Origin of the sequence: Pseudomonas sp. UBA6699, assembly GCF_002454615.1 — a bacterium.
In the GTDB taxonomy this organism is placed as follows: Bacteria; Pseudomonadota; Gammaproteobacteria; order Pseudomonadales; family Pseudomonadaceae; genus Aquipseudomonas; species Aquipseudomonas juntendi.
Genome location: NZ_DKJF01000043.1, coordinates 57,672 through 140,310, shown reverse-complemented (window position 1 = coordinate 140,310; position 82,639 = coordinate 57,672). Strand labels below are relative to the sequence as shown.

The following is an 82,639-nucleotide window of genomic DNA, read 5'->3' as shown; positions in this document are numbered from 1 at the left end:
CCCGCTCCTACAGGTGAATCACGCAGGCTTTTTCAAATTTTGAGAAAGACAGTTGCTCCGCCTTCGAAGGCAGGGCCAGCCCAGGCTTACGCCGGTGCCGAGGTCCGGATCAGGTGGTCGAAGGCCGCCAGCGAAGCCTTGGCCCCCTCACCCACCGCAATCACGATCTGCTTGTACGGCACGGTGGTCACGTCCCCCGCAGCGAACACCCCTGGAATGCTGGTCTGGCCCTTGGCATCGACAATGATCTCGCCGCGCGGTGACAGCTCGACGGTACCTTTGAGCCAGTCGGTGTTCGGCAACAGGCCAATCTGCACGAAGATGCCTTCCAGCGCGACTTCATGCTGCTCGTCCGTGGCGCGATCCTTGTAGCGCAGGCCAGTGACTTTCTCGCCGTTGCCAAGCACCTCGGTAGTCAGCGCACTGGTGATCACTTTCACATTAGGCAAACTGTGCAGCTTGCGCTGCAACACCGCGTCGGCGCGCAGTTGGCTGTCGAATTCGATCAGCGTCACCTGGGCAACAATACCGGCCAGGTCAATGGCGGCCTCAACACCCGAGTTGCCACCACCAATCACCGCCACGCGCTTGCCTTTGAACAACGGGCCGTCGCAGTGCGGGCAGTAGGCCACGCCACGCGCGCGGTATTCCTGCTCACCCGGCACGTTCATTTCACGCCAGCGGGCACCGGTGGCCAGGATCACGGTCTTGGCCTTGAGCGATGCGCCGCCCGCCAGGCGCACTTCATGCAAGCCGCCGTCGGTGGCCGGAACCAATGCTTCGCCGCGCTGCAGGTTCATGATGTCGACGTCGTACTGCTTGACGTGCTCTTCGAGTGCAGTCGCCAGTTTTGGCCCTTCGGTTTCCTGCACCGAGATGAAGTTTTCGATGGCCAGGGTGTCGAGTACCTGGCCACCGAAGCGCTCGGCAGCCACGCCGGTACGAATGCCCTTGCGCGCTGCGTAGATGGCAGCCGCCGCGCCAGCCGGGCCACCGCCCACAACCAGCACATCGAAAGCGTCCTTGGCGTTGATCTTCTCGGCCTGGCGCGCACCGGCGCTGGTGTCGATCTTGCCGAGGATTTCCTCCAGGCCCATGCGCCCCTGGCCAAACAACTCACCGTTCAGGTAGATGCTCGGTACTGCCATGATCTTGCGCGCTTCCACTTCACCCTGGAACAGCGCGCCGTCGATGGCCACGTGGCGCACGTTGGGGTTGAGCACGGCCATCAGGTTCAACGCCTGGACCACGTCCGGGCAGTTCTGGCACGACAGCGAGAAATAGGTTTCGAAGGTGAATTCGCCTTCCAATGCCTGGATCTGTTCGATCACTTCGGCACTGGCCTTGGAAGGGTGGCCGCCGACTTGCAGCAGTGCCAGCACCAGCGAGGTGAATTCGTGGCCCATGGGGATGCCGGCGAAGCGCAGGCTGATACCTTTGCCATCGGCGCCAGCACCCGGGCGGCTCAACGAGAACGATGGGCGACGGGCATCGGTGCCGTCCGCGCTGAGGGTAATGAGTGTGGACAAGCTGGCGATCTCCACCAGCAGGTCATGCAATTCACGGGACTTCGCGCCGTCGTCGAGGGAGGCAACGATCTCGATCGGCTGGGTGACCCGCTCCAGGTAGGTTTTCAGTTGCGATTTAAGCGTGGCGTCCAACATACGGGCGATTCCTTCTTCAATACTCGGATACAAAAACGCCCAGGCGAGGTCGCCCGGGCGTTTGACGGGGCGGTAGCTTGTTCAGCTTTGGCGGCTGCCTACCGCCCGCGTTGTTGCGCGCATGGCCTTAGATCTTGCCGACCAGGTCCAGCGATGGCGCCAGGGTGGCTTCGCCTTCTTTCCACTTGGCCGGGCAAACTTCGCCTGGGTGGGCAGCAACGTACTGGGCAGCTTTCACTTTGCGCAGCAGCTCAGCTGCATCGCGGCCTACACCACCGTCGTTCAGTTCCACGATCTTGATCTGGCCTTCCGGGTTGATCACAAAGGTACCGCGATCGGCCAGGCCAGCTTCTTCGATCAGCACGTCGAAGTTGCGCGAGATGACGTGGGTTGGGTCACCGATCAGCGGGTACTGGATCTTGCCGATGGTGTCCGACGTGTCGTGCCAGGCTTTGTGGGTGAAGTGGGTGTCGGTGGACACGCCGTAGATTTCCACGCCCAGCTTCTGGAACTCGGCGTAGTTGTCGGCGAGGTCACCCAGCTCGGTCGGGCAAACGAAGGTGAAGTCGGCCGGGTAGAAGAACACGACGGACCACTTGCCTTTCAGGTCGGCTTCGCTGACCTGCACGAACTCGCCTTTGTGGTAGGCGGTAGCGTTGAACGGTTTGACCTGGCTGTTGATGATTGGCATGAGAGACGCTCCTTCATGGGGTTGGAATCAGTTGATGGATAGAATCCTAACTAATCATCCCGCTGAAGGCTCATTGGCAAAGATCATGCTCGTGATTGGTTTTGGCTATAGCCAGAGGTACTTGATAGAAGACTCAGTTGTAGGAGCGGGCTGCCCCGCCCCTTCAACGTAACGCATAGATCAACGGCTAGCCGTACGCAGGGTGACGAACTCTTCGGCGGCCGTCGGGTGCACGCCGATGGTTTCGTCGAATTGCTGCTTGGTGGCGCCGGCCTTCAGGGCAATACCCAGGCCCTGAATGATCTCGCCGGCATCAGGGCCGACCATGTGGCAGCCCAGCACCTTGTCGGTGTCGGCATCGACCACCAGCTTCATCAGGGTCTTTTCCTGGATGTCGGTCAGGGTCAGTTTCATGGCGCGGAAGCGGCTTTCGAATATCTGCACCTTGTGCCCTGCCGCCAGCGCCTGTTCTTCCGTCAGCCCCACGGTACCGATTGGCGGCTGGCTGAACACGGCTGTGGGGATGTTCTGGTAGTCCACCGGGCGGTACTGCTCGGGCTTGAACAGGCGCCGCGCCACCGCCATGCCTTCGGCCAGCGCCACCGGGGTCAGTTGCACCCGGCCAATCACGTCACCAATGGCCAGGACCGACGGCGCGGTCGTCTGGTATTGTTCATCGACCCGGATATAGCCACGCTCGTCCAGCTCGACGCCGGTGTTTTCCAGGCCCAGGTTGTCCAGCATCGGGCGTCGGCCGGTGGCATAGAACACGCAGTCGGCCTGCAACTCGCGGCCATCCTTGAGCGTGGCCTTCAGGCTACCGTCTTCAAGCTTGTCGATGCGCTGGATATCGGCATTGAACTGCAGGTCGAGGCCGCGTTTTTCCAGCTCTTCCTTCAAATGGGTACGTACCGAACCATCGAAACCGCGCAGGAACAGGTCGCCACGGTACAGCAGCGAAGTAGCCGCCCCCAGGCCCTGGAAGATACCGGCGAACTCAACCGCGATGTAGCCACCGCCGACCACCAGCACCCGGCGTGGCAGGCTCTTGAGGTAGAAGGCTTCGTTGGAGGTGATTGCCAGTTCCTTGCCTGGAATGTCCGGCACCTGCGGCCAGCCACCGGTGGCGATCAGGATGTGCCTGGCACTGTAGCGTTGGCCCTCCACTTCCACTTCATTGGCCCCGGTCAGGCGCGCGTGCCCCTGCAGCAGGGTCACTCCACTGTTCACCAGCAGGTTACGGTAGATGCCGTTCAGGCGCTCGATCTCACGGTTCTTGTTGGCAATCAGGGTGCCCCAGTCGAAGTGCCCTTCTTCCAGGGACCAGCCGTAACCGGCAGCCTGTTCCAGTTCATCGGCCACATGCGCACCGTAGACCAGCAGCTTTTTCGGCACGCAGCCGACGTTGACACAGGTGCCGCCCAGGTAACGGCTTTCAGCCACTGCCACTTTTGCACCAAAACCAGCGGCAAAGCGCGCAGCGCGCACCCCGCCGGAGCCGGCGCCAATCACGAACAGATCAAAATCGTAGGCCATGTGTTCTCTCTCCTAGCAGGCGACCAGCATAACGCACTGAGGCCGCTTTGCAGCCCTTCGTGGCAGACCCGCTCCCATCAGGTGGGCGCACGCCAAAGGCGTGCGCGGTATCTGTAGGAGCGGGCCTGCCCGCGAAGGGCCGCGCGGCGGCCCCAGTCATCGCAATGTTGCTACAAGCAGCGGCTGTATCAGTAAGCCTTGCCAGTCTTGTAGTAGTTCTCGAAGCAGAAGTTGGTCGCGTCGATGTAGCCCTCGGCGCCACCGCAGTCGAAGCGCTTGCCCTTGAACTTGTAGGCGATCACGCAGCCGTTCTGCGCCTGCTGCATCAGCGCGTCGGTGATCTGGATTTCGCCGCCCTTGCCTGGCTCGGTGTTCTTGATGATGTCGAAGATATCCGGCGTCAGGATGTAACGGCCAATGATCGCCAGGTTCGAAGGTGCATCTTCCGGTGCGGGCTTCTCGACCATGTTGGTAACGCGGAAGATGTCGTCACGGATCATGTCACCGGCGATGACACCGTACTTGTTGGTTTCCTGAGGGTCGACTTCCTGGATGGCGATGATCGAGCAGCGGAACTGGTTGTACAGCTTGACCATCTGGGTCAGCACGCCGTCACCTTCCGGGTTGACGCACAGGTCGTCCGCCAGCACCACTGCAAACGGCTCGTCGCCGATCAGCGGGCGCCCGGTGAGAATGGCATGGCCCAGGCCTTTCATTTCGGTCTGGCGGGTGTACGAGAACGAGCACTCGTCCAGCAGACGGCGGATACCGACCAGGTATTTCTCCTTGTCGGTGCCCTTGATCTGGTTTTCCAGCTCGTAGCTGATGTCGAAGTGATCTTCCAGGGCGCGCTTGCCGCGGCCGGTCACGATGGAGATTTCGCTCAGGCCGGCATCCAATGCCTCTTCAACGCCATACTGGATCAGTGGCTTGTTGACCACCGGCAGCATTTCCTTGGGCATGGCTTTGGTAGCAGGCAGGAAGCGCGTACCGTAGCCGGCTGCCGGGAACAAGCATTTCTTGATCATATACGTCCTTACAAAAGGCTAGGCCTGTGGAATTCGGCGCAGTCTAATCAGGCGGCACAAACCTTACAATGCCTGACCTGCGGCCAACCGATGGGTAGATAGAGATAAGCAAGTGTAGATAGTTCCGAGGGATCGCAAATATCGCCAGCAGACATGCAAGTGAAATGCCACAGCTCACGCATGCCTGTGGTGGCCTCCTGGCGAGTAAACCTGCTTCCACAACCACCGTTGCAGGCCAGGTTTACCCGCCAAGCGTTCGCTACAGGCACCCGTCAGCTACCGGTCCCCTGCCCGACCAGCACGCCATCGACCTTCTGCCCATACAGGTTCACGCCGTCATTGGCATGGAATTTCACCCGCGTCTTCTCGACAGAGCCTTCTACCAGGCGGGGATCCTGCGGCCGTTCATGCCGGTTGATCCATGCCGCAACATCCCAGGCCTGCTGGTCGCTGAGGCTGCCCGGCTTGCCCAGTGGCATGTTGTACTTGATGAAGGATGCCGCCGTGTTGATACGGTGCATACCGGCGCCCCAGTTGTAGCTGTCCTTGCCCCACAGCGGCGGCATCACATATTCGCCCGCCACTTTCTGCCCTTCACCGTTGTCACCATGGCAAATCGCGCATTGCTCGCGGTACACCTGCTGGCCACGCGTGAAGTCGTACCCGCCTGCAGGCTGCGCGACTTCCGGGTAACCGCGCCCGGCAATTTCGACGCCGGTCGGCGCCTTGGTCGACAGCCAGTACGCGTACACCGACAGCGCCGTCATCTGCGGGCTGTCCGCGGCCGGCGGCTTGCCATTCATGCTGAACTGGACGCAGCCCTGGATGCGCTCGGCAAAGGTGTTGACCTTGTCGTTTTTCTTGCGATAGGCGGGGTACATGGGGTACGCGCCCCACAGTGGCGCCGAATGGGCCATACGCCCCTGGTCGAGGTGGCAGTTGCTGCAGTTCATGCCGTTGCCCACCGCCTCGGGCATCAGCCGGCGGGTATCGACGAACAAGGCATGGCCTTCACGCACCATCTTGCCGAAGGCATTGGCGGGCAGCTCGTCTTCCGCCGGGGGCGTGAACTGCGGGGCGGTCTGCTTGCCGGGGACCTTCAGTTGCGACTGATCTTCCATGGCGATAGGCGCGGCCTGGGCACTGCCCACAACCAGCAGCAACAGAGCAGGGATCAGCGGTTTCATGGTTTGACCTCCTGGCTGGCGGGGCGGGCGAAGAACTCGGCAACAGCCTTGATCTCGTCATCGGTCATGGCCTTGGCCACGCCGACCATCAGCTGGTTCGGGTCATTGCTGCGGCTGCCGTCGCGCCAGGCATTGAGCTGCGCCACCAGGTAACTGGCAGGCTGCCCGGCCAAAGGCGGGAAGTGCTCGCCAACGCCACCGCCACCCGGACCGTGGCATTGCACGCAACCAGGGATATGCCGGTTCCAGTCGCCGTACAGGGCCAGGCGGGTGGTAGGGTCACCGGCAATCTGCTGGCGGCGCGCATCAACAACCTTGACTGCCGGCAGGCTGGCCAGGTAGCGGCTGACGGCGGTGATTTCCTCTTCGCTCAGGGCCTTGGCCAACGGTTCCATCACCGCCTGCTTGCGGCTGCCACTGCGCCAATCATGCAATTGCTTGCTGAGGTAAGCAGCCGGCAGGCCGGCCAGCCGCGGAAAGCCCGCCGCAGCGATGCCCTTGGCGTCCGGGCCATGGCAACCCAGGCAAGCCAGGGCGGCGGGGTTGGCCCCGCCTTGGGTGAAAATTTTCTGGCCATCGGCGGCATGCGCCCCGGGCCAGGCCAGGATCAGCAGGCTGCCGATCACGACGCGACTCAACGGTGTCATCACGAATCTCCATTTCTTTTGTTATAAGCTTAGGCTTAAAAAACATAAGCAAATGGATACTAGCCCCGTCGGGGAAATCGCAACAACGTCAGGCCGGCCGATCTGATGGCCAATAGCCCATTAACCGCCCTTTACTTGCCTCAGATCAACTCCCCGAGATGCAGCGGGTAGCTGCCGTGCGCACATCGCCCAGGCGCAACGGAAAGTTGCTCAGCCGCTCATGCAGCTTGATGCTGCTGCCGCCGCCACGCTCATCGATATCCAGCAGGGCGGCCGGGCCAGCACCTACTGTCAGCTTCTGCGGCACCGTTAGGCGCAGGCCGTCACCGCGCCGCTCTTCCACCAGTGGGTCACGGCTGTCGGCAAGCTGCGCCTTGACGCAATCGGCATACTCCCGGGGCGTCTTGCCAGAAATCACATCCAGGGTCGCATGCGATTGCTCCAACTCGGAAACACTGACACAGCCACCCAGTGCCAGTGTCAACGCGGCCACCATCCACTTCATCTGTCATACCTCAACTTGTACGAACCCCGTTCGACCACCGTCAGGCAGTTTTGCTCCGTGCTTTGGCAGAATTATCCAAGCCCGGCGAACAGCGCGGCAGTATAACGGCACATCGTGGTATCTTTTGCCTTTGCTGAACCAAACCTTGCGGAGCATCACATGAAATTCGTACACCAGCGCGAGCACCTCAATGAGGACGACATCGTCGTCATCGAGTGTTCCCAGCGCTGCAATATCCGCCTGATGAACGACGCCAATTTCCGCAGCTTCAAGAACGGCGGCCGTCATACCTACCACGGCGGCCACTTCGAGAAGTTTCCGGCGAAGATCACCGTGCCCAGCACCGGTTTCTGGAATATCACCATCGATACCGTGACCACCCGCCCGATCTCGGTTACTCGCAAGCCCACCCTGACCCACAAGATCAAGATCATCCGTCGCTCGTCGTCGAAACTCAGATAAGGCCACCATGACCCAGACCATCAAGTACGTGATCAAATACAAACTCGACGGCCAGCGTCGCTGGGACTTCGCGCTGATGCCCGACGCCTCGCAGGCGCAAGCCCTCGAAGCCTTGCGCAAAATCCATGGTGAAGACGCCGACAAGATCAGCGACATTCAGGTCAGCAAGGCCCTGTAGTAGCCGCCGCACCGTTCGCCCAGCGCAAGGAGACCTCGCATGCGCCACTGGCCCGACCGCCGCATCCTCGACCTGTTGGGCATCGAGTTGCCCATTCTGCAGGCCCCCATGGCGGGGGCAACCGGCTCGGCCATGGCCATTGCGGTGGGCTCGGCCGGCGGCCTGGGCGCCCTACCCTGCGCCATGCTCAACGGTGAGCAGGTGCGCGCTGAAATTGCTGCATTCCGCGCCGGCTGCCCGGGGCGCCCCTTGAACCTGAACTTTTTCTGCCACCAGCCACCCGCGCCCGACGCCGAGCGCGACGCGCGCTGGAAGCAGGCGCTCGCCCCCTACTACAGCGAAGTGGGGGCGGATTTCGTGGCGCCCACCCCGGTCTCGAACCGTGCGCCTTTCGATGAGGCGAGTTGCCAACTGGTCGAACAACTGCGGCCGGAAGTGGTGAGCTTCCACTTTGGCTTGCCCCAGGCCGACCTGCTGCAACGGGTACAGGCCAGCGGTGCCAAGGTGCTCTGCACCGCCACTACCGTGCAAGAGGCCGTCTGGCTGGAGCGCAACGGCTGTGACGCCATCATCGCCATGGGTTATGAAGCCGGCGGCCATCGCGGCATGTTTCTCAGCGACGCCATCACCAGCCAGATCGGCACCTTTGCCCTGGTACCGCAGGTGGCCGACGCAGTCCGCGTGCCGGTCATCGCCGCCGGTGGCATCGCTGACCATCGCGGCCTGGTGGCGGCCCTGGCCCTGGGCGCATCTGCCGTGCAGATCGGCACGGCATACCTGTTCTGCCCCGAGGCCAAGGTTTCGCCAGCACATCGGCAGGCGCTGGACAGTGCGCCTGCCAGTGACACGGCGCTGACCAACCTGTTTACCGGCCGCCCGGCCCGCGGCATCAACAACCGTATCATGCGCGAGCTGGGGCCGATGAGCGCGCTGGCACCAGCGTTTCCGCTGGCGGGCGGGGCATTGATGCCGTTAAGGGCAATCACCGAGCCGCAGGGCAACAGCGACTTCAGCAACTTGTGGTCAGGGCAGGCGTTGCGGTTGGGGCGGCGTATGCCGGCCGAGGCGCTGACCCGGGAGATCGCGGCCAAGGCACTGGCCAGGGTTGCCGGGTAGACCGCGCCTGTGCGGCCTGCGGCAACCTTTCGTTAGCCCGCAATCACACCATCCTTGCGAATGCCCCCAGCAGCCCTTCCCGACAACTGGCCTATCGCTATATAGTTGTGAATATAACGATATCCCAAGGAGCTGCCTGCATGCGTATCCGCCCGTCTCACCTGGCCTTCACTGCCATGGCCAGTCTGTTTGCCTTCAACACCGCCTGGGCCGACGAGGTTCAAGTGGCCGTCGCGGCGAACTTCACGGCGCCCATCCAGGCCATTGCCAAGGACTTCGAACACGACACCGGCCATACACTGGTCGCGGCTTACGGCGCCACGGGGCAGTTTTACGCCCAGATAAAGAACGGCGCGCCCTTCGAGGTGTTCCTTGCCGCCGATGACACGACCCCGAAAAAGCTCGAGGAAGAAAAGCAGATCGTCCCCGGTTCACGCTTCACCTACGCCATCGGCACCCTGGCGCTGTGGTCGGCGAAAGAAGGCTACGTCGACGCCAAGGGCGAGGTGCTGAAACAAAACGCATTCAGCCACCTGGCCATCGCCAACCCCAAGGCCGCGCCATACGGCCTGGCCGCCACCCAGGTACTGGACAAACTGCAGCTTACCGCGGCCACCAAAGGCAAGATCGTCGAAGGCCAGAACATCACCCAGGCTTTCCAGTTCGTCTCCACCGGCAATGCCGAACTGGGTTTTGTCGCGCTGTCACAAATCTTCAAGGACGGTAAAGTGACCCAAGGCTCGGCCTGGATCGTACCGGCCAACCTGCACGACCCGATCCGCCAGGACGCCGTACTGCTCGACAAAGGCAAGGACAACGCTGCCGCCAAGGCCCTGATCGAATACCTGAAGGGGCCAAAGGCCGCCGCCCTGATCAAGTCCTACGGTTATAAAATCTGATGCCGCTGGATGCCAGTGACCTGGGTGCCATCTGGCTGACCGTTAAACTGGCCAGCCTGACCACGGTGATCCTGCTGATCATCGGCACGCCGGTCGCCTGGTGGCTGGCGCGCACGCGCTCCTGGCTACGCGGGCCAGTGGGCGCGGTGGTGGCGCTGCCGCTGGTGCTGCCACCGACCGTCATCGGCTTCTATCTGCTGATCGCCCTCGGCCCCCACGGCTGGCTCGGCCAGGCCACCCAGGCCATGGGCCTGGGCACCGTGGTGTTCAGCTTCACCGGCCTGGTCATTGGTTCGACCGTCTATTCCATGCCCTTCGTGGTCCAGCCGTTGCAGAACGCCTTTGCCGCCATCGGCCAGCGCCCGCTGGAGGTCGCGGCCACCTTGCGCGCCAGCCCGTGGGACTGTTTCCTCCATGTGGTGCTGCCGCTGGCGCGCCCCGGTTTCGTCACCGCCAGCATTCTCGGTTTCGCCCACACCGTGGGTGAATTCGGTGTGGTGCTGATGATCGGTGGCAACATCCCCGACAAGACGCGCGTGGTTTCGGTACAGATCTTCGATCACGTCGAGGCCATGGAATATTCACAAGCACACTGGCTGGCCGGCGCCATGCTGGTGTTCTCGTTCCTGGTGCTGCTGTTGCTGTACACCGGGCGCCGCGGTAAAGCCGGCTGGAGCTGAGATGACTGCATCGATAGTGGCGCGCCTGAACCTGCCACGTGACGACTTTACCCTGGACGTAGACCTGCACTTGCCCGGCCGCGGCATCAGTGCACTGTTCGGTCAGTCCGGCTCTGGCAAGACCACTTGCCTGCGCTGCCTGGCGGGGCTGGAGCGGGCTGCCAACGCCTATGTCGAGGTCAACGGCGAGGTCTGGCAGGACAGCAGCCGTGGTTATTTCCGCCCTCCCCACCTACGCCCGGTGGGCTATGTATTCCAGGAGGCCAGCCTGTTCCCGCACCTGTCGGTGCGCGCCAACCTGGAATTCGGCTGGCGCCGCCTGGCGGCCGCCGAACGCAAAGTCAGCCTGGGCCAGGCCAGCCAGCTGTTGGGTATCGGCCATTTGCTGGAGCGCCGCCCGGCGACTTTGTCGGGTGGTGAGGCGCAGCGGGTTGGCATCGCCCGCGCCCTGCTCAGCAGCCCGCAGCTGCTATTGATGGATGAGCCGCTGGCCGCCCTCGACGGCCCACGCAAGCGCGAGATACTGCCGTACCTGGAACGCCTGCACGGTGAGCTGGACATCCCGCTGGTGTATGTCAGCCACGCACAAGATGAGGTGGCACGCCTGGCCGACCACCTGGTGCTGCTGGAACACGGCCGAGCCGTGGCCAGCGGCCCCATTGGCGAAACCCTCGCCCGCCTCGATCTGCCGCTGGCCCAGGACGACGACGCCGGGGTGGTGTTCGAAGGCCGGGTGGTGGGGCACGACCCGCACTACGATCTGCTCGACCTGCGCCTGCCCGGCGAACATGGGCCCTTGCTACGCATCGCCCATGCCGCCCGGGCCATGGGCGACACCTTGCGGGTCAAGGTGCAGGCGCGTGACGTAAGCCTGGCACTGACAGCTGACAGCACCTCGAGCATCCTCAACCGTTTGCCGGTACAGGTGCGCGAAACCCGCCCCGCGGCCAACCCGGCGCATGTACTGGTCAGCCTGGACGCTGGCGGCAACCTGCTGCTCGCGCGCATTACCCGGTTTTCGGCAGAGCAGCTCGCCCTGCACGCGGGGCAGGTCGTGTACGCCCAGATCAAATCGGTGGCGCTACTGGGCTGAGCATACCTGGCACGCGTGTTGTCCATTGATCAGTGATCTGATCGAGGCCAAACACCATGCTCGACTGCCCTCTGCCGCGCAGTTTGCACTATGTCGAAGACAGCCAGCCAGGCCTGGCCCGGCGCCGTTGGCGCGACCGCTTCATCTACCTGGACGCCGATGGCGAACGGGTCCGCGACAAGGACACCCTGGCGCGCATTGCCGCCCTGGTGATCCCCCCGGCCTACACCGACGTGTGGATCTGTGCCGACCCCCAGGGCCACCTGCAGGCCACCGGCCGTGATGCGCGTGGCCGCAAGCAATACCGCTACCATGTGCAATGGCGCGAACTGCGCGACCAACACAAGTACGGCCGCATGCTGGCCTTCGCCCAGGTTTTGCCGAAACTGCGGGCACAACTGGAAACCTACCTGGCACGCCCAGGGCTGGACCGGGAAAAGGTCATGGCACTGGTGGTGAGCCTGCTGGACCACACGCTGATCCGCATTGGCAACCAGCGCTACCTGCGCGACAACCAGTCGTACGGCCTGACCACCCTGCGCAACCGCCACGTAGAGGTCAAGGGCAGCAGCATTCGCTTCCAGTTCCGCGGCAAGCGCGGTGTCGAGCACAACGTCACCCTCAATGACCGGCGCCTGGCCAACCTGCTCAAGCGCTGCATGGAACTGCCCGGGCAGGCGCTGTTCCAGTACCTGGATGCCGACGGCCAGCGCCATAGCGTCGGCTCGGCCGAGGTCAACCAGTTCCTGCAGCAACTCACAGGTGCCGACTTCACCGCCAAGGACTACCGCACCTGGGCTGGCAGCAGCCTGGCGCTGGACCTGCTCAGGCCGTTGGCCTGGGAACCGGAGGCCGAGGCCAAACGCCAGGTGGCCGCCATCGTTCGCCAGGTGGCCACGCGCCTGGGCAATACCCCGGCGGTCTGCCGCCGCTGCTACATCCACCCCGCCGTACTCGAACACTACGCCCTGGGCCGCCTGGCGGACTTGCCAAAGCACCGCGTACGCAAAGGCCTGGACCCTGAAGAGGTGGCTTTGCTGGTATTTCTTCAAGCCCTAGAGGAACAGGACGGTCATTAAGCCTGTCTATTTAAGCCATGATGCGAAGAAATTTCCCATTGGCCGCCAACGGCCCTATTCTTGCCACCGAGCACCTTGGCCGACAAATCGCTGACGGTTTGCTTTGGCACCTGCAAGTGAAGGTACGCAACAGAATTTTTCTGTCGGGGAATTACTATCCGCCGAAAGCGTCTTTAATGAGAAGGAACAGGGACCCGCTCCCGCCGCCGCGGCAGTTAGCCATGCGGACTTTATTATCACCAAGGAGAACTACATGCTGATACTCACCCGTAAGGTTGGCGAAAGTATCGTCATCAATGATGACATCAAAGTCACCATTCTGGGCGTCAAAGGGATGCAGGTGAGGATCGGTATCGATGCACCGAAGGATGTACAGGTCCATCGTGAAGAGATCTTCAAGCGTATCCAGGCCGGCAGCCCAGCCCCGGAAAAGCACGACGATTCACAGTGAACCCCGGCTGACCAAGCGCATGGATGCGCTCGGCCGCAGGCTTCAGGCTTTCAGTAGCTCACGCACCTTCGCAATCATCTTGTCCATATCGAATGGCTTGTCGAAAATGGCCTCGAACAGGGCAGGACAGACCTGGCTGGCCTGTGCGCCACTCATGAGAATGACTGGCACCTCGCGCAGCGCCGAGCAGTCACGCATGGCGCGCACCAGCTCCTCGCCATTGAGCACCGGCATCATGTAGTCGGTGATCACCAACTGCACGCTCTCGGCCACAAGCATTTCCAGCGCCTTCTTGCCGTTGATGGCCTTTTTCACCTCGTAACCTTCCTCCTCCAGGGCGAAGGCCAGGATATCGGCGATCAAGTATTCGTCATCGACGATCAGAATGGTGTTCATTGCCCCGCCTGTCACCCGCCGTCCTGCGGCACCGGCGTACCCGAAAGCACCCCGCTGTTGCCGGCGAACGCCTTGTGTAGCGTGATGCCCTGGGGCCCGATCAGCAGCTCGTGCAAGGCCGGGTCATGGTGGCTGTCACGCACCTTGAGGATCGACAGCATACGCCGCAGCTGCGAGTCCAGTTCCACAAAGCGCATCAGCATCAGGTTGTCGACGATGCTCGACAGGTCCGGCGCCGGTGCGCTGATCTCGGCGCCGAAAATATCGCGCATTTCCCAGGTCAGCATCACGCTGACGCCGCGCGCGCGCAGCTCACCGGTCAACGCGCGAAAGAACGCATTGAGGCGGGCCGGGTCGGTGGCCAGGCGGCTGAATGCCCCCAGGCTGTCGATCACCACGCGCTTGCTGCCCAGTGCGGCGACCCGCTCCAGCAGCCGCGCGCCCACCTGGTCGAGCAACCCCTCTGTGGTGGGTTGCCAACACAATTGCAAACTGCCGCTTTGCTCCATCGCGGCAAAGTCGTACCCCAGCGATGCGGCCTTGCTGCGCAGGCGCTCGGGCGTTTCATAGAAGCCGAAATGCAAGCCTGGCGCTTGCGCGGTACTGGCGCCAAGAAATGCCAGGCACAACGAGCTCTTGCCAATACCGGACGGGCCGATCAACAAGCTGACCGAACCGTTCGCCAGCCCGCCGCCCAGCATTTCATCGAACGTGGGTACCCCGCTGGTGACGCGCCCCACATTGCCGCCGGCGACCTGGCTGGGTTGGCTGAACAGCGCTTCCAGGCGCGGAAACACGTGCATGCCGGCCTCGTCGATCAGGCACTCGTGGCGCCCCGACAACGCCCCACTGCCGCGGGTTTTGCGTAACTGGACATGGCGCACGGCACGGCTGCCCAGTAACTGCTCACCCAGCTCGATGACCCCATCGACCATGGTGTGCTCAGGGCTCCCCTCCTCCAGCCGGGCGCTGGTCAGCAGCAACACGGTACAACCCGCGAACGCCGCGTGGCCTTGCAGTTCGGAGACGAACTTCTTGGTGTCGAGCGTGGTGTGTGCACGGGCGCGGGCATTGAGCACGCCGTCGACGATCAGCAGGCTGGCCTTTTGCCGGGTGATTTCCTGGCGCAGCAAGCGCACCACAGCCTCCAGCCCTTCCTGCTCCAGGGTGTCGAAAGCGCTGACGAACTGGATCTGGTCACCAATCAACCCCTGGTCGAAGAACGCGAGCGTCGACAGGTACTGGAACAAGCGTTCATGTGACTCGCTGAGCAAGGTAGCCACCAGCACCCGACCACCGTCACGCACGTGGTTATGGGCCAGCTGGTTGGCAAGAATGGTCTTGCCGGCACCCGGTGGCCCTTGAACGATGTAGGAGGCGCCAGCCACCAGGCCACCCCTGAGCAACGCATCGAGCCCGTCGATGCCCGTTATCAGCCGCCTGAGTGCCTGTGCCATGTTGTCTACCTGTCGAGTGGGCTGGGTGCCTGGTTCTGATACATTGGCAGATAAAGTTGCATGCAAGTTCCACGACCCGGCGCGCTATCGACACGAATAGCGCCGCCGCTCTGCCTGGCGAAGCCGTACACCTGGCTAAGGCCCAGGCCAGTACCCTTGCCAAAGGGCTTGGTGGTGAAGAATGGCTCGAAGATGCGTGGCAGCACTTCGGGCGCGATACCCTCGCCACTGTCCTCCACCCCAAAGCACACAAAGCGGCCGTGCAGCCCTTCCACCTCGCCGGCCAAGTCGACCAGCTCCACCCTCAGGTCGATATGGCCATTGCCGCTGATGGCGTCGCGGGCATTGAACAACAGGTTGAGCAAGACCATTTGCAGCTGCCCGGCATCGACTTCGATCAGCGGCAGGTCCGGTTGCAGCACCACCGTCAGCGTGATCGCACTGGGTAACGCATGCTCCAGCAGGCCACGGGTGGCGGCAACCAGGGCAGCCGGTGCAACACTGGCCACATCGAGCTGGCGGTGGCGGGCGAAGCTGAGCAATTGCTGAGTCAGCTCGGTGCCGCGCTGCCCGGCATCGATGATGTGCTGCAGCATGCGCTGCGCCCGCACCGGGTCCTGGGTAGTCTGCGCCAGGCGTGCCGAGCTGAGAATGATGGTCAGCATGTTGTTGAAGTCGTGCGCCAGGCCACCGGTCAACTGGCCAAGCGCCTCAAGCTTCTGCGCCTGGAACAGCTGGGCGCGCATGGCATCCAGTTGCATGGCAGACTCACGACGGTCGGTAATGTCACGGGTGACCTTGGCAAGGCCGACGATCTGGCCGTCTTCGTCGCGAATCACATCCAGCGCGGCCAACGCCCAGAACTGCGTGCCATCCTTGCGTACCCGCCAGCCTTCATCCTGTGCCACACCCTGCTCGAGCGCCTGGCGCAGCAGGCACTCAGGGCGGCCGTCAGCGCAGTCCTGCGGGGTAAAAAACAGCGAAAAGTGCCGGCCGACCACTTCGTCGGCGCTGTAACCCTTGATCCGTTGCGCGCCTGCATTCCACGACACCACATGCCCAGAAGGGTCGAGCATGTAGATGGCATAGTCCACCACCGACTGAACCAGCTGTTCATAACGGTGGGCGGGCATGTCGGGGCGGTCGATGCTATCAGCTGAAACCATGCATACTCCACTGGCACAGCAGGAAGGACAAAATGAACGTAACCCGGTGTGCCCAGCCTTGAGCCATCCCTTGACACTCTTGGATCCAACCAATCTGTAACAGTGGCTTAATGACTGCAACGTGTCAATTGCCCATTACAACTGCCCTCTCATCTGTAGATCATAGGTGCTGCGGTTGACTCAACTATAACAATGGGTTATAAAGCGCGCTTGATTGCAAAGCCCTTCTGCTTAGAAGCGAGCCGGTCGTTCACGACCCCTTCAAGCGTGCGAGTGTGGTGGAATTGGTATACACAGCAGACTTAAAATCTGTCGGCGTGAGCCTTGCGGGTTCGAGTCCCGCCACTCGCACCAAATTCCCCTGAAAAGGCGCCTGCATGGCGCCTTTTTAGCGTCTGGCAGCAATGTTTTGCGCAGCTGCTAAAGTGGAGCATACATTTGTCCACTGGAACGCCGCCATGCGCTACTCCCTATTCGATGGTCAACGCGACATCATCATCCTGCTTGCCCGCGTGCTGTTGATGATCCTGTTCGTCTTGTCAGGCTGGGCCAAACTGACCGGTTTCGACGGGACCGTCGCCTACATGACCTCCCTGGGTGCACCCGCCCCGATGCTGGCGGCCGCAATTGCGGTACTGATGGAGTTCGTGGTCGCCATCCTGCTGATCGTTGGCTTCTATACCCGGCCACTGGCAGCACTGTTCGCGCTGTTCGTGCTGGGCACCGCGCTGATCGGCCACCCTTTCTGGAACATGGTCGACCCCGAACGCAGCGCCAACATGACCCAGTTCCTGAAGAACATGGCCATTATGGGTGGCCTGATGCTATTGGCCGTGAGCGGCCCTGGGCGCTTCTCCGTAGACGGGCGCTGAGTCACTCGTCGCAGTCATCGAACCACGCCGGGTGCTCGAGCCGCTCTTCATCAAGGTCATCGAAGTCACCCGGCGTTTCGTCTTCCTCCAGCTCATCCTCGGCGCCCTGGGCGTCCGCCTCGTGTTCCACGTCGTCGCCATAGAGGAATTCGTGATCGAGAAGATGATCGTGCTCCGGCTCGTGAAGGTCGTCTTGGTCGCGCATGCTGGCTCCTGAAGTGTTTGGCAGGCCTGTATAGGCCGATCGAGGTGCCGGGTCAATGGGGGCTATTAATGCACCGTTAATGCCACCGGCCCAAGCTGCAGGCTCTCCCTTCAAACGTTGCTTGCCCGCCTTCATGGCGGGCTTTTTTTCGCCCCGCCAATGACTCCGCCCCAAATGACAGGCTGATCACCTGCGCTTCACGAAATACCGACATCTGCTTGCGCACACTGACCCCGCTCCGTACGTTCTTGCAGCCCGCCGCACATTTGCCGCGGGCTTTTCTTTGTTCGACAGCCTGTGGCTGCTCACCCTCATGATCTGGAGCAGTTTTCCCCTCGCGCGCAAGGTCTATGCTGATCCGGCCATCACTCAAGCTCATTCGGATAGACACGGAGGCTCCTATGAAAGCTGCTGTTGTTGCGCCAGGCCGTCGCGTGGACGTTGTCGAGAAAACCCTGCGCCCACTGGAACACGGCGAAGCGCTGCTGAAGATGCAATGCTGCGGGGTATGCCATACCGACCTGCATGTCAAAAATGGCGACTTCGGTGACAAGACCGGTGTCGTGCTGGGTCACGAAGGCATTGGAGTGGTTCAGGAGGTAGGCCCCGGTGTCACTTCGCTCAAGCCCGGCGACCGCGCCAGCGTTGCCTGGTTTTACCAGGGCTGTGGGCACTGCGAATACTGCACCAGTGGCAACGAAACACTGTGCCGCGAAGTGAAGAATTCCGGCTACACCGTCGACGGCGGCATGGCCGAGGCCTGCATCGTCAAGGCCGACTACTCGGTCAAGGTGCCTGATGGCCTCGACTCTGCAGCGGCCAGCAGCGTCACCTGCGCCGGCGTCACCACCTACAAGGCCGTGAAAAGCTCCAACATTCGCCCCGGCCAGTGGATCGCCATCTATGGCCTCGGTGGCTTGGGCAATCTGGCCCTGCAATATGCGAAGAATGTGTTCAACGCCAAAGTGATTGCCATCGACGTCAACGACGAGCAACTGCGCTTCGCCAGCGAGATGGGCGCCGACATGGTGGTCAACCCCCGCACCGAGGATGCAGCGAAAGTCATTCAGGCCAAGACCGGTGGTGCCCATGCAGCCGTGGTTACGGCAGTAGCCAAAGCCGCATTCGACTCGGCGGTAGACGCCCTGCGTGCCGGTGGCCGCCTGGTTGCGGTCGGCCTGCCCTCCGAAGCCATGAACCTGAACATCCCCCGCCTGGTACTGGACGGCATCGAAGTAGTCGGCTCGCTGGTGGGCACCCGCCAGGACTTGCAGGAGGCCTTCCACTTTGCCGCAGAAGGCAAAGTCGTGCCCAAGGTGACACTCCGGCCGATCGAAGACATCAACCAGATCTTCGACGAGATGCTGGAAGGCAAGATCAAAGGCCGCATGGTGATCCAGTTCGAAGGTTGACCTGCTGACTACGCGCCGAACATTACCACTGCACAGCCCGCAGACAATCCGTTGCGGGCTTCGCTTCCACCGGTCAGTTTCTGCCCATTGGGGCAACGCTCAAGTTCGACCGCGCGTTCATGCCCTGTAGCAAAGGGGTCACCCCGTCCACGAGTGGCGACGTTGCGCACGCATGGCTACGAATACATTGATGATTGCCAGCACCGACAAACACTTGGCCGGCCGGCCCACCCTCATGCGGGCAATCGGCAGCCGCTTCTTTGAGAATCTTGTCCAACGATTCAACCATGCTGGAATAATCCATTCCTGACTCCGTCGTTGGTGAACATCGCTTACGTTCAACCATAGCTGAGAAACATTTCAACAGTACGCTGGGAAATACCCTGATACAGACCACTCCCTTCGGTGATGCTGACCGATCACCGGCATACCAGGTTCAAAGAAAAATCTCGCACTGTTCGACGTGAGGGTTTTGAATGGTCTGTACGGCTTGTACTTGCAGGAGACAGCAATGACCATTCGCAGCCTGGCCAGAATTCTTCCCCAAGACCCCAGCCGTCCAGGCTGGGTGCTTGGATGGGGTGTACTAAGAGACCGCTACCCCTGGCATTTTGTCGATGTCTATGCCGACCAGCAAACAGCACAGGCAGAGGCGCGGCGGCGCGGCGCGGGCTATGTGGTCGAGCATGGGTCACACCGGCTGGGGTCGAAGGAATTCATCTGTGGAACGAGCCTGCCGGAAGGCTAGCGCTGCGTTACTCGCTGCTGCGCACAAAAATCCGACAGAGTGACCAGGGCATCACCGCCGCGTGAGCTAAAGTTCTTGATGAACACACGCAACGTGAGATACCCATCATGATAAAAAGTGAAGCAGAAGAGGTGATCGAGCGTATCAGGCAGGATCTCGAGAAGCATGGTGTGAATATCGGCTTTGTACAAGAAGTTACCATACCGTATTTCGGTTGTGACCTTGACCACTACGTTGCGCAGGTCAGCGAGGCGCCAGGGAACTTGGTCAAGCGCATCCTGATACACGATGAGGCCTTATGGAGGGTGTTCAGGCGAGGTGATGTGCCTCGCTGCAAGATCAGTGAATGCCAATGCCGAGGCGAGCTGTTCGGCATGCCCATCATGATAGAGCCAAGAACCGATGACTCTTACACCATCCTGTACAACAACGGTCAAACAGGGTTTTGAGCTAACCGACGTACCCTCCGCAGGCTTTTAGCCTGCGGAGAACTCAAGCCGAGGCGCGACTCAGCATTTTACCTTCCACAACTGGTCAATTCGCGTCGTGTAGGATTGGCTCATCATCTCCCTCTTCATGCCCCAATCCGGCACCGCGGGCACACTGGCAGTGCGCACTGTACCCCTCCCCCAGCGCCCATTGATGTCGTCCATGACCGCCATCAATCGGTCGCACGCCACCGACTGCTTCAGGGCAAAAAGATCTTCTGAAAATTCGCCCGGTTGTCGAAGGTCCATCAACAGCACCTCGGCCTTGCTGTAGCGAAACCCGGGGCGGAAGATTTGCTCGACCGCTGCCGTAGCCAGCCCGGTCATGAGCAGTGTGTCGCAGGTCGGATAGGGCAGCTCCACCAATGCTCCCTGGGCGTGGTGTGGCTCCTGCGGGTTGAACATGCCGGTGCGGATGCTGACGCGCATGCGCTTGCACAGCGAACCCTGGGCACGCAATTTTTCCGCCGCACGGCCAACGTAGGTGGCCACTGCCTGCTTGATCGGCGCCAGGTCAGCAAGCCGCCTGCCGAACATGCGGCTGCAGCATATTTCCTGCTTCGGCGGCTCGACCTCATCCAGCTCAAGGCAGGGCGTACCGGCCAGCTCCCGGGCCGTTTTCTCCACGACCACGCTGAACTTGCGTCGCAGCGTCCAGGCATCGGCCCTGGCCAGGTCCATCGCCGTATGGATGCCCATTGCCTCGAAGTGCGCGGCCATGCGCCGGCCAACACCCCACACCTCCTTCACCTTGGTATTGCGGAGCACCCAGTCGCGCTTGAACGCATCGGTAATGTCCACAACCCCGCCCGTCTGGGCCTGTATGCGCTTGGCCGTATGGTTGGCCAGCTTGGCGAGCGTCTTCGTACCGGCGATGCCAACGCCAACCGGGATGCCCGTGCATTGAAAGACTCTTGAACGCACATTTCGCCCAAACAGGGTCAGGTCGCCCTGAATTCCGGACAGGTCAGCGAAGCACTCGTCGATACTGTAGACCTCGGCGGCAGGCACCATCGACTCGATCAGCGACATGACGCGCTCGCTCATGTCGCCATACAGCGCGTAATTGCTACTGAAAGCCTTGATGCCGTGGCGGCGTAATTTGTCCTTGGCCTGGAAATACGGTTCGCCCATCTTCACGAAGGGTTTTGCGTCGTATGACCTGGCAATCACGCAGCCGTCATTGTTGCTCAGCACCACGATCGGGGTCTTGGCCAGGTCGGGCCTGAACACACGCTCGCAGCTCGCGTAGAACGCATTGCAGTCGATGAGCGCGAAAACCGGGTCACTGCGCATGGTCACGAACGCTGTAACGCACAACGCCCCATACCACGAAGTCATCCCCTTCCATGATGTACCGCGCCGGGTAAGCGGGGTTTTCAGACTTGAGGATCACCACCCCGTCGCGGCGGTGCAGGCGCTTGCACACCGGCTCGCAGTTGACCGCGGCAATGACGATGTCGCCGTGCTCCGCCTCACGGCCACGGTCTACGATGACCAGATCACCTGAGTAGATGCCAGCGCCTTGCATGCTGTCGCCTTCAACTTTCACCAGATACACATGGGGTGCGCGGATGTCGAACAGCTCATCCAGGGAAATATGGCCTTCCAGGTGGTCTGCGGCAGGCGAAGGGAAACCGGCCGGAACGTGGAACGAGTACTGCGGGAAGGATTCGGTGCCGCCAGTCGGCGGACCGAGATAGGTGATGGTCATGACGGAAAGTCCAATGCAAACTGTATGCATATACAGTAAATCCGGCATTGGGCATGCGGTCAATCACGCACGGCGAAAATTCTGACGGACGAGAGGTGGATTATGTGCGGGCGCTACTCGATCTACGAGTCGATGGATCACTACCTGCGCCAGCTCGCGCTGGACCTGGTGGTGATCAATGGCTACGACCACGAGCCGATCAACCGCTACAACGTTGCGCCGTCCACGCGCGTGGAACTCGTTCGCCAGCGTGGTGACGGTTTGTACGTGGATCGGGTCAAGTGGGGTTGGTCGCCTGCCTGGGCCAAAGGCAAGCGCCCGGATCCGATCAATGCTCGAGCCGAGACGGCAGTGACAGGTAAGTTCTTCAAGGCGCTTTGGCCGAACGGCAGAGCCCTGGCGCCTGCCAATGGTTGGTTTGAGTGGCTCGCGGATCCAGCGGACCCAAAGCGCAAGCAGCCCTGCTACATCACCAGTGCCGACGGCGGCCCGCTTTTCTTTGCGGCGCTGGCAGAGGTGCACCACGGCGTGGCACCGGATGAGCGCGATGGCTTCGTGATCATCACTGCAGCCGCAGACCAGGGGCTTATCGACATCCACGACCGAAAGCCTCTGGTGCTGACGCCGCAACTGGCAAGGGAATGGCTGGACCCCGCCACATCGGCGCAACGTGCGGCGACGATCATCGAAAAAGGCTGCCGCCCCGCACAGGATTTCCGCTGGTTTCCGGTTGGAAAAGCAGTGGGCAATGTTCGCAACGAGGGGGCGGAGTTGATAGAGCCTGCCAATGATCGGGACCGTCAGGGGGACCTGGGGTTTTGAAGCGGGTAGCCGGGCTTCCCGCTTCGCAGGCGCTCATTAGCCTGCTTCCTCCACCTGCTTGTAAATGCGAAATCCCCGTGCCTGATAATTTTGAAGGGCAGCAGGATGGTCAAGTGTGCACGTGTGCACCCATACCCGCTCTGTGCCAGGCCACTCCCATGCAGATAGGGCGGCGTGGCTCAACAGCGCCCCGCCGAACCCGCACCCAATGAACTGCGGCGCCAGCCCGAAATATCGGATCTCACTGTTACGGCCATCGGGGCGATAAAGCTCGTAGTAGCCGGCAATTGCACCTCGGTGGTAGGCAACCCACGTTCGATGGCAATCCTGCTCAACGAGTGCCTGCCAATCGGCGTCATGCCAGGTATCAAGATCGCCCCATTCCCAGGACGCGCCTACGAGCTGGTAGAGGAATTTGTTGAATAGCGCCTGAGGCACTTCGCACTCGATAATCTGTAGGTCATGCCGCTGGGGCTTTGCCTGCAGGTCTGAAGCCGAAGTCATTTCCAAGTAGTAGGTAGTGCAAGAACGATTCATTACGGGCACCCTTTGCTCCCTTTCGTGCGCAGACAAGCATGCCAGCAACAGCTTGATTTCGGCCAGCCCGCACGTGCGCCTCGTAAGGGGCGCAAGACAGCGTCATGGCCGGGGCTCAGCAGTACGCAATCAGGCGTAGGGCTAATGCCTGTCAGTTACGTAATTTGGGGCCGCTTTGCGGCCCTTCGCGGGCACGCCCGCTCCCACAGGGGATCGCGCATTTCTTGAGTTCAGCGCTTGAAACGTGTGGGAGCGGGCGTGCCCGCGAAGGGCTGCAAAGCAGCCCCAGTAACGCTTAACTGACAGGCATTAGCGGTAGGTGCCATTAGTTAAGGCACTTTTGGCATTTTTTGACGCGCAAATAAAAACCCCGCAGACGTTAATCTGCGGGGCTTTCGAATGGTGGAGGCCGAGGTCGGAATCGAACCGGCGTAGACGGATTTGCAATCCGGAGCATAACCACTTTGCTACTCGGCCTCAAAGTCGGACATAGCAGCTTGCGCTTTGCTATCCCCTTGAAACACTGAACCTTTTCAAGGTTCGCTGCGTTTCGATGGGCGCCATTATGTCTTCATTCTTTTAACCTTGCAACCCCCTCGACGAAAAAAAATTTCAACGGGTTCAAGGTGTTAGCGCAGGCGGCCGAGTTTGCTCCACAAACCCACCAAGGTGTTCTCCACCGCGCCACTGGCTGCCACGCCGATTCGTTCCTGCAGGCTTTTACGCTCGGCATAGTGCAGGTGGAACAGGTTGGCGCTGCGGGCACGTTCGCTCAGGTACTCGTCGCTGGTCTGCAGGGTATCCACCAACTGGCGGTTCAGGGCCGCCACGCCTAGCCACACTTCACCGGTAGCCACTTCGTCGATGTGCAATTGCGGGCGATAGCGGGCAACGAAGTCCTTGAACAACTGGTGGGTGATGTCGAGGTCTTCCTGGAACTTCTCCCGGCCTTTCTCGGTGTTTTCGCCGAATACGGTCAAGGTGCGCTTGTATTCGCCGGCGGTCAGCACCTCGAAATCGATGTCGTGTTTCTTCAGCAAGCGATTGACGTTGGGCAGTTGCGCCACCACGCCGATCGAACCCAGTACGGCGAATGGCGCACTGACGATCTTGTCGCCGATACAGGCCATCATGTAACCACCGCTGGCAGCCACCTTGTCGATGCACACGGTCAGCGGGATGCCTGCCTGGCGAATGCGCGCCAGCTGGGAGGCGGCCAGGCCGTAGCTGTGCACCAGACCACCGCCGCTTTCCAGGCGCAGTACCACTTCATCGCGTGCGGTAGCGAGGGTCAGCAGGGCAGTGATTTCATTGCGCAGGCTTTCAGTGGCCGAGGCCTTGATGTCGCCATCGAAGTCCAGGACGAACACCCGGCCCTGCTCGTCGGCCTTGCCTTTACCCTTCTTCTGTTGTTTCTCCGCCTTGGCCTGCTGCTTGCGCAGCGCCTTTAGCTGGGCCTTGTCGAGCAAGCCGGATTCCAAGCGCTCGCGCAGGTCCTTGTAGAACTCGTTCAGACGGGTGACCTGCAACTGCCCACCCGATTTGCGCCGCCCTTTGCCACGCAGCCCGGCGATGGCCGATAACACCACCAGAATGGCGATGACCAGGGTGGCGGTTTTGGCGAGAAAGCTTGCGTATTCGGCAAGAAACTCCACGTTGACTCCTTAAATACCAGCGCCATCACGGCGCGTAACTGTTGCAAGCATACCGGTGCATCTAGCGTGCTGCCAGCGTACGCAAACGCTGGCAACATCTTTCAAACAACCTTTTCAAACGCTTGTATGTTTTTCGTTGACAGCCTCTGTGCCGCGTCCTAACCTCGCAGCAACCTCCTACAGGCCGGAACCTTCCGTGGGCAACCTCTACCTGATCCGACACGGCCAAGCCTCTTTCGGTGCCGCTGACTACGACGTACTTTCGCCAGTGGGCGAACGTCAGAGCCTGGCGCTGGGCGAACACCTGGCCCAACTCGGCGTGCGGCTGGACCGCTGCGTAGCTGGGGACCTGCGCCGCCAGCAGGACACCGCGCGCCTGGCGCTGCAGGCCTTGCACGCTACGGGTTGCCCGGTACCCGCTGTAGAGACCGACGTGGCATTCAACGAGTTCGATGCCGACGGTGTTATCCGGGCCATGCTGCCTGGGCTGCTGCCGGCAGAGCCCGATGCGCTGCAAGTGCTGCGCAACGGTGCCGAGCACCGCAGCGAGTTCCAGCGCCTGTTCGCACTGATGGTGCAGCGCTGGCACGATGGCGAGCACGGCGGCGATGACCTGGAAACCTGGCAGGCCTTCACCGGCCGTGTGCACGCCGGCCTGCAACGCGTGCTGGATGCAGCCGGCAGCGGCGACAACATCGCTATCTTCACCTCGGGGGGCACCATTGCTGCCCTGCTCCACCTGGTGACCCGTATCACCCCCAGCCAGGCGTTCGCGCTGAACTGGCAGATCATCAACACGTCGCTCAGCCAGCTGAAGTTTCGCGGCCGCGACGTGGCGTTGGCTTCCTTCAACAGCCAGGCCCATGTGCAGCTGTTGAGGGCGCCGGAGCTTGTCACTTACCGATAAAGCCGGCTAGTTATGTCCCTGCGGGGACGTGTAAATCACTCAATAAGGAATGCGCCATGACCTCCGTAGCTGATGCCGTCAAAAAGATGCAAGAGAAGTTCAACCCATCCGCTGCCGCCGGCCTGGACCTGGTGTTCGGCTTCAACATCACCGATGAAGACAAGCACTACGCACTGATCGTCAAGGACGGCACCTGCGAACTGCAGGAAGGTGAAAACCCGGATGCCAACTGCACCCTGGTGATGGACAGCGAAACCCTGAAGGGCATCGTCAGTGGCGAAACCGACGGCATGCAGGCCTTCATGGGCGGCAGGCTGCGCGTAGAAGGCGACATGATGTTGTCGATGAAGTTGAGCGAACTGTTCCCATCCTGAAGGCCGGGAGCAGCGCATGATCGAAAACCGAAGCCTGACCGGCTTCGGTTTTTTTTTTGCCTGCACCACCCATCAATGGCTGCATCAAGGCAGCTGATCGTACAGCAACACCCCCACCTATTACGCACCTGGGACGCTTGTTCCATAACGGGCAGGCCATTAGATTAGCCAATAGTTCCTGCGATCGAGAATAAGGAAAACGCATGACGCTCACCGACCAGTCCACCCAGGCACGCCCCGGCGAAGAGCTCGACGCGGGCGTCATCGATTCTTATCTGAAGGCCAACATCGCCGGCCTTGATGGCCAGCCCAGCATCAGCCAGTTTCCGGGCGGCGCTTCCAACCTCACCTACCTGGTCAGCTACCCTGGTCGCGACCTGGTGCTGCGCCGCCCGCCGTTCGGCCAGAAGGCCAAGTCCGCCCACGACATGGGCCGCGAGTTCCGTATCCTCAACCAACTGAACAGCGGCTTCCCGTACTGCCCAAAGGCCTACGTACACTGCACCGACACCAGCCTGATCGGCAGCGAATTCTATGTGATGGAACGGGTCAAGGGCGTCATCCTGCGCTCGGACATTCCGGCTGAACTCAAGCTGGATGCCGAGCGCACCGAAACCTTGTGCAAAAGCTTCATCGATCGGCTGGTCGAACTGCACCAGGTGGACTACAGCGCCTGCGGCCTGGCCGACCTGGGCAAGCCGGAAGGCTACGTGCAGCGCCAGGTAGAAGGCTGGACCAACCGTTACGAGAAGGCCCTGACACCGGATGCGCCGCACTGGCAACACGTGACCGCCTGGCTGCACGAGAAAATGCCCGCCGACCACCCGCGGCCCGGCATCGTGCACAACGATTACCGCTTCGACAACGTGATCCTCGACGCGGACAACCCTATGCGCATCATCGGTGTACTGGATTGGGAAATGGCCACCCTGGGTGACCCTTTGATGGACCTGGGCAACAGCCTCGCCTACTGGATCGAAGCCGGTGACCCGGCCCCAGTGCAACTCATGCGCCGCCAACCCAGCAATGCACCAGGGATGCTCAGCCGTCGGCAGTTCGTTGACTACTACGCCGAGCGGGCCGGAATACGCCTGGAAAACTTCGATTTCTACTACTGCTACGGCCTGTTCCGCCTGGCCGGCATCGTCCAGCAGATCTACTACCGCTACTACCACGGCCAGACCCAGGACAAGCGCTTCGCCCAGTTCATCCACATGAACCGCTTGCTGGAACAGATGACCCTGCAGGTCATCGCCAAGTCCAGCCTTTGAGCCCCGCCCACCACGGATTACAAGGAAAACAGCATGCCCAAGACCCACCTGTTCGACCTCGATGGCAAAATTGCCTTCGTTTCCGGCGCTAGCCGTGGCATTGGCGAGGCCATTGCGCACTTGCTGGCGCAGCAAGGTGCCCACGTGATCGTTTCCAGCCGCAAGCTGGAGGGCTGCCAGCAAGTTGCGGACGCCATCACCGCTGCAGGGGGCAAGGCTACGGCGGTGGCCTGCCACATCGGTGAACTGGAGCAGATCCAGCACGTGTTTGCCGGCATCCGCGAGCAGTTCGGGCGCCTGGATGTGCTGGTCAACAACGCCGCCACCAACCCGCAATTCTGCAACGTGCTGGACACCGACGCGGGCGCCTTTCAGAAAACCGTGGACGTCAACATCCGCGGTTACTTCTTCATGTCGGTCGAGGCCGGCAAGCTGATGCGCGAACATGGCGGCGGCAGCATCATCAACGTGGCCTCGATCAACGGGGTTTCGCCAGGCCTGTTCCAGGGTATCTATTCGGTAACCAAGGCAGCGGTCATCAACATGACCAAAGTGTTCGCCAAGGAATGCGCCCAGTTCGGTATCCGCTGCAACGCCCTGCTGCCGGGCCTCACGGACACCAAGTTCGCCTCGGCGCTGGTGAAGAACGATGCCATTCTCAACACGGCCTTGCAGCAGATCCCCCTCAAACGCGTGGCCGACCCCAAGGAGATGGCCGGCGCGGTGCTCTACCTGGCCAGCGATGCCTCCAGCTATACCACCGGCACCGCGCTGAACGTCGACGGTGGTTTTCTGTCCTGATCAGGTTTTGACCGCCACCAGGGTATAGCTCAGGGGCAGGCGTGCGGGCTGTTCGCGAAGGCGATACTCGCCGTCGTCGCCCTTGATCATCTGCCCTGGCAGCGCCTCCCAGGGAATGCTCTGGTGCTCGACCAGCGTGGTCAGGTGCAGGCCGTGGCTCAGCAAGGCACTGATCACCTCGCCAAGACCGTGGTTCCATTCGTGGGTTTCGCTGTGAGCCAGCCGCTGATCGGTTTCGACGTAAGTCTGGTCGCTATGCCACACCGTTGGCTCCTGCTGCTCGAAATAGGGGTATTCGAGCTGCAAGCGGTCCTGGTGGTCCTCGTTGACAGCCATCAGCATGGGGTGGCCATCGCGCAGGAACAGCCGCCCGCCCGGTTTCAGCAAGGCCGCGACGGTACGGGCCCAGGGCTCGATGCGAGGCAGCCAGCAGAGCGCGCCAATACCGGTGTAGACCAGATCGAAGGTGCGCCCTGGCAGCGCCTTGTCAGCCGCGTAAACATCAGACTCGACATACTCGATAGACGTTTTGCAGCGTGCTGCCAACACCCTGGCCTCGGCCAACGAAGCGGCAGAATAGTCCAACCCGCACACCTGTGCGCCAAGGCGGGCCAGGGAGAGGGTGTCGGTGCCGATGTGGCACTGCAGGTGGATCACATCAAGGCTGTCGATATCGCCCAACAATGGCAAATCAAAACGCACGGTGTCGGACAGCCGGTCGCGGTCGCGGACGAGCTGTTCGATTGCGTAGTCCTTCGAGGCAGCATGCAGCGGGGCGCGTTCATCCCAACTGGCACGGTTGAGTTGCAGGGAATGGTCCATGGTGTCTTCCTTGAATGCGAGCAATTGATGCTAGACGCCGCACTCACTGGCCGACAGAACTACCTTGCAAAAAAATGTAAACCAGCTGTCTCTGTCCGCCAAAGGGTAGCCAAATCCCCTTACAAGCAGGTCGCTGCCGCTGCCCGGCGCTGCAGCGCCACGCCGTCGTGCTTCTGCGCGTAGTAGTCGACCCGCGTGCCACCGGCCTGCGGGTACACATCCACGAACGCTTCGGCTTCACGCGTATACACCGTCAACCCACCCTGCTTGCGCGGCTGCAGGTAGCCACTGGCATCGTCACCGAACACCCTCTCTTCCTGCCAGCTGTACTGAATGCACTGGGCCACCAGCTCTGGCGCCTTCTGCGAGTCGAGCTGCGCCGTCGGCTTGCCGCCGCGGGCAGTGTCCATGGTCGCAGCAGCACAACCAACCAGCATCAGCGCCGCAGCCATCGGCAGAATCGCACGCATGTTCCATCCTCGGGGGTTTGAAAAAGAAGCGACTCTAGCATTGGCACGCAGCGCGAGTGAATTGTCACGCGTATTCCGCTGTCGCAGACAATACAAGCCGTCATAAGGACATTGCCATGAAACTGCACTATCTACTGTTAGCCGCCCTGCCCTGCCTGCCATTGGCCGCCACCGCTGCCCCCTCGAGCGAAGAAAGCGTCACTGCGCCGGAAACCCACAACCGCGAGCTGAAGGTCGGTGACAAAGCGCCAGACCAGTACAAGCGTGACGAGGAAGCCATCAAGAACTGGAAAGCCAAGGGCCTGCCACAGCCTGAGAAGGAAAGCCACTGGGTGCGCATGGGCGATCACTATGTGCTGATACAGATTACCAACGGCGTGGTGCTGGCCATTCAGCCTGCGTCCTGATTCAACCCGCTGCGTCCAGCGCCACCATGTGCACGGTGTCGCGCCCGGCGGCCTTGGCGTGGTAAAGCGCCGCATCGGCCTGCGCCAACAGGCTGGCGGTGCTGTCTTTGTTCCCCGGCACACCGCACCACAGGCCAACGCTGAAACGTAGCTCGATGTGGTCACCGGCAAACCGGGCCGGGCTGCGCGCAATGGCCTCGCGCAGCCCTTGCACGGCAGTCAGCGCCCCGGCGCGGTCGGTAGCAGGCAGCAGCAACAGAAACTCCTCTCCACCGTAACGCCCGAGGCTATCGCCCTGGCGCAGGCGTTGCTGCAACTGGCGTACGCAATGGCACAACACTTCGTCACCGGCCAAGTGCCCATACAAGTCGTTGATGCGCTTGAAATGGTCGATATCGATCATCGCCACCGCAAGGCTCGCCTGCTGCCCGCGTGCGCGGTCCAGTTCGCTGGCAAAGCGCTCGAGAATCGCCCGACGGTTGAGGGTACCGGTGAGCACATCATGCAAAGCCAGGTGCTGCAGGCGCGATTCACTGCGCTCCTTGGCCATCAGCACCAGCCCGATCGAATACATCATGACCGTCACGGTGCCAATGGCTACCGAGATGCTCTGTTTCAGGTTGCTGGTGTCATAGCGCATTTCCACAGCCGTGCCATTGGCCACCGCAACCACCCGCATGCCCAGGCCTACCAGGCTGATCAGCGCACCGATCTCCAGCAGCAGGTGCGCTTTGCCCGGTCGTTCGCCATGGCGCCATGCCCAATAAAGGATCAGCGCACATTGCAACATCAGCACCAGGGTCGCCAGCAACATGCGCGGCTCCAGGGTATCGAGCAGCAGCATCAACCCCACCAGCATGAACGCCGGGATGATGAAAATGACCCGCCAGGGCACTACCCGCTCGCGCACACGGAACAAGCTGGCCGTATAGAAGGCCAGCGCCAGCGAAAGCAGGCTGTTGCCCAGCCCGTAGCTGAGCCACAGGGGGGCCTGGGCGTAAAGGGTGTAGCAGACGTAAGCCAGCGCGTGCACCAGCAACCCGCAACCGGTGAGCATCAGGTTGTCGCGGCGGTTGCCGTGCCCGACCAGCAACAGGCAGAACGCCAGGATGGTGGCAACCAAAGCAACAGCGGCGAACAAGGTAGGAGTATGCGCGATCATCATGATTCACTGAGTGGCAGAATGCCGTCTTGGCTGCGGCTTACCGTGCAGTCTAGAGCCGCCACGGGCGCCCGGCCATGACCGTACGGGACAGAACAGCAACCGAGAAGCACGTGGAAGATCGTGGATAGCACAAATTTTTGCCCTCCCAGGAAACCAAATGGATCGATCCGGGTCTCAGAAAGTGTGCGGTAAACCTTTGTGGATCAAGGACCTATCTCGTGACAAACCGTCTTGCAAGCCTTTCGCTGGTTGCTGTTGTACTGCTGACTGCAGGTTGCCACAGCCATCGCTACCATGACGACGATGGCTGGCGTGATCGCGACCGTGACCATCGCCACCACCGGCATGACCGCGACGATGACGAGCGTCAATACCGCGGCGACCGCTACTAACGCTGAAGCGGCTACAGCCCCGGCTCGCCGCCGTTCAGGCGGCACCTTAACCTGGTGAAATTTTCGAGGTTCATATCATGCGTCTGACTCTGCCTTCCGTTGCCCTTGGCCTGCTGCTATGCCAAGGCGCTTTCGCCGGTGATGGTAATGCCGCCATCGGCGGTGGCCTGGGTGGCGTATTGGGTAATGTGGTTGGTCAGCAACTGGGCGGCAAGACCGGCGCAGCCATTGGTGCTGGCGTTGGCGGCGCAGCAGGCAGTGCGGTAGGGGCTCGCAAGGGCAACCGTACCGAAGCGGCGCTGGGCGGCGGCCTGGGCTCGGCGGGCGGCTCATTGCTGGGCGGTGCAGTTGGCGGGCAGACCGGCTCGACCGTAGGCGCAGGCCTGGGTGGCGCCGCCGGGGGCGCCTTGGGCAACCATCTGGGCGACGACGACCGTGGCGGCAAGAAGCACCGCCGGCACCGTCACTGACCAGCCGAGCTGGACGGGGCCGCTGACGCCGATCGGCAGCAGCGGCCTTGAACCCTGCAGTACATCAACACCCCCTTCACCGCGAGCTGGCACACTGGCTGCTACTGTCTAACGTGCCCCTGTGTGAAGGAACACCCCCTCCCCATGAACCAAGAGTTGCTTTGGGTGCTTGGCCTGCTGGCCATCGTCATTGTCCTGTTCGTCATCAACCGCCCACGCATGGACGTGGTTGCGCTGATGGTGATCCTTGCCCTGCCGCTGCTGGGCATCCTCAGCGTGGAGCAGGCACTGGCCGGCTTCAGCGACCCGAATGTGGTGCTGATCGCCGCCTTGTTCGTGATCGGCGAGGGCCTGGTCCGCACCGGCATTGCCTACCGCATTGGCGAGTGGATGAGCGAGCGGGCCGGCAACAGCGAGGCGCGCCTGCTGGTGCTGCTGATGGTGGCGGTAGCCGGCCTGGGCTCGATCATGAGTTCCACAGGCGTGGTCGCCATTTTCATCCCGGTGGTGCTGAGCATTGCCGCGCGCCTGCAGCTCTCGCCCAGCCGCCTGATGATGCCGCTGGCCTTCGCCGGCCTGATCAGCGGCATGCTCAGCCTGGTCGCCACGCCACCCAACGTAGTGGTGCACAGCGAGCTGGTACGCCATGGCCACGCCGGCTTCAGCTTCTTCAGTTTCACCCCCTTCGGCCTGGTGGTGCTGGTGTTGGGTGTCGGCTACATGCTACTGACCCGCAACTGGCTCAATGGCGAAGTGCGCAAGGACGGCCGCGTGGAAAGCCGCCGCACCCTGCTGGACCTGGTACTGGACTACAAGCTCAACGGGCGCGAGCGGCGCCTGCGTATTCGCCCACACTCGCCGCTGATCGGCCATACCCTTGGCGAACTGGAACTGCGTACGCGGCATGGCGCCAACGTGATCGGTATCGAGCGCCAGCACAAGTTCACCACCCGGGTCATCACCGCCGATTCCAACACGGTGCTGCACCAGGGCGACGTACTGCTGCTCGACCTGTTCGCCAACCATGACAACCTGCGTAGCCTGTGCCAGACCATGCAACTGGAGCCCCTGCACTTCAAGGCGGCTTATTTCATCGACCAGTCCCAGGAACTGGGCATGGCCGAGGTGTCGCTGCCGCCTGGCTCGCAGCTGATCGGTAAAAGCATCCTTGAACTGGCGTTTCGTACCCGCTATGACCTCAACGTGGTCGGCCTGCGCCGCGAGCAAGCGGCGATTGAAGACCAGTTGGTAGAAGAAAAGCTGCGCCTTGGCGACACCCTGCTGGTGGTCGGCCCGTGGAAGGCTGTGCGCCTGCTGCAGGGCAAACCCAAGGACTTCCTGGTACTGAGCCTGCCTGCAGAGATCGACCAGGTAGCACCAGCCCGCACTCGCGCACCGCAGGCGTTGCTGAGCCTGGCAGTCATGGTGGGGCTGATGGTCAGCGGCGTGGTACCCAACGTCATCGCCGCGCTGATCGGCTGCCTGCTGATGGGCGCAGGCCGTTGCATCGACATGAACAGCGCCTACCGCGCCATCCACTGGCAGAGCCTGGTGCTGATCGTGGGCATGCTGCCATTTGCCCAGGCACTGCAGAAAACCGGCGGCATCGACCTGGCCGTGGGCGGCCTGGTCAGCGTGCTGGGCGGAGCCGGCCCCAGTGCCATTCTGGCCTGCCTGTTTGCGGTTACCGCGGTGATCGGCCTGTTCATCTCCAACACCGCCACGGCCGTGCTGATGGCACCCGTTGCGGTCAGCACGGCGGCGCAGCTGGGCATGTCGCCCTACCCGTTTGCCATGACCGTGGCGCTGGCTGCATCGGCGGCGTTCATGACGCCGGTGTCTTCGCCGGTCAACACGTTGGTGCTGGGCCCGGGCCAATATCGCTTCGCCGATTTCGTCAAGATCGGTGTGCCGTTCACCGTGCTGGTGATGCTGGTCACCGTGCTGATGGTGCCGTGGTTCTTCGGCCTGCAGTAAAAACGCCAAGCAGTAGTGGCAATTTGGCATTATTGCGACCGGCCGCGGCAGATTGACATCAACTGCCATGACGAAACACACTGCCGAGCAAAGTCCCAGGTGCTACAAGGCGTTGTCCTGGATTTCGTCTCCGCTTGCCGGTCGAGCCCATGGTTTTCCCAGCCCCATCGCGCCTGTTGCCCTACGTTGCTCTGCTATGCCTGACCTTCGGCCTTACCTTGGGCGGCATTCTTGCGCGCCCGATCGAGTCCCTGTCATTGTTCTGGCCTGTGAATGCGGTACTGGCCGGCGTGTTGCTGCGGCACCCGCGCCAAGCCACGCTGGCCGGCTTCAGCCTGGTGTGGCTGGCCATGGTCGGCGCCGACCTGCTGTGCGGCAGCGCCTGGCTGCCCGCACTGTGGTTCAACCTGTGCAACCTGGGTGTCGTGGTCACTCTCTGGCTGCTACTGTCGCGCCTGCCCCGTGTGCACCGGCGCTTGCGCACCCCCCAGGGTGTACTCAGCGTGTTCGCCGCCTGTGCCGCCGGCGCCGTGGTCGCGGCCAGCATGGCAGCAGCCATGGCCGCGCCCTGGTTTGAACAGTCCCTTGGCGCCACCTGGCGGGCGTGGTTCAGCGAACAGTTCTCGACCAGTGTGCTGATCCTGCCCGTACTGCTCACTGCACCCTCGATGCGAGCCCTTATACGCGGTGGCGCGCAGCCTGTACGGCTGGCACCACTGCTGGGGCTGCTGGCCTCACTGGCGTTCAGCATTGCCTTCGGCGGCCCTGGCGCCATCGCCTTCCCCATCGCCGCACTGCTGTGGTGTGCCTGGACCTACTCGCCGTTTCTGGTGTCGCTGCTGGCGCTTACCGCTGGGAGTACGCTGATCGTGGCCGTGGCACAAAACCTCATGCATTTCAGCGTGCCGCAAAGTGCGCCGGGGGTGACGACACTGTTGTCCGCGCGCCTGGGCATTGCCATGCTGGTGCTCGGGCCGCTGGTGGTGGCCTGCGTCAGCCAGGCCAACCGCAGCCTCATGGCCCGCCTGGCCCACCAGGCCACCATCGACCACCTCACCGGCGCGCTCTCCCGCAGCGCCTTCACCCGCCGCGCGAGCGCGCTGCTGGACAGCCGGCAGCAGGCCCAGGCACTGCCACTGACCCTGATGATGCTGGACATCGACCACTTCAAGTCGATCAACGACGTCCATGGCCATGCCGTGGGCGACCAGGTGTTGCGCCAGTTCGCCGGCGCCCTGCAAGACCAGTTGCACAACAATGAACTGTTTGCCCGCCTGGGCGGCGAGGAGTTCGTCGTGGTGATGCCAGGCCTTGCGCCCGAGCGGGCCACGTTCACCGCCGAACGGCTGCGCCGTGCCGTGCAGGACCTGCACGTGGTCCAGGGCGACAAATGCCTGCAAATTACGGTCAGCATTGGCGTGGCCGGCTGCGAAGCGCACATGCCGTCACCCAGCCTGGACCTGCTGCTGGCCAGCGCCGACCAGGCGCTGTACCGGGCCAAGGCTCACGGCCGCAACTGTGTGGAGCATGCCGACCCGCAGCGCCAGGTGGTGTGAGTCAGCCGACGAACACATCCCACGACAGCTTGGCGATCAGCACGCACAACAGCACCAGGAACAGCCCGCGAACGAAGCCCGCGCCCTTGCGCACGGCCAGCCAGGTGCCAGTCAACGCGCCAAGGATATTGCACAGGGCCATGGGCAGGGCAATGGCGTACAGCACGTTGCCCGACGGCACGAAAAACACCAGCGCCGCCAGGTTGGTGGCAATGTTCACGACCTTGGCCGAGGCCGATGCGTGCAGAAAATCCAGGGCGAAGAAGCGGATGAACAGGAAGATCAGGAAGCTGCCGGTGCCAGGGCCGAACAGGCCATCGTAGAAACCGATCGCCCCACCGATCAGCACTGCCAGGTATTGCTCCTTGCGGCCGATTCGGGCCGGTTTGTGCAGGGTGCCGAAGTCTTTCTTGCAGAACGTGTACACCGCCATCAGCACGATCAGCACCAACACCGCCGGGCGCATTACCCCCGGCGGCAGCAGCGACACCGTGGCAGCACCAGCGAACGACATGACAAAGGCGCTGACCGCCGCGGGCACGATCAAGCCCCAGTCCAACGTGACCTTGCGGATGAACGAACGCGCTGCGAAGGCCGTGCCACACACCGAAGCCAGCTTGTTGCTGCCTAGCAATGCCGCCGGTTGCGCGGTGGGTAGCACGTTGAACAACGCGGGAATCTGGATCAAGCCGCCGCCGCCCACGGCCGCATCGATCAGGCCGGCGGCAAAGGCGAATACAGAAAGTACAGCGATATCCATCATGACGCGGTTCCAGGCAGTGGGTACAGGTGCAAGGCTAACCAAAAGGGCGTGGCTGTGTTGAAATGCCATATTGCGAAAACTGCAACAAGGAGCAGCGCATGGCATTGGACATGCTGCGGGAAATTCAGGCGTTCGTCAGCGTCGCGCACAAGCGCAGCTTTGTCGCCGCGGCCCGGGCGTTAGGGCGTTCGCCCAGCGCGGTTACACGCGCGGTGCAAACCCTGGAAGACAACGCCGGGAGCAAGTTGCTGAACCGCAACGCCAATGCGGTCACCCTGACCGCAGCGGGCGAACGCTTGCTGCCGCACGCCGAGCGCTTGCTGGATGTGCAACGCGATGCAGCCGACGAACTGGCTGCGCTCAGCGGGAACGCACAAGGCTGGATCCGCTTCGCCGTGCCGCAACTGTTGGCCGAACACCTGTTGCCCCAAGTGCTCGCGGATTTTTCCCGTCGCCACCCCCAAGTCACGCTGGATGTGCAGTACAGCGACGAAGCGCTCGACCCACTGCTGGGCAAGTTGGATTTCGCAGTCCGCGGCGCCTTCCCGCAGTCCAGCGAACTGATCGGCTACCCGCTTTGGCCCTACCAGCGGCACTTGTATGCGAGCCCGGCGTACCTGGCCTTGGCCGGTACGCCGGCGCATCCCGAACAGCTGGAAGGCCACTCGCTGATCCTGCATACCGCACCGCGCATCCTCAAAGCCTGGCACTTTTGCCGCGATGGCCAGATCACCAGCGTGCGGCCCAGGCCGCGGTTGCGCCTGGCCTCGGGCACTGCGGTGTACCACGGCGCCCTGGCGGGTGCCGGTATCGCGCGCCTGGCAGCCTGGGTAGGCGAGGCGCAGGTCAAGGCCGGGCACCTGGTGCGGGTATGCGCGCCATACCGCCTGACCTCCAGCACTGGCCAGGACCCGCAGATGCACGCGGTATACCCGGCTGGCGAGCTGCCCGCCCGGGTGCGCGACTTGCTGATAGCCCTGCGCCAGGCCGGCCGGGCGCCATGAACAGCCCTTCGAAAAGGCTGTTCAATTTCTGCTCAATTTAACAGAGCCCGCCACCGGCATGGCTTACAGCACTTTATCCACAGACCTACCCACGTTTTTTGTGGACAGATTTCCCAACGCAAAGAATGACTTATCCCACACCCAGCAATGCCGCATTGGCCAGCTTTACCAGCTCGATCCACTCTGACGTGCTGATATCCCCAGCCTGCTCCAGCGATTGTGCATTGCGCAGCGCCTGCTCGTAACCGTGCTCATCCAACGTGCCCTCGGCGAGGAAACGGCTACGCCACTCCAGGGCGGCGCAGGCGCCTTTCTTGCATTCCATTAATGTGTCGACTCCCAGCGGAAAAGGCCGACCCGAATGAGCGGCGGCGGGAGACTACACGAGGTATTAATGCTTGAAAATGCCATGCAGCGACCGCTGGTCCAGCGATGCTGACGAAGGGAATAGTGGCTATTTGCCAGGAAATTGGGCCCGAGCTTGAAGTAGACGGGCCGCGCAGAAAAAACCGATCACCCTCAGCTTGGCGGAATGGTGCCAAGCAGGCCGATCAGAATAGTGAGTAGCAGAAAACCCCCCAGGAACAGCGCCAGCTTGCCCATTGGAACCTCGACAGTTGTGAACGGGAATGGGCGTATTGTCAGGCTTGGGCTGATACGGTTACAGATTCAGGTTGGCGCAAAAAAAGCGTATCAGATGCAGCGCACGACACGTGGCAGCGTTGGGGCGCCCCTCAGCCCAATTGCTGAAGCTTCTCTGCCGGTAACCAGCCCAGCTCGCCGTTACCATGGCGCCGACACCACAGCCACCCATTGAGCGGCCGCACCATCTCCACCAGTTGCCCCGGGTCGGCGTCCAGTTCGTGCGCACAGTAATGATCGAGCGCCCGCCCCTGGCAAACGCTGAGCCGTTCAATCAGCTGCGCGGGCACCCAGCCGGGCTGCTGGCCGGTGCAACTGCACAAATACCAGTCCTGCCAGCCAGGCTCGCCTTCATAGCGCGGGCCAATCTCCAGCAAAGTGCCTTTGGCAAAGCGGATAGGCCGCGGGTACTCACTGCGGTGGGATTCGATCACAACGTAGTGCATGGGCCTCTCCTTGGCCGGAAAACCTTCGCGCCAGGCTCAGGCGGCAGATACCGCCCGTCATCGGCGCATGTATGGGGCGACAACGGCAATGATACATACCAAATGCCACGGTGTTTCGTGCGGCATGCAGAGCATTGTGACAGCCCCTGTTTTGCAGAAGTTGCACCGGCTCTGGGTAGGTCCCGCGCAGGTCGCTGAAGGCCCGGCACCTGCTGGGTGTGCAAGGTAAGTGCAACATAACATTTCCAAAGCTGATCGAGCCCTGCGCAGTGGGCCTGCCGAGGGAGAACCGGCCCAACCCAGCGGATACTGGATGCCAGACGGCACGTGGCGACATATACAGAAATGCATCTTGTAGGAAACTTTACCGCTCAATGTAGGAAATACCGCGAACACCAGATTTTCCTGTATGAAACATCAGTTTCTAGAGGTAATTCGAGCTGCTACGGTCCATGTTTCCTACAACGGCACGGAAGCCCACAGTGTGAGAAGCCCATGGACCCTTTCAACGCTTCAGCCCTGAAACTGCAGAAAAACCTGCTGAACCTGCGCATTGAGCGGGACCGCCTGAGAAGTGCGGGCAAACACCAGGAAGCTGATCAACTTGCCCAGTCTGTCGCGCAACTGGAGGCGGCTCTGCAGCAGTTGCCAGATGACCTCAAACCAAACACCTTGCAGTAAGAATACCCACGCGGTGCCCCCAGCCGGTGAAGCCTGCCGGGCTGAAAAGCGCCGCCTGGGGGCCCGCACAACGATCCCCTGCGGCCGGCTGACGCTGCCCCGCATCCACAATTCCACTGGCCTTGATCCTGATAATTAATTGGAGGCAAGCGCTCATCCGCCTTACCGTGGCAAGCCACCAAGCCCCAGTAGAAAAGGCCAGTTCCATGAACGACCGTGAGTTCATCAATGCCATCGATGCCGATGGCCTGCCCCTGCACATTGCTGTCAGCAACGGCCGCATCAGCCACATTGGCGCGCAGCGCGCCGGCACCCCGGCCCGCGAAACGATCGACCTGGAAGGCTTGCTGGTATTGCCGGGTTTCGTTGATGGCCACATTCACCTGGACAAGAGCTTCGTGGGTGATCGCTGGCGCCCGCACCAACCTGTCGCCAGCCTGCGCGAGCGCCTGGCCGTGGAAAAACGTGAGCTGGCGAGCGCACCGCCCATCATCGAGCGCGCCGACGCGCTGATGCGTCAGGCAGCTGCGTACGGCACCTTGGCCATGCGTTGCCATGTGGACGTGGACGCCACCACCGGCCTGAGTCACCTGCACGCCATGCTCGAAGCCCGGGACAGCTGGAAACACCTGCTCGACATCGAGCTGGTGGCCTTCCCCCAGGCCGGCGTGGTCACCTGCCCTGGCACCGCCCAGGTCATGGAGGCCGCTATCGGCGAAGGGGCTCAGGTGGTTGGCGGCATCGACCCCACCACCTTGGACGGCGACGCTGACGCCCAGCTGGATATCGTCTTCGGCATCGCTGAGCGGCATGGCGTTAAAGTCGATATCCACCTGCATGAACCCGGCGATATCTGCATCGCCCAACTTCAGCGCATTGCCGCGCGCACCCAGGCCCTGGGCATGCAAGGCCTGGTTGCGGTCAGCCACGCCTACGGCCTGGGCGACGTCACCGACGCGGTGGTCGACCACACCGCCGAAGCGTTGGCGGGCGCAGGTATCTCGATCATGACCAATGCCCCGGGCGACCGGGCCTTTCCGCCGGTGCTGCGCTTGCGCGCCGGGGGTGTGCAGGTGTTCACCGGCAACGACAACATCCAGGATGCCTGGTGGCCGTATGGCAATGGCGACATGCTGCAGCGGGCGATGCTGGTCGGTTACCGCTCGGGGTTCAACACCGACGAAGAGCTGCGGGTGGCGCTGCAGATGGCGACCGAGGCCAGTGCCGCGGTCATGGGCAAGCAGGATTACGGCCTGCACCTGGGTAACGAGGCCAGCTTCGTGTTGTTGAGGGCGCCCAATGCGGCGGCCGCGGTGGCGGCTGCCATTCATGAACGGGTGATCGTCCGCCACGGCGCGTTCTGGGGCGGGCCTGCACAGGTGCACCTGCAGGCTGGCCAGTTCGCTGCCGAACTGCGGCGCTGACAACAGCCCTGGCCAGCTTCGGCACTCAAGCGGCAGCCGCCCGTTTGCCCTCTTCGCTGGTCTCGAACTGCCCGACCAGCTTCTGCAACTTGCCGGCATCCACCCGCACCTTCTGCGCACTGCTCTGCAACACCACCGCAGTCTGGCGCATCTCGTGGGAAGACTGGTTGACCTGCTCGATGGTCTTGCCATATTCCAGGCTGCGCCGGTTGAGCTGCTGGATGATCGCGAACATACCCTCCACCGCCTGGTGCAGTTGCACGTTTTCGGACGAGGCGTCCTCGGCCAGGCGCAGGCTGCTGTCCACGTCCTGCACGCCCCGCTCCATGAAACTCACGGCCTGACGGGTCTCACCCTGCAGGCTCTCGACCATGGTGCGTATGTCATCGGCAGCCCGCGCCGTTCGCGCCGCCAGGCTGCGCACCTCGTCGGCCACCACGGCAAAACCACGGCCGTGCTCGCCAGCGCGCGCCGCCTCGATCGCAGCATTGAGCGCCAACAGGTTGGTCTGGTTGGTAATGTCACTGATCAACCCGGTGATGTTGTCGATCTCGACCATGCGGCTGTCAAGGCGTTGCACACTGGAGGACGAGCGCGCCACCACGTCGCGGATCGACTGCGTACCGGCCTGCACCGCCTGGAACTGCTCGCGGGCGCGGGTGACCACTTCGTCCATGGCCTGCTTCATCTGCTCGGCGCTGACCGAGGCCTGCTGCAATTCGCCCAACTGCTCTTCCATGATGATCATCATCTGATGCACGGCCTCGGCCACGTCAGCCGAAGTGACGCTGGCATCCTGGCTACGGCCCAGCATCATCTGGTTGGTGACGCCCACCGTGTGGCTGGCCTTGACCACCTGCCCTACCACTGCATCCAGGCGGTCGATGAAGCTGTTGATCCAGCGGGCCATGTCGCCGCTTTCATCGTTGCCCACCGTGTGGGTATCCAGCCGCTGGCGCAGGTTGCCCTCACCCTCGGCGATGGTCCGCAGCACATTGCTCATGCCATTGAGGCGCGCCGCCACTCGGCGCGGCCCGAGCATGCCGAACAGCACCGCGGCGGCGAGCATGGCCAAGGCTTCGACCACCTCGTTCAGGCCCTGCGGCAGGCCCGCGTAGTGCTGCACCAGGTAGTTGCAACCGAACAGGCCGACCATCGTCGCAAGGTAGGGCTTCATCAAGCCATAACTGAGCGAGCGGCGCCGGTACACTTCCTCGAGGTCTGCCTCGCACATCATTCCCCAGCGGTCCGGCGAGCCCGGCAGCTGGAAGGTCACGCCCTTGCCCACCACTGGCACATGACGGTAGTCGGAATACCCGGGGTAGGTAACGAACACATTGGCGCCGCAACGGATGGTTTCGCGTACCCCCGGGTGCAGCTCGCGGGTGGATGGGTCGGTAAAACGCAGCTCCAGCTCGGTATGGCGCTGCACCTGCACGGTGCCCCACGCCGTGTGAACGCCGTTTTTCAGGTTCTCGCCGTGGGTGAAGGTTGAATCTTCGAAACGCGAGCGCGACAACGCCGTACCCGGCTGGATCGTCGGGTCGAAGCGCGACTGCGCCATGAACAGGTAGTTGTCACCCGATTCGGCGTAAATATGCCCAGCCTCGCGCTGGATCAGATCGCCCAGCACATCGTTGGGTACGCGACCACAGAGGCAACCCACGACGTTGCCGGTAACCTTCACAGGCTGGTAGAACATCAGGGTTACCTCATCGTGAAAGCGCGAAGAGGACGGGCCGATGCTCAAGGTCAGCGGGTCGCAATAGGGGCCGTGCAAAAATGGCGCCTTCAGCCCCTGCGCCAGCGCACGGGTGTGCTCGACGGGCGCTGTTGCCCGTTGCGGCCAGGTCGAGGCAAGCACCTTGCCAGTGGGGTCGACGACGAACAGCTCGGAGAAGTCCTCGGCCTGAGCCAGCTTGTCCTGCAATTGCGCGCTGCCCAGCCGGTCAAAGCCGGGGGCCAGTTGCTCGGCCAGCTCGGCGAGGTGCTCCCATTGTTCGTGCGCCCACTCCTGCAGCAAACGGACGCGGGTCTGGGCAATGGCCTCGAAGGTTTGCTCGATTTGCGGATAATTTGCCCGGTTCAAGTGACATGCCCAGCCCATGCTGAACTTGCCGGTTCTACCAAACCAGGGCAGCCAGCCCTTCTCTTGGGATGACAACTGCATGGAACCACTGGAAAGCGACATTATCTTCACCATACGCGACATCGAATGGCAATTTGATAGCAAGTCGCAGGCCAATAGAGGCATCGGGGTAGAATCACGGTCTACCACCGCATCCCGCCCGCTAGCAGTGCAAAAACACACCATTCGGGTGGCGGGTAGCACCATTCAGGTGCAAAGTGAGGCGCCAAGCCCCTGAGCGCACGGGACTGCACCGCCGTTCGGGATGCTCGCAGATCGCACAACAGTTCGATAATCGCACGAATTCCGCCAAACCCCCTCTACTGTAGCCCTGTCTTGCGGCACGCTATGGCCAAAGTCAGCAAGCGATTGCACATGCTGACAGGCCCACCGCTTTAAAGGCGCCGGCCAGCCCGACAACTCCAACTCCAGGAACAACCAGGAGCTCGCCTTGATCAATAAAACGTACGAGTCCATCGCCAGCGCGGTGGAAGGGATCACCGACGGATCGACCATCATGGTCGGTGGCTTCGGCACTGCCGGCATGCCGTCCGAGCTCATCGATGGCCTGATCGCCACCGGCGCCCGCGACCTCACCATCATCAGCAACAACGCCGGTAACGGCGAGATCGGCCTGGCAGCCTTGCTGATGGCCGGCTGCGTGCGCAAGGTGATCTGCTCGTTCCCGCGCCAGTCCGACTCGTACGTGTTCGACGAACTGTACCGCGCCGGCAAGATCGAACTGGAGGTGGTACCCCAGGGCAACCTGGCCGAGCGTATCCGCGCAGCGGGCTCGGGCATTGGTGCGTTCTTCTCGCCAACCGGCTACGGCACGCTGCTGGCCGAAGGCAAGGAAACCCGTGAAATCGACGGCCGCATGTACGTACTGGAAATGCCGCTGCACGCCGACTTTGCGCTGATCAAGGCGCACAAAGGCGACCGTTGGGGCAACCTGGTCTACCGCAAGGCGGCGCGCAACTTCGGCCCGATCATGGCCATGGCCGCCAAGACGGCCATCGCCCAGGTCGACCAGGTTGTCGAACTGGGTGAACTGGACCCGGAACACATCATTACCCCGGGTATCTTCGTCCAGCGCGTCGTCGCCGTCACCGGCACCAGCGCTGCTTCGCTTGCCACCGCTGAATGAGGCCTGCCATGACCATCACCAAAAAGCTCTCCCGTACCGAGATGGCCAAGCGCGTGGCCGCAGACATTCAGGAAGGTGCCTACGTAAACCTCGGCATCGGCGCACCGACCCTGGTGGCCAATTACCTGGGTGACAAGGAAGTATTCCTGCACAGCGAAAACGGCCTGCTGGGCATGGGCCCTAGCCCGGCCCCGGGCGAAGAAGACGATGACCTGATCAATGCCGGCAAGCAGCACGTGACGCTGTTGACCGGTGGCGCTTTCTTCCACCATGCCGACTCGTTCTCGATGATGCGCGGTGGCCACCTGGACATCGCGGTACTGGGTGCCTTCCAGGTTTCGGTCAAGGGCGACCTGGCCAACTGGCACACCGGCGCCGAGGGTTCGATCCCGGCGGTGGGCGGCGCGATGGACCTGGCCACCGGCGCGCGCCAGGTGTTCGTGATGATGGACCACCTGACCAAGACAGGCGAAAGCAAGCTGGTGCCTGAATGCACCTACCCGCTGACCGGTATTGGCTGCGTCAGCCGTATCTACACCGACCTGGCAGTGCTGGAAGTCACGGCTGATGGGTTGAAAGTGATCGAAATCTGCGCAGACATCGACTTCGATGAACTGCAGAAACTCAGCGGTGTGCCACTGATCCAGTGATCGAGCGCAGGCGCCCGCTGTCCAGGCAGCCCCGCGGCTAATGATCGATAACCGCATTCGGGTTCATCTGAATGCGGTTATTCGGTAGACTAACGCCCGGGTGTCTGCTGCATGGTGCAGTGAGGCAGGTTAAAGAACAGCGCAGGTCGGGCCGCCATGCGGGAGTACTTGCGCCTATGCCTAAAACAGATTTGCCTCGCGCCCAGAAACTGGCCGAGCGCGCCTTCGCCAGCCTTCAACGCTTTTTGCACATCGAAGCAGTCAGTGGCATCGTCCTGTTGGTTGCCGCTGTCGCCGCCCTGATCTGGGCAAATTCCCCTGCCGCACACAGTTATGAAGCCCTGTGGCACGCCCCGATAACGTTCGGCGTGGGCTCGTATGTGTATTCGCAGTCCCTGCATTTCTGGGTCAATGATGGGCTGATGACCATCTTTTTCCTGGTGGTGGGCATGGAGATCCGCCGCGAAATCCACGAGGGTGCCCTGGCCAGCCTGCGCCAGGCCATGCTGCCCATGGCCGCTGCGGTCGGCGGCGTAGCCGCACCGGCGCTTCTCTACCTCGGTATCGTTCATTCGCCAGCCGACCAACAGGGTTGGGCAGTGCCAACGGCCACCGATATCGCTTTTGCGGTAGGCGTATTGGCCCTGCTGGGCAAGTCGATTCCGTCCAACGTACGTGTGTTCCTGCTTGCCCTGGCGATCATCGATGACATTATCGCTGTGCTGATCATCGCGGTCTTCTACTCGGGTGGCCTCGACTACAGCGGTTTCGGCGTCGCGGCGATCGGCCTGCTGATGGTAATCGCGCTGCAGAAGATTGGTGTGGGATCGGCCTACGCCTATATCGTGCCCGGTGCGATCGTTTGGCTGGGCATCCTGTTGACCGGTGCCCACCCGACCCTCGCCGGCGTTGTGCTCGGGCTGATGACCCCGGTAGCCGCCATGCCGATGCGTGAGCGCCCTCTGGATGCCATTAGCCGCTTCACCAACGAGTTGCTGGGCCGCGCCAAAGCACCAGAGCGCGATGCCAGCGAACTCATCGACCCACTGAAACGCCTGCGCCTGGCACAGCGAGAACTGCTGCCGCCGGTGGTACGGATGCAAGGCACGCTGCACCCTTGGGTAGCCTACGGCATCATGCCAGTGTTTGCCCTGGCCAATGCCGGGGTCAGCCTGGCTGGGGTCGACCTGTCCGCAGCGGGCCCACAATGGGTCATGATCGCCGTGGTAGTCGCCCTGGTCGCAGGCAAGCCCTTGGGCATCATCAGCGTCAGCTGGTTGATGGTACGCCTGGGCTGGTGCGCGCTTCCCGCCGGGGTGAACTGGCGCAGCATCACGCTGGTGGGCCTGTTGGCCGGTATCGGTTTCACCATGTCGATCTTCATCGCCAACCTGGCGTTCGTCGACCCCGGCTCACTGGGGGCAGCCAAACTTGGCGTGCTATCGGCCTCGGTGATCGCGGCGGTGTTGGGGCTGACCTGGGGCGTATGTAGCGTGCGCCGTGCAGCCCCTGCAGGCAACCTGGGTTCGTCAACCTAGCAAAGCCTGCACAGGCCAGTTCTGGCCGGAGCTGAAATGCCCCGGCCAGCACAGGCCCTGCGGCCCTTTGCAATCGACAGAAGCAGCCGCGCCGCTTGAGCGCCTCCTGGCCTCTATGGCCTGTGGTACAAAGGAGGATCTGGGGGGCTGGTTGCCTTTTTCTCGCTCCATATTCCCAATCAGCCCCACACGAAGTGGCTTACTAGCCCTCATTTTCTTGTTAATGAGGCTCCCACGTGTCAATGGCACTCATGCCCCGCAGTAACAGTTCAGTGCCTTTGTCGAGTGTACGACTGTAGCCATGCCGACTGCTGGCTAAGAAATACCTGCTCAAGACGTTCCATCTCGTCGACTGGCCGGGCGTCATCAACGGCTTGCTGATGGGCCCGTATCGCCTGAAGAGTTTGCTTCAAGAGGGACTCTCCCGCCTCAGCCATTCCCAAGGCCGTTCTCTACACTTAGGGCACCAGCAATGTCTGTTTGTGCGGTGAGCTTCAGGCATAAGCATCTTGCTCAGATTCTGCTCTGAAAGCGGTAACCCTACGGCCGGTCGCTTACCTAATCGCCACGATGAACTATTGAGTTGGTGCCTGCGTGACGATCAGGCAGGTGAGTTCAGACAATAAGGCCTGAGCATCCGCCTGGTAACCTTCGCACCACCGCTCGTGCCATGCCAAAGGAGAACCCTGTTCCTCCCACTCAGCCAACGCGAGTGCGTTGACGATCTCCATCTCAAACCAAATAGACGCCCACCTAGCTGCATTCGAGACCAGGGTTGTGTTCTGCCAGACAAACTCCGTCAGCGCCACGAACAACGACCACGACTTCAGATCCTTGTGTGCGCCACGGCTCAGTGCTATGACCTCCGACGACGTGAGCATTTCTGTTCTACATTGATGCATTTTGGCTATTCAAAATCTCGCACCTGATTAAGCTGCATCCCGCTGAGCTGCTCGTATAGATCCTAGCGCCGCTACAAAATCTTCCGACTTCACTCGTTTGACAATGCAAGCGTTCCATAGTGATGGAATAGCATGAGTCTCGGCTGCAAGCAAAGCAGCTTCCCAGTAGCCTTTCAGTTTCAAACTGCCACCACCCACTGCCAGACGCGAGGGGTTGAGCAAATTTATGATACTGGCCATCCCTAGACCCAACGCCTCACCACCGGCCCTCACTGTTGCCGTGGCGATAGGGTCATCATCATTCGCCAATCGAGCGAGGGCTTCTCCACTGATGCCAAGCAAGTTGGCCATAGCGCCGCCACCGGCTATCTCATCCAGCCTCTTGACTGAACCATCAACGTGTAGCGGTAAATACCCAAGCTCCCCAGCCCAGCCATTAACACCACGTAATTCCCGTCCGTGAGTCATGAATGCAGCACCGATGGCAGTGCCCGCCATAATCACGCCACCAGTAAAATCATTACCAACATCCTGCATTTCTTCCTGCAGTGCCGCCTCGACATCATTGATAACTGTTATTTGGCACCCAAGTGCTTTGAGGGAGGTTTCTGGACGCCAGCCTGTCAGACAGGGTAGGACATCGCAGCTAACGATCTCGCCGTCGCGAGCGACCAGACCAGGCACCGCGATTCCAATACGAACCGGGCTTAGACCCACATCTTCGATGAAGGCATAGAGTTGGGTAGCAAAGTCTTCGGGTGTGTAGCCGGGCCCCGTTTCAAAACGTCTTGAATGAGCTCCGCATAATAGCAGCAGCTTAGTACCGCCCAAGTCGGCGCCAATGATGATCTCATTTCCTTCGGGGGCACTGTGCATTGCGATACCTTTGGTTAGCAAACGACGGGGTGGAAATACTCAGCACTCGAATTGGACGGTTCATCATTCAGTCATGAGCACTGGGGAAAGCTTGAGACATTGCACACGTCACGGCAAGTTGCCCAACTCATCGCTCGTGATGCGGACCAAGCCTTTACCGCTAAAGGCTCGATGCTGCAGGCCTTCAAGATGATCTGGAAGACGCTCGAACGAGGCGACATTAAAACTCTCAGGCTCCCACTCGCCCCTCCCCACTGAGGTGAGGATACTCTCGCCTGCATCTACGAGGTCTTGCCAGGCACGATCGTCACCGAACGTATGCAACGCACCCAGTGCCACCTCGTGCATCGAAATCGTCCGAGTGAAAGGTGGTACTGGAGACGCCTGGAGCCGGTCTTGAACGCATACCAAGTGACCGTTGGCCCTAAGCGCGGCCACGAGTCGCGCAGCATGTTGAGCGTTCACCGTGTCTATTACAGCGTCGAACACCATGGGCCCATCCCATGCCTCAACGAGAGGGCCCTCCATGCAGTCGAACACCCCCAGATCGGTCAGCCGTTGCGCATGCCGCGGGTGGCTCAGCGAGCTGACCTTGAACCCTCGCCGCACAGCTATCTGAATCAGATGATTTGCAACAGATCCACCAGCCCCACTCACCAGCAGCGTCTGACATGACTGTGGTAGCTTTTCGAGAGCCAACCACGCGGTGAGTGCTGGGCACGGGAGACTGGCTGCTTGTTCCCAACTCACGCTTGCCGGAACCCGAAGGACTGCTCTGGCTTTCACAGAGGTATATTCCGCAAAACTACCATGACGACTAAGGCTTTGGTGGTAAGCAACACGTTGGCCAATCCAAGAAGCTGGGACATTCTCACCGACAGCAACCACAACACCCGCACCATCTACACCTGGTACGTGACCTGGCTGCCAACTGACCAGACGCCCACCCAAGACTTTCCAATCCACAGGATTGAGGCCGATCACGACGTTACGAATGAGCACATCGCCCGCTTCCGGCCTAGGAAGAGGGATCTCATTGAGTCTCAGCTCTGCTGGGTCAGCGCTGCCATGCCAGGTAAAAGCGCGGTGTGTTGTTGCCAGAATCATGATTGATAAGCTCCCGCCGAGTAGGTGAGCTCGTAGCTGTGGCTGTAGATTTCAAGGATGTTGCCGAACGGATCCTCCATGTAAACCATGCGGTACGGCTTCTCACCTGGAAAGTATTCACGCACCGGCATCCGCTGCTTACCGCCCGCAGCGACGATCTTGGCGGCTAGGCCTTCGACATCCGGATCTTGTACGCAGAAGTGGAAAACCCCCGTTTTCCAGTATTCAAAGTTATTCTCCGGACGCTCGGCGTTGGGAAACTCAAATATCTCGACGCCGATACGATCACCCGTGGACAGGTGGGCGATGCGGAACGAGCCCCACCCCTCACCAAAAACATCCGTGCACATTATGCCAATTGCGGTTTGGTCTTCAGTGATGGTGGTCGGCGGCATGATCAGGTACCACCCCAGTACCTCTGTATAGAATTTGACGGCGCCGTCCAGATCGGTGACCGACAGGCCAATGTGAGAGAAATTGCGTGGATAAACGGACATATCGGCTAGCCTCCAAAACATTTGGCCCTACCCTATCCCCCGCGACGTATAATGAAAACAACGATCACGTTATGGTTACGATAAGACTTCATGATGGTTAACCCGCAGTGGCTCCGATCCTTCGCAGTGCTTGCCGATCTTGGGAATTTCACCCGCACTGCCGAGCATCTGAATCTGACCCAGGCTGCCGTGAGTCAGCACATACGACACTTGGAACAGCAGTACGGTAGTCTATTCATCCGTCACCACCGGCACGTTGAGCTGACCCCTGCGGGGAATGCCTTGTTGGAATACTTCAGAGAAATGGAGCGCGCTGGCCGTGCACTCGATGCCCGCCTGAGCGCAGAAGAACAAGACGTAGGTGATATCAGCTTAGTGTCCCCCGGCAGTATAGGATTGGCACTGTATCCGCTCCTGCTGGACTATCAACAAGCCCATCCTGGACTGATCATTCGCCACAGGTTCGCCCCTGACGCGGAGGTGCTCGCAGCAGTACTGAGCAATCGTTTCGAAATGGGAATTGTGACTTACAAGCCAGACAACGAGAGGATCGAAGCACAGAGGTTTGCCGAGGAGCCATTGGAGTTGATACTGCCAACCGCTAAACCCTACGTGGGGTTCGAAACGCTCTCCGAACTTGGCTTCATCGATCACCCCGACGGGGCCGCTATGGCAACGCGCCTACTCAGCCGAATGTATCCAGAAGCACCGGGTATTCAAGCAATCCAGAAACGAGGCTTCAGTAATCAGGTAGGCCTCATCTTGGAGCCGGTTTCAAGAGGTTTGGGCTTTACTGTGCTGCCGAGGTTCGCCAGGCGCGCCTTCCACAAACAAGATACTTTGCAGGTGGTGGAGAGTGGGATCCCCGTTGTGGACACGCTCTGGCTCATCTACAGATCAGAGTGGCCTCTGTCGTCCAGAGCCAGGCGAGTCGTTGATCAGATGCAACAACACCTGAATGTAACCAACTGCCGCATTTGAGTTTTAAGATTCGGTTAAAAGCTCAGGCCCTTTGCAGCATCGACCAGTCCATTTAACCAATTCTGATGGCCGTTGATCATAGGGTTCGGCTGGGCCTGTGCAAGCTCCTGTGCAGGCTTTCCGATCTGGGTCTCTTGGGTGAGTATCCGAACTCGGCCACCTTCCAAGTTTTCAATAAGCCACGCGGTGACCGATGAAGCGCTGTCAAAGATTAATCGACGGCGAAGAGTCTCCGTCTCTGTCCCCAGCTTCCTCATACTCCCAGAGTTGCTAAGCACCGGTGATCTGATCGCTGTAGCACCAGAGCGGCTGACTCCAGCGGATGAAACACTTGTCGTGAGAGAGCCACCAGTCGATATTCCTGGGTTCACGAAAGCAATGGTTTGGCATGGAAGAACGGAGCGAGATGAAGGACAACGATGGATACGGTCATTCATGACTGAAGCATACAGTCGCGAAGCTCTATGACTATGCTAGATATCCAGTATTTGACACACCAGCTAGGGGTGGCGTACAGCTCGCACGATGAAGTCTACAAATGCGCGCACCCGAGCTGAGAGGTGCCGGTTCTGGGGATAAAGGATGGAGAACCGGCGAGTACGTCCGCCAGCACTGTGCAAAACCTCAACAAGTTCGCCCCGGTTGACGGCTGCTTGGGCGATGAAATGATAAATCTGAAATAGTCCCCCGCCTGCAATCGCCCAGTTGACACAGCCAAGCACGTCGTCATGAACCCGCTTCTGGCTTCGGAAGGTAAAGTCGATATCTTTGCCGGCCACGTCCCTGAAAATCCAGGGCATAGCCCGTCCAGTGCTTGGAAGCACGAACTGTAGACAGTCATGGCCATTCAGATCGGCCAGCGTCGACGGTGTTCCGCGCGCTTTTAAGTAGGAGGGGGCGGCAAAAACCCCCAGAGTGGCATCTTCAAGGGTGTGCGCAATTAGCCTGGAGTCTTGCGGAATGCCCAACCTGATGGCCAGATCAAATCCCTCTTCGACAAAGTCCACCACGCGATTCGAGATACTCAGCTCGATCTCGACCTGGGGATACATGGCTTGAAATTCAGGCAGCAGAGGAAGCAGCCGGTAATGCGCATAGGGGGTGCCGACGCTAAGGCGTAGCACTCCACTGGGGACTTTTTGGTTTCCAGTAATTATTCGTTCCGCTTCCGCTATCTGCTCCAGCGCTTGCTGACACTGCTGCCGGTAAAGCTCGCCCTCAGTGGTTAGACGGATGTGTCGAGTTGTACGCGCAAAAAGCCGGACACCTAATCTCGCCTCCAGTCGGCTGATTGAGCGGCTGACCGATGCTGGCGTCAGCCCCAACACTTCGGCGGCGGCGGTGAAACTGCCGAGTTCCGCTGCTTTGCAGAACAGCTCGATGCTGCCCAGTTGGACGGGGTCAAAGGCTCTCATTTGTTCACCAGTGTAATTAATGAATTGCTTTCTAGCCAGTTTATCTGCATCAGTTCTATCAATACAGTTGGCTCACACAAGCGACCACTTTGGCCTTCAGCAAAAACTATCTTTTACCCACAGGAACGGACAGATCGTCATGAAATCGCTGTGCAAATCACTATTACTCGGATTGGCATTTGCTATTTCTGCTACTTCTCATGCTGCGCCCAAAGGCGAGGTACTGGTGCTGCTCTCCAGTGAAACCGAATTGCCCCTTCAGGACGGCAAGACTTTGCCGACGGGTTACTACCTCAATGAATTCGGCGTTCCCGCTGATGCTCTGTTACGTGCCGGTTACCAGTTAACGGTAGCCACTCCGAAAGGAAACCAGCCCAAGGCAGATCCGCGTTCTATTGATCCGGTTTACTTCGCCGGCAAGGCTGGCGAAATGCGCCGTATACAGGGTGGCGTTGAGAGTCTAACCGCGCCCGATCACGTCAGGTCTCTGGCTGAAGTAATGAAATCTGGACTAGGCCGCTATGACGGCGTTTTCATCCCGGGCCGGCACGCGGGGCTTATTGATCTCTCGAACAATCCAAAGGTCGGACAGCTGCTGCAGCATTTTCATGCGCAAGGCAAGCCGACTGCCCCAATCTGCCGTGGCCCGATCGCGCTTCTGGCTGCTCAGGATGATCCAGGCAGCTATGAGCAGACTCTGGTCAATAGCCGGCTGGATCAGGCGCGGAACTGGGCCTACAGCGGCTACCGTATGACGATCTTTTCAGATGCCGAAGAGAAGGTTTTTGAAGATTCGCTGAAAGGCGAAAAACTGCGCTACTACCCGGCAAAAGCGATGGCGCAGGCAGGTGGCCAGATGCAGTTTGCTGATGCATGGCAGCCCAAGGTTGTAGTGGATCGTGAGTTGATCACTGGCCAGACCCCCTTCTCCGACCATGCTCAAGCAACCGAGTTTATCAAATCACTGAACCAACATTGCCCCCTGATTAATAGCTGAACAAAGGAAAACTTCATGGCTCCTAAAATTCTGATGATCGTGACGTCCAGCAGCCGTATGGGTAACACTGACAAGCCCACTGGCCTCTGGGCTGAAGAACTTGCCGTGCCCTACTACGCGCTAGTCGATGCAGGTGCGTCGGTAGTAATTGCCTCAACTGCCGGTGGCAAAGCGCCGATCGATGCCGGCAGTGTTAAAGCTAAAGGGGCGAACGATCCCGATGTTGAACGTATGTTGGCTGATGACTCGTTGCTGGCTCAGATCGAAAGGACATTGCCTGTCAGCGAGCTAAGAAGCGAAGATTTCGACGCCGTTTTCTTCCCGGGTGGCCACGGCACGATGTGGGATCTGCCTACCGAGCAAAGTGTGAAGGTCGCGGTGGAGTCAGCTTTTGAAAATGGCCGGCTCATTGCATCGGTATGCCACGGCGCTGCCGGTCTGGTTTCTGCGGTTCGAAGCGATGGGCTGCCGATGGTACATGGCAAGCGCGTCAATTCATTCACCGATGCCGAAGAGGTTGAGGTTGGCCTGGCAGGCGTGGTGCCCTTTATGCTGGAGACTCGATTGCGGGAACTGGGCGGTGTTTTTGAAGGCGGCGATAACTGGCAACCCTTCGCCATTCGTGATGGCCAGTTGATTACCGGCCAAAACCCGCAGTCCTCAGCGAAGGTTGCCGAGATTCTGATAGAGGCGCTTGGTATCAAGGCCTGATAGTCAGACGAATAGCTCATTAAAGCGCTGCTACTCACTGAGGTGGGCAGCCTATGCCTATCGGCTTAACGGTGATGTCAAGTTTGACTCAGACACACATGTCGACATAACCGCTTTTAAGGATACCGTAATGACCGTTCATGTTTTTGCTACTTTACAACCTAAGCCAGAGTACCGAATTAATGTAGAAGAAGCTCTGCAAGCACTGGTGAAAGCCACACGAACCGAGTTGGGAAATATTAGTTACGATCTCTTCGTTTCCGATACAGATAGCGGTTTCTATCTGATTGAAAGCTACAGGGACGAAGCTGCTTTTAAGGCTCACAAGCTGACGGAGCACTATCTGGGCTACCGCAAAAAAACTACCGACTGGCTCCTTGAGCCAACCATGGTGAAAGTTCTCTATCCGTTAAACGCGAATCATAAAAAGTAAGAGCGGGAGCCGGCACATGTACAAAACCATTGTTCTGACTGCTTACCCCAGGGTTAGTCTGTCGGTATTGTCCTGAAGGATAAATCTTCTTCACTACCTTGTCGGCTCTTGATGTGATCAAAGCCTAATCTATTAATCGCATGGTAGTACTTATCAGCCAAGGATTTTTATGTATAAGCCATCCAGAATGTATGTAGCACTGTCTCTTGTTGCGCTGATCTCTCATCCGGCATTCAGTGCTGAGGCCGGGGAGCCTTCGTCATTACCTGCAGCCCGATCTATAGGCGTGATCGAGCCAGTGGCGACTTTCTACGGCGCAATGCCGACCGGGGTCACTGTCAGCGAAACTGGTCGGATTTTCGTTAATTTTCCGCGCTGGGGCGACGAAGTTCCGTACACAGTCGCTGAGTGGCGAAACGGCAAGTCGGTACCTTATCCTAATGCTCAGATTAACCGCCAAGACAATACCCACCCTTCCGAGCGATTCCTGAGTGTTCAAAGTGTCGTTGCCGATGGGCGGGGGCGTCTTTGGGTACTTGATACAGCTGCTCCAGAGTTCTCTCGTCCAATTAGCGGTGGTGCCAAGCTAGTTGCTATTGATCTGGCTACCGACAAGGTGGTGAAAACTGTAATCTTCCCGTCGAATGTCATCGACGCTAGCACATATGTCAACGATGTACGACTCGATTTCCGCGTTGGGCGAGAAGGTGTTGCATATGTCACGGACTCATCACCGAGCGGCAAAGGCGGAATTATCGTTGTCGACCTTGCCACCGGGAAGGCGCTAAAACGATTGGTCGGCCATATTTCGACCTCGGCAGATGCAGAATTCGTGGCAATTGTTGAGGGTAAACAAATGCTTTTCCGAAATCCTGACGGTACTACTAAGCCTTTCACTATCGCGTCTGACGGTATCGCTCTTTCGCCAGATGGCACTACGCTCTATTACTCCCCGCTTACAAGCCGTCGTCTGTATAGCGTGCCTACAGCGCTCCTACGTGACCCTGCTGTTTCCGAGGAGAGACTAGCTGCTGCTGTAATCGACTTGGGTGACAAGGGTGCCTCGGATGGCTTGGAAGCTGACGCTGCCGGAAACATTTACGCAAGCGACTATGAGCATAATGCTATCCATCGTCTCGATTCCAATGGCCGCTGGAGCACCGTTGTACAAGATCCACGCGTGCTTTGGCCTGATACTTTGTCCATAGGCCCTGACGGCTACCTGTACTTCACTGCCAACCAGTTACATAGACAAGCTGGTTTCAATGAGGGTATTGACGTACGCCAAAAACCTTATGTTATTTATCGTACTCCTGCAAAGAATGGCCCGGCTCCCACTCGCTAATCTTCCAACTTTCGAGATTCGTTGACGGTGAGGCCATGTACGGCACTCACCACTCCGGACGATCCGTAAGGGCCTTGCAGCACGGCATCATGTGCAGGCTTTACCAGGTAGTAGTTATCCGAAGATACTGCCGGGGTGAGATTGTTGACTCTCGTGCCCCCCAAATTCATTTTACCTCGGCCTCGATGGGATGGATCGTGGCCCATTCTTTGAAGTGCTCGATGAACGCTCGCACAGGTGGGGCCATATTCTCCCTAGAGGGGTACACAGCATAGACGCCTACATTCGGTTCCACATTCCAATCGGGCAACGCCTCGACCAACCTACCTGATACAAGATCGGGCTTGACATGCCAGTCTGCCAAGAGCGCGATGCCATGGCCATCCAACGCCATCTGCCTGACGACCTCCGCCTGGCTCGATTCGAATCGGCGTTTAATCTTGATCGATTGCTGACTACCACCTTTGGACAGTGACCAATTAACCTCTTTCCCGACAATGAGACCTTCCAAATTCGTAAGATCTCTGGGCAACCGTGGTACGCCGACCTTGTCCCAATACACGGGCGCAGCGCAGATGACTCGCCGCGAATCGCTTATACGCTGTGCAATCATGGAAGAATCCGCCAACACTCCATGACGGATGGCCAAATCAAAGCCCTTTGCAACAACATCGACGACCTGGTCGGTAGGGTGAAGATCTACTACAACCTTCGGATAGGCAGCTAGAAAGCTGCTCAGCACGCGAGCAAGGTAGCCCTGTGCGAATGTGGCAGAAGCTGTGATACGTAAAGATCCTGAGACGTCCTGTGCTTCAGAAAAAGTCCGCTCCGCCTCCATGACGCCATCCAGTATCTGCCTGGCAAACCGTTGGAGCTTTTCGGCATCAGCGGTTGGACTCAATTTCCGAGTCGTTCTGTTAAAAAGCCTTCGCCCTAGTCGATCCTCAAGGGCAAGCAATTTCTTGCTCCCGCCCGCCGCTGTGAGACCCAGCCGCTGCGCCGCCGCACGGATGGTTCCCTCCTCATAAACGGCAAGAAACAAGCGAAGCTCATCAAGGGAGTCGAGCATAAAAATTAACAACCTTTAAGACCGAATGAAGCAACAAGAATAGCATATTCGCGAATTTGCATTGCTGATAGATTTTGGGTTTTCAAGCGGAGCGATAATCGATGCAAGCAATCGTGATAAACCAGCACGGCCAGTCGGATGTATTTGAAGAAATCGAAACAGCTCGCCCTTCAGCACGCCCAGGCCACGTCGTCATTGATGTTATGGCCACCAGTGTCAACCCGGTTGATACCAAGATTCGCAGCGGGAGCGAAGGCACCGCAGGTCTCACCTTTCCCGCCATCCTGCATATGGACGTCTCTGGCATCATCAGTTCGGTGGGTGAAGGCGTTAGCCAATTCAAGGTGGGGGATGAGGTCTATGGATGCGTCGGAGGCATCGTGGGCATTCCTGGCGCCTTGGCGGAGCAAGTTGAAGCAGACGCAAGATTAATCGCTCTCAAGCCCGCCTCATTGAATTTTGCTGATGCGGCGAGTCTTCCGCTCGTGGCAATCACCGCCTGGGAAGCTTTGATTGATCGGGCCTCCATCCAGCCAGATGATGCAGTCTTGGTTCATGGCGGAACGGGTGGCGTCGGCCACATCGGCATTCAGCTGGCAAAACTCATGGGAGCCCGTGTTGCCACTACAGTCTCGAATGTACAGAAAGCAGAGATTGCCCGCTCCCTGGGTGCCGACGATGTCGCCTTTTACCGAGAAGAATCGCCAGAAGAGTACACCCGCCGTATTACCAACGGCTCTGGCTTTGACACAGTGTTCGATACGCTCGGTGGCACAGTGCTCACAAACTCGCTGAAGGCTGCCAAGCTCAAGGGCCATGTCATATCCATCATCGGCTATGACACTTACGACCTCACAGATATGCATTTCAAGGCACTACGGCTGGACTTAGTCTTCATGGCTGTATCAATCATCCATGATCTTGACCGTAGTCATCACGGCAAGATTCTCACAAAGCTGAGCAGATTAGTGGATCGCGGCTTAGTCAAGCCCCTTATCGACGAACGACATCCATTCACAGCTGCAGGTGTAAAGGCAGCTCATGCCCGCCTGGAGTCCGGAGAGGCTATAGGTAAAGTCGTCATCACTCGGTAAACCGGTTTCCCCCTTGGAGCAAGATCATATGCCTAACAATTTACCCATTGTGATTATCGCAAGATTGAAAGCGGAAGAAGGTCTGGAAGAAGACCTGTTAACCGAGCTCCGCAGCTTGGTCGAGGCCTCTAAAAAAGAAGAGGGATGTATTCAGTACGTCCTACATAAATTAGAGGGTGTACCTACCGACTTCATGATTTATGAAATCTGGAAAAGTCAGAAAGCTTTGGATGAGCACACGCTGCAGCCGCACTATCAAAATTTTTCTTTCAAAGCTGCGAGTATGCTGGCCGAGCAACCGACCATCGATAAGTTTGAGCAAGCCTTCTAGCAGTAAGATCTCGAAAGTCCTCCCTTGCGGATGATCATGACCAAATCCTCCGCAAGGGATCACCAGTAAAAATCAAGCGATAGACGTCCGGTCGTTGGCCGAGTGTACGCTCGCCTCAAGTTGGCTGGCGTTAAGCCAACAACAATGAGCGCCGTCGCAGAGACGTGGACTTTCGATTTGTCTCGGGTGGGTTAGCAAGATGCGTCCGAAACAAACCGCTCATAGAGATCTTCCGCCGCGAATGATTCGGCGTACGCGAAAACGCAAAAACGGCAACATCTGGGTTGCTTACTACTACGACGGGAGGGACGAAGATGGCAGGCGTCGAGAGATACCTTTAGGTAACGACCTGGACATCGCCAAAGTAGAATGGGCGAAGCTCGACAGGAAGGCCATTCCAAAGATAACGCGCTTGATGGGTCAGCTATTTGATCGCTATGAAAGGGATGTCATCCCGGGTAAAAAGCCGCGAACCCAGAAGGACAACCTGGCTGAGCTCAAACAGTTGCGCAAAGCCTTCGATGATGCCCCGATGGAGCTGATTACACCTCAAATACTTGCTCAGTATCGAGATCGACGGACAGGCAAGGTTAGGGCGAATCGAGAGATCGCCCTTCTCTATCACATTTTCAACATGGCAAGGGAGTGGGGCATTACTGACCGCCCAAACCCAGCGACCGGTATCCCCAAGAACAAGGAGACTCCTAGGGACTTCTATGCTGGGCCGGCGATCTGGGATGCTGTCTACGAATACGCCGCTCCTGAATTGCGCGATACCATGGACCTGGGCTATTTGACCGGGCAACGCCCAGCGGACGTGCTCGCCACTCGAGCCTCGGACGTGGTTGATGGTTTCCTACAATTCGCCCAAGGCAAAACGATGAAAAAGCTGAGGATACGTCTTGGCACGGAAGCATAGAGCAGCCAGTTGGGGGTACTGGTTGAGCGCCTTCTGAGCCAACGCAAGGCGCGAGGGGTTCGCAACCCTTAGCTAATCGTGACAGAGGACGGCCGCAACGTGACGCAAGCGATGCTGCGCCTTCGCTTTGACGATGCGAGATCCAAGGCCGCCGCCAAAGCGATGGAAGACCTTGATAGCGTCCTGGCCGATAGCATTCGTCAATTCCAGTTTCACGATATCCGGCCCAAAGCAGCGAGCGAAATTGAAGGCCTGGCGCACGCGAGTAGACTACTAGGGCATACCGATAAGCGGATCACGCAGACCGTTTACCGCCGCGTCGGAGAGATCGTGAAACCAACCCGATGAAACCTTTTTTGCGGAAGAGTTGCGGAACACCATCGAAAAGTTGCGGAACACTTGGCCTTTTCAGCGTCGAGTTTTCCGCCCCTCAGAAACGCAAAAAGCCCTGAATAATCAGGGCTTTGAATATGGCGGAAGCGTAGAGATTCGAACTCTAGGATAGTTGCCCATCGACGGTTTTCAAGACCGTTGCCTTAAACCACTCGGCCACGCTTCCAGCTCGTTTGCGGCCGCCATAATACCGTAATGAAACAAGCTGTCAAACTCTCTGTGTCGCGGGTTGCAATGGCTCTGGTAGACTCCCAGCATCTGAACGTTCGAAACCACAGGTTTACCAAGGAGTGTCGCCATGCGCGAACAGGATTATGCCGTACATCACGGCCAGCAGGTCGAGCAGCAGGAGATCAGCAAGGTCCTGCGCAACACGTACAGTCTGCTGGCGCTCACCCTCGCCTTCAGCGGCGTCATGGCCTTCGTTGCCCAGCAAATGCGTGTCGGCTACCCGAACGTGTTCGTGGTGCTGATCGGCTTTTACGGGCTGTTCTTCCTGACCAACAAGCTGCGTGATTCGGCCTGGGGCCTCGTCTCCACCTTCGCCCTTACCGGCTTCATGGGCTTCATTCTCGGCCCAATCCTCAACCGCTACCTGGGCATGGCCGGTGGTGCCGAGGTTGTCAGTTCGGCATTTGCCATGACTGCCCTGGTGTTCGGTGGTCTGTCGGCTTACGTACTGATTACCCGCAAGGACATGAGCTTCCTCAGTGGCTTCATCACTGCCGGCTTCTTCGTGCTGCTGGGTGCGGTCGTGGCCAGCTTCTTCTTCCAGATCAGCGGCCTGCAACTTGCGATCAGCGCTGGCTTCGTGCTGTTCTCGTCGGTGTGCATACTGTTCCAGACCAGCGCGATCATTCACGGTGGTGAGCGGAACTACATCATGGCCACCATCAGCCTGTATGTGTCGATCTACAACCTGTTCGTCAGCCTGCTCCAGCTGTTTGGCATCATGGGGCGTGATGACTGATTGTTGTAGGTTGTGAGAAAGCCCGCTTCGGCGGGCTTTTTTGTGGGTGTGGGAAAGGCATGCCGGTGGCCGTCTTTAGCATGAGTTAACCGGCGCGACAGTGCACATTCGCGGCAGGCGGTTTTTGACTGAAAGGTCAGGTAATTAGGCATAGGGTCGCCGATCATGTAGGCATCGTGCTTTGCTCTACCGCAATCTGGCTTCACCCCGTAGAATGCGCTCCTTTTTTCTTCAGGGGCAGCTTTCAGCCATGAGCACACATGAACACAGCCCAGCAGCATCGGCCCCCGCCAATGAGCTGGTGCTTGGCCTCGAGGACAAGCCTCGGCTGCTGATCGGGCTGCTGGCGGCGCTGCAACACCTGCTGGCGATCATCGTGCCGATCGTGACGCCCGGGCTGTTGATCTGCCAGGCGCTGGGGGTGTCCGCGCGGGATACCAACCTGATCGTCTCCATGTCGCTGGTAATCTCCGGTATCGCCACATTCGTGCAGTGCAAGCGCTTCGGGCCGTTTGGCGCCGGGTTGCTGATCGTGCAGGGCACCAGCTTCAACTTCGTGGGCCCGCTGATTGCCGGGGGTGCGCTGATGGTCAAGCAAGGCACGCCAGTCGAAGGTGTGATGGCCGCCATCTTTGGCGTGGTCATCGCTGGCTCGTTCGTCGAAATGGGCGTTTCGCGCATCCTGCCCTTCGTCAAACGCCTGATCACCCCGCTGGTCACCGGCATTGTCGTGCTGATGATCGGCCTGACGCTGATCAAGGTCGGCCTGATCAGTATGGGTGGCGGCTTCGGTGCCATGGCCAATGGCACCTTCGCCAATGGCGAGAACCTGCTGTTGTCGGGTGTGGTGCTGGCCATTATCGTGATCCTCAACCGTATTCCGGTGGTGTGGATGCGCAGCTGTGCCATCGTTATTGCCCTGGCGGTCGGCTATGCGCTGGCGGGCTATATGGGCCGCCTGGACTTCACCGGTATGCATGAGGCCGCGCTGTTTCAGGTACCGACGCCGCTGCACTTCGGCCTGAGCTTCTCGTGGGCGCTGTTCATTCCGATGCTGGTGATCTACCTGGTGACGTCGCTGGAAGCCATTGGTGACGTGACCGCCACCAGCAAGGTGTCGCGCCAGCCAGTCGAAGGCCCGGTATGGATGCAGCGGATCAAGGGTGGCGTGTTGGTCAACGGCGCCAACTCGCTGTTGGCGGGCTTGTTCAACACCTTCCCGAGTTCAATCTTTGCGCAGAATAACGGCGTGATTCAGCTAACCGGTATTGCCAGCCGCCATATCGGCATGTGGATTGCCGTGATGCTGGTGATATTGGGGCTGTTCCCCAGTGTTGCCGGGGTGATTCAGGCGGTGCCAGAGCCGGTGCTGGGGGGTGCGGCAATGGTCATGTTTGGCGCGGTTGCAGCGTCGGGCATCAATATTCTGGCCAGCACCCGCCTGGACCGGCGTGCGCTGCTGATCATTGCCGTGTCGTTGGCGCTGGGCCTGGGTGTGGCGCAGGTGCCGGAGTTCCTGGCGCATATGCCGGCGGCGGTGCGCAATGTGCTGGAGTCAGGGGTGGCGACCGGTGGCATCTGTGCCCTGGTGCTGAACTGGTTCCTGCCGGAGAGCAAGGAACAGGCTTGAGGCCTGTTCCCTTCTGACAGGGCCTTGCGCAATCCCTGTAGGAGCGGCCTTGTGTCGCGATGGGCTGCAAAGCAGCCCCAGCAATTTGTGCATCTGCGCTGAAGCCCCGGGCTGCTTTGCAGCCCATCGCGACACAAGGCCTCCTACAAAAGCCCGCGCCCGCATGCACAAGCGGGCGCGGGCTTTTTTGCTTTATCATGGCGGTATTTCTTTGCATGAGTTACCCATGAAATTCGCTATCGCGGTGTTCTCCCCGGCCCATGCGCCCTCCTCGCGGCGCGCCTTGCGCTATGCCGAGGCGGTGCTGGCCGGCGGGCATGAGATTGCCCGGCTGTTCTTCTATCAGGACGGGGTACACAGTGCCTCGGCCAACGTGGTCGCGCCCCAGGATGAAGTGGACGTGGCCGCGCAGTGGCGTGCCTTTATCGAGACCCACCAGCTGGATGCCGTGGTGTGCATCGCCGCCGCCTTGCGCCGTGGCGTGCTCGACGAGGCCGAGGCCAACCGCTATCAGCGCCCGGCCGTGAACCTGCCCAGGCCATGGGAGTTGTCCGGCCTGGGGCAACTGCACGAGGCCGCGCAAGTCGCCGACCGCCTTGTCTGCTTTGGAGGCGACTGAAATGGCCAAATCCTTGTTGATCATCAGCCGCCAGGCGCCGTGGAACGGCCCATCTGCCCGCGAGGCGCTGGACATCGCCCTGGCCGGTGGCGCGTTCGACCTGCCGCTGGGCATGCTGTTCCTCGACGATGGCGTGTTCCAGCTGGCGCCAAACCAGCAACCTGCCGCCGTGCAACATAAGAACCTGGCCGCCAACCTGCAGGCGTTGCCGATGTTCGGCGTCGAAGAACTGTTCGCCTGCAACCACAGCCTCACCCGCCGTGGCCTGGCCGCCGACAGCCTGGCACTGCCAGTGCAAGTGCTGGATGACGCGGCACTGACCGCACTGATCGCCCGTTTCGACCAGGTGGTAACGCTCTGATGACGACCCTGCACGTAATTGCCCACTCCCCGTTCGGCGACGAGCGCCTGGCCAGTTGCCTGCGCCTGCTTGGCGCGCACGACGCCCTGCTGCTGTGCGGCGATGCGGTGTACGCCCTGCGCAGCGGCAGCGAAGCGTACCGCCAGTTGCAAGCCGCCAGCCTGGCCCAGCGCCTGTTCGCCCTGGACGAAGACCTGCAAGCCCGCGCGGTCGGCAACGACCTGGCCAAGGCCGTGGACTACGCCGGGTTCGTCGAACTGTCGCTGCACTACGACAAGGTCAACAGCTGGCTATGAATACCCTCACCGTTGCCGATCAGGCGATCGCCCTGGACAAGGACGGCTTTCTGGTCGACCTGCAAGACTGGTCCCATGCAGCCGCCGAGGCCCTTGCCGAGCGCGAGGGCATTGCGCTGACCGCGGACCACTGGGAAATCCTCGAACTGCTGCGACAGTTCTACCAGGAGTACCAGCTGTCCCCGGCCACCCGCCCACTGATCAAGTACACCGCCCTGAAGCTAGGCCCTGACAAGGGCAATAGCCCGCACCTGAACCGCCTGTTCAATGGCACCCCCGCCAAACTTGCCGCCAAGCTGGCGGGCCTGCCCAAGCCGACCAATTGCATATGACCCTGCCACCCTTGAATCAAGCCCGCCCGCTGACCCTGGAAACTCCGGCCGAACACCCGTTCGCTGAATTCGTGCGCATTCTTGGCAAAGGCAAGCGCGGCGCGCGCGGCCTTACCCGCGAGGAAGCACGGGCTGCCATGACCCTGCTGCTGGAAGGCAAGGTCGAGGACACCCAGCTGGGCGCCTTCCTGATGCTGCTGCGGCACAAGGAAGAAAGCGCCGAAGAGCTGGCCGGCTTCACCGAAGCGCTACGCGACCACCTGCAGGCCCCGCGCATTGCCGTGGACCTGGACTGGCCAACCTACGCTGGCAAGAAGCGCCACTTGCCCTGGTACCTGCTGGCCGCCAAATGCCTGGCCGGCAATGGTATTCGCATCCTGATGCATGGCGGCGGTGCACACACAGCCGGGCGCCTGTATACCGAGCAACTGCTCGACCTGTTGCATATCCCCCTGTGCCGCGACTGGGCAGCGGTCGACACCGCGCTGGGCCAACATCAGCTGGCGTTTTTCCCCTTGCACGACTGGGCGCCGCAACTGCAGCGCATGATCGACCTGCGCAACACCCTGGGCCTGCGCTCGCCCATTCACTCCCTGGCGCGGGTGCTCAACCCGCTGGGCGCGCGGTGCGGCCTGCAAAGCATCTTCCACCCCGGTTACCAGGCGGTACACCGTGAGGCCAGCCGCCTGCTGGGCGACCATGCCGTGGTGATCAAGGGCGATGGCGGCGAGATCGAGGTCAACCCGGACGTCATCAGCCACCTCTACGGCACCACTGCCGGCGTAGCCTGGGATGAGGAATGGCCGGCGCTCAGCGAGCGCCGTCACGTCAAGCCCGCCACGCTGCAACCGGAGCATTTGCTCGCCTTCTGGCGTGGTGAAGTGCAAGACAGCTACGGCGAGAAAGCGCTGATCGCGACCATGGCCTTGGCACTGCGCGGCCTGGAGCAGACCCGGGAACAAGCCTTCACGAACGCGCAGGCCTATTGGGATAACCGTGATAGATCGATTTAGTCGATAATACCACGCCGATCTTTGCGCTATTTCTTCGAACGATCTGGCCTAGACTGGGCTCCAACGACAAACCCTTTGTTCCAGGAGCTCACCATGGGCCTTTTGATCGATGGCCGCTGGCATGATCAGTGGTATGAAAACGGCAAGGACGGCACCTTCAAACGCGAAAACGCCCAGCGCCGCCATTCGTTGCCCGCCCCCGAAGCCGGCCGTTACCACCTGTACGTGTCGCTGGCCTGCCCTTGGGCGCACCGCACGTTGATCTTCCGCGCCATCAAAGGCCTGGCGCCGTTGATCGACGTTTCGGTAGTGAGCTGGCTGATGCAAGACCATGGCTGGACCTTCGACCAGCAGCAAGGCTCCAGCGGCGATCACCTCGATGCACTGCAGTACCTGCATCAGCGTTATACCCAGGACGACCCGCACTACACCGGCCGGGTGACAGTACCCGTGCTGTGGGACAAGAAAGAGAAACGCATCGTCAACAATGAGTCGGCTGAGATCATTCGCATTTTCAACAGCGCGTTCAACGCGTTGACCGGCAACACCCTCGACCTGTACCCAGCGCCGCTGCGCCCGGCCATCGAGGCGCTGAATGAACGTATCTATCCGGCGGTGAACAACGGCGTCTATCGCGCCGGCTTCGCGACTACGCAGGAGGCCTACGAGGCGGCGTTCGATGATGTGTTCAACGAACTGGATTACCTGGAAGAGCTGTTAGGCCGCAATCGCTACCTGGCGGGCGAATACCTGACTGAAGCCGATGTGCGCCTGTTCACCACGCTGGTGCGCTTCGACGCTGTGTATCACGGGCACTTCAAGTGCAACCTGCGGCGCCTCAGCGATTATCACAACCTGTCGAACTGGCTGCGTGAGCTGTACCAGTGGCCTGGGGTGGCGGGAACTGTAGATATGGAGCATATCCAGAAGCACTATTACATGAGCCACAAGACCATCAACCCGAACGGGATCGTGCCTAAGGGGCCGTTGCAGGATTTCAACCAGCCGCATGATCGGGAGCGGTTGGTGGGTAAAGGGATTTGGCAGGGTTGAGGCACTGGGGGCTGCTTTGCAGCCCATCGCGACACAAGGCCGCTCCTACAGGGGACCGCGCAGTGCCTTGGTGTAGGAGCGGCCTTGTGTCGCGATGGGCCGCAAAGCGGCCCCGGCGGTTTCAGCTGTTCTGCGAACCTTCAAACCAGGCCAGCTTGTCGCGCAACTGCACCACTTCCCCAACAATCACCAGGGTCGGCGCATGCACTTCATGCTGGGCCACCAGCTCCGGCAAATCCGCCAAGGTACCGGTGAACACCCGCTGATTACGCGTAGTGCCCTGCTGCACCAGGGCCGCCGGGGTACTGGCCGCACGCCCATGGCGAATCAGCTCTGCGCAGATCGTAGGCAAGCCCACCAAACCCATGTAGAACACCAGGGTCTGCGACGGCGCTACCAGGTCGTTCCATGGCAGGTTGCTGGTACCATCCTTGAGGTGCCCGGTCACGAAGCGCACCGACTGGGCATGGTCGCGATGGGTCAATGGAATGCCGCCATAGGCGGAACAGCCACTGGCCGCCGTAATACCCGGAACCACCTGGAAGGGGATGCCATGCTCGGCCAGCTCTTCGATCTCTTCGCCACCGCGGCCAAAGATGAACGGGTCGCCGCCCTTCAGGCGCAGCACGCGCTTGCCTTGCTGGGCCAGGTCAACCAACAGGCGGTTGATCTGGTCCTGCGGTACGGCGTGGTCAGCGCGGCGCTTGCCAACGTAGATACGCTCGGCATCACGCCGGCACATATCGATGATCGCCGGGGCCACCAGGCGGTCATACAGCACCACATCGGCCTGCTGCATGAGGCGCAAGGCGCGGAAGGTGAGCAGGTCCGGGTCGCCCGGGCCCGCACCTACCAGGTAAACCTCGCCCCCCTGCTGCACCGGCGCGCCCTCCACCATCGCCTGCAACAGGCGTTCGGCTTCGGCGCCCTGCCCGGCCAGCTGGCGCTCGGCGATCGGGCCCTGGAACACGGTCTCCCAGAAGCCACGGCGCTGGTTCACATCCGGATACAAGGACTTGACCTTGTGCCGGAACCGCGCCGCCAGCCCGGCCAGCTCACCGTAGGCAGCCGGGATCCAGGCCTCCAGCTTGGCGCGAATCAGACGCGCCAGCACCGGAGCATCCCCGCCACTGGACACCGCAATCACCAACGGTGAACGGTCGACAATCGCCGGGAAGATCACCGTGCACAAGGCTGGCGCGTCCACCACGTTGACTGGCAGGCTGACGGCCTGCGCATCGGCCGATACCTGCGCGTTCAGCCCAGGGTCGTCAGTGGCGGCGATCACCAGCCGGCACCCGACCAGGTCGGCGGCCTGGTAGCCACGCACCAGCACCTCACCGCCACCTTCCCGGGCCAACGCAGCCAACTGGCCGTCGACGTCCGGCGCCACCACGCGCAGCACACTCCCGGCATCGGCCAGCAAGCGCGCCTTGCGCAAGGCGATCTCACCGCCGCCGACGACCAGTACACGGCCGCCCTGCAGCTTGTGGAACAGCGGCAGATAATCCATTTAGCGGATGACCTCGACGCCGCCCATGTAAGGCTTCAGCACCTCTGGCACGCGGATCGAGCCGTCGGCCTGCTGGTAGTTTTCCAGCACCGCCACCAAGGTACGGCCAACCGCCAGGCCGGACCCGTTGAGGGTGTGTACCAGTTCTGGCTTGCCGGTTTCCGGGTTACGCCAGCGGGCCTGCATGCGGCGCGCCTGGAAGTCGCCGCAGTTGGAGCACGAGCTGATTTCACGGTACTTGTCCTGGCTCGGCACCCACACTTCCAGGTCATAGGTTTTCACCGCGCCGAAGCCCATGTCGCCGGTGCACAGGGCCAGCACGCGGTACGGCAACTCCAGCAGCTGCAGCACGCGCTCGGCGTTGGCCGTCAGCCCTTCCAGGGCTTCCATCGATTTCGCCGGCTCGACCACCTGCACCATCTCGACCTTGTCGAACTGGTGCTGACGGATCATGCCGCGGGTGTCCCGGCCGGAAGCGCCCGCTTCACTGCGGAAGCACGGGGTGTGGGCAACCAGCTTCAGCGGCAGTTGCTTGGCGTCCAGAATTGCGCCTGCCACCAGGTTGGTCAGCGACACCTCGGCAGTCGGGATCAGGTAGAAGTCAGCCTCGCCTTCGCGGGTGATCTTGAACAGGTCTTCTTCGAACTTCGGCAACTGGCCAGTGCCCTGCAGCGCTGGGGCCTGCACCAGGTACGGGGTGTAGTGTTCCTCGTAACCGTGCTCACCGGTGTGCAGGTTGATCATGAACTGCGCCAGGGCGCGGTGCAGGCGGGCAATCGGCCCGCGCAGCACGGCAAAGCGTGCGCCGGACAGCTTGGCAGCGGCCTCGAAGTCCAGGCCACCGCTGAGTTCACCCAGGGCAACGTGGTCCTTGATGTCGAAATCGAAGGTTTGCGGGGTGCCCCAACGGCGCACTTCAACGTTGTCGTCTTCGCTGGCACCGACCGGTACGCTGGCATCCGGCAAGTTGGGGATGGTCAGCAGGATGCCGTCCAGTTCGGCCTGGATCTCGTCCAGTTCGGCCTTGCCGGCCGCCAGCTCATTGGCCATGCGCTCGACATCGGCCATCAGTGGGGCGATGTCCTCGCCTTTGGCTTTGGCCTGGCCGATGGACTTGGAACGGGCGTTACGCTCGGCCTGCAGTTGCTCGGTACGGGTCTGCACCGCCTTGCGGCGTTCTTCCAGTGATTCGATGCGCGCGACATCCAGGCTGAAGCCACGGGAGGCCAGGCGATCCGCCACTTCCTGAAGTTGGCCGCGTAACAGTTTGGAATCGAGCATATCGTTCTCTCGTTATAGGTAGGTGTTGGTTCAGAAACGGGTCAGGGACAGGCCGGCCCAGGTCGCGAGCAGCCCGCCCACTACGCTGATACTGGTATAGCCCAAGGCCAGCGGTACTTGCCCGCTTTCCATCAGGCGCACGGTGTCGAGCGAAAAAGAGGAAAAAGTCGTAAGGCCACCAAGGAAGCCGACGATCAAGCCGGCGCGCAACTCGACCGGCGCCAGTGGCTTGTGCAGGAACAAGCCGTAAAGCAGGCCGATCAGCAGGCAGCCAACCAGGTTGACCGCCAGCGTACCGGCATAGAAGTGCCGTGGCCAGTGGGCGGTGACCCAATTGGCGGTGGCAAAGCGCAGCAACGTACCGGCGACGCCCCCGGCACTTACGGCAGCGATCAAGGCAATCATGGTTTTCTCCGCTGACGGGGGCTGTTGCGGTCCAGGTCGGCCAGGTGGCGCAGCTTCTCGCCGATTTTCAGTTCCAGGCCGCGCGGCACCGGCTGGTAGTACTGGCGTGGCTCGAGTGCATCGGGGAAGTAGTCCTCACCGGCCGCATAGGCGTCGGGCTCGTCATGGGCGTAGCGGTACTCGTCGCCGTAACCCAGTTGCTTCATGAGCTTGGTGGGCGCATTGCGCAAGTGCAGTGGCACTTCCAGCGAGCCATGCTCGGCGGCTTCGCGCAGGGCGGTCTTGAAGCCCATGTACACCGCGTTGCTCTTCGGCGCACAGGCGAGGTAGGTAATGGCCTGGGCCACCGCCAGCTCGCCTTCGGGGCTGCCCAGGCGCTCTTGTACATCCCAGGCGGCCAGGCACAAGCCGAGTGCCCGCGGGTCGGCGTTGCCAATGTCTTCGCTGGCCATGCGCACCACACGGCGGGCGATGTACAGCGGGTCGCAGCCGCCGTCGAGCATGCGCGCGAACCAGTACAGCGCGCCGTCCGGGTTGGAACCGCGTACCGATTTGTGCAGCGCGGAAATCTGGTCGTAGAAGGCTTCGCCGCCCTTGTCGAAACGGCGACGGCTGTCGCCCAACAGGCTCTGCAGCATCTCGACGTCGATTTCACTGCCGTCTTCGGCCAGGTCCGAGGCATTTTCGAGAAAATTGAGCATGCGCCGGCCATCGCCGTCTGCGGCGGCCATCAGCATCTTGAAGGCATCGTCGCCCACCCGCAGGTTGCGCTTGCCCAAGCCACGCTCCTCGGTGAGGGCGCGGTCGACCAGCTTGCGCAACGCCGCCTCGTCCAGGCTCTTGAGCACGTACACCCGCGCCCGCGACAACAGTGCGTTGTTAAGCTCGAACGAGGGGTTTTCGGTGGTGGCGCCAATGAACAGCAGGGTGCCGTCTTCCACGTAGGGCAAGAAGGCATCCTGCTGCGACTTGTTGAAGCGGTGCACCTCGTCGACGAAGAGAATGGTGCGGCGGCCGTATTGCCCTGCCTGCTGCTTGGCAACCTCCACCGCCTGGCGAATTTCCTTCACCCCGGCCAGTACCGCCGACACGGTTTCGAAATGCGCATCACAGAACTGCGCCAGCAGCCGCGCCAGGGTGGTTTTGCCTACCCCTGGCGGGCCCCAGAAGATCATCGAGTGCAGCGCGCCTTGCTCCAATGCCTCGCGCAGCGGTTTGCCGCGCGCCAGCAGGTGCTCCTGGCCTACGTACTCGTCCAGGTTGGACGGGCGCAGGCGGGCCGCCAGAGGCTGGGCGACAGGTTCGCTTCGAAACAGGTCCATGGCGAGCTCTGGTTACTCCTTGATCACGTCCGCGCCTTTGGGAATGTCGAACTTGAACCTGCTGTCCGGCACCGCCTGGTTGGCCTTGACGCCATTGAACAGGATGTTGGTGCGCTGGCCGACGCTGTCGATCAGCTGCATGTCATTGATCAGGCCCTTGCGGAACGACACGCGCAGCGAGTCGAACAAGGTGTCCTTGGTTTTCGGCTTGAGGGTGAAGTCCATGACTTCGCCCTGCTCCTTCGAGGTGATGTCGAAACTCTGGCTGATTTTCGATACATCACCCGACAGCAGCAGCGCCGGGGTCTGGTTCAGGCGCACGTCGAGCTTCTTGATGGTGGCCTGTTCCAGGTCCGGGTCCCACAGGGTGACGTTCTTGCCGTCCGACACCACCACTTGCTCCTGCGGTGCGTCGGTATGCCAGTAGAACAGGCCCGGACGCTTGACGGTCATCTTGCCCGAGGTTTCCTGCAGGCTGGTGCCATCGGCGCCCAAGGTCAGCTGGGAGAAATTGGCCTCGATGGTCTGTGACTTTTCCAGCAACTGGGTCAGGCGTTGCACATCCTGCTCACCGGCATAAGCGGTAACCGAGCCCAGGGTCAGGGCAGAAACCAACAGCATGCGAATCGCGCGCATGGGAATCCTCATTGAGCATTGAAAGGGCCGGGCACCAACACTGGCGCCCGGCAGGGTGTTCATCAGTCGCGCGGGCCGCCTGGGGCAATTACTTCCCGCGAGCCGTTGCTGTTCATCGGGGTAACGACGCCGGCCATTTCCATCGACTCGATCATGCGGGCGGCACGGTTGTAGCCGATCTTCAGTTTGCGCTGTACCGCAGAAATGGAAGCACGACGGCTCTCGAGCACGAACTGCACCGCTTCATCATACAGCGCATCGGTTTCGGCATCGTCGCCATCACCGCCACCGCCGCCGCCGTCGAAGCCGCTGCCGGCTTCTTCCACGCCATTGAGAATGTCGTCGTTGTAGTCTGGGGCGCCGCGCAGCTTCCACGCCTCGACCGTGCGGTGCACCTCGTCGTCGGAAACGAACGCGCCATGCACCCGGATCGGCAGGCTGGTGCCCGGCGGCATGTACAGCATGTCACCGTGGCCCAGCAGTTGTTCGGCACCGCCCTGGTCGATGATGGTCCGCGAGTCGATCTTGCTCGACACCTGGAAGGCCATGCGGGTCGGGATGTTGGCCTTGATCAGACCGGTGATCACGTCCACCGAGGGGCGCTGGGTGGCGAGGATAAGGTGAATGCCCGCCGCACGCGCTTTCTGCGCGATACGGGCGATCAGTTCTTCGACCTTCTTGCCGACAATCATCATCATGTCGGCGAATTCGTCGACCACCACCACGATGGTCGGCAGGGTTTTCAGCGCCGGCGGCTCGTCGTCCATGCTTTCGCGGCGGTACAGCGGGTCGTGGATGATTTCCCCGGCTTCCTGGGCATCCTTGATCTTGCGGTTGAAGCCGGCCAGGTTACGTACACCCATGGCCGCCATCAGCTTGTAGCGGCGCTCCATCTCGGCCACGCACCAGCGCAGGGCGTTGGCGGCGTCCTTCATGTCGGTGACCACCGGGCACAACAGGTGCGGAATGCCTTCGTAGATCGACAGCTCGAGCATTTTCGGGTCGATCATGATCAGCCGCGCGTCTTCCGGGCTGGACTTGAACAGGATCGACAGGATCATCGCGTTGACCCCCACCGACTTACCGGAACCCGTGGTACCGGCCACCAACAGGTGGGGCATCTTGGCCAGGTCGGTAATCACCGGCTTGCCGCCAATGTCGTGGCCCAGGGCCAGGGTGACAGGGGACTTCTGCTCATCGTACTGCGGCGTGGCCAGCACTTCGGAGAAACGCACCATCTGGCGGTTTTCGTTGGGGATCTCGATACCCACGGTGGTCTTGCCGGGGATGACCTCGACCACACGCACGCTGGTCACCGCCAGCGACCGCGCCAGGTCCTTGGCCAGGTTGGCGATACGGCTGACCTTGACGCCAGCGGCAGGCTGGATTTCGTAACGGGTGATCACCGGGCCTGGGTGGATGGAGTCCACCGAGACCTCAACGCCGAACTCCTTGAGCTTGATTTCCAGCAGCTGACCGACACCGGCCAGGGATTCTGGCGAGTACTCGATCTTCTTCTGCTCGGCCGGGTCGAGGATGGAAATAGACGGCAGCGTGCCCTCCACGGCGCTGTCGATGAACAGCGGCGTCTGCTTCTCTTTCATCACCCGCTTGCTCGGCTCTGGCGCCTTGTCTACGGCCGGGGGCACGATGGTTGGCGTGGACGACGGCACACGGGCAAGGCTTGGCTCGCGGGGCGGGACCACCGGCTCGCGGGCCAGGGCCGGTTCGCGGACCGGGGCAACGGGCTCGCGCCCGAGGGTCGGCTCGCGGGGCTCGACCACCGCCGCCGGCGCCTCTTCGCGCTTGAAGATGCGCTCACGCAGCGCCGGTTTGGCGGGTTCGCGTTTCTCGGCGACCGTTGGCGCGGCCTTCACCACGGGCTCATCCTCGCGCAACTGCGCTTCAAGGCGCTTGCGTTCGTTGCGGGCTTCCCACCAGCGATTGGCGGCGCCCTGCACCAGTTCGAACAGGTCGAGGGTGATCTTGCCCGTCAGGTCCATCACCTTGAACCATGACAGGTCGGTGAACACGGTCAGGCCGAACAGGAACAGGGCAATGAACATCAGCGTACTGCCCTGCACGTTCAGCAGGTTGCGCGCCAGGTCGCCAAGGCTCTCGCCCAGGGCGCCGCCGGCAGAAAATGGCAAGCTCGCAGGCGAATGGAAGTGGATATGCGCCAGCGCCGCCCCCGACAACACCAGGAACACCAGGCCGATCAGCCGCCAGGAAAACAGCCAGCCGCTCCAGTCCCAGGGCTGATGGCGCTGGCGGAAGATCTGCCAGGTTTTCACCGCCAGCAGCAGCGGGAAGATATAGGCGAAGTAACCCAACACCATGAACAGGATGTCGGCAAAGTAGGCACCGGCACGCCCGGCGGCGTTCTGCACCTGGTCGACGGTGGCGGTGTGGCTGAAGCCCGGATCCGAAGTGTCGTAGGTCAGCAGCGCCATCCACAGGTACAGGCACAGAGCGCCAACGGCGATCAACGCACCTTCCTTGAGGCGATAATGCAGCTGCTGCCGCCACAGGGGCACGGGCAAGGGAGCTGGGGTTGCGGTGGATTTCTTCAAAACACGTCTATTCCTGCGCGTGTTGCGCGTCCAATAGTGCTCGGCCGGCAGTGCGACCAATGAACCACTACTTTTAACATTACTGCCCGCCCACTGCCATGACGGCGCGCCATATGGCGCTCAAGCGGGGGCGACTCTCACATGCCTGCAATTTGAGCACGCATTTTCTTTCGTGACAAAGGCTTATGCTGTGTTTTTGCACAGGTATGACAGCAAATGTAGCGGATGGTGCCTGTGGTTTCATCAATGTGCAGGAAATTGCCCGAATTCCGCGGCCGTGCCGGCCCTGGCCGCCGCTGCCGGCGCTCAGCCATTGACCCTGCCGGGCGCGCACGCCATGCTGCCCGCTCCCCTCCCCCACCGCACGATAGACCATGCTCACCTGGCTGACCCGCGACTCGCTGACCTTCCCGCCCCTGGAAAAGGCCCTGCACGAACCCAACGGCCTGCTCGCCGCCGGCGGCGACCTGAGCCCCGAACGGCTGGTGCAGGCCTACCGCCATGGCTGCTTCCCCTGGTACCAGGACGGCCAGCCGATCCTGTGGTGGTCACCCGACCCGCGCACGGTGTTGCTGCCCGACCAGCTTCACGTATCGCGCTCGCTGGCCAAGCTGATGCGCCAGGGGCGCTACCAGGTCAGTTTCGACAGCGACTTCCCGGCGGTCATCGACGCCTGCGCCGCCCCCCGCGATTACGCCGACGGCACCTGGATCACCGATACCATGCGCAACGCCTACTGCGAACTGCACCGTCGCGGCATTGCCCACTCGGTCGAAGTACGCCAGCACGGCGAACTGGTCGGCGGCCTGTACGGCCTGGCCATGGGCCAGTTGTTCTTCGGCGAATCGATGTTCAGCCGCGCCGACAACGCCTCCAAGGTCGGTTTCGTGACCCTGGTCGAGCACCTGCGCCAGGCCGGCTTCGTACTGATCGATTGCCAGATGCCCACCAACCACCTGCACAGCCTCGGCGCCCATGCCATCAGCCGCGCCGAGTTCGCCCGCTACCTGGCCCGCCACCTCGACCAGCCCAACAGCGCGACCTGGGTGGTTGCCTAGGCGGTTTTCCCTGGCTGGCTTACACTTAGAACAAAGTCTCACCGAGGGGTTGATCATGACAGAGTTGGCGCGGTTGAAGTTCTATGCCACTCAACCCCACTCCTGCAGTTACCTGCCCGACGAGCAGGCAACCACGCTGTTCCTCGACCCCAGCCAGCCGATGGACGTGAACGTCTATGCCGACTTGTCGGACATGGGTTTTCGCCGCAGTGGCGACCACTTGTATCGCCCCCACTGCCAGAACTGCAACGCCTGCGTACCGGCGCGCATTCCCGCGGCCCGCTTCATTCCCAACCGCCAGCAGCGGCGCATTCTCAAGCGCAATGCCGACCTCACCGTGAGCGCAGCGCGCCCGGCGTTCAAGGAAGAGTACTTCGAGCTGTACCGGCGTTATATCGAAACCCGCCATGCCGACGGTGACATGTACCCACCCAGCCGCGACCAGTTTTCCACCTTCCTGGTGCGGGACCTGCCCTTCTGCTGGTTCTACGAATTTCGCCTGGCCGGCCGGCTGATGGCAGTGGCCGTGTGCGACGTGCTGCCCAATGGCCTGTCAGCGGTCTACACCTTCTACGAGCCCGACGAGGAGCGCCGCAGCCTGGGCCGTTTCGCCATTCTCTGGCAGATCGGCGAAGCCCTGCGCAAGGATCTGGAGGCGGTGTACCTGGGCTACTGGATCAAGAACTGCAAGAAGATGAACTACAAGACACAGTATCGGCCCATCGAATTGTTGATAAACCAGCGCTGGGTCACCCTCAACTGAAAGCATTGGCTTGACACACAGTTTTCCGGCATAATCCACGCCACTTTTTTGCCCGGTGCGGATATGCGTCGGGCCAACACTGGACACCGAGGGCTCAACTGCATGTCGAAAGAAGACAGCTTCGAAATGGAAGGTACTGTCGTCGACACCCTGCCCAACACCATGTTCCGCGTGGAGTTGGAAAACGGGCACGTCGTAACCGCGCACATCTCCGGAAAGATGCGCAAAAACTACATCCGTATTCTCACTGGCGACAAGGTCCGCGTCGAGCTGACGCCTTATGACCTGAGCAAGGGCCGCATCACCTACCGTGCGCGCTAAGCTCCAGCCATGAAAAAGCCCGGCCAAGTGCCGGGCTTTTTCATGGCTTCAAGTTTGTAAGGGGCTGCGTGGCAGCCCCATGTATCACGCTACTTCAGCCGTGGTCTCGAAGTCGAACACCAACTCGCCATCGCGCAAGTCGACGTGCACCACACCGCCATGCTCGGCCAACTCACCGAACAGGATCTCCTCGGCCAACGGCCGCTTGATCTTGTCCTGAATCAACCGCGCCATCGGCCGCGCGCCCATCTGCGCGTCATACCCCGAGGCCGCCAGCCAGCCGCGGGCCTCGTCGCTGACCTCAAGCAGCACGCGCTTGTCTTCGAGTTGCGCCTGCAGTTCGATAAGGAACTTGTCGACGATGCTCTTGATGGTTTCGGTGCTCAGGCGGCCAAACTGGATGATGGTATCCAGGCGGTTGCGGAACTCTGGCGTAAAGCTCTTGCGGATCACTTCCATCGCATCGGACGCATGGTCCTGATGGGTGAAGCCGATCGAGGCCCGCGACGCGGTTTCCGCGCCGGCGTTGGTGGTCATGATCAGGATCACGTTACGGAAGTCGGCCTTGCGCCCGTTGTTGTCGGTAAGGGTACCGTGGTCCATCACCTGCAGCAGCAGGTTGAAGACTTCCGGGTGCGCCTTCTCGATTTCGTCGAGCAGCAACACGCAGTGCGGCTGCTTGGTAATCGCCTCGGTCAGCAGACCACCCTGGTCGAACCCGACATAGCCGGGCGGTGCACCGATCAAGCGCGAAACGGTATGGCGCTCCATGTACTCGGACATATCGAAGCGCACCAGCTCCACACCCAGCGCCTTGGCCAATTGCCGGGCCGCTTCGGTCTTGCCGACGCCGGTAGGGCCGGCAAACAGGAACGAACCCACTGGCTTGTCAGGTGCCTTGAGGCCGGCACGCGACAGCTTGATGGCCGTGGACAGCGAATCGATGGCCTGGTCCTGACCGAAGACGGTCAGCTTCAGGTCGCGCTCCAGGTTACGCAGCAGTTCCTTGTCGGAGCTGCTGACATGCTTCGGGGGAATTCGCGCAATCTTGGCGACGATATCCTCCACCTGCGGCACGTCGATGCGCTTGACGCGGCTGGCTTCCGGCTGCAGGCGCTGGTAGGCGCCAGCCTCGTCGATCACGTCGATGGCCTTGTCCGGCATGTGCCGGTCATTGATGTAGCGCGAGGCCAGCTCGGCGGCGGCGCGCAGGGCTTCGTCGCTGTACTCGATATTGTGGTGGCTTTCGAACCGCCCTTTCAGGCCACGCAGGATGCCCACGGTGTCTTCAACCGAGGGTTCGCTGACGTCTACCTTCTGGAAGCGCCGCGCCAAGGCACGGTCCTTCTCGAAGATGCCACGAAATTCCTGGAAGGTCGTGGAGCCGATGCAGCGGATTTCACCCGAAGACAACAGCGGCTTGAGCAGGTTGGACGCATCCATTACCCCACCCGACGCCGCACCGGCACCGATGATGGTGTGGATCTCATCGATGAACAGAATGGCCTGAGGCCGCTTGCGCAGCTCGCCAAGCAGCGCCTTGAAGCGCTTCTCGAAGTCGCCGCGGTACTTGGTACCGGCCAGCAGCGCGCCCAGGTCGAGCGAGTACACCACGCTCTGTGCCAGCAGGTCAGGCACCTGGCCATCGACAATACGCTTGGCCAGCCCTTCGGCAATCGCCGTTTTGCCCACCCCGGCCTCACCCACCAGCAGCGGGTTGTTCTTGCGGCGGCGGGCAAGGATCTGCGCAACGCGCTCCACTTCCTGCTCGCGGCCAACCAGCGGGTCGATGCGGCCAGCACGCGCCAGCTCGTTGAGGTTGCTGGCATAGGCGTCCAGCGGGTTGCTGGAAGAAGAGGTTTCACCACCCTCTTCGTCCTGCATGTCCTGGTCGCTCTCGGATTGCGAGCCATGCCCCGGCACCTTGGAGATGCCATGGGCGATGTAGTTGACCACATCGATGCGGGCCACGCTTTGCTGCTTGAGCAGGAACACGGCCTGGCTTTCCTGTTCGCTGAAGATCGCCACCAGTACGTTGGCGCCGGTCACTTCACGCTTGCCAGAGCTTTGTACGTGGAACACGGCGCGTTGCAGCACACGCTGGAAGCCCAGGGTTGGCTGGGTTTCCCTGTCTTCATCGTTGACAGGAATCAGCGGCGTGGTCGAATCGATGAACTCTTGCAGGTCGTGCTTGAGCTTGTCGAGATTGGCGCCACAGGCGCGCAGAACGGTCGCGGCAGCCTCATTGTCCAGGAGTGCCAGCAGCAGATGTTCGACGGTCATGAATTCATGACGCTTCGAACGGGCCTCCTTGAAGGCAAGATTGAGGGTGACTTCGAGCTCGCGGTTTAACATAGCTTCACCTCATACCCAAGTGGTCGGCGATTAACCGTCCTTCTCGATTTCACAGAGTAGCGGATGCTGGCTTTCCCTGGCGTATTGGTTGACCTGCATAGCCTTCGTTTCGGCGATGTCACGGGTAAACAATCCGCACACTGCCCGCCCCTCGGTATGGACGGTCAGCATGATCTTGGTCGCCAGCTCGCGGTTCAGACTGAAGAACGTCTCGAGCACTTCGACGACGAAATCCATCGGTGTGTAGTCATCGTTGAACAAAACCACCTTGTACATCGGTGGCGCCTGCAGGATCGGCTTGGCTTCCTGAACCGCCAGACCGGAGCCATCGTCCTCATTCGATTGAGGACGATCCTGATTGAATGTTAGTCGAATCTGGCTGTGTGCATGCATGGAAAGAATTTCATCACATCGACAGGTTAAGGTTGTGGGTTGACCCTGCGAACGGCCATTGGTGCAGCCGCTGCATGACCTTGACTATCGGCAAAACGGTGTTACAACCAATAGGAACCCACCGTGGTCGATAAAGATCCGCGCAGTCAACCAGATTTTTTCGCAAGGTTCGTATGCGGATGAAGTGGATGATACTCCAGTGATGGAGTCCTTTGCAGAGGGACATAGGGATGGCAAGCGGTAAAGTCAAGTGGTTCAACAATGCCAAGGGCTATGGATTCGTCAATGAAGAGGGCAAGAACGACGACTTGTTCGCTCATTATTCAGCCATCCAGATGGACGGGTACAAGACGCTCAAGGCCGGCCAAGCCGTGACCTTCGATGTCATCCAAGGCCCGAAAGGTTTACATGCCGTCAACATCAGAAGTGCATCCACGGCTGCGCCCGCGCCGGCCAGTGCACAGCCCGTGGGCAGCACGGCCGACGCCTGACCGACTGCCCTGCCAGCGGTAAACGATAAGAAAGGCCGCTTCTTTACCAGAAGCGGCCGTTTCACATTCGCTTACATATGTTTGATCATGGCATCGCCGAAGCCCGAACTTCCCACCAGCGTGGCACCGTCCATCAGGCGCTCGAAGTCGTAAGTCACGGTCTTGGCCGCAATCGCGCCATTGGTGCCTTTGATGATCAGGTCGGCGGCCTCGGTCCAGCCCATGTGGCGCAGCATCATTTCTGCCGAAAGAATCACCGAACCCGGGTTGACCTTGTCCTGCCCGGCATACTTGGGCGCCGTGCCGTGGGTAGCCTCGAACATGGCCACGGTGTCGGACAGGTTGGCCCCCGGGGCGATACCGATGCCGCCCACCTCCGCCGCCAGGGCGTCAGACAAATAGTCGCCATTGAGGTTGAGCGTGGCGATGACATCGTACTCGGCCGGGCGTAGCAGGATCTGCTGGAGCATGGCGTCGGCAATCGCGTCCTTGACGATGACTTCGCGGCCGGTCTTGGGGTTGTTGAACTTCATCCACGGCCCGCCGTCGAGCAACTCGGCACCGAACTCGTCACGCGCCACTTCGTAGCCCCAGTCCTTGAAGGCACCTTCGGTGAACTTCATGATGTTGCCCTTGTGCACCAGCGTCAGCGACTCGCGGTCGTTATCCACCACATATTGCAGGGCTTTGCGTACCAGACGCTTGGTCCCTTCGCGGGAAACCGGCTTGATACCAATGCCGCAGTCCTGGTCGAAACGGATCTTGGTAACGCCCATTTCCTCCTTGAGGAACTTGATCACCTTGTCTGCTTCCGGCGAACCGGCCTTCCATTCGATGCCGGCATAGATGTCTTCGGAGTTTTCCCGGAAGATCACCATGTCGACATCCCCCGGTTTTTTCACCGGGCTTGGCACGCCCTGGAACCACAGCACAGGGCGCAGGCACACATACAGGTCCAGCTGCTGGCGCAAAGCCACGTTCAGCGAACGGATGCCGCCACCCACCGGGGTAGTCAGCGGGCCCTTGATCGACACCACATACTCACGCACGGCGTCGAGGGTTTCCTGCGGCAGCCAGGTGTCCTGGTCGTAGACCTGGGTGGCCTTTTCGCCGGCGTACACCTCCATCCAGGCGATCTTGCGCTTGCCGCCATAGGCTTTCTGCACAGCGGCATCGACCACCTTGATCATCACCGGTGAGACGTCAACGCCGATCCCGTCGCCTTCGATGTAGGGAATGATCGGCTGGTCGGGCACGTTGAGCGAATGGTCTGCATTGACGGTGATCTTGGCGCCGTCGGTCGGAACCTTGATTTTCTGGTATGCCATGCTTGCACTACTCCGCTATCGGGTGTGGGTTGGACATCAAGCGTAGCAATGAGCCTAAACCACATCTGCCGACCTGCAAGCTGACGGCGGGGGCGCGGGCGCGCCCGCGCAGAACACCTCGCCAGCACTGCGGCATTACGCCACATTGCCCCTCAGTCTTTGGTCTTATAAATGGGCCGATATCACTTGGCCTTGCTGATTAGGCCAAATGGTTTGGTATACTCCGCCGCGACCGTTGGGTCATCGGGGCGAATCCCAGGAAAATGCGGACCGCCCTGGGCCGTGATCGGCCGAAAAGCCGGGCCTTTTCCGCCTGGCTGCCAAAGCCTGGGCTGTTACCGCAGTTCAGCACTTGACGCTCGACTGATGCATCCACCATCACCGCTCGCAGCTTCTCGACTTTCCGCTCATGGCTTGCCAGGGCGATGCGCCTTACCCTGCGCACCACGAGACTCGAGCACGCTCAGCACACAGAGAGTTAACCCGCATGCCCACCCGTTCCAAGATCATCTATACCTTCACCGACGAAGCCCCTGCCCTCGCCACCTACTCGCTGCTGCCGATCATCGAAGCGTTCACCGCTTCGGCTGACATCGCTGTCGAAACTCGCGACATCTCCCTGGCTGGCCGTATCCTTGCCGCCTTCCCGGAGCAACTGGGCGCAGAGAAGCAAGTAGGCGATCACCTGGCGGAACTGGGCCAGCTGGCTACCACCCCCGAAGCCAACATCATCAAGCTGCCGAACATCAGCGCCTCGGTACCGCAGCTCAAAGCCGCGATCAAGGAGCTGCAAGGCAAGGGCTACAACATCCCTGACTACGCCGACGAGCCGGCCACCGAGCAAGAGAAAGAATCCCGCGCCCGCTACGACCGCATCAAAGGTTCGGCCGTGAACCCGGTCCTGCGTGAAGGCAACTCCGACCGCCGCGCACCGCTGTCGGTCAAGAACTACGCGCGCAAGCACCCGCACAAGATGGGCGCCTGGGCCGCCGACTCCAAGTCGCACGTCGCCCACATGACCCAAGGCGACTTCTACGGCAGCGAAAAGGCTGCATTGATCGAAGCTGACGACAGCGTACGTATCGAACTGGTCGGCAAAGACGGCAGCACCACCGTGCTGAAGGAAAAGACCGCGGTCAAGGCTGCCGAAGTCATCGACTGCGCAACCATGAGCCGCAAGGCCCTGAAGGCCTTCATCGCCGAGCAGATCGCCGACGCCAAGGCCACCGGCGTGCTGCTGTCGGTACACCTGAAAGCCACCATGATGAAGGTCTCCGACCCGATCATGTTCGGCGTCATCGTCGAAGAGTTCTACAACGACGTGCTGGCCAAGCACGCCGCCGCCCTGGCCGAAGTGGGCTTCAACGCCAACAACGGCATCGGCGACCTGTACGCCCGCATCAAGGACCTGCCAGCTGACAAGCAGGCCGAGATCGAAGCCGATATCCAGGCCCTGTACGCCCAGCGCCCGGCCCTGGCCATGGTCAACTCCGACAAGGGCATCACCAATCTGCACGTACCGAGCGACGTGATCGTCGACGCCTCGATGCCGGCCATGATCCGTGACTCGGGCAAGATGTGGAACACCGCTGGCGAGCTGCAAGACGCCAAGGCAGTGATCCCGGACCGTTGCTACGCCGGCATCTACCAGGCCACCATCGAAGACTGCAAGGCCAACGGCGCCTTCGACCCTACCACCATGGGCAGCGTGCCGAACGTTGGCCTGATGGCGCAGAAAGCCGAAGAGTACGGTTCCCACGACAAGACCTTCCAGGTCAAGGCCGACGGCGTGGTTCGCGTGGTCGACAGCAAGGGCAACGTGGTTCTGGAGCAGAACGTCGAGGCCGGTGACATCTTCCGCATGTGCCAGACCAAGGACGCGCCGATCCAGGACTGGGTCAAGCTGGCCGTCAACCGTGCCCGCCTGAGCAACACCCCAGCGGTGTTCTGGCTGGACCCGGCCCGTGCCCACGACGGCGTGATGATCGAGAAGGTGCAAAAGTACCTGAAGGATCACGACACCACCGGCCTGGACATTCGTGTCATGGCCCCGGTCGACGCCATCAAGTTCTCCCTGGCCCGCATTCGCGAAGGCAAGGACACCATCTCGGTTACCGGTAACGTACTGCGCGACTACCTGACCGACCTGTTCCCGATCATGGAACTGGGCACCAGCGCCAAGATGCTGTCGATCGTGCCGCTGATGAGTGGTGGCGGCCTGTTCGAAACCGGCGCCGGCGGCTCGGCCCCCAAGCACGTGCAGCAGCTGGTCGAAGAGAACTTCCTGCGTTGGGACTCGCTGGGTGAATTCCTGGCCCTGGCCGCTTCCCTGGAGCACCTGGGCAACACCTACGACAACCCGCGCGCCAAGGTTCTGGCCAGCACCCTGGACCAGGCAACCGGCAAGTTCCTCGACACCAACAAGTCGCCATCGCGCAAAGTCGGCGGTATCGACAACCGCGGCAGCCACTTCTACCTGACCCTGTACTGGGCCCAGGCCCTGGCTGCACAGAGCGACGACGCCGCCCTGCAGGCACGCTTCGCCCCACTGGCCAAGACCCTGACCGAGAACGAGGAGACCATCGTCGCCGAGCTCAACGCCGTTCAGGGCAAGCCAGCCGACATCGGTGGCTACTACGCCCCGGATGCCGAGCTGACCGCCAAGGTGATGCGCCCAAGCCAGACCCTGAACAGCGCCATCGCCGCCCTGTAAGGTCCGCTTGACGTAACAGCACAAACCCCGGCCACGCACCGGGGTTTGTGCTTTTTCAGCTGTAAGTTTCAAGCTACAAGCTACAAGCTACAAGTCGAAGCGGTACGCGGATTGCTTCAACTTGCTACTTGCCACTTGCCACTTGCCACTTGCCACTTGCCACTTGCCACTTGCTACTTAGGGAGAGAATCGACCGTGTCATGGCAACCCCACATCACCGTCGCCACCATCGTCGAGCAGGACGGCAAATTCCTGTTCGTCGAAGAATTCAAAGCCGACCGGCACGTCTTCAACCAGCCCGCCGGGCACCTGGAAGCCAACGAGACCCTGCCCCAGGCCGCCCTGCGCGAAACCCTGGAAGAAACCGCCTGGGAAGTCGAGCTCACCGGCGTGGTCGGCATCTACCTGTACACTGCGCCC

The 82,639-nt window shown here is 60.8% G+C and carries 88 protein-coding genes, 3 tRNA genes and 1 pseudogene (1 of these 92 running past the window's edge); 52 read left to right on the top strand and 40 right to left on the bottom strand.

What is annotated here, in order from left to right; all coding sequences use genetic code 11:
• Positions 1-86 precede the first annotated feature (86 nt).
• The 7 genes from ahpF to B3361_RS08600 all read right to left on the bottom strand — a co-directional run bounded on the left by ahpF (position 87) and on the right by B3361_RS08600 (position 7,258).
• Positions 87-1,664 carry an alkyl hydroperoxide reductase subunit F gene (gene ahpF, locus B3361_RS08630; RefSeq protein ID WP_054906212.1) on the bottom strand — a complete coding sequence of 526 codons (1,578 nt, stop codon included), beginning with the start codon at positions 1,662-1,664 and terminating at the stop codon, positions 87-89.
• Positions 1,665-1,791: 127 nt separating this feature from the next.
• On the bottom strand, positions 1,792-2,355 hold the full coding sequence (gene ahpC / locus B3361_RS08625) for an alkyl hydroperoxide reductase subunit C (protein ID WP_004375926.1): 564 nt from the start codon (positions 2,353-2,355) through the stop codon (positions 1,792-1,794).
• A gap of 180 nt (positions 2,356-2,535) precedes the next feature.
• Entirely contained in the window at positions 2,536-3,891 is a 1,356-nt protein-coding gene (gene gorA / locus B3361_RS08620) for a glutathione-disulfide reductase (protein WP_054906213.1), read from the bottom strand.
• A 188-nt stretch (positions 3,892-4,079) separates the two neighbouring features.
• Entirely contained in the window at positions 4,080-4,919 is an 840-nt protein-coding gene (gene galU / locus B3361_RS08615; RefSeq protein WP_009683182.1) for a UTP--glucose-1-phosphate uridylyltransferase GalU, read from the bottom strand.
• Between the two features lie 272 nt (positions 4,920-5,191).
• The gene (locus B3361_RS08610) at positions 5,192-6,106 is read right to left on the bottom strand and encodes a c-type cytochrome (protein WP_286920163.1); all 915 of its coding nucleotides are present in this window, start codon (positions 6,104-6,106) and stop codon (positions 5,192-5,194) included.
• Complete coding sequence (locus B3361_RS08605; RefSeq protein ID WP_054906215.1) at positions 6,103-6,753, bottom strand: c-type cytochrome; 651 nt, start codon at positions 6,751-6,753, stop codon at positions 6,103-6,105. Before B3361_RS08605 ends, B3361_RS08610 begins: the two co-directional genes overlap by 4 nt.
• Positions 6,754-6,898: 145 nt before the next feature.
• Positions 6,899-7,258, bottom strand: coding sequence for a hypothetical protein (locus B3361_RS08600; protein WP_054906216.1), 360 nt, complete (start codon positions 7,256-7,258; stop codon positions 6,899-6,901).
• Positions 7,259-7,417: 159 nt separating this feature from the next.
• On the opposite strand from B3361_RS08600, the gene B3361_RS08595 reads away from it, so the two are divergent.
• The 8 genes from B3361_RS08595 (at position 7,418) to csrA (ending at position 13,216) form a co-directional block, all read left to right on the top strand.
• Positions 7,418-7,720 carry a DUF1883 domain-containing protein gene (locus B3361_RS08595; protein WP_003250918.1) on the top strand — a complete coding sequence of 101 codons (303 nt, stop codon included), beginning with the start codon at positions 7,418-7,420 and terminating at the stop codon, positions 7,718-7,720.
• Between the two features lie 7 nt (positions 7,721-7,727).
• The gene (locus B3361_RS08590) at positions 7,728-7,898 is read left to right on the top strand and encodes a hypothetical protein (protein ID WP_165944137.1); all 171 of its coding nucleotides are present in this window, start codon (positions 7,728-7,730) and stop codon (positions 7,896-7,898) included.
• 39 nt (positions 7,899-7,937) lie between these two features.
• Positions 7,938-9,014, top strand: coding sequence for an NAD(P)H-dependent flavin oxidoreductase (locus tag B3361_RS08585; protein ID WP_054906217.1), 1,077 nt, complete (start codon positions 7,938-7,940; stop codon positions 9,012-9,014).
• A 176-nt stretch (positions 9,015-9,190) separates the two neighbouring features.
• The gene (modA, locus tag B3361_RS08580; protein ID WP_225624768.1) at positions 9,191-9,913 is read left to right on the top strand and encodes a molybdate ABC transporter substrate-binding protein; all 723 of its coding nucleotides are present in this window, start codon (positions 9,191-9,193) and stop codon (positions 9,911-9,913) included.
• Positions 9,913-10,593: a molybdate ABC transporter permease subunit gene (gene modB, locus B3361_RS08575; RefSeq protein WP_054905758.1), complete on the top strand. Its 681-nt coding sequence runs from the start codon at positions 9,913-9,915 to the stop codon at positions 10,591-10,593. The genes modA and modB overlap by 1 nt, the downstream gene beginning before the upstream one ends.
• A 1-nt stretch (position 10,594) precedes the next feature.
• The gene (gene modC, locus B3361_RS08570) at positions 10,595-11,686 is read left to right on the top strand and encodes a molybdenum ABC transporter ATP-binding protein (RefSeq protein ID WP_054905757.1); all 1,092 of its coding nucleotides are present in this window, start codon (positions 10,595-10,597) and stop codon (positions 11,684-11,686) included.
• A gap of 56 nt (positions 11,687-11,742) precedes the next feature.
• Positions 11,743-12,765 carry a DNA topoisomerase IB gene (locus B3361_RS08565; protein WP_054905756.1) on the top strand — a complete coding sequence of 341 codons (1,023 nt, stop codon included), beginning with the start codon at positions 11,743-11,745 and terminating at the stop codon, positions 12,763-12,765.
• Positions 12,766-13,018: 253 nt separating this feature from the next.
• Positions 13,019-13,216 carry a carbon storage regulator CsrA gene (gene csrA / locus B3361_RS08560; RefSeq protein ID WP_009683195.1) on the top strand — a complete coding sequence of 66 codons (198 nt, stop codon included), beginning with the start codon at positions 13,019-13,021 and terminating at the stop codon, positions 13,214-13,216.
• A gap of 42 nt (positions 13,217-13,258) precedes the next feature.
• Here csrA and B3361_RS08555 read toward each other — a convergent pair whose 3' ends face one another.
• Genes B3361_RS08555 through B3361_RS08545 form a run of 3 tightly spaced genes read right to left on the bottom strand, consistent with a single transcriptional unit; the run spans position 13,259 to position 16,235 of the window.
• Complete coding sequence (locus B3361_RS08555; RefSeq protein ID WP_054905755.1) at positions 13,259-13,612, bottom strand: response regulator transcription factor; 354 nt, start codon at positions 13,610-13,612, stop codon at positions 13,259-13,261.
• An 11-nt stretch (positions 13,613-13,623) separates the two neighbouring features.
• A complete protein-coding gene (locus B3361_RS08550; protein WP_054905754.1) occupies positions 13,624-15,069 on the bottom strand; it encodes an ATPase domain-containing protein in 1,446 nt (481 codons plus the stop codon).
• A gap of 5 nt (positions 15,070-15,074) precedes the next feature.
• Positions 15,075-16,235, bottom strand: a complete 1,161-nt coding sequence (locus B3361_RS08545; protein ID WP_054905753.1) for a two-component system sensor histidine kinase NtrB — start codon at positions 16,233-16,235, stop codon at positions 15,075-15,077.
• A gap of 269 nt (positions 16,236-16,504) precedes the next feature.
• On the opposite strand from B3361_RS08545, the gene B3361_RS08540 reads away from it, so the two are divergent.
• Together B3361_RS08540 and B3361_RS08535 are read left to right on the top strand one after the other, a co-directional pair.
• Positions 16,505-16,589: transfer RNA gene (locus tag B3361_RS08540), tRNA-Leu, on the top strand.
• Positions 16,590-16,693: 104 nt separating this feature from the next.
• Positions 16,694-17,107: a DoxX family protein gene (locus B3361_RS08535; RefSeq protein WP_054905744.1), complete on the top strand. Its 414-nt coding sequence runs from the start codon at positions 16,694-16,696 to the stop codon at positions 17,105-17,107.
• A 1-nt stretch (position 17,108) separates the two neighbouring features.
• Here B3361_RS08535 and B3361_RS08530 read toward each other — a convergent pair whose 3' ends face one another.
• The gene (locus tag B3361_RS08530; protein ID WP_054905743.1) at positions 17,109-17,312 is read right to left on the bottom strand and encodes a hypothetical protein; all 204 of its coding nucleotides are present in this window, start codon (positions 17,310-17,312) and stop codon (positions 17,109-17,111) included.
• Positions 17,313-17,713: 401 nt separating this feature from the next.
• On the opposite strand from B3361_RS08530, the gene adhP reads away from it, so the two are divergent.
• The gene (gene adhP / locus B3361_RS08525) at positions 17,714-18,724 is read left to right on the top strand and encodes an alcohol dehydrogenase AdhP (RefSeq protein WP_054905742.1); all 1,011 of its coding nucleotides are present in this window, start codon (positions 17,714-17,716) and stop codon (positions 18,722-18,724) included.
• Positions 18,725-18,797: 73 nt separating this feature from the next.
• Here the strand turns inward: adhP and B3361_RS08520 are convergent, their stop codons facing one another.
• On the bottom strand, positions 18,798-19,028 hold the full coding sequence (locus B3361_RS08520; RefSeq protein ID WP_154211978.1) for a hypothetical protein: 231 nt from the start codon (positions 19,026-19,028) through the stop codon (positions 18,798-18,800).
• Between the two features lie 207 nt (positions 19,029-19,235).
• On the opposite strand from B3361_RS08520, the gene B3361_RS08515 reads away from it, so the two are divergent.
• Both B3361_RS08515 and B3361_RS08510 read left to right on the top strand, forming a co-directional pair.
• Positions 19,236-19,472, top strand: a complete 237-nt coding sequence (locus B3361_RS08515; protein WP_033690011.1) for a hypothetical protein — start codon at positions 19,236-19,238, stop codon at positions 19,470-19,472.
• Positions 19,473-19,579: 107 nt separating this feature from the next.
• Positions 19,580-19,921, top strand: coding sequence for a hypothetical protein (locus tag B3361_RS08510; protein ID WP_009681233.1), 342 nt, complete (start codon positions 19,580-19,582; stop codon positions 19,919-19,921).
• Between the two features lie 60 nt (positions 19,922-19,981).
• Here the strand turns inward: B3361_RS08510 and B3361_RS08505 are convergent, their stop codons facing one another.
• Together B3361_RS08505 and B3361_RS08500 are read right to left on the bottom strand one after the other, a co-directional pair.
• A complete protein-coding gene (locus tag B3361_RS08505; protein WP_110676986.1) occupies positions 19,982-21,256 on the bottom strand; it encodes a Y-family DNA polymerase in 1,275 nt (424 codons plus the stop codon).
• Positions 21,246-21,674 (bottom strand): LexA family protein, encoded by a 429-nt coding sequence (locus B3361_RS08500; protein ID WP_009682126.1) that lies wholly within the window; start codon positions 21,672-21,674, stop codon positions 21,246-21,248. Before B3361_RS08500 ends, B3361_RS08505 begins: the two co-directional genes overlap by 11 nt.
• 102 nt (positions 21,675-21,776) lie before the next feature.
• Here B3361_RS08500 and B3361_RS08495 point away from each other — a divergent pair, with 102 nt between their 5' ends.
• The gene (locus B3361_RS08495) at positions 21,777-22,496 is read left to right on the top strand and encodes an SOS response-associated peptidase family protein (RefSeq protein ID WP_009682125.1); all 720 of its coding nucleotides are present in this window, start codon (positions 21,777-21,779) and stop codon (positions 22,494-22,496) included.
• Positions 22,497-22,532: 36 nt separating this feature from the next.
• Here B3361_RS08495 and B3361_RS08490 read toward each other — a convergent pair whose 3' ends face one another.
• From B3361_RS08490 to sohB, 3 genes are all read right to left on the bottom strand, one after another.
• Positions 22,533-23,033: a GNAT family N-acetyltransferase gene (locus B3361_RS08490; RefSeq protein ID WP_054906291.1), complete on the bottom strand. Its 501-nt coding sequence runs from the start codon at positions 23,031-23,033 to the stop codon at positions 22,533-22,535.
• A gap of 403 nt (positions 23,034-23,436) precedes the next feature.
• Positions 23,437-23,510: transfer RNA gene (locus B3361_RS08485), tRNA-Cys, on the bottom strand.
• A 152-nt stretch (positions 23,511-23,662) separates the two neighbouring features.
• On the bottom strand, positions 23,663-24,688 hold the full coding sequence (gene sohB / locus B3361_RS08480; RefSeq protein ID WP_054904587.1) for a protease SohB: 1,026 nt from the start codon (positions 24,686-24,688) through the stop codon (positions 23,663-23,665).
• Between the two features lie 196 nt (positions 24,689-24,884).
• On the opposite strand from sohB, the gene B3361_RS08475 reads away from it, so the two are divergent.
• The 4 genes from B3361_RS08475 (at position 24,885) to B3361_RS08460 (ending at position 28,041) form a co-directional block, all read left to right on the top strand.
• Positions 24,885-25,595: a histidine phosphatase family protein gene (locus B3361_RS08475; protein WP_029884992.1), complete on the top strand. Its 711-nt coding sequence runs from the start codon at positions 24,885-24,887 to the stop codon at positions 25,593-25,595.
• A 56-nt stretch (positions 25,596-25,651) separates the two neighbouring features.
• A complete protein-coding gene (locus tag B3361_RS08470; protein ID WP_286920162.1) occupies positions 25,652-25,969 on the top strand; it encodes an SCP2 sterol-binding domain-containing protein in 318 nt (105 codons plus the stop codon).
• Positions 25,970-26,172: 203 nt separating this feature from the next.
• A complete protein-coding gene (locus B3361_RS08465) occupies positions 26,173-27,240 on the top strand; it encodes a phosphotransferase family protein (RefSeq protein ID WP_054904588.1) in 1,068 nt (355 codons plus the stop codon).
• Positions 27,241-27,273: 33 nt separating this feature from the next.
• The gene (locus B3361_RS08460; RefSeq protein ID WP_047149840.1) at positions 27,274-28,041 is read left to right on the top strand and encodes an SDR family oxidoreductase; all 768 of its coding nucleotides are present in this window, start codon (positions 27,274-27,276) and stop codon (positions 28,039-28,041) included.
• Here the strand turns inward: B3361_RS08460 and B3361_RS08455 are convergent, their stop codons facing one another.
• Together B3361_RS08455 and B3361_RS08450 are read right to left on the bottom strand one after the other, a co-directional pair.
• Positions 28,042-28,863: a class I SAM-dependent methyltransferase gene (locus B3361_RS08455; protein ID WP_054904589.1), complete on the bottom strand. Its 822-nt coding sequence runs from the start codon at positions 28,861-28,863 to the stop codon at positions 28,042-28,044. It lies immediately after the preceding gene.
• Positions 28,864-28,982: 119 nt separating this feature from the next.
• Positions 28,983-29,333, bottom strand: a complete 351-nt coding sequence (locus B3361_RS08450) for a hypothetical protein (protein ID WP_029884996.1) — start codon at positions 29,331-29,333, stop codon at positions 28,983-28,985.
• A gap of 116 nt (positions 29,334-29,449) precedes the next feature.
• On the opposite strand from B3361_RS08450, the gene B3361_RS08445 reads away from it, so the two are divergent.
• Complete coding sequence (locus tag B3361_RS08445) at positions 29,450-29,740, top strand: RcnB family protein (RefSeq protein ID WP_054904590.1); 291 nt, start codon at positions 29,450-29,452, stop codon at positions 29,738-29,740.
• 1 nt (position 29,741) lies between these two features.
• On the opposite strand, the gene B3361_RS08440 is transcribed toward B3361_RS08445, so the two are convergent.
• Positions 29,742-30,902: a GGDEF domain-containing protein gene (locus tag B3361_RS08440; protein WP_054904591.1), complete on the bottom strand. Its 1,161-nt coding sequence runs from the start codon at positions 30,900-30,902 to the stop codon at positions 29,742-29,744.
• A 221-nt stretch (positions 30,903-31,123) separates the two neighbouring features.
• Here B3361_RS08440 and B3361_RS08435 point away from each other — a divergent pair, with 221 nt between their 5' ends.
• The 4 genes from B3361_RS08435 to B3361_RS08420 all read left to right on the top strand — a co-directional run bounded on the left by B3361_RS08435 (position 31,124) and on the right by B3361_RS08420 (position 35,300).
• A complete protein-coding gene (locus B3361_RS08435; protein WP_154211420.1) occupies positions 31,124-31,297 on the top strand; it encodes a hypothetical protein in 174 nt (57 codons plus the stop codon).
• Positions 31,298-31,374: 77 nt separating this feature from the next.
• The gene (locus B3361_RS08430; protein WP_054904592.1) at positions 31,375-31,767 is read left to right on the top strand and encodes a glycine zipper domain-containing protein; all 393 of its coding nucleotides are present in this window, start codon (positions 31,375-31,377) and stop codon (positions 31,765-31,767) included.
• 144 nt (positions 31,768-31,911) lie between these two features.
• On the top strand, positions 31,912-33,744 hold the full coding sequence (locus B3361_RS08425) for an SLC13 family permease (protein WP_029884999.1): 1,833 nt from the start codon (positions 31,912-31,914) through the stop codon (positions 33,742-33,744).
• A gap of 134 nt (positions 33,745-33,878) precedes the next feature.
• A complete protein-coding gene (locus tag B3361_RS08420) occupies positions 33,879-35,300 on the top strand; it encodes a GGDEF domain-containing protein (protein WP_054904593.1) in 1,422 nt (473 codons plus the stop codon).
• Between the two features lies 1 nt (position 35,301).
• Here the strand turns inward: B3361_RS08420 and B3361_RS08415 are convergent, their stop codons facing one another.
• Complete coding sequence (locus B3361_RS08415) at positions 35,302-36,063, bottom strand: sulfite exporter TauE/SafE family protein (RefSeq protein ID WP_054904594.1); 762 nt, start codon at positions 36,061-36,063, stop codon at positions 35,302-35,304.
• A gap of 98 nt (positions 36,064-36,161) precedes the next feature.
• On the opposite strand from B3361_RS08415, the gene B3361_RS08410 reads away from it, so the two are divergent.
• Entirely contained in the window at positions 36,162-37,067 is a 906-nt protein-coding gene (locus B3361_RS08410; RefSeq protein ID WP_054904595.1) for a LysR family transcriptional regulator, read from the top strand.
• 130 nt (positions 37,068-37,197) lie between these two features.
• On the opposite strand, the gene B3361_RS08405 is transcribed toward B3361_RS08410, so the two are convergent.
• Both B3361_RS08405 and B3361_RS08400 read right to left on the bottom strand, forming a co-directional pair.
• Positions 37,198-37,392, bottom strand: coding sequence for a hypothetical protein (locus tag B3361_RS08405; protein ID WP_286920161.1), 195 nt, complete (start codon positions 37,390-37,392; stop codon positions 37,198-37,200).
• A gap of 409 nt (positions 37,393-37,801) precedes the next feature.
• On the bottom strand, positions 37,802-38,155 hold the full coding sequence (locus B3361_RS08400; RefSeq protein WP_054904597.1) for an SH3 domain-containing protein: 354 nt from the start codon (positions 38,153-38,155) through the stop codon (positions 37,802-37,804).
• Between the two features lie 495 nt (positions 38,156-38,650).
• On the opposite strand from B3361_RS08400, the gene B3361_RS08395 reads away from it, so the two are divergent.
• Together B3361_RS08395 and B3361_RS08390 are read left to right on the top strand one after the other, a co-directional pair.
• Complete coding sequence (locus B3361_RS08395; RefSeq protein WP_029885004.1) at positions 38,651-38,836, top strand: hypothetical protein; 186 nt, start codon at positions 38,651-38,653, stop codon at positions 38,834-38,836.
• A 206-nt stretch (positions 38,837-39,042) separates the two neighbouring features.
• On the top strand, positions 39,043-40,260 hold the full coding sequence (locus B3361_RS08390; protein ID WP_054904598.1) for an amidohydrolase family protein: 1,218 nt from the start codon (positions 39,043-39,045) through the stop codon (positions 40,258-40,260).
• Between the two features lie 25 nt (positions 40,261-40,285).
• Here B3361_RS08390 and B3361_RS24025 read toward each other — a convergent pair whose 3' ends face one another.
• Positions 40,286-40,936 carry a methyl-accepting chemotaxis protein gene (locus B3361_RS24025; protein WP_370593820.1) on the bottom strand — a complete coding sequence of 217 codons (651 nt, stop codon included), beginning with the start codon at positions 40,934-40,936 and terminating at the stop codon, positions 40,286-40,288.
• A 1,903-nt stretch (positions 40,937-42,839) separates the two neighbouring features.
• Here B3361_RS24025 and B3361_RS08380 point away from each other — a divergent pair.
• The 3 genes from B3361_RS08380 (at position 42,840) to nhaA (ending at position 45,723) form a co-directional block, all read left to right on the top strand.
• The gene (locus B3361_RS08380; protein WP_009682100.1) at positions 42,840-43,535 is read left to right on the top strand and encodes a 3-oxoacid CoA-transferase subunit A; all 696 of its coding nucleotides are present in this window, start codon (positions 42,840-42,842) and stop codon (positions 43,533-43,535) included.
• Positions 43,536-43,543: 8 nt separating this feature from the next.
• The gene (locus tag B3361_RS08375; RefSeq protein WP_009682099.1) at positions 43,544-44,185 is read left to right on the top strand and encodes a 3-oxoacid CoA-transferase subunit B; all 642 of its coding nucleotides are present in this window, start codon (positions 43,544-43,546) and stop codon (positions 44,183-44,185) included.
• A 176-nt stretch (positions 44,186-44,361) separates the two neighbouring features.
• Complete coding sequence (gene nhaA, locus B3361_RS08370) at positions 44,362-45,723, top strand: Na+/H+ antiporter NhaA (RefSeq protein ID WP_054904600.1); 1,362 nt, start codon at positions 44,362-44,364, stop codon at positions 45,721-45,723.
• A 575-nt stretch (positions 45,724-46,298) separates the two neighbouring features.
• Here the strand turns inward: nhaA and B3361_RS08365 are convergent.
• The 4 genes from B3361_RS08365 to B3361_RS08350 form a co-directional block, all read right to left on the bottom strand.
• Positions 46,299-46,604, bottom strand: coding sequence for a hypothetical protein (locus B3361_RS08365; protein ID WP_225624695.1), 306 nt, complete (start codon positions 46,602-46,604; stop codon positions 46,299-46,301).
• Between the two features lie 48 nt (positions 46,605-46,652).
• On the bottom strand, positions 46,653-47,501 hold the full coding sequence (locus tag B3361_RS08360) for an ROK family protein (RefSeq protein WP_029885010.1): 849 nt from the start codon (positions 47,499-47,501) through the stop codon (positions 46,653-46,655).
• A gap of 108 nt (positions 47,502-47,609) precedes the next feature.
• Complete coding sequence (locus B3361_RS08355; protein ID WP_029885011.1) at positions 47,610-48,608, bottom strand: alcohol dehydrogenase catalytic domain-containing protein; 999 nt, start codon at positions 48,606-48,608, stop codon at positions 47,610-47,612.
• Positions 48,605-49,105, bottom strand: a complete 501-nt coding sequence (locus B3361_RS08350; RefSeq protein ID WP_054904601.1) for a lactoylglutathione lyase family protein — start codon at positions 49,103-49,105, stop codon at positions 48,605-48,607. Before B3361_RS08350 ends, B3361_RS08355 begins: the two co-directional genes overlap by 4 nt.
• A gap of 90 nt (positions 49,106-49,195) precedes the next feature.
• On the opposite strand from B3361_RS08350, the gene B3361_RS08345 reads away from it, so the two are divergent.
• Together B3361_RS08345 and B3361_RS24020 are read left to right on the top strand one after the other, a co-directional pair.
• Complete coding sequence (locus B3361_RS08345; RefSeq protein ID WP_082414611.1) at positions 49,196-50,086, top strand: LysR family transcriptional regulator; 891 nt, start codon at positions 49,196-49,198, stop codon at positions 50,084-50,086.
• A 138-nt stretch (positions 50,087-50,224) separates the two neighbouring features.
• Positions 50,225-50,554 (top strand): LysR substrate-binding domain-containing protein, encoded by a 330-nt coding sequence (locus B3361_RS24020; protein WP_414703937.1) that lies wholly within the window; start codon positions 50,225-50,227, stop codon positions 50,552-50,554.
• 32 nt (positions 50,555-50,586) lie between these two features.
• Here B3361_RS24020 and B3361_RS08340 read toward each other — a convergent pair whose 3' ends face one another.
• Positions 50,587-51,501, bottom strand: a complete 915-nt coding sequence (locus B3361_RS08340) for a LysR family transcriptional regulator (protein ID WP_082414559.1) — start codon at positions 51,499-51,501, stop codon at positions 50,587-50,589.
• 139 nt (positions 51,502-51,640) lie between these two features.
• Between B3361_RS08340 and B3361_RS08335 the strand changes: the two genes are divergently transcribed.
• The 4 genes from B3361_RS08335 to B3361_RS08320 all read left to right on the top strand — a co-directional run bounded on the left by B3361_RS08335 (position 51,641) and on the right by B3361_RS08320 (position 54,987).
• Positions 51,641-52,498 carry a type 1 glutamine amidotransferase domain-containing protein gene (locus B3361_RS08335; RefSeq protein ID WP_054904207.1) on the top strand — a complete coding sequence of 286 codons (858 nt, stop codon included), beginning with the start codon at positions 51,641-51,643 and terminating at the stop codon, positions 52,496-52,498.
• 15 nt (positions 52,499-52,513) lie between these two features.
• Positions 52,514-53,209: a type 1 glutamine amidotransferase domain-containing protein gene (locus B3361_RS08330; protein ID WP_054904208.1), complete on the top strand. Its 696-nt coding sequence runs from the start codon at positions 52,514-52,516 to the stop codon at positions 53,207-53,209.
• A gap of 130 nt (positions 53,210-53,339) precedes the next feature.
• Positions 53,340-53,642 carry a putative quinol monooxygenase gene (locus B3361_RS08325; RefSeq protein ID WP_054904209.1) on the top strand — a complete coding sequence of 101 codons (303 nt, stop codon included), beginning with the start codon at positions 53,340-53,342 and terminating at the stop codon, positions 53,640-53,642.
• Positions 53,643-53,811: 169 nt separating this feature from the next.
• Positions 53,812-54,987 (top strand): L-dopachrome tautomerase-related protein, encoded by a 1,176-nt coding sequence (locus B3361_RS08320; protein WP_082414560.1) that lies wholly within the window; start codon positions 53,812-53,814, stop codon positions 54,985-54,987.
• Between the two features lie 166 nt (positions 54,988-55,153).
• Here B3361_RS08320 and B3361_RS08315 read toward each other — a convergent pair whose 3' ends face one another.
• Positions 55,154-56,056: a LysR family transcriptional regulator gene (locus B3361_RS08315; protein ID WP_050492165.1), complete on the bottom strand. Its 903-nt coding sequence runs from the start codon at positions 56,054-56,056 to the stop codon at positions 55,154-55,156.
• A 101-nt stretch (positions 56,057-56,157) separates the two neighbouring features.
• On the opposite strand from B3361_RS08315, the gene B3361_RS08310 reads away from it, so the two are divergent.
• The 3 genes and pseudogenes from B3361_RS08310 (at position 56,158) to B3361_RS08300 (ending at position 58,748) form a co-directional block, all read left to right on the top strand.
• The gene (locus B3361_RS08310; protein ID WP_054904210.1) at positions 56,158-57,150 is read left to right on the top strand and encodes a zinc-binding dehydrogenase; all 993 of its coding nucleotides are present in this window, start codon (positions 56,158-56,160) and stop codon (positions 57,148-57,150) included.
• Between the two features lie 28 nt (positions 57,151-57,178).
• A complete protein-coding gene (locus B3361_RS08305) occupies positions 57,179-57,481 on the top strand; it encodes a putative quinol monooxygenase (RefSeq protein ID WP_050492166.1) in 303 nt (100 codons plus the stop codon).
• A gap of 199 nt (positions 57,482-57,680) precedes the next feature.
• A pseudogene (locus B3361_RS08300) lies at positions 57,681-58,748 on the top strand (integrase).
• 123 nt (positions 58,749-58,871) lie between these two features.
• On the opposite strand, the gene B3361_RS08295 reads toward B3361_RS08300, so the two are convergent.
• Positions 58,872-58,959, bottom strand: a tRNA-Ser gene (locus tag B3361_RS08295).
• A 132-nt stretch (positions 58,960-59,091) separates the two neighbouring features.
• On the opposite strand from B3361_RS08295, the gene B3361_RS08290 reads away from it, so the two are divergent.
• From B3361_RS08290 to B3361_RS08255, 8 genes are all read left to right on the top strand, one after another.
• Positions 59,092-59,763, top strand: a complete 672-nt coding sequence (locus B3361_RS08290) for a Bax inhibitor-1/YccA family protein (RefSeq protein WP_003251184.1) — start codon at positions 59,092-59,094, stop codon at positions 59,761-59,763.
• Positions 59,764-60,013: 250 nt separating this feature from the next.
• Positions 60,014-61,393, top strand: coding sequence for a nucleobase:cation symporter-2 family protein (locus B3361_RS08285; protein WP_054881911.1), 1,380 nt, complete (start codon positions 60,014-60,016; stop codon positions 61,391-61,393).
• Positions 61,394-61,619: 226 nt separating this feature from the next.
• Complete coding sequence (tusD, locus tag B3361_RS08280; protein WP_029887839.1) at positions 61,620-62,012, top strand: sulfurtransferase complex subunit TusD; 393 nt, start codon at positions 61,620-61,622, stop codon at positions 62,010-62,012.
• A 1-nt stretch (position 62,013) separates the two neighbouring features.
• Entirely contained in the window at positions 62,014-62,373 is a 360-nt protein-coding gene (gene tusC, locus B3361_RS08275) for a sulfurtransferase complex subunit TusC (protein WP_009682095.1), read from the top strand.
• Positions 62,373-62,669 (top strand): sulfurtransferase complex subunit TusB, encoded by a 297-nt coding sequence (gene tusB / locus B3361_RS08270; RefSeq protein WP_029887837.1) that lies wholly within the window; start codon positions 62,373-62,375, stop codon positions 62,667-62,669. The genes tusC and tusB overlap by 1 nt, the downstream gene beginning before the upstream one ends.
• Positions 62,666-63,001 (top strand): TusE/DsrC/DsvC family sulfur relay protein, encoded by a 336-nt coding sequence (locus B3361_RS08265; RefSeq protein ID WP_029887836.1) that lies wholly within the window; start codon positions 62,666-62,668, stop codon positions 62,999-63,001. Before tusB ends, B3361_RS08265 begins: the two co-directional genes overlap by 4 nt.
• 11 nt (positions 63,002-63,012) lie before the next feature.
• Complete coding sequence (locus tag B3361_RS08260; RefSeq protein WP_054904248.1) at positions 63,013-64,014, top strand: glycosyl transferase family protein; 1,002 nt, start codon at positions 63,013-63,015, stop codon at positions 64,012-64,014.
• A 93-nt stretch (positions 64,015-64,107) separates the two neighbouring features.
• A complete protein-coding gene (locus B3361_RS08255; RefSeq protein ID WP_054904212.1) occupies positions 64,108-65,067 on the top strand; it encodes a glutathione S-transferase family protein in 960 nt (319 codons plus the stop codon).
• A gap of 121 nt (positions 65,068-65,188) precedes the next feature.
• Here the strand turns inward: B3361_RS08255 and cysG are convergent, their stop codons facing one another.
• From cysG to B3361_RS08225, 6 genes are all read right to left on the bottom strand, one after another.
• Positions 65,189-66,580, bottom strand: coding sequence for a siroheme synthase CysG (gene cysG / locus B3361_RS08250; RefSeq protein ID WP_009683104.1), 1,392 nt, complete (start codon positions 66,578-66,580; stop codon positions 65,189-65,191).
• Positions 66,581-67,861 carry a serine--tRNA ligase gene (serS, locus tag B3361_RS08245; protein ID WP_009683105.1) on the bottom strand — a complete coding sequence of 427 codons (1,281 nt, stop codon included), beginning with the start codon at positions 67,859-67,861 and terminating at the stop codon, positions 66,581-66,583.
• A 30-nt stretch (positions 67,862-67,891) separates the two neighbouring features.
• A complete protein-coding gene (crcB, locus tag B3361_RS08240) occupies positions 67,892-68,266 on the bottom strand; it encodes a fluoride efflux transporter CrcB (RefSeq protein ID WP_009683106.1) in 375 nt (124 codons plus the stop codon).
• Positions 68,263-69,588, bottom strand: coding sequence for a replication-associated recombination protein A (locus tag B3361_RS08235; protein ID WP_054904213.1), 1,326 nt, complete (start codon positions 69,586-69,588; stop codon positions 68,263-68,265). The genes crcB and B3361_RS08235 overlap by 4 nt, the downstream gene beginning before the upstream one ends.
• 12 nt (positions 69,589-69,600) lie before the next feature.
• Positions 69,601-70,224 (bottom strand): outer membrane lipoprotein chaperone LolA, encoded by a 624-nt coding sequence (gene lolA, locus B3361_RS08230; RefSeq protein WP_009683108.1) that lies wholly within the window; start codon positions 70,222-70,224, stop codon positions 69,601-69,603.
• Positions 70,225-70,286: 62 nt separating this feature from the next.
• Positions 70,287-72,848 carry a DNA translocase FtsK gene (locus B3361_RS08225; protein ID WP_371105750.1) on the bottom strand — a complete coding sequence of 854 codons (2,562 nt, stop codon included), beginning with the start codon at positions 72,846-72,848 and terminating at the stop codon, positions 70,287-70,289.
• A 323-nt stretch (positions 72,849-73,171) separates the two neighbouring features.
• On the opposite strand from B3361_RS08225, the gene aat reads away from it, so the two are divergent.
• The 3 genes from aat to infA all read left to right on the top strand — a co-directional run bounded on the left by aat (position 73,172) and on the right by infA (position 74,939).
• Positions 73,172-73,855 (top strand): leucyl/phenylalanyl-tRNA--protein transferase, encoded by a 684-nt coding sequence (gene aat, locus B3361_RS08220; protein WP_054881605.1) that lies wholly within the window; start codon positions 73,172-73,174, stop codon positions 73,853-73,855.
• Between the two features lie 55 nt (positions 73,856-73,910).
• Complete coding sequence (locus tag B3361_RS08215; RefSeq protein WP_054904215.1) at positions 73,911-74,618, top strand: arginyltransferase; 708 nt, start codon at positions 73,911-73,913, stop codon at positions 74,616-74,618.
• Positions 74,619-74,720: 102 nt separating this feature from the next.
• Positions 74,721-74,939: a translation initiation factor IF-1 gene (infA, locus tag B3361_RS08210; RefSeq protein WP_002553999.1), complete on the top strand. Its 219-nt coding sequence runs from the start codon at positions 74,721-74,723 to the stop codon at positions 74,937-74,939.
• Between the two features lie 84 nt (positions 74,940-75,023).
• On the opposite strand, the gene clpA is transcribed toward infA, so the two are convergent.
• The gene (clpA, locus tag B3361_RS08205) at positions 75,024-77,294 is read right to left on the bottom strand and encodes an ATP-dependent Clp protease ATP-binding subunit ClpA (RefSeq protein ID WP_029887829.1); all 2,271 of its coding nucleotides are present in this window, start codon (positions 77,292-77,294) and stop codon (positions 75,024-75,026) included.
• 30 nt (positions 77,295-77,324) lie between these two features.
• The gene (clpS, locus tag B3361_RS08200) at positions 77,325-77,687 is read right to left on the bottom strand and encodes an ATP-dependent Clp protease adapter ClpS (RefSeq protein WP_009683116.1); all 363 of its coding nucleotides are present in this window, start codon (positions 77,685-77,687) and stop codon (positions 77,325-77,327) included.
• A 230-nt stretch (positions 77,688-77,917) separates the two neighbouring features.
• On the opposite strand from clpS, the gene cspD reads away from it, so the two are divergent.
• The gene (cspD, locus tag B3361_RS08195) at positions 77,918-78,178 is read left to right on the top strand and encodes a cold shock domain-containing protein CspD (protein WP_054904216.1); all 261 of its coding nucleotides are present in this window, start codon (positions 77,918-77,920) and stop codon (positions 78,176-78,178) included.
• 71 nt (positions 78,179-78,249) lie between these two features.
• On the opposite strand, the gene icd is transcribed toward cspD, so the two are convergent.
• The gene (icd, locus tag B3361_RS08190; protein WP_054904217.1) at positions 78,250-79,506 is read right to left on the bottom strand and encodes an NADP-dependent isocitrate dehydrogenase; all 1,257 of its coding nucleotides are present in this window, start codon (positions 79,504-79,506) and stop codon (positions 78,250-78,252) included.
• 487 nt (positions 79,507-79,993) lie between these two features.
• On the opposite strand from icd, the gene B3361_RS08185 reads away from it, so the two are divergent.
• Both B3361_RS08185 and B3361_RS08180 read left to right on the top strand, forming a co-directional pair.
• Positions 79,994-82,219, top strand: a complete 2,226-nt coding sequence (locus B3361_RS08185; protein ID WP_054904218.1) for an NADP-dependent isocitrate dehydrogenase — start codon at positions 79,994-79,996, stop codon at positions 82,217-82,219.
• 195 nt (positions 82,220-82,414) lie between these two features.
• A protein-coding gene (locus B3361_RS08180; RefSeq protein WP_054904219.1) for an NUDIX hydrolase crosses the window boundary here: on the top strand, positions 82,415-82,639 show its 5' portion. 216 nt of this gene lie beyond the right edge of the window; only the first 225 of its 441 coding nucleotides appear in the window; the start codon lies at positions 82,415-82,417; the stop codon falls past the right edge of the window.

Bases quoted from the DNA above. Each gene is read 5' to 3' on its own strand.
- ahpF (WP_054906212.1), bottom strand. From the start codon at position 1,664: ATGTTGGACGCCACGCTTAAATCGCAACTGAAAACCTACCTGGAGCGG.
- ahpC (WP_004375926.1), bottom strand. From the start codon at position 2,355: ATGCCAATCATCAACAGCCAGGTCAAACCGTTCAACGCTACCGCCTAC.
- gorA (WP_054906213.1), bottom strand. From the start codon at position 3,891: ATGGCCTACGATTTTGATCTGTTCGTGATTGGCGCCGGCTCCGGCGGG.
- galU (WP_009683182.1), bottom strand. From the start codon at position 4,919: ATGATCAAGAAATGCTTGTTCCCGGCAGCCGGCTACGGTACGCGCTTC.
- B3361_RS08610 (WP_286920163.1), bottom strand. From the start codon at position 6,106: ATGAAACCGCTGATCCCTGCTCTGTTGCTGCTGGTTGTGGGCAGTGCC.
- B3361_RS08605 (WP_054906215.1), bottom strand. From the start codon at position 6,753: ATGACACCGTTGAGTCGCGTCGTGATCGGCAGCCTGCTGATCCTGGCC.
- B3361_RS08600 (WP_054906216.1), bottom strand. From the start codon at position 7,258: ATGAAGTGGATGGTGGCCGCGTTGACACTGGCACTGGGTGGCTGTGTC.
- B3361_RS08595 (WP_003250918.1), top strand. From the start codon at position 7,418: ATGAAATTCGTACACCAGCGCGAGCACCTCAATGAGGACGACATCGTC.
- B3361_RS08590 (WP_165944137.1), top strand. From the start codon at position 7,728: ATGACCCAGACCATCAAGTACGTGATCAAATACAAACTCGACGGCCAG.
- B3361_RS08585 (WP_054906217.1), top strand. From the start codon at position 7,938: ATGCGCCACTGGCCCGACCGCCGCATCCTCGACCTGTTGGGCATCGAG.
- modA (WP_225624768.1), top strand. From the start codon at position 9,191: ATGGCCAGTCTGTTTGCCTTCAACACCGCCTGGGCCGACGAGGTTCAA.
- modB (WP_054905758.1), top strand. From the start codon at position 9,913: ATGCCGCTGGATGCCAGTGACCTGGGTGCCATCTGGCTGACCGTTAAA.
- modC (WP_054905757.1), top strand. From the start codon at position 10,595: ATGACTGCATCGATAGTGGCGCGCCTGAACCTGCCACGTGACGACTTT.
- B3361_RS08565 (WP_054905756.1), top strand. From the start codon at position 11,743: ATGCTCGACTGCCCTCTGCCGCGCAGTTTGCACTATGTCGAAGACAGC.
- csrA (WP_009683195.1), top strand. From the start codon at position 13,019: ATGCTGATACTCACCCGTAAGGTTGGCGAAAGTATCGTCATCAATGAT.
- B3361_RS08555 (WP_054905755.1), bottom strand. From the start codon at position 13,612: ATGAACACCATTCTGATCGTCGATGACGAATACTTGATCGCCGATATC.
- B3361_RS08550 (WP_054905754.1), bottom strand. From the start codon at position 15,069: ATGGCACAGGCACTCAGGCGGCTGATAACGGGCATCGACGGGCTCGAT.
- B3361_RS08545 (WP_054905753.1), bottom strand. From the start codon at position 16,235: ATGGTTTCAGCTGATAGCATCGACCGCCCCGACATGCCCGCCCACCGT.
- B3361_RS08535 (WP_054905744.1), top strand. From the start codon at position 16,694: ATGCGCTACTCCCTATTCGATGGTCAACGCGACATCATCATCCTGCTT.
- B3361_RS08530 (WP_054905743.1), bottom strand. From the start codon at position 17,312: ATGCGCGACCAAGACGACCTTCACGAGCCGGAGCACGATCATCTTCTC.
- adhP (WP_054905742.1), top strand. From the start codon at position 17,714: ATGAAAGCTGCTGTTGTTGCGCCAGGCCGTCGCGTGGACGTTGTCGAG.
- B3361_RS08520 (WP_154211978.1), bottom strand. From the start codon at position 19,028: ATGGATTATTCCAGCATGGTTGAATCGTTGGACAAGATTCTCAAAGAA.
- B3361_RS08515 (WP_033690011.1), top strand. From the start codon at position 19,236: ATGACCATTCGCAGCCTGGCCAGAATTCTTCCCCAAGACCCCAGCCGT.
- B3361_RS08510 (WP_009681233.1), top strand. From the start codon at position 19,580: ATGATAAAAAGTGAAGCAGAAGAGGTGATCGAGCGTATCAGGCAGGAT.
- B3361_RS08505 (WP_110676986.1), bottom strand. From the start codon at position 21,256: ATGCGCAGTGACCCGGTTTTCGCGCTCATCGACTGCAATGCGTTCTAC.
- B3361_RS08500 (WP_009682126.1), bottom strand. From the start codon at position 21,674: ATGACCATCACCTATCTCGGTCCGCCGACTGGCGGCACCGAATCCTTC.
- B3361_RS08495 (WP_009682125.1), top strand. From the start codon at position 21,777: ATGTGCGGGCGCTACTCGATCTACGAGTCGATGGATCACTACCTGCGC.
- B3361_RS08490 (WP_054906291.1), bottom strand. From the start codon at position 23,033: ATGAATCGTTCTTGCACTACCTACTACTTGGAAATGACTTCGGCTTCA.
- B3361_RS08470 (WP_286920162.1), top strand. From the start codon at position 25,652: ATGACCTCCGTAGCTGATGCCGTCAAAAAGATGCAAGAGAAGTTCAAC.
- B3361_RS08465 (WP_054904588.1), top strand. From the start codon at position 26,173: ATGACGCTCACCGACCAGTCCACCCAGGCACGCCCCGGCGAAGAGCTC.
- B3361_RS08460 (WP_047149840.1), top strand. From the start codon at position 27,274: ATGCCCAAGACCCACCTGTTCGACCTCGATGGCAAAATTGCCTTCGTT.
- B3361_RS08455 (WP_054904589.1), bottom strand. From the start codon at position 28,863: ATGGACCATTCCCTGCAACTCAACCGTGCCAGTTGGGATGAACGCGCC.
- B3361_RS08450 (WP_029884996.1), bottom strand. From the start codon at position 29,333: ATGCGTGCGATTCTGCCGATGGCTGCGGCGCTGATGCTGGTTGGTTGT.
- B3361_RS08445 (WP_054904590.1), top strand. From the start codon at position 29,450: ATGAAACTGCACTATCTACTGTTAGCCGCCCTGCCCTGCCTGCCATTG.
- B3361_RS08440 (WP_054904591.1), bottom strand. From the start codon at position 30,902: ATGATCGCGCATACTCCTACCTTGTTCGCCGCTGTTGCTTTGGTTGCC.
- B3361_RS08430 (WP_054904592.1), top strand. From the start codon at position 31,375: ATGCGTCTGACTCTGCCTTCCGTTGCCCTTGGCCTGCTGCTATGCCAA.
- B3361_RS08425 (WP_029884999.1), top strand. From the start codon at position 31,912: ATGAACCAAGAGTTGCTTTGGGTGCTTGGCCTGCTGGCCATCGTCATT.
- B3361_RS08415 (WP_054904594.1), bottom strand. From the start codon at position 36,063: ATGATGGATATCGCTGTACTTTCTGTATTCGCCTTTGCCGCCGGCCTG.
- B3361_RS08410 (WP_054904595.1), top strand. From the start codon at position 36,162: ATGGCATTGGACATGCTGCGGGAAATTCAGGCGTTCGTCAGCGTCGCG.
- B3361_RS08405 (WP_286920161.1), bottom strand. From the start codon at position 37,392: ATGGAATGCAAGAAAGGCGCCTGCGCCGCCCTGGAGTGGCGTAGCCGT.
- B3361_RS08400 (WP_054904597.1), bottom strand. From the start codon at position 38,155: ATGCACTACGTTGTGATCGAATCCCACCGCAGTGAGTACCCGCGGCCT.
- B3361_RS08395 (WP_029885004.1), top strand. From the start codon at position 38,651: ATGGACCCTTTCAACGCTTCAGCCCTGAAACTGCAGAAAAACCTGCTG.
- B3361_RS08390 (WP_054904598.1), top strand. From the start codon at position 39,043: ATGAACGACCGTGAGTTCATCAATGCCATCGATGCCGATGGCCTGCCC.
- B3361_RS24025 (WP_370593820.1), bottom strand. From the start codon at position 40,936: ATGGACGAAGTGGTCACCCGCGCCCGCGAGCAGTTCCAGGCGGTGCAG.
- B3361_RS08375 (WP_009682099.1), top strand. From the start codon at position 43,544: ATGACCATCACCAAAAAGCTCTCCCGTACCGAGATGGCCAAGCGCGTG.
- nhaA (WP_054904600.1), top strand. From the start codon at position 44,362: ATGCCTAAAACAGATTTGCCTCGCGCCCAGAAACTGGCCGAGCGCGCC.
- B3361_RS08365 (WP_225624695.1), bottom strand. From the start codon at position 46,604: ATGCTCACGTCGTCGGAGGTCATAGCACTGAGCCGTGGCGCACACAAG.
- B3361_RS08360 (WP_029885010.1), bottom strand. From the start codon at position 47,501: ATGCACAGTGCCCCCGAAGGAAATGAGATCATCATTGGCGCCGACTTG.
- B3361_RS08355 (WP_029885011.1), bottom strand. From the start codon at position 48,608: ATGATTCTGGCAACAACACACCGCGCTTTTACCTGGCATGGCAGCGCT.
- B3361_RS08350 (WP_054904601.1), bottom strand. From the start codon at position 49,105: ATGTCCGTTTATCCACGCAATTTCTCTCACATTGGCCTGTCGGTCACC.
- B3361_RS08345 (WP_082414611.1), top strand. From the start codon at position 49,196: ATGATGGTTAACCCGCAGTGGCTCCGATCCTTCGCAGTGCTTGCCGAT.
- B3361_RS08340 (WP_082414559.1), bottom strand. From the start codon at position 51,501: ATGAGAGCCTTTGACCCCGTCCAACTGGGCAGCATCGAGCTGTTCTGC.
- B3361_RS08335 (WP_054904207.1), top strand. From the start codon at position 51,641: ATGAAATCGCTGTGCAAATCACTATTACTCGGATTGGCATTTGCTATT.
- B3361_RS08330 (WP_054904208.1), top strand. From the start codon at position 52,514: ATGGCTCCTAAAATTCTGATGATCGTGACGTCCAGCAGCCGTATGGGT.
- B3361_RS08325 (WP_054904209.1), top strand. From the start codon at position 53,340: ATGACCGTTCATGTTTTTGCTACTTTACAACCTAAGCCAGAGTACCGA.
- B3361_RS08320 (WP_082414560.1), top strand. From the start codon at position 53,812: ATGTATAAGCCATCCAGAATGTATGTAGCACTGTCTCTTGTTGCGCTG.
- B3361_RS08315 (WP_050492165.1), bottom strand. From the start codon at position 56,056: ATGCTCGACTCCCTTGATGAGCTTCGCTTGTTTCTTGCCGTTTATGAG.
- B3361_RS08310 (WP_054904210.1), top strand. From the start codon at position 56,158: ATGCAAGCAATCGTGATAAACCAGCACGGCCAGTCGGATGTATTTGAA.
- B3361_RS08305 (WP_050492166.1), top strand. From the start codon at position 57,179: ATGCCTAACAATTTACCCATTGTGATTATCGCAAGATTGAAAGCGGAA.
- B3361_RS08290 (WP_003251184.1), top strand. From the start codon at position 59,092: ATGCGCGAACAGGATTATGCCGTACATCACGGCCAGCAGGTCGAGCAG.
- B3361_RS08285 (WP_054881911.1), top strand. From the start codon at position 60,014: ATGAGCACACATGAACACAGCCCAGCAGCATCGGCCCCCGCCAATGAG.
- tusD (WP_029887839.1), top strand. From the start codon at position 61,620: ATGAAATTCGCTATCGCGGTGTTCTCCCCGGCCCATGCGCCCTCCTCG.
- tusC (WP_009682095.1), top strand. From the start codon at position 62,014: ATGGCCAAATCCTTGTTGATCATCAGCCGCCAGGCGCCGTGGAACGGC.
- tusB (WP_029887837.1), top strand. From the start codon at position 62,373: ATGACGACCCTGCACGTAATTGCCCACTCCCCGTTCGGCGACGAGCGC.
- B3361_RS08265 (WP_029887836.1), top strand. From the start codon at position 62,666: ATGAATACCCTCACCGTTGCCGATCAGGCGATCGCCCTGGACAAGGAC.
- B3361_RS08255 (WP_054904212.1), top strand. From the start codon at position 64,108: ATGGGCCTTTTGATCGATGGCCGCTGGCATGATCAGTGGTATGAAAAC.
- cysG (WP_009683104.1), bottom strand. From the start codon at position 66,580: ATGGATTATCTGCCGCTGTTCCACAAGCTGCAGGGCGGCCGTGTACTG.
- serS (WP_009683105.1), bottom strand. From the start codon at position 67,861: ATGCTCGATTCCAAACTGTTACGCGGCCAACTTCAGGAAGTGGCGGAT.
- crcB (WP_009683106.1), bottom strand. From the start codon at position 68,266: ATGATTGCCTTGATCGCTGCCGTAAGTGCCGGGGGCGTCGCCGGTACG.
- B3361_RS08235 (WP_054904213.1), bottom strand. From the start codon at position 69,588: ATGGACCTGTTTCGAAGCGAACCTGTCGCCCAGCCTCTGGCGGCCCGC.
- lolA (WP_009683108.1), bottom strand. From the start codon at position 70,224: ATGCGCGCGATTCGCATGCTGTTGGTTTCTGCCCTGACCCTGGGCTCG.
- aat (WP_054881605.1), top strand. From the start codon at position 73,172: ATGCTCACCTGGCTGACCCGCGACTCGCTGACCTTCCCGCCCCTGGAA.
- B3361_RS08215 (WP_054904215.1), top strand. From the start codon at position 73,911: ATGACAGAGTTGGCGCGGTTGAAGTTCTATGCCACTCAACCCCACTCC.
- infA (WP_002553999.1), top strand. From the start codon at position 74,721: ATGTCGAAAGAAGACAGCTTCGAAATGGAAGGTACTGTCGTCGACACC.
- clpA (WP_029887829.1), bottom strand. From the start codon at position 77,294: ATGTTAAACCGCGAGCTCGAAGTCACCCTCAATCTTGCCTTCAAGGAG.
- clpS (WP_009683116.1), bottom strand. From the start codon at position 77,687: ATGCATGCACACAGCCAGATTCGACTAACATTCAATCAGGATCGTCCT.
- cspD (WP_054904216.1), top strand. From the start codon at position 77,918: ATGGCAAGCGGTAAAGTCAAGTGGTTCAACAATGCCAAGGGCTATGGA.
- icd (WP_054904217.1), bottom strand. From the start codon at position 79,506: ATGGCATACCAGAAAATCAAGGTTCCGACCGACGGCGCCAAGATCACC.
- B3361_RS08185 (WP_054904218.1), top strand. From the start codon at position 79,994: ATGCCCACCCGTTCCAAGATCATCTATACCTTCACCGACGAAGCCCCT.